Annotated in this window: 85 protein-coding genes and 1 riboswitch (2 of these 86 cut by a window edge); of the genes, 61 read left to right on the forward strand and 24 right to left on the reverse strand. The window is 62.3% G+C overall.

Features of this window, described 5'->3' with window-relative positions:
- The 3 genes from B5D13_RS01475 to B5D13_RS01485 all read left to right on the forward strand — a co-directional run.
- A protein-coding gene (locus tag B5D13_RS01475) for a sensor histidine kinase (RefSeq protein WP_078686517.1) crosses the window boundary here: on the forward strand, window positions 1-469 show its 3' end. It extends 596 nt beyond the left edge of the window; the window shows 469 of its 1,065 coding nt (coding positions 597-1,065); the start codon falls outside the window, past its left edge; the stop codon is at window positions 467-469.
- 149 nt (window positions 470-618) lie between these two features.
- Window positions 619-1,389 carry an ABC transporter ATP-binding protein gene (locus B5D13_RS01480; RefSeq protein ID WP_078686518.1) on the forward strand — a complete coding sequence of 257 codons (771 nt, stop codon included), beginning with the start codon at window positions 619-621 and terminating at the stop codon, window positions 1,387-1,389.
- On the forward strand, window positions 1,379-3,463 hold the full coding sequence (locus tag B5D13_RS01485) for an FtsX-like permease family protein (protein ID WP_078686519.1): 2,085 nt from the start codon (window positions 1,379-1,381) through the stop codon (window positions 3,461-3,463). Before B5D13_RS01480 ends, B5D13_RS01485 begins: the two co-directional genes overlap by 11 nt.
- Before the next feature lie 112 nt (window positions 3,464-3,575).
- Here B5D13_RS01485 and agaD read toward each other — a convergent pair whose 3' ends face one another.
- The 7 genes from agaD to argJ all read right to left on the reverse strand — a co-directional run bounded on the left by agaD (window position 3,576) and on the right by argJ (window position 11,546).
- The gene (gene agaD / locus B5D13_RS01490; protein WP_200802591.1) at window positions 3,576-4,415 is read right to left on the reverse strand and encodes a PTS galactosamine transporter subunit IID; all 840 of its coding nucleotides are present in this window, start codon (window positions 4,413-4,415) and stop codon (window positions 3,576-3,578) included.
- Complete coding sequence (gene agaC, locus B5D13_RS01495; RefSeq protein WP_078686521.1) at window positions 4,405-5,214, reverse strand: PTS galactosamine transporter subunit IIC; 810 nt, start codon at window positions 5,212-5,214, stop codon at window positions 4,405-4,407. The genes agaD and agaC overlap by 11 nt, the downstream gene beginning before the upstream one ends.
- 38 nt (window positions 5,215-5,252) lie before the next feature.
- Window positions 5,253-5,735 carry a PTS galactosamine transporter subunit IIB gene (gene agaB, locus B5D13_RS01500; RefSeq protein WP_078686522.1) on the reverse strand — a complete coding sequence of 161 codons (483 nt, stop codon included), beginning with the start codon at window positions 5,733-5,735 and terminating at the stop codon, window positions 5,253-5,255.
- 533 nt (window positions 5,736-6,268) lie between these two features.
- Window positions 6,269-7,678, reverse strand: coding sequence for a TrpB-like pyridoxal phosphate-dependent enzyme (locus tag B5D13_RS01505; protein ID WP_078686523.1), 1,410 nt, complete (start codon window positions 7,676-7,678; stop codon window positions 6,269-6,271).
- A 392-nt stretch (window positions 7,679-8,070) separates the two neighbouring features.
- The gene (locus tag B5D13_RS01510) at window positions 8,071-9,327 is read right to left on the reverse strand and encodes an acetylornithine/succinylornithine family transaminase (RefSeq protein ID WP_078686524.1); all 1,257 of its coding nucleotides are present in this window, start codon (window positions 9,325-9,327) and stop codon (window positions 8,071-8,073) included.
- Between the two features lie 2 nt (window positions 9,328-9,329).
- Window positions 9,330-10,211 carry an acetylglutamate kinase gene (argB, locus tag B5D13_RS01515; protein WP_078686525.1) on the reverse strand — a complete coding sequence of 294 codons (882 nt, stop codon included), beginning with the start codon at window positions 10,209-10,211 and terminating at the stop codon, window positions 9,330-9,332.
- Between the two features lie 45 nt (window positions 10,212-10,256).
- A complete protein-coding gene (gene argJ, locus B5D13_RS01520) occupies window positions 10,257-11,546 on the reverse strand; it encodes a bifunctional glutamate N-acetyltransferase/amino-acid acetyltransferase ArgJ (protein ID WP_078686526.1) in 1,290 nt (429 codons plus the stop codon).
- Window positions 11,547-11,974: 428 nt separating this feature from the next.
- Between argJ and argC the strand changes: the two genes are divergently transcribed.
- The 10 genes from argC (at window position 11,975) to B5D13_RS01565 (ending at window position 24,801) form a co-directional block, all read left to right on the forward strand.
- Entirely contained in the window at window positions 11,975-12,913 is a 939-nt protein-coding gene (argC, locus tag B5D13_RS01525) for an N-acetyl-gamma-glutamyl-phosphate reductase (RefSeq protein ID WP_078686527.1), read from the forward strand.
- A 61-nt stretch (window positions 12,914-12,974) separates the two neighbouring features.
- Window positions 12,975-13,526: a TMEM175 family protein gene (locus tag B5D13_RS01530; protein ID WP_078686528.1), complete on the forward strand. Its 552-nt coding sequence runs from the start codon at window positions 12,975-12,977 to the stop codon at window positions 13,524-13,526.
- Window positions 13,527-13,960: 434 nt separating this feature from the next.
- Window positions 13,961-15,127 (forward strand): DDE-type integrase/transposase/recombinase, encoded by a 1,167-nt coding sequence (locus B5D13_RS01535; protein ID WP_078686529.1) that lies wholly within the window; start codon window positions 13,961-13,963, stop codon window positions 15,125-15,127.
- Entirely contained in the window at window positions 15,121-15,258 is a 138-nt protein-coding gene (locus B5D13_RS08690) for a hypothetical protein (RefSeq protein ID WP_159443963.1), read from the forward strand. The genes B5D13_RS01535 and B5D13_RS08690 overlap by 7 nt, the downstream gene beginning before the upstream one ends.
- Before the next feature lie 401 nt (window positions 15,259-15,659).
- A complete protein-coding gene (locus B5D13_RS01540) occupies window positions 15,660-18,182 on the forward strand; it encodes a dynamin family protein (protein WP_078686530.1) in 2,523 nt (840 codons plus the stop codon).
- A gap of 3 nt (window positions 18,183-18,185) precedes the next feature.
- Complete coding sequence (locus B5D13_RS01545; protein ID WP_078686531.1) at window positions 18,186-21,638, forward strand: helicase HerA domain-containing protein; 3,453 nt, start codon at window positions 18,186-18,188, stop codon at window positions 21,636-21,638.
- The gene (locus tag B5D13_RS01550; protein ID WP_078686532.1) at window positions 21,635-22,303 is read left to right on the forward strand and encodes an HNH endonuclease signature motif containing protein; all 669 of its coding nucleotides are present in this window, start codon (window positions 21,635-21,637) and stop codon (window positions 22,301-22,303) included. The genes B5D13_RS01545 and B5D13_RS01550 overlap by 4 nt, the downstream gene beginning before the upstream one ends.
- Entirely contained in the window at window positions 22,296-22,655 is a 360-nt protein-coding gene (locus tag B5D13_RS01555; protein ID WP_078686533.1) for a DUF6985 domain-containing protein, read from the forward strand. Before B5D13_RS01550 ends, B5D13_RS01555 begins: the two co-directional genes overlap by 8 nt.
- A 101-nt stretch (window positions 22,656-22,756) precedes the next feature.
- Window positions 22,757-23,485, forward strand: coding sequence for a DUF6602 domain-containing protein (locus B5D13_RS01560; protein WP_078686534.1), 729 nt, complete (start codon window positions 22,757-22,759; stop codon window positions 23,483-23,485).
- The gene (locus B5D13_RS01565) at window positions 23,485-24,801 is read left to right on the forward strand and encodes an SMODS domain-containing nucleotidyltransferase (RefSeq protein ID WP_078686535.1); all 1,317 of its coding nucleotides are present in this window, start codon (window positions 23,485-23,487) and stop codon (window positions 24,799-24,801) included. The genes B5D13_RS01560 and B5D13_RS01565 overlap by 1 nt, the downstream gene beginning before the upstream one ends.
- 214 nt (window positions 24,802-25,015) lie before the next feature.
- Here B5D13_RS01565 and B5D13_RS01570 read toward each other — a convergent pair whose 3' ends face one another.
- Window positions 25,016-25,444, reverse strand: a complete 429-nt coding sequence (locus B5D13_RS01570; RefSeq protein ID WP_078686536.1) for a hypothetical protein — start codon at window positions 25,442-25,444, stop codon at window positions 25,016-25,018.
- Window positions 25,445-26,597: 1,153 nt separating this feature from the next.
- Between B5D13_RS01570 and B5D13_RS01580 the strand changes: the two genes are divergently transcribed.
- The 5 genes from B5D13_RS01580 (at window position 26,598) to B5D13_RS01600 (ending at window position 36,916) form a co-directional block, all read left to right on the forward strand.
- Window positions 26,598-27,890, forward strand: a complete 1,293-nt coding sequence (locus B5D13_RS01580) for a hypothetical protein (protein ID WP_090991462.1) — start codon at window positions 26,598-26,600, stop codon at window positions 27,888-27,890.
- Entirely contained in the window at window positions 27,887-30,004 is a 2,118-nt protein-coding gene (locus B5D13_RS01585) for a hypothetical protein (RefSeq protein ID WP_078686539.1), read from the forward strand. Before B5D13_RS01580 ends, B5D13_RS01585 begins: the two co-directional genes overlap by 4 nt.
- On the forward strand, window positions 29,994-31,010 hold the full coding sequence (locus B5D13_RS01590; RefSeq protein ID WP_078686540.1) for a hypothetical protein: 1,017 nt from the start codon (window positions 29,994-29,996) through the stop codon (window positions 31,008-31,010). Before B5D13_RS01585 ends, B5D13_RS01590 begins: the two co-directional genes overlap by 11 nt.
- 1 nt (window position 31,011) lies before the next feature.
- Window positions 31,012-36,231, forward strand: coding sequence for a DEAD/DEAH box helicase (locus B5D13_RS01595; protein WP_078686541.1), 5,220 nt, complete (start codon window positions 31,012-31,014; stop codon window positions 36,229-36,231).
- A 76-nt stretch (window positions 36,232-36,307) separates the two neighbouring features.
- Window positions 36,308-36,916, forward strand: a complete 609-nt coding sequence (locus B5D13_RS01600; RefSeq protein ID WP_078686542.1) for a hypothetical protein — start codon at window positions 36,308-36,310, stop codon at window positions 36,914-36,916.
- Window positions 36,917-37,279: 363 nt separating this feature from the next.
- Here the strand turns inward: B5D13_RS01600 and B5D13_RS01605 are convergent, their stop codons facing one another.
- A complete protein-coding gene (locus B5D13_RS01605; protein ID WP_078686543.1) occupies window positions 37,280-38,461 on the reverse strand; it encodes a tyrosine-type recombinase/integrase in 1,182 nt (393 codons plus the stop codon).
- Between the two features lie 191 nt (window positions 38,462-38,652).
- Window positions 38,653-38,767, forward strand: a riboswitch (TPP riboswitch).
- Window positions 38,768-38,815: 48 nt separating this feature from the next.
- Here B5D13_RS01605 and B5D13_RS01610 point away from each other — a divergent pair.
- Genes B5D13_RS01610 through B5D13_RS01625 form a run of 4 tightly spaced genes read left to right on the forward strand, consistent with a single transcriptional unit; the run spans window position 38,816 to window position 41,835 of the window.
- Window positions 38,816-39,157, forward strand: a complete 342-nt coding sequence (locus B5D13_RS01610; protein ID WP_078686733.1) for a thiamine-binding protein — start codon at window positions 38,816-38,818, stop codon at window positions 39,155-39,157.
- Entirely contained in the window at window positions 39,157-39,939 is a 783-nt protein-coding gene (locus tag B5D13_RS01615; protein WP_200802600.1) for an ABC transporter permease, read from the forward strand. The genes B5D13_RS01610 and B5D13_RS01615 overlap by 1 nt, the downstream gene beginning before the upstream one ends.
- Window positions 39,929-41,029 (forward strand): ABC transporter substrate-binding protein, encoded by a 1,101-nt coding sequence (locus B5D13_RS01620; RefSeq protein ID WP_078686545.1) that lies wholly within the window; start codon window positions 39,929-39,931, stop codon window positions 41,027-41,029. Before B5D13_RS01615 ends, B5D13_RS01620 begins: the two co-directional genes overlap by 11 nt.
- Window positions 41,029-41,835, forward strand: coding sequence for an ABC transporter ATP-binding protein (locus tag B5D13_RS01625; protein WP_306806902.1), 807 nt, complete (start codon window positions 41,029-41,031; stop codon window positions 41,833-41,835). The genes B5D13_RS01620 and B5D13_RS01625 overlap by 1 nt, the downstream gene beginning before the upstream one ends.
- Window positions 41,836-42,234: 399 nt before the next feature.
- On the opposite strand, the gene B5D13_RS01630 is transcribed toward B5D13_RS01625, so the two are convergent.
- The 3 genes from B5D13_RS01630 to B5D13_RS01640 all read right to left on the reverse strand — a co-directional run bounded on the left by B5D13_RS01630 (window position 42,235) and on the right by B5D13_RS01640 (window position 47,320).
- Window positions 42,235-44,436, reverse strand: coding sequence for an LTA synthase family protein (locus B5D13_RS01630; RefSeq protein WP_143327725.1), 2,202 nt, complete (start codon window positions 44,434-44,436; stop codon window positions 42,235-42,237).
- Window positions 44,437-44,567: 131 nt separating this feature from the next.
- On the reverse strand, window positions 44,568-45,959 hold the full coding sequence (locus B5D13_RS01635) for an aminopeptidase (RefSeq protein ID WP_078686547.1): 1,392 nt from the start codon (window positions 45,957-45,959) through the stop codon (window positions 44,568-44,570).
- 221 nt (window positions 45,960-46,180) lie between these two features.
- On the reverse strand, window positions 46,181-47,320 hold the full coding sequence (locus B5D13_RS01640) for a hypothetical protein (protein WP_078686548.1): 1,140 nt from the start codon (window positions 47,318-47,320) through the stop codon (window positions 46,181-46,183).
- 348 nt (window positions 47,321-47,668) lie between these two features.
- On the opposite strand from B5D13_RS01640, the gene B5D13_RS01645 reads away from it, so the two are divergent.
- Together B5D13_RS01645 and fba are read left to right on the forward strand one after the other, a co-directional pair.
- Entirely contained in the window at window positions 47,669-50,065 is a 2,397-nt protein-coding gene (locus tag B5D13_RS01645; protein WP_078686549.1) for a C69 family dipeptidase, read from the forward strand.
- Window positions 50,066-50,387: 322 nt separating this feature from the next.
- A complete protein-coding gene (gene fba / locus B5D13_RS01650) occupies window positions 50,388-51,260 on the forward strand; it encodes a class II fructose-1,6-bisphosphate aldolase (protein ID WP_078686550.1) in 873 nt (290 codons plus the stop codon).
- 557 nt (window positions 51,261-51,817) lie between these two features.
- Here fba and B5D13_RS01655 read toward each other — a convergent pair.
- From B5D13_RS01655 to sufC, 6 genes are read right to left on the reverse strand one after another with little or no spacing between them, the layout of a single operon-like run.
- Window positions 51,818-52,288 carry an RrF2 family transcriptional regulator gene (locus tag B5D13_RS01655; RefSeq protein ID WP_078686551.1) on the reverse strand — a complete coding sequence of 157 codons (471 nt, stop codon included), beginning with the start codon at window positions 52,286-52,288 and terminating at the stop codon, window positions 51,818-51,820.
- Window positions 52,289-52,310: 22 nt separating this feature from the next.
- Entirely contained in the window at window positions 52,311-52,799 is a 489-nt protein-coding gene (gene sufU / locus B5D13_RS01660) for a Fe-S cluster assembly sulfur transfer protein SufU (protein WP_078686552.1), read from the reverse strand.
- Window positions 52,792-54,057 carry an aminotransferase class V-fold PLP-dependent enzyme gene (locus B5D13_RS01665; protein WP_078686553.1) on the reverse strand — a complete coding sequence of 422 codons (1,266 nt, stop codon included), beginning with the start codon at window positions 54,055-54,057 and terminating at the stop codon, window positions 52,792-52,794. Before B5D13_RS01665 ends, sufU begins: the two co-directional genes overlap by 8 nt.
- A 15-nt stretch (window positions 54,058-54,072) precedes the next feature.
- The gene (locus B5D13_RS01670) at window positions 54,073-55,227 is read right to left on the reverse strand and encodes a SufB/SufD family protein (RefSeq protein WP_078686554.1); all 1,155 of its coding nucleotides are present in this window, start codon (window positions 55,225-55,227) and stop codon (window positions 54,073-54,075) included.
- On the reverse strand, window positions 55,227-56,669 hold the full coding sequence (gene sufB / locus B5D13_RS01675) for a Fe-S cluster assembly protein SufB (RefSeq protein WP_078686555.1): 1,443 nt from the start codon (window positions 56,667-56,669) through the stop codon (window positions 55,227-55,229). Before sufB ends, B5D13_RS01670 begins: the two co-directional genes overlap by 1 nt.
- On the reverse strand, window positions 56,669-57,430 hold the full coding sequence (gene sufC / locus B5D13_RS01680) for a Fe-S cluster assembly ATPase SufC (protein ID WP_078686556.1): 762 nt from the start codon (window positions 57,428-57,430) through the stop codon (window positions 56,669-56,671). Before sufC ends, sufB begins: the two co-directional genes overlap by 1 nt.
- Window positions 57,431-57,841: 411 nt before the next feature.
- Here sufC and B5D13_RS01685 point away from each other — a divergent pair, with 411 nt between their 5' ends.
- The 30 genes from B5D13_RS01685 to B5D13_RS01830 all read left to right on the forward strand — a co-directional run bounded on the left by B5D13_RS01685 (window position 57,842) and on the right by B5D13_RS01830 (window position 101,284).
- Window positions 57,842-58,264: an Asp-tRNA(Asn)/Glu-tRNA(Gln) amidotransferase subunit GatC gene (locus tag B5D13_RS01685; protein ID WP_078686557.1), complete on the forward strand. Its 423-nt coding sequence runs from the start codon at window positions 57,842-57,844 to the stop codon at window positions 58,262-58,264.
- Window positions 58,264-59,775: an Asp-tRNA(Asn)/Glu-tRNA(Gln) amidotransferase subunit GatA gene (gatA, locus tag B5D13_RS01690; RefSeq protein ID WP_078686558.1), complete on the forward strand. Its 1,512-nt coding sequence runs from the start codon at window positions 58,264-58,266 to the stop codon at window positions 59,773-59,775. The genes B5D13_RS01685 and gatA overlap by 1 nt, the downstream gene beginning before the upstream one ends.
- Before the next feature lie 14 nt (window positions 59,776-59,789).
- The gene (gatB, locus tag B5D13_RS01695; RefSeq protein WP_078686735.1) at window positions 59,790-61,367 is read left to right on the forward strand and encodes an Asp-tRNA(Asn)/Glu-tRNA(Gln) amidotransferase subunit GatB; all 1,578 of its coding nucleotides are present in this window, start codon (window positions 59,790-59,792) and stop codon (window positions 61,365-61,367) included.
- Between the two features lie 290 nt (window positions 61,368-61,657).
- Window positions 61,658-62,890 (forward strand): coiled-coil domain-containing protein, encoded by a 1,233-nt coding sequence (locus B5D13_RS01700; RefSeq protein WP_143327726.1) that lies wholly within the window; start codon window positions 61,658-61,660, stop codon window positions 62,888-62,890.
- A gap of 297 nt (window positions 62,891-63,187) precedes the next feature.
- On the forward strand, window positions 63,188-64,348 hold the full coding sequence (fucO, locus tag B5D13_RS01705) for a lactaldehyde reductase (RefSeq protein WP_078686560.1): 1,161 nt from the start codon (window positions 63,188-63,190) through the stop codon (window positions 64,346-64,348).
- Window positions 64,349-64,671: 323 nt separating this feature from the next.
- Window positions 64,672-66,051, forward strand: coding sequence for an Mbeg1-like protein (locus B5D13_RS01710; RefSeq protein ID WP_078686561.1), 1,380 nt, complete (start codon window positions 64,672-64,674; stop codon window positions 66,049-66,051).
- 104 nt (window positions 66,052-66,155) lie between these two features.
- Window positions 66,156-66,458 (forward strand): YerC/YecD family TrpR-related protein, encoded by a 303-nt coding sequence (locus B5D13_RS01715; protein ID WP_078686562.1) that lies wholly within the window; start codon window positions 66,156-66,158, stop codon window positions 66,456-66,458.
- A gap of 155 nt (window positions 66,459-66,613) precedes the next feature.
- Window positions 66,614-69,877, forward strand: a complete 3,264-nt coding sequence (locus B5D13_RS01720) for a PD-(D/E)XK nuclease family protein (RefSeq protein WP_078686563.1) — start codon at window positions 66,614-66,616, stop codon at window positions 69,875-69,877.
- Window positions 69,877-73,464, forward strand: a complete 3,588-nt coding sequence (locus B5D13_RS01725; protein WP_143327727.1) for a UvrD-helicase domain-containing protein — start codon at window positions 69,877-69,879, stop codon at window positions 73,462-73,464. Before B5D13_RS01720 ends, B5D13_RS01725 begins: the two co-directional genes overlap by 1 nt.
- Window positions 73,465-73,752: 288 nt before the next feature.
- Window positions 73,753-77,658 (forward strand): DNA polymerase III subunit alpha, encoded by a 3,906-nt coding sequence (dnaE, locus tag B5D13_RS01730; protein WP_078686565.1) that lies wholly within the window; start codon window positions 73,753-73,755, stop codon window positions 77,656-77,658.
- Between the two features lie 241 nt (window positions 77,659-77,899).
- Complete coding sequence (locus B5D13_RS01735) at window positions 77,900-78,280, forward strand: desulfoferrodoxin (RefSeq protein ID WP_078686566.1); 381 nt, start codon at window positions 77,900-77,902, stop codon at window positions 78,278-78,280.
- An 87-nt stretch (window positions 78,281-78,367) separates the two neighbouring features.
- Entirely contained in the window at window positions 78,368-80,317 is a 1,950-nt protein-coding gene (locus B5D13_RS01740) for a nitrilase-related carbon-nitrogen hydrolase (RefSeq protein WP_078686567.1), read from the forward strand.
- A 156-nt stretch (window positions 80,318-80,473) separates the two neighbouring features.
- Window positions 80,474-81,127: a crossover junction endodeoxyribonuclease RuvC gene (gene ruvC / locus B5D13_RS01745; RefSeq protein WP_078686568.1), complete on the forward strand. Its 654-nt coding sequence runs from the start codon at window positions 80,474-80,476 to the stop codon at window positions 81,125-81,127.
- Window positions 81,124-81,756, forward strand: coding sequence for a Holliday junction branch migration protein RuvA (gene ruvA / locus B5D13_RS01750; protein WP_078686569.1), 633 nt, complete (start codon window positions 81,124-81,126; stop codon window positions 81,754-81,756). The genes ruvC and ruvA overlap by 4 nt, the downstream gene beginning before the upstream one ends.
- Window positions 81,756-82,829: a Holliday junction branch migration DNA helicase RuvB gene (ruvB, locus tag B5D13_RS01755; RefSeq protein WP_078686570.1), complete on the forward strand. Its 1,074-nt coding sequence runs from the start codon at window positions 81,756-81,758 to the stop codon at window positions 82,827-82,829. Before ruvA ends, ruvB begins: the two co-directional genes overlap by 1 nt.
- Window positions 82,830-82,840: 11 nt before the next feature.
- Window positions 82,841-83,239, forward strand: a complete 399-nt coding sequence (locus B5D13_RS01760; RefSeq protein ID WP_078686571.1) for a hypothetical protein — start codon at window positions 82,841-82,843, stop codon at window positions 83,237-83,239.
- A gap of 193 nt (window positions 83,240-83,432) precedes the next feature.
- Window positions 83,433-83,636, forward strand: coding sequence for a cold-shock protein (locus B5D13_RS01765; protein WP_013251574.1), 204 nt, complete (start codon window positions 83,433-83,435; stop codon window positions 83,634-83,636).
- A 248-nt stretch (window positions 83,637-83,884) separates the two neighbouring features.
- On the forward strand, window positions 83,885-85,288 hold the full coding sequence (locus tag B5D13_RS01770; protein ID WP_159443964.1) for an exopolysaccharide biosynthesis polyprenyl glycosylphosphotransferase: 1,404 nt from the start codon (window positions 83,885-83,887) through the stop codon (window positions 85,286-85,288).
- Window positions 85,289-85,314: 26 nt separating this feature from the next.
- Window positions 85,315-88,335, forward strand: a complete 3,021-nt coding sequence (locus B5D13_RS01775) for a sugar phosphate nucleotidyltransferase (protein WP_143327729.1) — start codon at window positions 85,315-85,317, stop codon at window positions 88,333-88,335.
- A 62-nt stretch (window positions 88,336-88,397) separates the two neighbouring features.
- Entirely contained in the window at window positions 88,398-89,438 is a 1,041-nt protein-coding gene (locus B5D13_RS01780) for a glycosyltransferase family 4 protein (RefSeq protein WP_078686573.1), read from the forward strand.
- A gap of 16 nt (window positions 89,439-89,454) precedes the next feature.
- Window positions 89,455-90,576 carry a glycosyltransferase gene (locus B5D13_RS01785; protein WP_078686574.1) on the forward strand — a complete coding sequence of 374 codons (1,122 nt, stop codon included), beginning with the start codon at window positions 89,455-89,457 and terminating at the stop codon, window positions 90,574-90,576.
- 230 nt (window positions 90,577-90,806) lie between these two features.
- Window positions 90,807-91,190 carry a serine acetyltransferase gene (locus B5D13_RS08850; protein ID WP_369821281.1) on the forward strand — a complete coding sequence of 128 codons (384 nt, stop codon included), beginning with the start codon at window positions 90,807-90,809 and terminating at the stop codon, window positions 91,188-91,190.
- A gap of 37 nt (window positions 91,191-91,227) precedes the next feature.
- Window positions 91,228-92,019, forward strand: coding sequence for a glycosyltransferase family 32 protein (locus B5D13_RS01795; RefSeq protein ID WP_159443965.1), 792 nt, complete (start codon window positions 91,228-91,230; stop codon window positions 92,017-92,019).
- 39 nt (window positions 92,020-92,058) lie between these two features.
- The gene (locus tag B5D13_RS01800) at window positions 92,059-93,264 is read left to right on the forward strand and encodes a glycosyltransferase (protein WP_078686576.1); all 1,206 of its coding nucleotides are present in this window, start codon (window positions 92,059-92,061) and stop codon (window positions 93,262-93,264) included.
- A gap of 181 nt (window positions 93,265-93,445) precedes the next feature.
- A complete protein-coding gene (locus B5D13_RS01805; protein WP_078686577.1) occupies window positions 93,446-94,567 on the forward strand; it encodes a polysaccharide pyruvyl transferase family protein in 1,122 nt (373 codons plus the stop codon).
- 25 nt (window positions 94,568-94,592) lie between these two features.
- Window positions 94,593-96,017, forward strand: coding sequence for a lipopolysaccharide biosynthesis protein (locus tag B5D13_RS01810; protein WP_255375253.1), 1,425 nt, complete (start codon window positions 94,593-94,595; stop codon window positions 96,015-96,017).
- Window positions 96,007-97,017: a glycosyltransferase family 2 protein gene (locus tag B5D13_RS01815; RefSeq protein WP_078686579.1), complete on the forward strand. Its 1,011-nt coding sequence runs from the start codon at window positions 96,007-96,009 to the stop codon at window positions 97,015-97,017. Before B5D13_RS01810 ends, B5D13_RS01815 begins: the two co-directional genes overlap by 11 nt.
- Window positions 97,018-97,096: 79 nt before the next feature.
- On the forward strand, window positions 97,097-97,822 hold the full coding sequence (locus B5D13_RS08855; RefSeq protein ID WP_369821282.1) for an SDR family oxidoreductase: 726 nt from the start codon (window positions 97,097-97,099) through the stop codon (window positions 97,820-97,822).
- Between the two features lie 628 nt (window positions 97,823-98,450).
- On the forward strand, window positions 98,451-99,689 hold the full coding sequence (locus B5D13_RS01825; protein ID WP_143327731.1) for an O-antigen ligase family protein: 1,239 nt from the start codon (window positions 98,451-98,453) through the stop codon (window positions 99,687-99,689).
- A gap of 821 nt (window positions 99,690-100,510) precedes the next feature.
- Window positions 100,511-101,284 carry a MerR family transcriptional regulator gene (locus tag B5D13_RS01830; protein WP_078686738.1) on the forward strand — a complete coding sequence of 258 codons (774 nt, stop codon included), beginning with the start codon at window positions 100,511-100,513 and terminating at the stop codon, window positions 101,282-101,284.
- A 942-nt stretch (window positions 101,285-102,226) separates the two neighbouring features.
- Here B5D13_RS01830 and B5D13_RS01835 read toward each other — a convergent pair.
- Complete coding sequence (locus B5D13_RS01835) at window positions 102,227-102,499, reverse strand: peroxiredoxin (protein WP_200802592.1); 273 nt, start codon at window positions 102,497-102,499, stop codon at window positions 102,227-102,229.
- Here B5D13_RS01835 and B5D13_RS01840 point away from each other — a divergent pair.
- Complete coding sequence (locus B5D13_RS01840; RefSeq protein WP_090991459.1) at window positions 102,461-103,066, forward strand: Crp/Fnr family transcriptional regulator; 606 nt, start codon at window positions 102,461-102,463, stop codon at window positions 103,064-103,066. The two genes, B5D13_RS01835 and B5D13_RS01840, sit on opposite strands and share 39 nt — an antisense overlap.
- 186 nt (window positions 103,067-103,252) lie before the next feature.
- A complete protein-coding gene (locus B5D13_RS01845) occupies window positions 103,253-104,731 on the forward strand; it encodes a Sapep family Mn(2+)-dependent dipeptidase (protein WP_234970621.1) in 1,479 nt (492 codons plus the stop codon).
- Window positions 104,732-104,824: 93 nt separating this feature from the next.
- Here the strand turns inward: B5D13_RS01845 and B5D13_RS01850 are convergent, their stop codons facing one another.
- Both B5D13_RS01850 and B5D13_RS01855 read right to left on the reverse strand, forming a co-directional pair.
- The gene (locus B5D13_RS01850; protein ID WP_078686583.1) at window positions 104,825-105,505 is read right to left on the reverse strand and encodes an HAD family hydrolase; all 681 of its coding nucleotides are present in this window, start codon (window positions 105,503-105,505) and stop codon (window positions 104,825-104,827) included.
- Between the two features lie 77 nt (window positions 105,506-105,582).
- Window positions 105,583-106,458: a Cof-type HAD-IIB family hydrolase gene (locus B5D13_RS01855; protein ID WP_078686584.1), complete on the reverse strand. Its 876-nt coding sequence runs from the start codon at window positions 106,456-106,458 to the stop codon at window positions 105,583-105,585.
- A 167-nt stretch (window positions 106,459-106,625) separates the two neighbouring features.
- On the opposite strand from B5D13_RS01855, the gene B5D13_RS01860 reads away from it, so the two are divergent.
- The 3 genes from B5D13_RS01860 to B5D13_RS01870 all read left to right on the forward strand — a co-directional run bounded on the left by B5D13_RS01860 (window position 106,626) and on the right by B5D13_RS01870 (window position 109,367).
- Entirely contained in the window at window positions 106,626-107,399 is a 774-nt protein-coding gene (locus B5D13_RS01860) for an SDR family NAD(P)-dependent oxidoreductase (protein WP_078686585.1), read from the forward strand.
- A gap of 55 nt (window positions 107,400-107,454) precedes the next feature.
- A complete protein-coding gene (locus tag B5D13_RS01865; protein ID WP_078686586.1) occupies window positions 107,455-108,450 on the forward strand; it encodes an SIS domain-containing protein in 996 nt (331 codons plus the stop codon).
- A 236-nt stretch (window positions 108,451-108,686) separates the two neighbouring features.
- Window positions 108,687-109,367 carry a sugar phosphate isomerase/epimerase family protein gene (locus B5D13_RS01870; RefSeq protein WP_369821283.1) on the forward strand — a complete coding sequence of 227 codons (681 nt, stop codon included), beginning with the start codon at window positions 108,687-108,689 and terminating at the stop codon, window positions 109,365-109,367.
- Here the strand turns inward: B5D13_RS01870 and B5D13_RS01875 are convergent.
- On the reverse strand, window positions 109,364-110,152 hold the full coding sequence (locus B5D13_RS01875) for an alpha/beta hydrolase (protein WP_078686587.1): 789 nt from the start codon (window positions 110,150-110,152) through the stop codon (window positions 109,364-109,366). The two genes, B5D13_RS01870 and B5D13_RS01875, sit on opposite strands and share 4 nt — an antisense overlap.
- A 384-nt stretch (window positions 110,153-110,536) precedes the next feature.
- Between B5D13_RS01875 and B5D13_RS01880 the strand changes: the two genes are divergently transcribed.
- Window positions 110,537-112,036, forward strand: a complete 1,500-nt coding sequence (locus B5D13_RS01880; protein WP_078686588.1) for an amino acid permease — start codon at window positions 110,537-110,539, stop codon at window positions 112,034-112,036.
- Between the two features lie 184 nt (window positions 112,037-112,220).
- Window positions 112,221-113,753, forward strand: coding sequence for an amidohydrolase (locus tag B5D13_RS01885; protein ID WP_078686590.1), 1,533 nt, complete (start codon window positions 112,221-112,223; stop codon window positions 113,751-113,753).
- A 246-nt stretch (window positions 113,754-113,999) separates the two neighbouring features.
- Here the strand turns inward: B5D13_RS01885 and B5D13_RS01890 are convergent, their stop codons facing one another.
- Both B5D13_RS01890 and B5D13_RS08695 read right to left on the reverse strand, forming a co-directional pair.
- Window positions 114,000-115,097 carry an SIS domain-containing protein gene (locus tag B5D13_RS01890; RefSeq protein ID WP_078686593.1) on the reverse strand — a complete coding sequence of 366 codons (1,098 nt, stop codon included), beginning with the start codon at window positions 115,095-115,097 and terminating at the stop codon, window positions 114,000-114,002.
- 107 nt (window positions 115,098-115,204) lie between these two features.
- A protein-coding gene (locus tag B5D13_RS08695) for an ROK family protein (protein WP_234970623.1) crosses the window boundary here: on the reverse strand, window positions 115,205-115,343 show its final stretch. The gene runs 809 nt beyond the window's last position; the window shows 139 of its 948 coding nt (coding positions 810-948); the start codon falls outside the window, past its right edge; its stop codon occupies window positions 115,205-115,207.

Consider the following 115,343-nt stretch of genomic DNA (forward strand, 5'->3'; position numbering starts at 1 on the left):
CGCCCATGCGCGCACCCTTATCGACGCGGGCATGTCCGTCGAGCGAGAAGGGCTTGACGTCCCGGTCTTCGCCGATCCCAAGTGGGTTGCGTTCATCCTGGGCCAGCTGTTCGAGAACGCGGCCAAGTACCGTGCCCCGGAGGGCTCGAGCCGTACGCCGAGCCTGAGGCTCCTCGCCTCGCGCGACTCGGTCGGCGAGGCGAGGGAGTTGGTCCTTCTGCGCGTGGAGGACAACGGACTGGGCATCGAGCCCCAGGACCTTCCGCGGGTGTTCGACAAGGGCTTCGTGGGCAAGAACGGTCGCCTGGGCGGACAGAGCAAGTCGACGGGTCTGGGCCTGTTCCTGACCAGGCGCCTCTGCGGCAAGATGGGACTGGGCGTCTCGATCGAGTCGGAGCCCGGCTCGTGGACGCGCGTCACGCTGGCCTTTCCCGCCGACAGGTCCCACTACGTGGACTACTTGGACTAGGCTGGCATTCTCTGTGCCCTTCACCTGCGGAGACGCTTCCTTACAAAAGTGTCACCAAGGCGTAAGGAGCATCGATGGCAGCGTGCCGCGCTTCCGTGCATCATGATGTCGTGCCATCTGGAACTACCGACATCAGAAAGGCTTTAACGATGACAAACGCATTGCGAGTGGCCGACGTCCAGAAGGTGTACGGCGGCAAGCGCGGAAGCACCACGCGCGCTCTCGACGGAGTCAGCTTCGACGTGGACCGCGGCGAGTTCGTCGCCATCATGGGACCCTCCGGTTCCGGCAAGACCACGCTGCTCAACTGCATTGCCACCATCGACCGTCCCACGTCGGGCGTCGTGAGCGTGGGTGGTGTCGACGTCACGAAGATGAGGTCGCGCGACCTCGCCAAGTTCCGCCGCGAGCAGCTTGGCTTCGTCTTCCAGGACTCCAACCTCCTCGACACCCTGACCTGCCGCGAGAACGTTGCCCTGCCCCTCTCCATCGCCCGCGTCCCCGTGCCGCAGATAGACCAGCGCATCGAGGCCATGGCGCGCGCCCTCGGCGTGAGCGAGGTGCTCGACAAGTTCCCCTACCAGGTCTCCGGTGGCCAGAAGCAGCGCGTCGCAGCCTGTCGCGCCATGGTGGGAAATCCCACGCTCGTTTTGGCCGACGAGCCCACCGGAGCTCTCGACTCCAAGAACTCCAAACTCCTGCTCGAGCGCTTCGACGCTCTCAACAAGCAGCTGAACTCGACCATCATTATGGTCACGCACGACAGTTTTGCGGCGAGCTACTGCCAGCGCGTCCTGTTCATCCGCGACGGTCGGATCTTTACCGAGCTCCGCCACGGCAACCAGTCGCGCAAGGAGTTCTTCTCGCAGATCATGGGCGTCGTTGCCACTATCGGGGGAGGTATGGACGATGCTCTTTAAGATTGCCCTGGGCAACGTCCGCAAGTCCGTGCGCGACTATGCCGTCTACTTCGTGACGCTCGTCCTGGGCGTCTGCGTGTTCTACGCGTTCAACACCATCGCGAACCAGGCGGGCTTCCTCTCGAAGGACACGCGCGAGATGGTGAAGTCCATCGGGATACTCATACGCTACGTGACGGTCTTCCTTGCGTGCGTGCTGGGCTTCCTCATGGTCTACGCCAACAACTACCTGGTGCGCCGCAGGAAGCGCGAGCTCGGCCTGTACCAGCTTCTTGGCTGCACGAGGGGGCAGGTGTCCCTCATCCTCTTCTTCGAGACCATCGCCGCGTCGGCCCTGTCGTTCTTGGTCGGCCTGGGCCTGGGCGTCCTTCTGTCGCAGCTGCTGGTCTTCGTCACCGCGGCGCTGTTCAACGACTGCGTGACCAACTTCAGCTTCATGTTCTCGACCGACGCGGCCCTCTTCACGCTCTTCTGCTTCCTTCTGATTTTCGCGGTCACGCTGCTGTTCAACCTGCGTGCCCTGCGCAAGGTCAAGCTGATCGACCTCATGGGCGCCCATCGCCAGAACGAGAGTTCGCGCGTGCGCAGCCTGCCCGCGAGCATCGTCCTGGGCGTCATCGGGATCGGCCTCATCGGCTGGTCGTACGTCAGGCTCATTCACGACGGCCTTCCCGTCGGCGGCGGAGACGAGATGCCCGCCTTCGGCGTCACCACGCTCATGGTCACCGTGGGCACCGTAGCGCTCTGCTTCGCCCTCTCGGGCCTGCTGCTCTACGTGGGCAAGGCGTTCCGCGGATCGTACCTGCGGGGCATCAACACATTCACGCTGAGGCAGATTTCCTCTCGCGTGAACACGGTCTCCGCCTCTATGGCGGTTGTCTCCATGGTGCTGTTCCTCGCGATCACCAGCATGACCGGTGGCCTCGCTATCTGCCAGTCCGCGATGGAGGCGATCCGCCAGAACATGCCAGTCGACCTCTACTTCAACGTCAGGAGCGACCCCCAGGGCACTCCTCCCGCAGGCGCCCCCGCCACTCCCGACATCGACGCGATGCTGGCGTCGCGTGGCATGAACGTCTCTGACGTCTCCGACACGGTCCTGCGTATGTCGTACTACGAGAGCCTCCCCGAGACCGGGGCCGTCACGGTCGCCGACGTCGCGAACTCCACGGGCCTGCCCGTACCCGGCGTCGACTACTCGAGCTTCACCTTCGGCGACTACCCAATCTGGTTCGTCAAGGAGTCCGAGTTCAATGCCCAGCGTCGCTACCTGGGCCTGCCCGAGGTCTCGCTTGGCCAGAGCGGCTACATCCTCACTTCGAATGGCTCCAACACGCTGAAGGATTTCTACCGCTCCGCCCTCGCCTCGGGCCTCACCTTCACCGTCGGGGGAGAAGTGCTTACCCCCGTCGAGTCCGAACCTCTCGTGGACAGGTCGGCCGCGATGTGCGGCGCGGTCTTCAACACGGGCATCGTCGTCGTCCCCGACAACCTCCTCGAAGGCGCCCGGGCAGCCGGCTCCTCGCTCTCGTGCCGCTACAACGTGGATGCAAAAGTGGGAGACGACTGGGGAGCCAAGGCCGATGAGGCCCTGACGGACGTGATCGACGAGACCGATTCCGGCACCAACTTCTACACGGGCCACGAGTTCGTGACGTTCACCGGTCAGTTGGAAGCCGCGATGGGCCTGAGCGGCATCATCGCGTACCTCGCCGTCTACATCGGCTTCGTGCTCGTCATCGCCGTGGCGGCCATCCTGGCGATTCAGCAGCTCTCCGGTTGCGCCGACTCTGCCCAGAACTACCGTGTCCTCTCAGAGCTGGGTTGCTCTAGGTCCACGATGTCCAAGTCGCTCTTCGTCCAGAGCCTGGCGTTCTTCCTCATTCCCCTGGTCATTGCGGGCTGCCACTCCCTCGTGGCCCTGGGGCAGGTCGGGCTCGTCGTGGAGGAGACCGGCATCCGCTCGTTCGATGTCGCCCTCGTGCCCTTCGTGGTTGCCCTCATCGGCGTCTACTGCGCGTACTTCGTCGTGACCTACGTCACCTCTCGCAGCGTCGTGCTCTCGAACAAGTAATCGCGGCCCGCGCTCGACGCGAACCCATATGCCAAAGGCGGCACCGACCATCCGGCCGGTGCCGCCTTGCTCTTCTCGCCCAGGCGAGAGCCGCTCTATTCTTCCTATCTCCCTACAGGATGCCGAAGAACGAAAGCAGGATGCTGAGCGCGAAGGTCACCAGGATGAGGACGACCGGGTTGGCCTGGCGCTTCTTGATGAAGTAGTACATGAGGAAGACGTAGCCGAAGGACAGCATGTTGGGGAAGATCTTGTCCAGCACGTCGGTCTGGATGGCCACGCTCGCGCCCTCGTTGATGGTCGCGACGGTCTGGATGCTGATGCTCACGTACGAGGCAATGAGGCCGCCCAGCACGGTGCAGCCCAGCACGGTCGCCGCCTTGCCGACCTTGGCGGATGCCTCCCTGAGCTTTCCGATGGCCTTGACGCCCAGACCGTATCCCATGTGGGCCCACAGCGGCCTGACGAGGAAGAGGGCGAGGTAGACCAGGAAGAACAGGACCGGGCCGACGGGGCTTCCCTCCATGGCCATCGACGAGCAGATGCCTGCCAGGATGGGCAGGAGCGTGAACCAGAAGATGGCGTCGCCGATTCCCGCGATCGGCGGGAAGAGGGCCACCTTGATGCTCCTGATGGTGCTGCGGGGCTGGTGAGCCTCCTCCATCGCGAGGAGCAGGCCGTTGAGGAAGCCGACGACGTGCGGACTCGTGTTGATGAACTCGAGGTTGTCCGACATTGCGTCGGCGAGTCCCTGCGGGTCGTCCTTGTAGATGCGCTTGAGGTAGGGCAGCATGGTGAGCAGCCAGCCGCCGGCCTGCATCCTCTCGTAGTTGAATGACGCCTGCAGGAAGACCGTCCTGTACGCCATCTTCGTGATGTCTGCGTGCGTGAGGACCTTGCCCTCCTCCTTGGTGGGGGAGTCCTCCACGAGCCTGTTCTCGCTAGATGCCATCTTCCTCATCCTCCCCACCAAAGCTCTGACGTGCCGTTGCGAGCGCTGCCTTTATCGCCTTGTCGTGGCTGTCGTCGATCGTGTACACGAACAGCGCGAGGGCGAGGCCGACGATGGCCACGGGCAGCAGGTTCGAGAAGTTCAGGAACGATGCCATGACGAATCCGATCAGGAGGAACGGCAGGAACTCGACGGTGAACATGACGTTCAGGAGCATCGCGAAGCCGATTGCGGGAAGCACGCCGCCGGTGACCGCGAAGCCGTGCGCGAGCCACTCGGGCAGGTTCTCGACGAGCGTCTTCATCGCGTCCTGGGCGACGTAGGCGCACAGGAAGACGACGATGCCGTAGAGAAGGGCCACGATTGCCGTGCAGATGACGTTCACCCTCACGACGCCGGCCGTGTCACCGCTCTTGGCCGCCGCGTCGGTCGGTCCCATGAAGAACGAGAACGCCGAGTAGCAGAGCAGGATCACGTACTGCATGAGGAAGCTGAACGGAAGCGAGAGCGACATCGCGGCCGCGGGCTCGGTCCCCGTCGTGTGCGCGATGACGACCGACATCACTCCTGCCAGGACCGGGTTGGGCGGCTGAGTGCCGCCGGCGGGCGTGAGGCCCGCGAACGCGAGCTCGGTGATGCCGCCGCAGATGATTCCCGTCGTGGGGTCACCCAGGATCAGTCCGGTGACCGACGAGACGATGATTGGCCTGAAGATGTAGAAGCCCTCAAGCCAGAAGTCAATTCCGCAGATGATGGCCATCAAGGTGAGGGCCAATCCCTGCTCGAGCGTGACTGGCATGCTCGTACCTCCTTCTTTCTGGAACTGCCTGCGTGGAACTAAACGTCGTAACGGATGCGCTCCTTCGCGGTACCCGGAACGTCCTGGATGTAGACGTCGACCCCGGCGTCCTCGATGGCCTTGAAGTCCTCGAGGTCTTGGTCGTCGACGTAGACCTTCTTCGTGATTGCGCGCTTGCCCTCCGAGAAGTGCATGTTGCCGACGTTGAGCTCCTTGATGGGGACCCCGCCCTCGACGAGCTGGCGCACCTGGCGGGGCGTCCTGACGACGATGAAGATCTTCTGGCTCGGCGCCGCCTTGTGGATGGTCGATATGGTCTTCTCGACCGTCCAGAACCTGACGCCTACGCCCGCGGTCTGCAGGGTCATGCTCATGATCTCCTGCACGACCTCGTCGTGGGCCGCCTCGTCGTCGGCGACGAGGATGAGGTTGACGCCCAGGGTGCGCGTCCACGTGACGCCCACCTGGCCGTGGATGAGCCTGTTGTCGATTCTGGTGAGGTAGATGTTTGGTTCGGACATTCGCTGCTCCATTCTCTCGTCCCCTGGAACGAGGCCTTGCGGCTCGGATGGTCCCCTGCCCAAGATGCCGGAATCGTTCCGCGCAAGGTTCCGGCGCGACGACCTGCCATCTGACCCAGCCCTCTCTTTTCGTTGCCCTCGAGAGGCGTAAGACTGGTTGCAACCACAGACCAAGTTCATTCGCACAATCGCATGATTGCACAAATCCTAAATAGTGTCAGCGTTAAGTTAGGGGTCGTGCGCTTGTCGGGAAAACTTGCCCATTCGTCCAATCACCACGCTTTCGTTGCACTAAAAACGGCATGTTTCTTGCTCACCGATTGTGCCTTAGGATATGCGGGGCTGGGTTGTCCCGACGTGTCGCCTTGGTTAATTCGATTTGTCATAACCATTAGTATTTCAGTTACTGGTATTAAATCGGCAAGACAAGAGGCCGCCTGGGAGCAAAATGCCCACCTCGTACACGAGGAACGGCGCCACCCTGGGGGTGACGCCGTCCGCTTGCCTAATGCCAGTTCCTGTTGACGCGCTCGCTATTCCAGGGGAAGGCCTCCGGCAGCCTGGACGCCGGGGATGGCGGGGATGGTCGAGAAGCCCGCCTCGAGCTCCTCGTCGCTGGGCACGTGGTCCACCATCGTTTTGTTGTTGAAGGACTCGTAGGCGGTCATGTCGAAGTAGCCGGTGCCGGTGAGGCCGAAGAGGATGACCTTCTCTTCTCCGCTCTCCTTTGCCTTGAGCGCCTCGTCGATCGCGACCTTGATGGCGTGGCTGCTCTCGGGGGCGGGGAGGATGGTCTCGAGCTTCGCGAACCGCTCGGCCGCCGCGAAGACCTCCGTCTGGGCCACTGCGACGGCATCTAGGTGGCCGTCGTGCCTGAGCTGGCTGATGATGGGGCTCATGCCGTGGTAGCGAAGGCCGCCCGCGTGGTCGGGGCTGGGGATGAAGCCGTTGCCCAGGGTGTACATCTTCACGAGCGGGCAGGTCTGGCCCGTGTCGGCGAAGTCGTAGGCAAAGCGGCCGCGGGTGAGGCTCGGGCAGCTCTTGGGCTCGACCGCGATGAAGCGGGTGTCGGGGTGCGTGCCGTCGAGCTTGTCGCGCATGAACGGCGCGATGAGCCCGCCCAGGTTCGAGCCGCCGCCTGCGCAGCCGACCACGACGTCGGGGTACTCGCCCAGGCGCTCGAGTGCCGTGTAGCTCTCGAGGCCGATGACGGACTGGTGCAGCACGACCTGGTTGAGGACGGAGCCCAGCTGGTAGCGACCGCGGTTCTCGGGTACGTGCAGCGCGCGCTCGACGGCCTCGGATATCGCGGTTCCGAGCGAGCCGGAGCGGTTGGCCTCGTTGGCGTACATCTTGCGGCCGATCTCGGTCTCCTGCGAGGGCGAGGGGGTGACGTTGGCGCCGAAGGTCTGCATCACGCTGCGGCGGAAGGGCTTCTGCTCGTAGCTCGCGCGGACCATGAAGACGTCGCAGTCCAGGCCGTAGTGCGCGGCCGCCTCGGAGAGGGCCGTGCCCCACTGGCCGGCGCCGGTCTCGGTGGTGATGGTCGTGAGGCCCTGCTCGTGGGCGTAGTAGGCCTGCGCGAGCGCCGAGTTGAGCTTGTGCGATCCGCTGGTGTTGTTGCCCTCGAACTTGTAGTAGATCCTCGCGGGCGTCCCGAGCGCGCGCTCTAGGTTGTAGGCGCGACAGAGCGGGCTCGGTCGGTAGACCTTGTACATCTCGCGCACGCCTGCGGGAATCTCGAAGAAGGCCGTCTGGTCGTCAAGCTCCTGGCGGACGAGCTCGTCCGCGAAGACGGGCGCGATGTGCTCGAACTGCGCCACGGTGCCGTCGGGCAGGCGCATGGGCTCGGGCTTGGTGGGCATGTCTGCGCGCAGGTTGTACCAGGCGGTGGGAATCTGGTCCTCGTCGAGGTAGGTGCGGTAGGGAGTCGTCTGTGCCATGATCGTTCCTTTCGTCGTCGGCGGGCTGCCGTGATGGGTTGCGCGCGATTTTTCGTGCCGCATGCCGCGAAGACGTAAAGGAGAAGTGCTGGGATCGGGCGCCACGCCCGCGCGGCATGAAAAAAGCCCTCGGAATACCAAGGGCCCCACGCGCGCGATGGCGACAGCCTCAGTACCCCGAATCAGGCCTCGCCGTGCCACCATCGACCGGCGCAGCGCACGGGCGCGGCGCAAAAGAGCATGTCGGGGCTCTTGGTCATGGCGTGATCCTCCAAAGGGGGTCGTGGCTTGTGGGTAAGTATGACAAGCGTTGATGATTTGGCAAGTGCGTTAACAGACGGGTTACAAAAGCGGGGCCGACACGGATGCGCCGACCCCGCTCGCGGACGAATCTAGGCCATCTGACCGATGAGTCTCTCGAGCTCGTCCATCGCGGCGTCGACCTGCTCGCTGGTGATGACCAGCGGAGGCAGGAAGCGCAGGATGGAGTCGCCGATGTGGTTGAGCACGAGCCCGCGCTCGAGCCCGCGCTCGACGATCGGCGTGGCGATGGGCACGTCGAGCTGGGCCCCGCGCATCAGGCCGTGCCCACGGACCTCGCTCACGTGGGTGAGCTTGGCGAGGCGCTCCGCCAGGTGCGCGCCAACCTCGATGACGTGCTCGCCGATGTCCAGCTCGGCCATCTGCTGGAGCGTTGCCCTTCCTGCGGCGGCCGCAAGCGCGTTGCCGCCGAACGTGGAGCCGTGGTCGCCCGGGGCCAGGAGGTCTGCGCACTTCTCCCTTGCGGCGACCGCGCCCATGGGGAAGCCTCCGCCGATGCCCTTGGCCATGCTCACGACGTCCGGCTCGATGCCCGCGAGCTGGTACGAGAACGGCGCTCCGCAGCGGAAGAAGCCCGTCTGGACCTCGTCGATCACCAGCAGGACGTCGTGGCCGTCGCAGAGCTCGCGAACTCCGCGCAGGTAGTCGGGGTCGGCCGGCCAGACGCCGCCCTCGCCCTGGACGCACTCGAGCATGACGGCGCAGGCGCTGGTCGAGCCCAGCGCCTGGTCGAGCGACGCGAGGTCGTTCAGGGGAACCGAGCAGAACCCCTCGGGCAGGGGCCTGAAGCTCTTGTGGAACACGTCCTGCCCCGTCGCCGCAAGCGTGGCGAGCGTACGGCCGTGGAAGCTCTTGCGCGCCGTGACGATGGTCGCGGCCCCGTCAAGCTTGCGCTCGCCCCAGCGGCGTGCCACCTTGATGGCACCCTCGTTCGACTCGGCACCGGAGTTGCTGAAGAAGGTCTTCCACGTGCTGCCCGTGGAGCCCGTCGGATGCCCGACCTCGTCGGTCGTGGTCGAGAGCAGCTCCGAGAGCGCCTGCGCGAGCTCGCCGCGGTTCTCGACGTAGAAGTAGTTGCCGACCTGCCACACGCGGTCGAGCTGGTCCTTTACGGCCCTCGCCACCACGGGGTTGGCGTGGCCCAGGCTCGCTGCGCCGATGCCTCCCAGGAAGTCCAGGTAGGTCTTGCCGGCGCTGTCTGCGAGCTCCGCCCCCGAGCCCCTGACGAACTCGACGGGAAGGCGGCCGTAGGTGTTCATTACGTACGTGTCGTCGAGTGCCTTGGCCGTCTCGAAGGAGCCTGCGCCCGCTGCGTTCCTCTGGTCCATGGTTACTCCTCTCCCTGCACGAACATCGTGCCCACGTCCTCGTTGGTGAAGATCTCGAGCAGCAGCGCGTGCGGGAAGGTCCCGTTCAGGATGCGCACGTCGCTCACGCCCGAGTCGAGTGCCTCGACGATGGAGCGCATCTTGGGGATCATGCCCGACTCGAGCGTCCCACTGTCGAGAAGTTCATGTGCCTCGGCCTTGGTCATCGTTGCTACCAGGCTGTTCTCGTCCGACCGGTCGCCGTAGAGCCCGTCGACGTCGGTCAGGTAGACGATGGTGTGCGCACCGAGCGCCTGTGCGACCTTGCTTGCGGCGACGTCGGCGTTGATGTTGTAGAAGCCGTCCTCGCCCGAGCCCACGCTCGCGACGACGGGCATGTAACCGTCGTCGAGGATGGCCTCGATCAGATGGGTGTTTACGCTCTCGACCTCGCCGACGCGCCCAAGCTCGGGGTCGGCCTGGCGGGCGACGAAGGTCTTGCCGTCGGCGCCAGATACGCCTATGGCGACGTTGCCGTAGCGGTTGAGCTCCCAGACCAGTTGCTGGTTGACCTTGCCGATGAGCGCCATCTGAACGACCTCCATGGTCGCGTCGTCGGTGACGCGCAGCCCGTTCTTGAAGGCGACGGGAAGTCGAAGGTCGCCCAGGAGGCTATTGATGGCCTTGCCGCCGCCGTGCACGAGCACCACGCGCATGCCCATGAGCTTGAGCAGCTCGAGGTCTCCGACAACCTGGCGCATGAGCTCCTCGTCCTCCATGGCGGCCCCGCCATACTTGACGACGATGGTCCTCCCGCTGTGCTTGTGGATCCAGGGCAGGGCCTCGACCAGGACCTCTGCCTTCGTGAGCGCCTTCGCGCGCTCCTGTGCCGCATGCTTGCGCATGTATTCCTCCTTGGTGGGTGGTCTGCCGTCGTATTGCGCGCGGCGCTACTTGCGGTAGGCGCCGTTGATGGCCACGTAGTCGTGGGTGAGGTCGCAGGTCCAGATGCGCGCGCTCTCCTTGCCCATGCCCAGGTCGACGGCAATGGTGATCTCGGGCTCCTCGAAGCGCCGCAGCATGTCGTCCTCGTCCATGGGGACGGTAAGGCCGCCCCTACACACGGGTACGCCCATGAAGTCGATGTCGACGTCCGACTGGTCGAACTCGACGCCGCACTTGCCGGCAGCTCCGGCGATGCGGCCCCAGTTGGCGTCGTGGCCGAAGATGGCGGTCTTGACCAGGGGCGAGTTCGCGATGGCGCGGGCCACGGTGTCCGCGTCCTTCTCGGTCTTGGCACCCACGACGTCGACGGTCACGAGCTTGGTCGCGCCCTCGCCGTCCGCGGCGATCTTGCGGGCGAGGTCCTCGCAGGCGCAGCGCACCGCTGCCGCAAGCTGCTCGAAGGCGGGCGTACCCACCTCGATGGGCTCTCCGCCTGCCGCGCCCGTGGCCAAAAGGAAGCAGGAGTCGTTGGTGGAGGTGTCCGAGTCGACGGTGACCTTGTTGTAGGTCACGTTGACTGCGGCGGAGAGCGCCGCCTGCGCCGCCTCGACGGTGAGTGCCGCGTCGGTGGAGAGGACGCAGAGCATGGTCGCCATGTTCGGCTCGATCATGCCCGAGCCCTTCACGATGCCGCCCACGTGGACGGTTACCGGCTCGTCACCCTTGCCGCAGAAGACCTCGCCGACCATCGAGGTCTCCTTGGGCACGGTGTCGCGCGTCATGATCGCGCAGGCCGCGTCGTGCGACGCCTTGGGGGAGTGGTCGAGCCTTGCCGCCGCTGCGGGGACGCCCCTCTGAAAGAGCTCGAGCTTCATCGGCTTGCCGATGACGCCCGTCGATGCCAGGAGCACCTCCTCTGCGTCGCAGCCGACCTCCCGCGCGACGATCTCTGCGGAGGCGCGGGCGACCTCGAGGCCTTGCTCGCCGGTGGCGGCGTTGGCATTGCCCGAGTTGAGGACGATCGCTCGCGCGTGGCCGGATGCCGCGCGCTGACGCGAGACCTGGACCGGTGCGGAGCAGAAGCGATTCTTGGTGAAGGTCGTCGCGCAGACGCAGGTCTCATCTGCGACGACGAGCGCTAGGTCCTTCAAGTTGGGGTTGCGGCGGAAGTTCGCGTGCACGCCTGCCGCCTTGATTCCCGCTGCGGCGCAGACGCCGCCCTCGCAGCTGGCGAACCCGAAGGAGGCGGGGTCGGTTATGGTTGGCGGTACGGTTATTGTGGAGTAGCTGCCCATGGAGTCTCGATTCCGTTGTGGTACTGCGCTGTCCTGTTACGTGTTGCTGCCGGGCCAGGCCGTGCACTCTGGCCGACCGGCCGAAGGTCGTCAGGATCGTCGTCGCGGGTCTCTGCCACGTAGGGAGGCGATTCTCGCCGGGATTGTTTGACTCCAGAAACTAATATGTATTTCCATACTCGTAGAACATCTCCGTTATTGCATCTACAGTATCGAATATGCACTTATACCGCGTATGTGAATCTGAAGAATACTTTAGCGAACGGAGGATGCAACGATTTTCTCCGTTTGTTTTCAAACCTGACTCATTTCTTCGGAACGCAAGGTAGGGGCGCCGGCGCCATGTTTCGGGATGAATCCGCTTGCTCCGGGTGGCCGCCTGGCGCCCTAGAATGGGCGAAACGAGCCGCTTCGAGACGGGAGGCCCCATGGCCAAGGCGAAGGTGTACATCGACGGGCAGAGCGGGACGACGGGGCTGCAGATCTTCGAGCGCATCGGCGCGCGCGACGACCTCGAGCTCCTGCGAATTCCCAATGAGAGGCGCCACGACATTGGGGAGCGACGCTGCTTCCTGAATGAGGCGGACGTCGTGTTCCTGTGCCTTCCGGACGATGCCGCGCGCGAGGCCGTCTCGCTCATCGAGAACCCTGACGTCCGCGTGATTGACGCATCCACGGCGCACCGCACCGCCGACGGCTGGACGTACGGCTTTCCCGAGCTGAGCTCCGCGCAGCGCGCCGCCATTGCCGCCTCGAGGCACATCGCGAATCCCGGCTGCCACGCCACGGGCTTCATCTCCTGCGTGGCGCCGCTCGTCCAGGCGGGGACCCTTCCCACAGACTATCCGCTCACCTGCTTCTCGCTGACGGGCTACTCGGGCGGCGGCAAGCGCATGATTGCTGCCTACGAGCAGGAGGGGCGCCCCGCGAGCTTTGACGCCCCGGGCATCTACGGCCTGACGCTCGCCCACAAGCACCTGCCCGAGATGCAGAAGGTCTGCGGACTCTCCGACGAGCCCGTGTTTCTTCCTGTGGTCGACGACTACTACAAGGGCATGGCGACCACGGTCATGCTGCGCAACGAGCTACTTTCCGGCTCGCCCTCCACGGCTGAGGTCCACGCCTGCCTGGCGGACCACTACGCCGGCCATCGCCTGGTGAGCGTCGTTCCCCTGGGGCAGAACGGGCCCACCCTGTACGCTAACGAGCTCGCCGGAACCAACGAGCTGCGCATCGTGGTGTGCGGAAACGACCGCCAGACCACCGTAACGGCACTGTTCGACAACCTTGGCAAGGGCGCGTCCGGCGCTGCGGTGCAGAATATGAACATCGCGCTCGGTCTCGACGAGACCACCGGCTTAATATAGCTGCCGGCCTGCACCGGCCGCCGACCTGCTTTGGCCGCCAGCTCGTTGTAAGGAGGACCCCATGGATAAGAACCGCCTCGAGGCGTTCAGCGACGGCGTCCTTGCCATCGTCATCACCATCATGGTGCTCGAGCTGAGCATTCCCACGGGCGACAGGCTAGCGGACCTGCTTGCGCTGGCGCCGACCATCCTGAGCTACGTACTCAGCTTTGCGTTCGTGGCAATCTACTGGGTCAACCACCACCAGATCCTGCACGACGCCGAGCAGGTGAACCTGGGTATCCTGTGGTGCAACAACGTGTGGCTGCTCGTGATGTCGTTCATCCCGTTCGCCACGGCGTGGGTCGGCGCGTATCCCACCTCGTGGGTGCCGGTCTCGCTCTACTTCGCCGACATGGCGCTCGCCTGCGTCGCCTTCCACCTCATGTACTACCTCATTGTCTGCGAGGCCGGCAAGAGGGGCGAGTTCCGCTTGAGCGCGCGCAACGTCATCAGCCTGCTCACGTACACACTTGCCGCCCTCTTCGGCGGTCTCTGCCCCGTGGTGGCCTACGTCGTGGCCGCCGTCGTCTCCTGCTGGTGGATCTTCCCCGAGAGGAAGCGTTGCGAGTAGCACCAGGGGAGAAGCGCTTGGCCCTCGGGGCGAATGCGGCGGCGATGGCGCTCGAAGCTACTTGTCGCGACGCTTGTAAGATTAGGCTAACTCATTGTGGGAGACGGCGGCGCGTTGCGGGGTAACGCACCGTTAATCTCGGGGCACCCTGGACCGTGCCTTGCGAAATGAGTGCTACCATTACGTTCCGAAAAGGGGAGCTGGCGCACGCCAGCTGAGAGGGGTCCCATTGCGGGCCCGACCCTCCACCTGATCTGGGTAATGCAGAATACCCAAGAGAGTAATGCAGTCGCAGGTAGAGCGGCTATTTTTATGCGCAGTCCATCCGATTTGTCCTCGTCGCGCGAAAATGTCACCAGGCTCATTGCGTGAAAATGTCACCTCCCGCAAATCAGGCAATACGCTTCTTTCGGAGCCTTCGAAAGGAGCAAGAGGTGGACAAGTCCGTCAGGGAGAGGGCGCTCCGGCTGCTGACCGAGAAGCATGCCGACCCCAGCATCACGTACGCCGACATCGCACTCGAGACCGGTTACAGCACGCGCCAGCTGATGAGGCTGTCCCGGCGGCTCGAGGAGGAGGGCGAGGCCGCGGTCCTCGAGCACGGCAACTCGGGCTCCAGGCCGCACAACGCGGCGACGGACGACGAGGTGGCCTACCTCAGGAGGCTCAAGCAGCCCTACCCGAACGTCACCATCGCGCACTTCCGCGACATCTACCTCGAGGACGTGATCGAGAACCCGGCGAAGGCCGGCGACGTCGAGAGGTACGGCCTGATCAGGCGCGGGCCGACGTGGTTCCGGGACCTCTTCGCGCGGGAGGGGTGGGTGTCGCCGGCGTCCAGGGGGCCGAGGAGGGACGCCGCCGGAAGGCAGCACCCGATGCGGAAGCCGCTCCCCCGCGCGGGGATGATGGCCCAGGTGGACGGCACGCCCTACGACTGGCTCGGCGACGGCAGGCCCTGGTGCATGCACCTGGCCGTGGACGACGCGACGACGGGCGTGCTGGCCGGCTGGTTCATGGAGCGCGAGTGCATGAGGGGCTACGCCCGCATGATGAGGGAGGTCGTCACCCGTCACGGCGTTCCCAGGGCCATGTACTCCGACAAGGACTCCGTGTTCCGCGCCGTGAAGGACGGGTCGCCCACGCAGCTCGCCCTCATGATGCGCGACCTGGGCGTGCGCATGATCTTCGCCAGCTCGCCGCAGGCCAAGGGGCGCGTAGAGCGCTACAACTCGACGGCCCAGACGAGGCTCCCCACCGACCTCGTGCGCTTCGGGGTCACGTCGTACGGCCGGCTGAGCCCATGGTTCAACGAGTTCTACGCGCCGTACCCGAACTCCAAGTTCTCGTACCGCCCGCTCGACCCGCGCAGCGACTTCATGCCCCTGCCCGAGGAGCTCGACCTGAGCGAGGTGTTCAGGACGAGGGAGACGCGGCTCTCGCGCGGGTGCTCCATCTCGTACAAGAGGGTGACCTTCATGATGGCCGACGTGGACGGGGTGCTGCTCGAGGTGCCCGACGGCACAAGGCTGGACGTCCACGTCGACGCCATCACCGAGGAGATGTACGTCGAGCGCTCCGGAAAGCGCTGGGCGTGCTAGAGCTTCGCCGGCGCCGCCGCGAAGATGGCTGGGACGGCGACGACCCGGATGACGGCTACCCGCACATCCGTCGCGGCAGCGTCACGCAGGTCATGCCCGACCTCGGCCAGGGGGAGGGGGTGATTCTTTGAGGAAGGCGATCCTGGTGGCGCTCGGCGTCATCGCGCTGACCGCCTACGCCTGTTGCCGAGTGGCAGGCGAGGCGGACCGGATGGAGGGGCTCCGCCGGTAGACTCTGGCTTTCAAGGCATCTGCCCAGGTGTAGAAGGGGCGGGCCAGTGAACACTCAGCTATCGGCTGAAGACATAGCCTCATTCGAGGGCCATACTGCGCATAAGCGGCAGTATGGCCCTTACTCATGATGGTGTTGAACGGTGTTTCCGAGCTCTTCCGAAGCGGAATAAACCACTCGCAGCCACGAGTACATGCCAAGGTCAATACGTGTCCTATACGAGGGCTATCATTTTGACAAAGATGTTAGTAGTGGGAGCGTTTCAGGGCTGCTCGGCCCTGAGGAACGAAAGGCAGAGGCATGCCGAAAGTCAAGATCGTCAGCGATCCCTATAGGCGAACCACCAAGTTCTTCTACATGGGGACCGACTGGACAGAAATCTGCGAAGAGAACAACCCGAACAGCTCTCTGCTCGCCAAGAAGTACACAGAGGGTTTCTTCCCGTTCAAGGCACGCGAGATCGTTGATGAGCTCTTGGACGAGTACGGAGATGGGTCGAGCACGCTCGAAATCGTCTTCGAGGGTCCAGACGACGAGTGGGACGAGCTTCAGGACGTCTGCTCGTCGGAGGCGCTTGCTCCGCTGGTACGATTGGAACGGAGCGAGAAGGCGCTGGCAAACGCGCGTGACATCCTGCCCTACATCAGGGAGGTCTTCGACGAGCTGTATCCCATCATTGCAGGAACTGCGGACGGCAGCGCGGAAACGCTCGACCGCCTGCGCAAGTTCCGCGATGCCTCGAGCGACATGATTCCCATCTGCGTGGTCGGCAACTACAGTGCCGGGAAGTCGAGCTTCATCAACGCACTCATCGGGACGGAGCTCCTCCCGAGCGGCGACCGTCCGGTGACAGCAAGGATCTTCCAGATCGAGAGGTCTGACCAGCAGGACCGCGCCTCGATCGGCTTCAAGTACGCAGACGAGTCCATCAACGTGACCTTCACCGACGACGGCATGAAGGTCAGCCCCTCAGCTGCGAGGGGAAAGGCGCTCGACGAGATCGCCAAGGCTGTGACCGATGGCGGGAAAAGCCTTGCAGAGCGCGTCCGCGCGGCTCTCGGGGCCATCAACTCCTTCAGGGAGGGGAAGGACGAGCCGACTCTGTCCGACCTCGTCAAGGTGAGGGTTCCCTTCGGGAGGGGGACGGACTGGGGCAGCGGAAAGAAGATCGTGATATTCGACACCCCCGGCTCCAACACCAACTCAAACGCCGACCACGTGCGCGTCCTCCGCGAGGCGATGAGGGGCATGTCGGACGGTCTGCCCATCTACGTAACCACCTACGATGCCCTGGACAGCAACGACAACGCCGACCTCTACGAGCAGATCAGCCAGATGCCCGCCCTCGACGAGCGCTTCGCGATGATCGTGGTCAACAAGGCGGACGACGCCGACATACCGGAGGGCGGGTTCACCAAGGAGGACGAGGAGTGGGTGATGGACACCGTGGTCGTCCGCAACCTCTACGCCCAGGGAATCTACTTTGTCTCGTCCATCGCCGGCCTTGGAGCCAAGACGTCGGGCGACTTTGCTGACAGGCACTACGACCGCGTATTCCGCAGGCTCCAGGACCAATACGAGGACCCGGAAGACAAGTACTACACGCGGCTCTTCGACTACGACCTGATGCCCGAGCAGCTGAGGGCGAAGGCCGTGCGTGAGGCCGAGGCATGCGACAACCGGCTCCTGGCAAACAGCGGGCTCTTCAGCGTCGAGCGGGGCATCGACGAGTTCGCTTCTAAGTACTCCGCCTACAACAAGTGCTTCCAGTCGGAGACCCTCCTCCACGAGCTCATTGGGCAGACCGACGCGAGGCTTGAGGAGAGCGGCGCGGCGCTCGAAAGCAGCAGGGCGGTCCTCTCCGCCGACCTCGACGCAAGCAAGAACGAACTGCTCGACGAGCTTATCCAACTCTCCATCTCCACCTGCGAGGACGCGGTGGAGGGCTACCTCCCCAACATGAATGAGTGGGCAAAGCAGGGCGTCGCGGCCTCCGGGCTGACCTCCGAGAGGCTCCGAGAGTGGGAGCGCGACATCACTGCGACGAAGCGCCGTGAGATGGGCGCCGAGGAGAAGAGGAGGGACGCCGAAGGGAAGAGGGCCGCGGTCACCGCCAACCTCATGTCACGCATGCAGAACGCCTGGGACACCAGGGACGTCCTCGGAATCGCTGGCATCGCCAAGAGCTTCGCAAGCGACTGGAGCGCAGCTCGCGAGGCTGAGGCGCAGAGCGAGGAGATCTTCCGCGGCGCCGACAGGGAGGCCTCAGACGACCTGCTGGCAAGGGTGCGCGACCAGTTCGACGAGGACATAGCGCGGCTCATGCAGGAGGCGGAGAGCCACTCGAAGGGGTATTGGGAGGAGCGTGCCGAGGTGAGCAGGAAGGCGTTGCTGGACCTCGTCTCCGACGGTACTGATATCGACGACGAGAGGCGAGACGCCCTGCGCTCGATAATCGTCGACTTCCGAAGCCTCTCCCTCGAAGAGGAGCTTCCCGAGATCTCCGAGATACGGTACCCGTTCGACCCCAACAAGCTCTGGAAGGCGCCGCTGAGGGTGCAGTACAACATGGAGCTCTCGCAGAGGGTATCCAAGTGGCGCTCTGTCGTCGAGCTCGCCCACGAGGCGAGCTTCAGGGAGTGGCTGCACGAGCTCACCGACGCGCTGAGCCTCGGCGCTGTCGACCTCAACCCCGAGCTCCGCAAGAAGTTCGATTCCGTCGTGAACACCGAGCGTGAGATCGAGGCACAGAGGTCCAAGCGGATAAGGCTGCGCAGCGGCGAGAAGAGGGTGTCCGGCTACATGACGTGGCAGGAGGGATAGCACATGGGCATCAAGAGCATCGCAAAGAGGGCGGCCGGCAAGGCGGGCAACGCGGTGGCCAAGCTCTCGGCTCTCAGCCCCGAGCAGCTTCGCGAGGTCGATGAGCGGAGGCAGCGCTACCTGAGCGAGATGCCGTCTGCTGACGACGCCACGGCGGTCGAGCTCACGAGCAGGCTTATCGCCGCGGCGGGTGTGGAGATCTATAACGCCTACCTTCCGCAGATCGCCGGCATGTACGTCCCGGTCGAGGCGGACGCGGAGTACGAGGGGGCATCCTTCAACGCTCGCTACAACGTGCGCTTCCTCAATGTGACCAAGTGGGTCTCCGACCCCGAGGAGAACAGCCTCGAGAAGCTCGTCAACGTCTACGAGGTCCTCTCTTCGGAGGAGTGCAACATCGCACTCGTCTTCCATCGTGGGCGCAGGAAGACGGACGTCTACCTTGCCGTTGTCGACACCACGAACTCGTCGAGCAACGTTAAAGCGAAGGACTTTGCCCGCCGGCTCGAGGGGGCGCTCAGGGGCAACTTCCCCGGCGCTGAGTGGGGCGGCATCGAGAGCGGCGAGATACCTTGCCTCAAGGACACGCGCGACATGTCGGTCGCTGCAGTATCGAATGTACCGACGGAGAAATCTGAGAAGTTCGTCAGCCAGACGATCGAGAAGCTGCTCGATGGTATCGTTCCCGGGAGCAGGGGAGAGGAGTACACGCTCGTCCTGCTCGCCACGCCGACGCTTGACGCAGAGGAGCGGAAGCTCCGGCTCGAGCAGCTATACACGGGCCTCGTGCCTTATGCGTCCTGGCAGACGGACTTCACCTACACGGAGACGGGTTCAACCTCATCGTCCGCGACCGTTGGGCTCAACGCCGGAGTGAGCGTGGGCAGGCAGGTGGGCACGAACCAGTCGCTTGCGAGCGGGGAATCTGCTACCGACTCAACTAGCCAAGGCGTGTCCGAAACGACCGGGACCTCCCAGACGGACACCGTCTCCGATTCGACGTCAGACACCACTTCGCATACCGATGGAACGTCAGAGTCGGACACGACAACAGCCGGAGTAAATGTTTCCGGCGCATCCGTCGGGGGGCATCTTGACACTGGACATACCCACGGCACCAACTCGAGCGACACCTTGTCCAAGACGGTCGGTCAAACGGTTGCCCGCGCCGTCGGTTCGTCGACCGCCCACGCAGTATCGAGTACCTTGGGACGCGCAGTCACCAAGTCGCTCACCAGCACCGTGGGGTCATTTGCGAGCCAGAGCCTCGGCGGGAACTTCGGCGTGAACTTTGCCAGGACGTCGACGGTGACTGCGACCATTGGCAAGAACGAGGGCATCCACCAGACCCACACCAACTACTCCATCAAGCACGCGCTCGAGCTCCTCGAGCAGCAGATGAGGCGCCTCGAGGAGGGCGCAGCGCTCGGCCTCTGGGAGTTCGCCGCGTACGTCCTGAGTGAGGATCCGGCCACCGCGAACAACGTGGCTCACTCCTACCTCGCCCTCACTCAGGGGGAGGACTCGTTCATCTCGCAAGCCTCCGTCAACCTGTGGCGCGGCGACTTGCCTGGCGAGAGCGCGGCCGACACCATCTGCTCCTATCTGAGAGACCTGAGGCACCCGATCTTCGCGCTGAGCCCCGACCTAGCCGAGCGCCAGCCCAACGTGCTGCCCTATCCGTCGACGGTCACGGCGACTACGACCCTTACGGGCAAGGAGCTTGCGAGGTCCCTCAACTTCCCACGCAAGTCGGTGGCGGGCCTGCCGGTCTTTGAGTGTGCGAGCTTCGGGCGCAATGTGGCCACCTTCGAGGAGCCGGAGGCCACCGGCTCAATCGAGCTCGGGCATGTCTTCCACATGCACCGTGAGGAGCCCACCTCGGTGCCGCTCGGCCTAGACTCGCTTGCTGGCCACACGTTCGTGACGGGTAGCACGGGCGCCGGCAAGAGCAACGCGGTGTACCGCATACTCGAGCAGGCCGATAAGCATGACGTGGGTTTCCTTGTCATCGAGCCAGCCAAGGGCGAGTACAAGGATGCGTTCGGAAACGACCACGACGTCTCGGTGTTCGGCACCAACCCCGCCTACGCACCGCTGCTCCGACTCGATCCGTTCAGCTTCCCTGAGGGGGTGCACGTCCTGGAGCACCTAGACCGTCTGGTCGAAATCTTCAACGTGTGTTGGCCGATGTACGCCGCCATGCCGGCCGTCCTCAAGGACGCCGTTGAGAGGTCCTATGAGGACTGCGGCTGGGATCTGGCCAAGTCAACCAATCCCTACGGGCAAGGGCTCTACCCGAGCTTCGCCGATGTCGCGTGCAACGTCCGGAAGGTCATCGACTCGAGCGAGTACGACGCCGAGAACAAGGGCGCCTACAAGGGGTCGCTGCTCACGCGCATCAACTCCCTCTGCAACGGCATCAACGGGACGATCTTCTCCTCCGACGAGGTGCCCGCGCAGACGCTCTTCGACGGGAAGACGATCGTCGACCTGAGCCGCGTTGGCTCGAGCGAGACCAAGGCCCTGCTCATGGGCGTACTCGTTCTCAAGCTCCAAGAGTGGCGCATGAGCCAGGGAATCCCCGCGAACGCTTGCCTGAGGCACCTCACGGTTCTCGAGGAGGCGCACAACCTCCTGCGCCGCACGTCCCTCGAGCAGGGCCAGGAGGGCGGCAACCTCGCGGGCAAGAGCGTCGAGATGCTCTCCAATGCTATCGCCGAGATGAGGACATACGGCGAGGGCTTCGTCATCGCCGACCAGGCCCCCGGGCTTCTAGACCCTTCTGCCGTCCGTAACACCAACACCAAGATCGTGCTACGCCTCCCCGAGGGGAGCGACCGCGAGCTCGTGGGAGGGGCGGAGGCCCTGAACGAGGTGCAGGTCAAGGAGCTGGCGCGTCTGCCGCGCGGCGTCGCGGCCGTCTACCAGAACAACTGGATCGAGGCCGTGCTCTGCAAGGTGAGCAAAGCTCGTCATGGCGGGGATACCTACGAGTACCAGCCCGAGGAGGGTGCCAAGCAGCCGCGGGACATGGAGACCGCGCTCGACATCGTCTCCCTCCTGAGCAGCGGCGAGGCGGTCGCCGACGAGGCGAGGCTCGTCGAGGTGAGGGACGATATGAGGTCTTTGGGTGTTAGCTCTTCGATTCAAGTTGCCGCGCTGCGCATCCTCAAGGACCCGCCGCCGGAGCCGAGGATGACGAGGATTGCGCCAATTGTGTCGAGCTTCTTCCCCGAGGCGCGAGAGGCCATGGTCGCAGCCAAGGAGAAGAGCGGAGTCCCACGTGAGTGGAGCCTGGCGGTCAGGCAATCCGTCAGTGAGCTCGGCTTTGAAGGCGCCAGACCGCAGCTCATGCGCATCATCACCCAGGGAATCGTCTATGACTATCTCTGTAACGAGTTGCATGACCGGGAGTCGTTTGATGGCTGGTATAGGAACGGGGTGATCGCATGATTCCCCACGTACACTTCGAAACAGGAGGAGAGACAGAATCATCGATTCTGGGCGATGGGCCGGAAAGAACTAGCATTGATCCAGACAAGCTGGCCGAGCCTTCAGAGAACGGATGGGCTGAGACTGCTTCCGCTGCTTATGATTACGTCGAGGCAGATAGGGTTGCCGAGCCCTACCTGACAACATACAAGGAGCGGCTAGACCATTGCCCCAAAGACTTGTTTGAGGACCCAGGCCTTAGGGGAGAGTCTCTGGCACGTCCTGATATGACTACTGAGAAGGGGCGGAAGGCGGCTGAGAAGCTCGCCGAGTATGGGCAAGATGGAATCATGTACGGAGATGCCTTGGCAGACTTCGAGCCCGTCTCTGAGTGCACGGTTCAGATAGGGGACATGACTAGCAACCGTGCAAGAAACTTCGACCAGGCCGATATCCTATGCGCTGAGAAGTGGAACGCTGAGAAACGAGATGGAAGAAGCGATTGGACTGACGACGACGTAAAACAGTGGAGAAAGGACAATGGCTATTCTTGGCATGAGTGCGCTGACATGGAGACGATGAACCTAGTGTCTAAGGATATTCACGAGTATTTCACCCATTCGGGCGGAGTCGCAGAATGCAAGAGACGTGAAGGTATCATCGGGAACGGTGGATTCGATGAGTAGCATTACCAGAGAGGTGTGGGGCAGGAAGCTTAAGCTCGAGGTCTATCCTGAGGGAGGGAAGAGCCAGTCGGATGCCCAGTCGCTGGCGCTTGAACGGCTGTGCTCTGCTTGGGACGCCGTCAACAAGAGTGCCTCTAAGCTCAAGGAGTACTGTGCGAAGGATGGTGACGGCGGAGACATGGAGAATGTCTTCCGCTACGTCACGCCTCGTTACCTCTTCCTCCCCAAGACTCAGAGGAAGCGGACAGTTGCGCTGATGTGCGAATATCGGTTCGATCCAGAGCATGGGATCGCTCTAGTCTTCGAGAATGAAACGCTGAGGGAGATTGGTCTCCAGGACATCATTCTCTAGCCAGCTTGGCCCATGAAAGCGATTCCTGCATGGATGACGCATTCGAAAGGCTGTAATAGCGGCACCTTGCGATGCAGTTTCCAGTTGCCTAAGGGAGACAGATGGCAAAAGAGAAGTTCAATATCGATACGATTCTCGCCCACCGGTCCGATGAGCTCAACATCGGCCTGGGCGTCAGCCTCGGGCACTCGGTATCCCAGGGCGACCTGAGCGAAGGACAGTGGATCAGGTTCCTGCGGAGCTTCCTGCCACACAGGTACGACGTTTCGAAGGGATTCGTCTTTGACAGCAAGGGCGGGGTCAGCGAGCAGATCGACATCATCGTCTTCGACAGGTTCCATTCCCCACTCATCTATGAAACGGACAACGGGGAAAAGTACGTGACCGCCGAGAGCGTGTACGCCGTCTTCGAGGTCAAGCAGGAGGCGAACAAGGGCTTCGTCGAGTATGCGGACAAGAAGATCCAGTCGGTGCTCGACCTCCACAGGACGAGAAGGGGGATAGTGGTGGCGGGAGAAGCCCGACCCCCACGCGAACTGACCCACATCATCGGTGGGCTGCTCACCACGAACTCTGTCAAGTCAGGCACCCTCTGTGGCCACATCGAGAGGTCTGCAAATATCGACATGGCCTGCTCGGCGCTAACCGGAACCTTCCACAAGGGCGCCGATGGAAAGGTGACGTACTCCGATTCGGGGGAGGCAGTATTCGCGTTCTTCTTCCTGCTCCTCAACGAGCTGTATAAGCTCGGAACGGTCGGCGCTATCGACATACAGGAGTACGCCGACAGGTCGCTCAAATCCTTCTCGCTCGAGAGGGGTGAAGTCTGATGTCTCTACAGGACGACTTCAGAGCGTTCCTCCACGACATTGAACCCAAGAAAAGCACGGTGGACGAGATAGCGAGCGCGCACAAGACGCTTCGCGTATATCTCGAGGGCCACGAGTACTACTCCCAGCGCTGCATCGCCACTTACCTTTCCGGCTCCTATGCCAAGCACACGGCCATTCGACCCGTCAAGGACGAGGACCATCGTGACGTCGACATCGTGGTCGAGACAGACTACTCGACGTCTGATAACTCGGCTGACTCCATCATCGAGCTCCGCGATGTTCTCTACGAATCGGACAAGTATAAGTCGGTGCGCCTCCAGACGCACTCGGTAGGCATCGCGCTTTCAAAGCTCGATATCGACGTGGTCCCTCTCGCATCCGAAGGAGAGAGGCGCTTCATAGGCAACCTCGACGACGCGTCTTGGAGGGAGACGAATCCGAAGGGACATATCGAGTGGTCCAGCCAGACGAACGCCAGGCATGATGGCCTCTACGTGCCCGTCGTCAAGATGATGAAGTGGTGGCGGCGGGAGCATTGCCCCAAGATGAGAAGGTGGCCCAAGGGGATTACCCTTGAGAAGATCATTGCCGACTGCTTCCCGGAGGACTCCTCAGCTTACGAGGAGCTGATGATTGGGCTACTTGAGATCATCCATGACTCCCTGTCAGAGGAGCTGGAGACTGGAGTGGTGCCCGTCATCGCCGACCCTGTCCTTCCGACGAACAACCTAGCTGAGAGTTATACGCTTGAGGACTTTAGGAGCTTCATCGGAGGGCTCGAGGAAGCGCTTTACGTTCTCCAGGAAGAGGGTTCGAACAATGACTCCTGGAGGAAGATTCTTGGTAATCGCTTCCCTTCCGGAAATAGCAACGCGAGTTATAAGGCATTGGCAAAGTCTGTCTATACGGTCGAACAGGCTCTATGCGTTCCCCATAGGAAAAGCTCCCCTTGGCCCTTTACCAAAAGGAGACCGGGGGTCGTGGTGGTCGTCGCCGATGTCACATTCGAGGACGGACACGTCGAGACAATCTCAAGCAACGGAAGGGTGATTCCCAAGGGCTGCCAGATCGACTATCGGGTTATCCGATCGAAGGGGCTACAGTCCCTTACGGCAAAGTGGTTGGTGGTCAATACTGGCGAGGAGGCTTACGCTGCTGGATGTCCGAGAGGTGAGTTCGAGAACTCCAATCTTGCTGGCGGAGGACGGCACGAAAGCACGGCTTACGCTGGTCGTCATTACGTGCAGTGCCTGCTCATCAAGGGTGGGCGCTGTGTGGCGCGGAGCAAGGAGTTCTTCATCATCGTCCAGTGACGCTACTGCTTGAGGCGTGTGAATGCCCCTTCCCGTCCCCACAAGCGTTAGGGGTGCCTGCGCGTGCGGGACGGGCGGCGGAGGGGCTTGGCCTCCGCCGTGGCGCGGCCCCGGCCGCGTGCCCTCATGGCGTCTGACCTGCACAAACTCTGCACAAAAGGAAACGCTCCCCATGGTGGGGAGCGCTACCGACGCGTGATGTGGGTGCCCATGGCTACGACTGCCACGCCCCGCGGACGTGGTGGACGCGCACGCGCCCGGCGTCGAGGTTGACGCACACGCTCACAACGTCGAAGCGCAGGTGCTCTGGCAGGGGTTCCTCGGACGCGAGAGCGCGGCCCACGCAGAGCGCTGCCCCGTGCGCGACGACGTCCTCGTCGATGAGCGACTGGAGGTCGTCGAGCGTCATCTCGAAACCCTCCACGGGCACGGGGAGCACGGCGATGGTGACGGGGAGGTCGCCCTCGCGGCAGGCGAGCACGTCCTCGAAGGGCGTCTCCTCGAAGCCCGTGAAGCCGACGTGCGACAGGGCCTCGCGGGCGAGCTCCGCGCAGTCGCGGGCGAAGTCCCCCGTGAAGGGCGTGGTGGCCTCCCAGCGCTCGGCGATTGCGGCGGTCGGGGTGATGGTTGCGGTCTGGCTCATGGTCTGCCCCCTTCGGGCTCGGGTGAGGGTCGGCTCTTCCTTCCCTCGGACGGGGGCGACAAGGCAAGCGGAATCCCCGGAGCGCCCGTTTGCGGGCGGGGCGCGGCGCGCGAAGGGGATGGCGCGTCAGGCGACGGGAGGCTGTGCGACCCTTGCTGTCGTAGTCCTGCAGCGCGTGGCGGCTCCATGGCGGGGTGAGGGCGTCTCCCGTCGCTCCCTTGCAGAAGGTGCCGAGCCTCGCGGTGGTGAGCGCGTGGCGGCTCCCCGTGCGCTCGTCGGTCACGTAGTACTGCCCCTGCGTCACGAGCAGCACGAGCATCCGGCTCCTGCTCCCGCACCTGCGCCTGAACGCGCAGTCCATGCCGTCCATCAGGACGCGCTCGAACTCGGGCGCGGACTGCTCGCGCTTGGCCTTGGACGTCTCTCGCTCGATGTCCCCGTGGACTATGAGGCTCCTCACGTCTACCTTCTCGTCGATGCCGAGGTCGAGCGTCATCTGGGTCTGCATGTCATGTCCTCCCGTCTGGTCAGGCGGGGGAATCCCCTTCGGTTCCCCCTGGGGGCGGGCCATGCAAGTCGGCGCGACACGGGTGGGCTGGGCAGTCGCGCCGACGTCACCGGGAGCGGGATGTGGGAGGGGCCCGCGACGGTGTGCGAGGCTTGCCCGCAGGGGGTCCGAAGGGGATCAGTACTTGTTCGGGTGGGGTGACGGGGTGCCGATCATCGCTCGGCGGGGCGTCGAAGAAGTGTCGTGACGTTTATCCAAGGCATCCAATTACCCAATTGACTAACGCTGCTCGCTTTTGTGTCCGGCGTCTCGAATATGATTGGTTGCGGACAATTCTTATCCAGTGTCAGCTGGAGCCGTGAGGGGGGTGAACCAATGGATGTCGCCTTTATGAAAGCAGGGCGTGATTCTCCGCGCCTAATTACGGCAGAAGACCTGCAGGGGAAGTATGGCGCATGGGTACCAAGAGACATCAGGTTTACCTGCCCAAACTGCGGGCAACCGGTAAAACCTTGTGCCATGTCTAGAGGGGGCTTTCAGTCACCCCACTTTAGGCATGAGCAGAATAATGAGATTGCAAAGCAATGCGATTTGTATGCAAGCGGAGTTGGCGGGTATGGTGAATGGGAGTATCAACAAATCCCCATGCCAATGTTCATCCACAAGTTGACGAAAACCCACGACCACTTTGTGGTTGAGGGTGGTTTCAAAAGCGTTGACCAATCAGTCTTAGAGGTCCTTGAGAGGTCTCACGCAAGGCTCGCGATGGGGACGAAGCGCTATGACGTAAGCAGTCGAAGGTTCGGTTCGGGGATTGCGAGAATCCCCTTTGAAGATATCTCGCTAAGCCCATCGGACAACATTCGCCTCATTAGCTCACCGTTAAGGTTCGAAGAAGTTTGGAGCCCTCCGGAGGATGCTATCAAGGCGATGGTTTTCACGTGTGAGCGCGATACCCTCCAGGGAAAGCGGCTGCGGTTGGGAGAGTCTGTATGCGCGGGTGACACACTCTTTCTCCTTGCGCCTTTACGGGAAAAGGCTGCAATCATGAGAGCGTTTAGCGATTCGGGACATGTCGGATTCGCTGGCTCTGTCATGGGGTCATCAAAACTGCAGGTCTATAAAGTGACGCTGCCTTCTAACGCTGGCCGCCTTGACGGAGAGGCTGCATATCTCAGATCCTGCGGCATACTTGTAGATGCTCCACGAGTAGAGCCCGAACTTCTTTGGCCGCCCTCGCTCAATGGGGATGGAAGTGTGCGACCGCTGTTTTCTAATTCGAGCTGCTTCTTCGGTGTTCATACGACTCAGCCTACCGGATCCATCTTTGTTAGCGACGATCCTGGATCTATCAGGTACGCCTTGCCAAACATGCTCATTCCTACAGATGGTCACGGTTACGCTTGCCTAGTGCTTGAGCCCTCCAGCACCGCCCGTCTGGTGTTGGCAAAGCCGGATACGTCGGAAGGATCCGTGCTTGTCGATGCGAACAGTCCGGACGCCATTGCCTTCCTTTCACATACGGGTGGAATCGTGAGCATCGACAATGATGACAACACGATACGAATCGTGGCCAATTCGCCAGTGACCGTTGTCTGGTTGCGTAAGGGCCATGCTTGGGAAAAGCTCGACTTGACTATAGATGCGACTAGGCACGAGAAGGCCATATTTCCTGGGGAGCTCGTTAAGGTCGTCAGGCAGCTCAGGAACTCACCTTGGTTGCTAACCATCTGGGAGCACGATCCGGAGTGTCAAGATACATCTGACTCGCCAAAGCGCGGAGGGGCGGAGGCTGGCCCCGAAGCAAGGAAGGGCCTTCTCGATTCACTCCTGCCAAGAGACAAGCGGTTCGCGATGGCACGTGCGTCAGGCCGGTTGAATGAACTCGCGACATCCAAGGATAAAGAATTCGTACTGAAAAGGAGCGGGTCGAGATGATTGATGACTTGTCTGACCAGGAGCGATACTCAGTATGCGTTGCTAATGTCGAAGTGGGCTACGAAAGGCTCTTCTACAAGTTCTTCCGCATCGCCGACTACGATCCTGAAACGCCGACTGAGATAGCCCCCTCTGTTGTCGAATCGGACGTGAGGGCCCCCGAAGAAAGGCGTGCTCATCCCAACTATCTTTACAATCCGCAGGTGGTCGACAGATATGAGGACAGGGTTTCGGACTTCTACCTTTTCAGATGGGGGTGGGGATACGACGATCGCGGCAGGCCCCTCACTGAGGCAGAGGGCGTCGAGCGCTTCTTTAAGCGCGGACGAGAGCTCAAAGAAGTTATCGCCCCGGAAGGCGTGCACAACGAAGAGGACCTGCGGCGTGCGCTGAGAGCGGGGATTCCCTTTGAAGGAAAGACGACAAGGATCTTCTACCTCGTGTATGGCAAGGAAGGTCCGTGGGTGCTCGCGGCGAAATGCGACAGAAGCGACTTCTCCTTTAGTGACGGGCTACTGAGCCTGCCGCCAAAGGTCACAAACGTGAGGGGCCATGCGCTAAGGGTCCCACGCCTCAAGCTCGACCCCGACGAAATAATCGAGCCTGCACATGCTTCAGTTGCTTCAAGGAGAGTGTATGGAGTCCTTGATGAGCTGGAGAGCAACGGCAACGTGCTGCTTCGTCTCCTTGACGACTTTGCCGACGACTACGTGAGGTGGTTTATTAATCAGGAGAAGATCGACCAGGTAACCAAAGCCGAGAGACAACGGGTTATGAGGAGCGTCATCGAGGGCGCCCTCGATCGACCGGATGCCCTCGAAAAGTACCTCGAGGCGGGTGTCCCGAACGAAGACGTCGAAGCCCTAAAGCATGCAATCGTTGCAAGCGCCTCTGACAGTGACGATGAATCTAGAAAGCTCATACGAAGCGCGCTGCTCAGGGACGAAGCATTCCGCGCGGAGTGTGTTGACCAGGTCATGGAAGAAAGCACTGCGATCCTGAAGCAGAGAGAGAAGGAAATCGACTCAGCCTCGGCCCGGCTCGAAAGCGTCAGGGCAGAGGTGTCCGCAGCGGAGAACAGGCTTGCCGAAGCCGTTGCGGAGCGGGATTCTATTCGCGATGAGATTCTCAAGGGGCAGGAAGAAGTCTCCTCCCTTGCAAAGGACAAGGAGTCTGCGCTTGAGGAGTTGGAGTCGAGTGTAGCTCTCAAGCTAGGGCTTAAGGCGGTCTCCTCGGCTGCGGCTCCCGTTAAGCTCAATACGCCTGGACTGTCCATCGTTACGGGCGAAGCCGCAGACAAGGTTGCCGAGGCAGAGACCTTACGAGGGGCTTTGTCAGAGAACATGGGAAAGCTCGGCATCTCTTGTCTCGTGGGGGACCCGGACGAGGTCCGCGGCCGCTGTGCTGTGGGAATCGAAGCCGCCCTAAGCGCGACGAACATCTTCGCCATCCCTATGCCCATAGCACCGCCCATGGCAGATGCTCTCTCGGTGGCATTGACGGGCAAGACTGCTAAAAGGGTGCGAGTCCCCTCGGATTACAGGTCTGTTCTGGAGCTGCTGTCGGAGACCCCTGATGCGGGTGAGGTGACGGTCTTCGAGAACGTCATAGATCCAGTCAACGAGGGTGCCCTATTTGCGCTTGCCAACTCGGATGGTCGAGGTGTAATAATCCTTCCCTTCACTTCTCATGCGAGTGCAAGCCTCGTGGCGAAAGAGGCTTGGGACAGGGTGTTCCTTCCCAATGTTGAAAGCCTATGCCTGGTTCCATCCCTTGCCCGGCGCAATCGGCGGTTGTCGCGGATGAGGGAGCCTTTTTCGGCACTAAAGGTTGACGGAGAGGAAGTCCTAGACACGACCCGCGGACTCATCTCGGATCTCGAGGAGCTCAACCTCCCCGACACGAGTCTCCTCCTACCCGCAACTGTTCTTACTGCATTTGATGCATTGCCCGAAAGCGAGAACGAGGTGTATGGCCCCCTGTCCATCGTCAGCTTGCACCTCGGTATCGTGACCGGGCTCGATGGCGGCTCATTCGAGGTACTTGCAGAGAGATCCGAAGGTGATGTCGGACTCTTGCAGCTAGCAAGGAGGCTCGAAAGGGATGCCAGCTAAGAATGGCCTGTTCCTACGCATGGCGAAGGACATCGGGGTCAAGAAATACAAGGGGGAGTCCGACGAGGGCTTTTCCCGGCGCACCGCGTACACCGCCTCGCGATACTGGACCTCTGCTTTCTGTATGGATGACGGATCAGGCGGCGACTCTGGTCTCTCCAGGCAGGCACTGAACAGAAAGTTGCGATCCTGGATAGGGAGGCTCGACAATGCCCAGCCTGGCATTAGCGAGTGGTTCGAGGTTGACCAGGGTAATGTTTCGTGCATATACAACAGGCTGATAGATGTGGGGGAGCTCAAGGAAGATGGGTTCTCCAATCGGTTTAGGGCGCAGCCACCAACGTTGGCCGTCGTTGGAATGGGGCAGGCGCTGATAGTTGGCATGTTCGATCCGACCAACACCAGCGAGGCAGTGCTGGGATACCACAGGCCTGACATCGTCGCAACAGGGCTGGCCTCAATAGTGGCCTCGGACTTGGAGGCGCCTGCCCAGAATCCCCGATGGTGGGAAACTGAGTGGGAGCTCCTCGCATGGGCTCGCGCTTCCGATTTCGGATCGGTGGAGTACGCGAACCCCGCGACGCGAGCCTGGGGCCTCAGGAACGGGGAGGTCTGGTCACCTGATTTTAGGCCAACAAAAGGGATCGCCCTTGCCAGGACCACCTCGAACGACCGTGGCGGAACGACCTACTATGCTGCAAGGCCTGTGGGAGGGAAGCCGTTCCTGTGCTCAGTCGAGCAGACAAAAGCCCTCGAGCTGTATTACCACATCAAGGAGATCGCCGGCAATCCCGTTGTCGCACGGCTCAGAAGAATAGACGACCAGCACGTCGAGCTCGCCATGCCGCTGGGGCTCATCCCGGGAGAATATGACCGGGTGCTTGAGGTTGCGAGCTGGCCCGTCCGGAACGTGTCCGACCGCTTCGACAGGCTCATGAGGGCCGAGTGCGTCCCAATGGCAAGGGACCTCCTGTCGAAGTGCGGAGTGGTCCTTAAGGAGGCCTGAGTTGTCAGAGATTCATGGCGTCGAGATGGTCAAGCACGAGCTCAAGAAGACCATCGTCGACTACATCGAGACAGAGTACTTTGGGAAGACTCCCGAGCTGAGGGCAAGGTGCGACAACGAGCTTAGGGGCTCCACCACCCTTTTCCAAGAGCCCTACTACGAGGCGACCCCGGCGTATGAGACGTCTGCTAGCGGGATCTCTCTCGCGCGGATTCCCAGTGGCGCCAGACGCTTTCTCGAGGCGATGGCGGCAGAGGGAAGGGGGGTCTACGCATCGCCGTACGCGCACCAGGTCGCCTCCCTCGAGGCGTTCTGGAGAGGAGATGACATTCTTGTCTCCACCGGCACGGGGTCCGGCAAGACCGAGTGCTTCATGTGGCCGATGATCTCAAAGCTGGCGCTGGAGGCAAGCGAGAGCCCTGCATCCTGGGGCGAGAGGGCGGTTCGTGCGCTCGTGCTGTACCCGATGAACGCCCTCGTCTCGGACCAGCTGGGAAGGCTCAGACGAATTCTCGGTGGCAGCCCAGAGGAGTTCAACAGGGCATGGACGGAGGACTCACCGAGGGGCAGGCGCCCACAGTTCGGGATGTACACGGGCCGGACGCCATATCCGGGTGCCAAGCAGAACCCGAAGAGGGATGCCGACTACTCAGAAACGGTCACGCGCGACTTGCTCGAGGCGGACGAGGAAGACCGGGAGAAGCTGCGCGAGCACGGCAAGTATCCCGAGAAGAACGACCTGGCCTCGTTCGTGAGTAGCGTCCGCTCGCACAGAAGCGGCTGGGCGGAGGAGGACGCCGAGATGCTGCTGCGGTTCGAGATGCAGGAGCACGCACCCGACATCCTCGTCACCAACTACTCGATGCTTCAGTACATGCTCATGCGATCCGTGGAAGGCAGGATCTGGGCCAGCACCGCGAAATGGCTCCGGGAAAACCCCTTGCAGAGCCTTCTCGTCGTTGTCGACGAGGCGCACATGTACAAGGGTGCTGCTGGAGGCGAGGTCGCCCTGCTCCTGCGCAGGCTCATGCACAAGCTTGGGATCGACGCGAGCAGGGTGCAGTTCATATTGACGAGCGCCTCAATCCCCGACGACGACACGTCGACGATTGCCTTCTACGAGGACATGACGGGCAAGCAGGGAGACGGGCTAAAGATCGTGCGCGGTAACGTCGCCAAGCGTAAAGCAGGGGGAGCCCTGGAGGTCCCGGCAGAAAAGTTGCTCGAAGTCGATGTCGCTGCCCTGCAGGAGGGCGGGAGCTCGCTCGTGGACCAGGTGGACGGTTTTGCCTCGCTGGTCGGGTTGGCTCACCCCGAGTTCGCGAGTGCCGAGGAGGTCTCATCATGGCTCGGGACGACCCTCCCTGAGCTCGGCCCATTCTGCCGCCTCGAGGACGCGGTCCGCTCGTCCTGCATGACTATCGAGGAAATCTCATCGCGCGTGTTCCCGGCAGAGGATGCCGCCCTCGCCGCCACTGACGCGCTCATGAACCTTGCTGCCATCGCCAAGGACTATGAGGGGCGAGCGCTGCTTCCGATAAGGATGCACATGTTCGTGCGCGGAATCCAAGAGCTGACCGCGTGCAGCAACCCCGCCTGTCGTCACGCGCCACAGGACGGGCTGGGATTGGGGCGGGTGTACGTCAACAGGCCTGCAGGGCGATGCCTCTGCGGCGCCAAAACCTACGACCTGCAGACTGACCGCAACTGCGGTGCCATATTCCTGAGAGGATACGCATCAAGCATTGACGGAGACTTCTATCTCTGGAACGAGAGGCCGGACCCCACGAGGAGCTTCTTCGAAGTGAGCCTCTATGTTCCATCCGAGGGTGAGGAGGTCGCTGGGCTCGAGACGGGGTGGCTCAACTCGCTGACAGGGAAGGTCCATCGCGATGACAGCCATGCCGGTCAGGACGGATTCCTCAGGGTTGCCTTCTGTCTGCCAGACGAGGAGGACGAGGACAAGCTAAGGCCCTCGAAGTGCCCCAAGTGCAACGGCAAGGTTGCCCTCGTCGACTTCGTGACGAAGGGCAACGAGCCCTTCTACAACGTCGTCGCAAGGCAGTTCGAGCTCCAGCCCGGGTCGAGCAAGCCGAGCGAGCTTGCGGCCAACCCGAACGCCGGAAAGAAAGTCATCCTGTTCTCCGACAGCAGACAGGGGGCGGCTAGGATAGCGAAGGACCTCACAGACGCCTCGGACAGGAACCTCACCACCAAGGTGCTCGTCCTTGCTGCCCGCGAGCTTGAGTCATGGGCGGAGGAGGAGGGAGGGTACGCCTCCCTCAGAAGGCTGTTCCCGGCATTTCTCAAGGTGGTCCACGATCGGGGCATCAAGCTCTTCTCCGGCGAATCACGCAAGACGCTTGAGGAAAGGGTGTCCAAGCTCGAGGAAGACGACAGCTTCGATGACCTGGAAGACGTCATAGACGCCATGCCGACGCCCCCCGAGGCGTACAGCGAATATCTTCTCAAGAGCCTATGCGACAGGTACCACTCCCTTTCCGACTCGACCGTGGGCTGGATCCGCCCAACAGACAAGGCGTGGAGGGCCGTGAGGAAGAAGCTCAGGGCAGGAAAAGTCGACATGGAAAGGGAGGAGTTCGAGGCTGTCTTCTATGCCTGGTCGAGTTACGCGATGGTGAGGCTGACTGCCCTCGATGCCGACATTCCCCCCAAGGTCAGGATGCGCGTGCTCTATACAGGGTCGCAGTACGGGCTGCTGCCTTCGAATCCATTCCAAGGCCAGAAGGTTGGAAGGGGGTCGCTAATCGGCCTTCTTGGGTCGAGGTTCAATCAACAGCAGGTTGAGGTGATAGCCGATTGCATCGTATCTTTCCTCGAGCGTCCAGCGAGCTCCACCTCAGACCTCCAATTCATCAACACGCACAAGGTTTTCCTCCATATCGACCCAGATGCCGACTGGCAAGTATGTCCGAGGTGCGGGAAGGTCTCCCCTTACAGCCTGTGGGGGAAGTGCCCGCACTGCAAGCAGGGCGAGGTGCACTCACTCGGCAACAGCTTCGAGGGAGTTTCGTTCTGGCGCGACCCGCTTGTCAGGGCGGTGAACGGCGAGGAGGCCGTCCTCAGGACCAGAATCAACACAGAGGAGCACACAGCCCAGCTCTCCCACAAAGACCAAGAGGGAGACACGTGGTCGACAACCGAAGAGTACGAGATGCGGTTCCAGGACATCTACGTTGGGGACAAGAGGGAGCCTGTCGACATTCTGAGCTGTACCACCACAATGGAAGTCGGCATCGACATCGGGTCTCTGACGGCGGTGGGCCTGCGGAACATCCCTCCGATGAGGGAGAACTACCAGCAGAGGGCGGGCCGTGCCGGGCGACGCGGGTCGGCGATCTCGACAATCGTTACGTACGTAGATACGCATCCCTTCGACAACACCTACTTCAAGGACCCGACCAGGATCGTCAGAGGCGAACTCCGCGAGCCAAGAATCGACGTGGCCAACGAGAAGCTGGTCAGAAGGCACCTCGCTACGGTCTTCTTTACCTACTTCGGAGACTCGATTGGTAAGTCCATTGACGCCCTGACAGTGCAGGAGTTCTTTAACGAGAGGTACGCCTCGTTCAGGACGTCGCTGAGAGGCTTTCGTCTCTCGGAGAGGGAGCGGCGAGTCCTTATCCCGACGGGGATGATCGTCGACCTTGAGGCATCTAAAACGAGGCTTGAGGGCGAGGTCGACGGCATAAAGGAGAGCTTCGTCGCAAGGCCCGAGTCGTTTCTCAATACCGATGGGAAGACCTACAAGAGCGTCCTAGACTGCCTTCTGGAGGCAGCGGTACTGCCCACCTACTCGTTTCCGAGAAACGTGGTTGGCTTCGAGGTCGAGGACGGGGGGAGGGGCGACAAGCTCCTGCAGAAACCCGAACGATCCCTCGACATTGCTATCAGCGAGTACGCCCCAGGAAGAGAGATCATTATCGACAAGAAGACCTACATCTCGGGTGGCATATACACGCACTCGTCGAAGTTCTCGCGCAAGCTTGAGGACAGGGAGAACCCCGCAAGGGCTTACTTTAGAAGCGGCGACTATCACAAGAGGATCCTCTTTTGCGAGAATCCATCCTGTGGCTGGTTCGGTATTCGCGAAGACCTTGGCGGCAGGGACACGTGTCCGTTCTGCGGTGGTAGCGAGCTGTCCGAGAGCGAGTTCATTAAGCCCTGGGGCTTTGCTCCGCGCAACGGTTCCGAGGCAGATACCGGTCGCGACAGCCCTGATATTTCGTCGGCGGAACTGCCCTGTTACTCTGCCATACCAGATGAGGCTCTCACACCGTCCCGGTACGAGCGGATAGCATACGCGAATAGGCATGACTGCTCCCTAATCGTGGCCAACCGTGGTCCACGACGTCATGGCTTCGACATATGCAGCAAGTGCGGTGCCGCATACCCTTCTACAGATGCGGACACGCGAGAGGCGAAGGGAATCAAACCCCCATTTCTACGCAGCGCAAGCGGCGGATGGGCGAACTGCCAGCACAGCTTCAAGCATTCCGTTGTTATCGGAAGCATCTTCAACACCGACCTCGTCATCTTCGAGCTATCGATCGATCCCGCCGAGGTGTGCACCTCGTATGATAACCCGTGGCTCAGAAGGGCGTGCGTCTCGCTTGGCGAGGCGCTAAAGCTAGCGGCTGTGGATTTGCTCGACATAGACTTTGGCGAGCTTTGCGTCGGGACGCGCCGGAGGTTTGCCCGGAATCGCGTAGTCGTTGACATCTACCTATTCGACTCTTTATCGAGCGGCGCGGGATACTCGTCCCTCTTGGCTAATTCTTCTGCGCTCGACGAGCTGATCAAGAGGGCGACAAGGATTCTCTCAGACTGTGACTGCGAGTCGGCTTGCCTCAACTGCCTAAAGCACTACAGCAACAAGCGAATGCATGAAGACTTGGACAGACACGCCGCACTCGACCTCCTTCGCTATGTGACAAGGGGTGTAATTAGAGGGGAGACAGTCAGGGTTGCGTCGAAGCTGTTCGCCCCATTGTCAGAAGCCTTGTCTCAGGAGGGGGCAGATTGTTCGCTGCGAGGAGATATCCTCACTGCTTCGTTTGGAGGGCGGGAGATAGAGATTCTCGCAATACCGAACATGATTAACAAGACAATCAAAAGGGGTACCGTACAGCTCTGGGAGGGTGAGATTGAGCACGGCCTTCCCGAGGCATTCGATGAGGTAGTTAGCGCATTGGTATAGTAGAGCGCACCTGAGCCCGCTACCTTTGTAGTTTAAAGGCGACCCTAGGGTTCGGCAGCAGGATGATTGGTGGGACATGAGGCTGGTTGACAACGAGGGCAACGATACCGACTACACGCTCATCAAGTGGGGCCCGGGTGGCGCGTGGGGCTTCGAGGAGCTGGAACATGGCGTCACTCAGATGCTGCCTGACTACGAGGGCCATGACGTGTCCGTCGACCTTGGCGACCAGCCGATGATCGTCTACAAGGACATCCCCCTCGAGATGGTCGAGGAGTTCGTCCAGCGCGGACTTGTTGCTAAGTCGTACCGGTTCGGTTCGAAGGTGCTGGACCTCATGCGTAGGAACCCCGAGGCGAGACTCGGCGCCATGGTCGCGTGCTCCTGGGACGAGGGAGTCGGCTGGTATGCCGTCGTAAGGGGTGTCCGCCTCCAGGAGAAGGAGCCGTCCGCGGCGGACCTGGTCGCGTGCCAGGACATGTCGAGGACGTTCCTGCTCCCGACCGACGAGGGCCACCGCCTCTCACAGTCGTGCATGGTCGCCTGGTTCGCAAGTGGCATGGCGAGCGCGGACGCCTACGACTGGCGCGGAGACTCGTATGGGGATATGGCGCGGGCTCACGAGCTTCCCATCCCGACAATGGAGAGCCTGAGAGCAGGCGCCGAGGGAAAGAGCAACTCCTAAGGCAGCCTCCCTTTCTCATGAGCGTCTTCGCCAGGGTCTTCTTGCTGACCCTGATTGAACGTCCGATATAGATTTGGGGGAGAGCCTGGCAAATCGTGAACGCCTTTGTCCGACCGATGCCAAAGACCTCTTGGAGGTCCCTTGGTCCGATCCATTCCGGCCGGTCCGCGAGAGGGGAGTTGTCCCGCATCGACGCGGCTCTCGTCACCATTTCATCTGCCATGTCCGCTCCAGCTCGTTTTGTTCGTCTAGTTCAGGTGGAAACGAGCATATGGCGAAGCTGCTGGATTGGTTTGCGAAGAGGGGTGGCGATGCGGCCCTAAGCGGCCCTAAGAGGCTGAGTCACACGGATTCCACGATTGACTAGCGCTGCGTCATGAGGTCTGCGACTACCGCGCCTGCTGCAGCCTTTGCCTGTGGATCGTTGCTTGCGTAGATATTGAGGGTCATGGCCACGCTCGAGTGGCCCATGAGACTTGCCGCGGCCTTCGCGTCGACTCCGGCCCTGAGCAGCATGGTCGCGTATGTGTGCCTGAGGGAGTAGAAGGTTGCGAGCTCGCCCGTGGTCCCGTAGATCTCCCACTTGTCAGCGAAGTCGTGGAATGCTCTGGACAGGGCATGGTGGCCGTAGTAGTGACCCTCCGTATCTCCCAGAACGTAGAAGCCTTGCAGCTTTGAGAGCTTCTGGGTGCCGAATACGGTCCTCGCTCTGGCCCTCAACCTCTTGACGAGGTCGGGATCGATGGGGACATCGCGCCTGCCAGCGGACGTCTTTGGGCCTTTCTCGACGACCTTGCCGCCCGCCATACAGATGCAGTTTCGCACCTTGATGGCACCGTCGTGCAGGTCGACGTTCTCCCATTGCAGCCCCAGGGCTTCCTCGTTCCTGAGCCCGGCCCCAAGCCCCAACCGAATGGCAAGCGTCAGCTGGTCATCGGGCATCTCGTCGAGGATGCCCAGCAGCCTCTTGCGCGTCGCGTCGTCGAGGGCGTTGGGCTCCTTGCGCACCAGACGGGGCGGCTTAACGGATCTGGTTATGGGCATGGACGAGATGCATCCCTCTTCTAATGCCAGGTAGAGGAACCTTTTGAGTGCGTTGTGTGCACGGGCGACGGTCTCCCTTGCGTAACCGCTTGAGAGCATTTTCTGCCCCATCGTGCGGACCATGTTGGTGGTGATGTCGTTGATGGGGACGTCATCGATGAACCTGAGGATGAGGTTGACCTCGCTCTTGTACTTTGCATAGGTCGTGCTTGCGATGAGGCCGGACCTAAGCTGCTCGTCGACCTTCTCGTTCATGAAGGTCGATAGCTTGGGAGAGTTGACGACCTCCGGCGGAAGGATCTCCTCCAGGAGCGCCGCCCTCTCGAGCTCCGTCCTGATTCTCTCCTTCTCCTGCTGCGCTTCCTTCTGGGTCTGGGCGTGGATGTTCCTAGAGACCTGCTTCCAAGCAACCTGTCCGTTGGGCTTCTCAACCCTGTATGAGAATCGTGCCTGCCAAAGGTCACCGTGGATGTTTCTGAGCGATCCGTCTGTGTATTTCATCTCGCATGCCCTTCTTACCGTGGACGGGTAATCCAGCCCCAACAGTGCACGAAGGGACGCGGATTTAGGCTAGCGTTGCGAACGGACTGAACGATACCCAATTCGCGTTTCCGTACTCTGCGAACAATCTGAACGGGTTTGACTGTGGGCCTTTTACCTGCATTTTGCAGTCTCATGAGGCTCTGCTATAATGGACGCACACGGGGAGCTGGGGATTTGGCCCGGCTGAGAGGAATGACCCAATCATTCGACCCTAGAACCTGATCCGGGTAATGCCGGCGTAGGGACCAGAGCACCGCATGTTCGGGCGCCTACGAAGTCGTGGCGCCTTTTTTGGTGCCTGGAAGGAGAAAGATGAACTGTTCCGTTGCTATCCAGTATCTTCCCATGAACGCGGGGTCCGACGAGGAGGTGTGCCGCATCGTCGACGAGGTGATCGCGGCAATCGATGCCTCAGGGCTCGACTACTACGTAGGCCCGTTCGAGACCACCGTCGAGGGCGACTTTGACGCGTGCATGGACCTTATCAAGACTTGCCTCAAGGCGGGTGCCGCTGCGGGATGCGCCGAGAGCGCCTCGTACGTGAAGATCAGCTATCGCCCCGAGGGCGAAGTCATGACCACCGAGCGCAAGATCGGGAAGTACCACCAGACCGACTCCGAGTTCGCGGGCGGAGACTCCTCGGTGGTGGCGTAGTGGCGCGCACGTCCCGCCGCGCGCTCCGTGTCGTGATTCCTGCCCTGACCGTCGTGGCCCTGCTGGTGCTGTGGCAGCTGGCGGTCGTGGTCGGACTCGTCCCCAACTATCTGCTGCCCAGCCCCACGCAGGTGCTGTCGGCTATCGCGGGCGATAGGTGCCTGCTCTTCTCGCATGCCGTGACCACGCTGGTCGAGGCCGCCCTTGGCCTGGCCATCGGCGTTGCCGTGGGATTCGCGGTGGCCGTCGCCATGGACCGGTTCCAGACCGTCGCCCTGGCGCTGGACCCGCTCATGACGGTGTCGCAGACCATCCCGACGGTGGCCATCGCTCCGCTGCTGGTGCTGTGGTTTGGCTATGGGCTCGCGCCCAAGGTCGTGCTCGTGGTGCTCTCGACCTTCTTTCCCGTCACCGTCTCGCTGGTGACGGGCTTCAGGTCGGTCGACCCCGACATGATCGACCTGATGCGCACCATGCGGGCCACGCGCTGGCAGATCTTCTGGCAGGTCAAACTGCCCGCGGCGATGGACCATCTGTTTAGCGGACTGCGCATCAGCGCGACCTACGCGATCGTGGGTGCGGTGATTGCCGAGTGGCTGGGTGGCTTCTCGGGCCTGGGCGTGTATATGACGCGCGTGCGCAAGTCCTTCTCGTACGACCGCATGTTTGCGGTGATTGTGATCATCTCTGCACTCTCCCTTGCGCTGATGGGGCTCGTGAGCCTCCTGCAGCGCGCTCTCATGCCCTGGAAGCGGGCGGAAAGGAACGACCATGAAGACTAGGAACGAGCAGGTGGCTGGCATTAGAGCAGGCGGTTGCGGGGCGGGTGGCTCGCGCATTTCTCGCCGTGCGTTCGTGCGCGGCGCGGCGCTTGCCGCGGCGCTGGGCCTTGCGGGCTGCGGAGCCTACGACAACTCGGGTGCGACCGGCGGCTCGGATACGTCCGCGAAGTCTGGGAAGGACTCGGTGACCAAGCTCACCTTCTGCCTTGACTACACCCCCAACACCAATCACACGGGGGTCTACGTTGCCCAGCAGAAGGGCTACTTTGCCGACGAGGGGCTCGAGGTTGAGATTGTCCAGCCGGCTGAGGACACCGCCGAGGCCATGATCGGCTCCGGCGAGGCCCAGCTGGGCGTGAGCTACCAGGACTACATCGCCAACGTGCTAGCCTCGGACAGCCCGGTGCCAGTCGTCGCCGTGGCGGCCATCATCCAGCACAACACCTCGGGCATCATGAGTCGCAAGGCCGATGGGATAACTTCGGCGCGCGGCATGTGCGACCACGTGTACGCCACCTGGGACATGCCCATCGAGCAGGCGACCATCAAGCAGATCGTCGAGGACGATGGCGGTGACTACTCGAAGGTGAAGATGGTTCCCTACAGCGTGGACGACGAGGTCGCCGGCCTGAGGGGTGACATGTTCGACACCGTCTGGGTCTACGAGGGATGGGCGGTCCAGAACGCCGCGCTCCAGGGCTACGACGTGAACTACTTCAACTTTCGCGACATGGACGACGTGTTCGACTTCTACACCCCGGTCATCGCGGCCAACGGCGACTATGCCCAGCAGAACCCGGACGTGGTGAAGGCTTTCCTGCGCGCGGTACGCCGCGGCTACGAGGACGCCATCAAGGACCCGGAGGCAAGCGCTGACCTCCTGTGCGCCGCCGTTCCCGAGATGGACGCCGCCCTGGCGAAGCAGAGTGCGCTGTTCCTGGCGGGGCAGTACCAGGCGGACGCGCCCACGTGGGGAGTCATCGATGCGGACCGCTGGGCGAGGTACTTCTTGTGGCTTAACGAGAAGGGTCTCGTCGAGAAGCAGCTCGACACGGGCGCAGGCTGGACAATGGACTATCTGGAGCAGTAGTGGGCCAGGAAGAGACGACAATGAGGGGCGTCGTGGACGAGGTGCCTGCGCTTGAGGCGCGCCGGCTCACGTTGGCATGGTCCGGAGACGAGGCTCCCGTCGTGCGTGGCGTGAGCCTTCATGTGGGCGTGGGGGAGTCCGTCTGCCTGGTCGGCCGATCCGGCTGCGGCAAGACGACGATCTTGCATGCGCTCTCGGGGCTCACGCGGCCGCGCGCGGGCAGCGTCTTGCTGCACGGGCGCGACGTGACGGGCGTGCCGGGGGACGTCAGCTACATGCTCCAGAAGGACCTGCTGCTTCCCAGCAAGCGCATCATCGACAACGTGTGCCTTCCGTTGGTCCTCTCTGGCGAGAGCGCGGGAGAGGCGCGAGCCAAGGCCCGCCCTCTGTTTGGGCGCTTCGGCCTGGAGGGGTGCGAGGACAGCTGGCCGAGCGAGCTCTCTGGCGGCATGCGCCAGCGCGCTGCGTTCCTGCGGACCTATCTGATGGGCAATGATGTGCTGCTGCTGGACGAGCCCTTCTCGGCGCTCGACGCCATCACGCGCGCGGAGATGCGCTCGTGGTACTGCGACATGGCCCGCGAGCTGCGTCTGGCGACGCTGACCATCACCCACGACGTGGACGAGGCCGTCGGCATGGCGCAGCGCATCTACGTCCTGACGGGCGATCCGCGCGCCGGCGTGCCGAGCCGCGTGAGCGCCGAGGTTCGCGTGGGGCGCCCTGAGGGCGTCTCGTTCGAGGAGTTCGCGTTGTCGCATGAGTTCCTCGCGTGCAAGCGCGAGGTGTTGGAGGCGTTGGGGGCGTAGGAGAGGGGGCGGGTCCGGTGACGGACCTGCCCCCTGTTGGTTGCTGTCTCTGCGCGAGGAATGCCGAGCGGTGCGGGCGGTCACCCGAATCGGCTGGAAGCAGCTCTCGGTCACCCTAATCGGCCGTCGGAAGCCCTGCGGTCACCAAAATCGGTTGGAAGCAGCTCTTCCTTCCATGATTGCCTGGCAAAACCAAGCCCAGAGAGCTGCCACGAGCCGATTTGGGTGACCGAAGGAGTGGTCGGTCGGCGCGCTGCGCCAAGTTCCACCCATGACGATCTTCGCACCGACGCCGACGGGAGCGAAAAAAAGAAGTAGCGCCGACTCCGTGGTATTGGAGCCGGCGCTCGCTTGTGATGCGCCAGACCGCTTGGTTGGCACGGTTGAGCGAATCCGTCCTTAGACCCTCGAACCAAAGTTGAGGTAGTTGATGTTCTCGAGGTCGGAGATCTGCGAGGCCAGGGGAGACGTGGTGTCCGTGGTCTCGTAATAGTGGCCGTCGGCGTCCATGGCGCCGATTGCCGAGATTGCGGGCATCGTTTGGGACATGCCCAGGTTGGCCTTCTGGTAGTCGGTCAGGGGGATGCCGGCCTGCTGGGCGAGGATGGCACTGAGGTAGTTGACGCTCGTTGCCCTGTTCTCGCTGGTTTGGCTGTTTTCAGCCACGTCGTAGTTGGCCCAGACGATGTAGGTCGTTTGGTAGGTCTTCATGATGTGGTCGAGCGAGTCAGGATTCTCGGCGGGGGTGATGCGATCGTTCTCCCACTGCGAGATTGACGGCTGGTGGTCTCCGAAGAACAGCAGGATGACGGGGCGATCGAGCTTCTTGAGCTCACCGATGAGGTACTGCAGGTCCTTGTCGGACTGCTGGATGCACGTGAGGTACTCGTTGAGCTGCGCGTTGTCATAGTCCGACTGGTTGGGGATCGAGTAGTTCGTCAGTAGCTCCTGGGGGATGTTGAACTGGTCGTAGCCCGTGTGGTTCTGCATCGTGACGTCGAAGATGAACTGCGGACCGTCATTGTTCTTCAGGATGTCGAGGACCTTGTCGTAGGTCGCCGCGTCCGTGACGCCGCTGTGGAAGCACGGAGCGTTCTGGAAGCCGTTGACGTCGATGAATTGGTCGAAGCCGAACTGCTGGTAGACCTTGTCACGCTTCCAGTTGCTGGCCAGGTTGGGGTGGATGGCGGTGGTGCTGTAGCCCAGGTCCTTCAGCTGGCTGGCGAGCGTCTCCACCTTGTCCATGCTGTAGAGGTTGTAAGGGTACTTGCCGGTGCCCACGTAGGCCATGCTGTTGCCAGTCAGGAACTCGAACTCGGAGTTGCAGGTGCCTCCACCCAGCACGGAGGTGTAGAGCTTGCCGCGCATGAGGCAGTCGTCCATCGAGTTGTAGAAGGCGGGGCCGGTGTAGCCGAAGTTGCCCAGGACGCTGATGTCGGCGAAGGTCTCGTTCATGATGCAGACGATCGCCGGCTGCTTGGTGCCGAACTGAGCGTTGGCGGCCTGGTACTTCTTCCAGCTGGCGACGTCCGCCTCGGCCTTCGAGGCGTAGGTGCTCTGAATCTGCTCGGCGGCCTCGGTGCTGTAGCCCTCCGGCTTGCGGATGGGCATCTCGTAGGCTATCGAGACGAAGCTGGTCAGGAAGCCATTGGCGCGATATGCCTTGACGGGCTCCCAGAACTTGGTCTTGTTGCCGGCAATGTAGCCGTGCGCGCCCTGCGTGCAGGCGACGGTGCCCATGCAGCATGCGGCCGCAAGGACAAGGTTGAGCACGAGGGCCAGGACGCGACGGGCGATGCGACCCTTGGCGGCGGCGTCCTCGACATCGGAGCCGGCCTTGGCAGCGGCTCCGACCGTGGAGCCGGACTCGGCACTGGCGACGGGCGAGACGAAGGCGAGCACGCCCAGGCCCAGGCAGGTGATGGCTGCGGCGAGGAGGACGCTCGGTCCGAACGAGAAGTTCAGGCCTCCGCTGACCGCGGCTGCGGTGCCCAGCGCAAACAGGTCGCCGGGCATGATGGCGCTGCCCTTGAGGACGATGACGTAGTACTCGGCGACGCCGATCAGGAACAGCGCGACCAGCAGGAAGTTGCAGCCCCAGCTGCGGTGCTGGAACAGGAAGTACATCATGAGCATGGCGAGGGTGATCATGCCCTGCTCCCACAGGCGGGAGGTGGCGTCCATCCACGAGATGCTGTCGTTCCACGAGATCTCGTGGGCGTAGAACGCGATGGCCGAGACCAGGAGCACGATCACTAGGTCGCGCACCAGGAGGATGGCGCCGCGACGCAGGCCGCTTCCCAGGAAGCCGTCGATCTTGCGGCCGATGCGGTCGCGCTGCAGCGCGGCGGAGCCGGCCACGGTGGCGGCGAGCGAGAAGAGCGCGAGCGTGCCGGGGTCACCGCTGTAGAGTCCCACCAGCTGGAGCACGGAGCCCACCAGGAGGATTGCCATGAAGCTGATGGCCCAGGCCCTGGCGCGCCTGGAGGGGGAGCGGTCGACGCCGCCCTCGCCCTCCTGCGTCTGCCAGCGAATCAGAAAGGCGAGCGCACCGATGCCGACCAGGGGTATGAGCGCCGCCAGAAACGTTCCAAGATTCATGAGGGAGTGCCTTGTCGTCTTTCGGGCGAGGAGGACGTGGCGTCTGTCCTTCTCGCCCATGCGGATAGTGAGGGTGGATGGTGGTGGCTCGACATGCCGGGCCGGCCGGTCGAGCTAGGCCATCTGCCAAGCTAGGCCAGCTTGAGGAAGGCCTCGTAGCCCTTGTAGGCCTCGTAGACGTCGGCCTTGCTGATGGTCTCCCAGGGCGCGTGCATGCTGAGCACGGGCACGCCGCAGTCGATGACGTTCATGCCGTACTTCGCGAGGATGTAGGCGATGGTTCCGCCGCCGCCGGCGTCGACCTTGCCAAGCTCGGCGGTCTGGTAGTGGACGCCTGCCTTGTCCATGCAGGCGCGGATCTCGGCCATGTACTCGGCGTCGGCATCGTTGGAGCCGCTCTTGCCGCGGCTTCCGGTGTACTTGTTGAAGGTCAGGCCGTGGCCCATGAAGCAGGAGTTCTTGAGCTCGAAGACCGAGGCAAAGGTGGGGTCGAACGCCGCGGAGACGTCACTGGAGAGCATGCGGGACCTGCGCAGGCAGCGGCGCAGGTTGAGCTCGCCGCCTTCGCCCGCGAGCTCGAGGATCTCGGCCATGGCGTCCTCGAAGAATCGACTGGTCATGCCCGTGGCGCCCACGGAGCCAATCTCCTCCTTGTCGACCAGGATGGTGACGGCGGTCTTCTGCGGAGCCTCGCACTCGAGTTGGGCGACGAGGCTGGGGTAGGCGCAGGAGCTGTCGTCGTGGCCGTAGCCTAGGATCATCGAGCGGTCCAGGCCCATGTCACGAGCGGGCCCCGCAGGCACGACCTCGAGCTCTGCCGAGAGGAAGTCCTCCTCCTCGATCTCGAGGTTGGTCTTGAGCAGGTCGAGGAGGGCGGTCTTGACAGGTGTCTTGTTCTCCTTCTTGTCGTCCAGCTTGACCGGGCGGTTGCCGATGATGACGTCGAGCATCTCGCCCTCGATGGCGTCGGCAGCGGTCTTGCTCATCTGGTCCTTTGAGAGGTGGATGAGGATGTCGGAGACGCAGAACACGGGGTCGTCTGCCGCCTCGCCGATGGTCACGGGCACGACGGTGCCGTCGGTCTTTACGATGACGCCGTGCAGGGCCAGGGGAATGGTGACCCACTGGTACTTCTTGATGCCGCCATAGTAGTGGGTGTCGAGCGTGACGATCTCGTTCTTCTCGTCCATGGGGTTCTGCTTGACGTCCAGGCGCGGCGAGTCGATGTGCGCGCCCAGGATGTTGAGGCCCTTGGCGAGGGGCATGGTGCCCAGCTGGACCAGCAGGACGCCCTTGCCGTGGTTGGAGGCGTAGACCTTGTCGCCTGCCTTGAGGGGCTCGCCGGACTCGACGAGTTCCGCGAGGTCGCGGTAGCCGGCCTGGCGCGCCATGGCGATGGACGCGGAGCAAATTTCTCGCTCGATCTTGTTGTCCGAGATGAACTGGCGATACTCGCCGGCAAACTTCTGGACCGCCTCGAGCTGCTGCTCGGAGTAGTCGCTCCATGCGTTGGGACGCTGCATGCTTGCACTGCCTTTCTACGAAAGCGGCGCGACTGGCACAATGCCGGCCGCGCCGCACTTAACAACCGTGCTATTGCCAGGGGCACTCTGCGTCGTGCGCTCCCTGCGGGTGGTGGCTCTGGTGCGTCCGGACCGATGCGGTCGCGGGTCGCGGAGCCGCCTGGCCGCACACCCAAAAGAGAGGCGCTTGCACGCGAATTGCGCTGCCTAGCATAGTCTACCTAACCCTTCGAGGCGGAGCTTGTGGTGCCTCCCGCAGATGATGACCCTGTGGAGCTGCCCGAGCCGCTGGTCGAGCCGGAGCCGCTCGCGGAGCCTGAGCCGCTTCCGGACTCGCCCTTGCTGCCCGAGGAGCTGCCTGTGTTTCCGCTGGCGGAGCCGCTGTTGGAGCTGCTGCCCGAGCTGCCTGACCCGGTGCCGTTCGAGCTGCCGGAGCCACTTCCGGACTCGCCCTTGCCGTTCGAGTGCGAGCTCGAGCCGTTGGACGCGGAGGCGCCTTCGGATTCGCTCGTGCCCTCGCCCTTGCTCGAGTTGGAGGACGTGCCCTCAGACTCGGACTTGTTCTCCGCAGTCTTCTCTCCCTCGGAAGCCGTCGCCTCGGACTTGCCCTCCTCGCTGGAGGATCCGGTCGCCTTGCTCAGAGGCTCGTAGGGGCCGGACTCGGTCGGGTCGGTAGTGGTGGGGGATATGATTGGCTCGGTGCTGCCGATGCCCTGGCCTGAGGTTGCTACGGTGATGACCAGCGCGTACGCCAACACCGCGGCGATGGCGACGATTACGGTCACGATGGCGGCGACTCTGCGCAGCCTCTTCGCGCGACGCTGGGCCGCGGCCTGGCTCATGTCGTCCGAGGCGATGGGGGTGCCGGTCTCGGCGTACTCGCCGGAGCCGCCCAAGGGCGTCAGGTCTTGCTCCAGCTCGTGGGGAAGGTGCCTGATGACGGTGTGCTCGGGGTCGATCTGGTCTGCCGTGACGTCCTGCCCGGTGACGGTGTCGTAGTAGGTGGCGCTCTGGTCTGCGGCGCTTCTGTTGCCGGCGTCGGTCGCCTGCATCCTCTGGGTCATGCCGGGCGAGAGGCGGTCCTGGTCAGGTATTGCCTTGATCTTTTCGGCCGATGCGGCGAGCATGCCCTTGTACACCTGCGTCGCCACGGCTGTCGCCGCTGCCGCGACGCCGACTCCGATGATCGATCCGGCAAGGCCGATCTTGCTCTGCAGCGCGAAGGACGTAACCGCCGCGAGCGCACTTGCGACAACGGAAGTCATCGAGAACTCCGAGAACACGCCCTTCTTGGGCTCGTCGTCCTGCGCCCGGGACGCCTCCTGTGTCTGTCGCTCGGACTGGTTTTGCTGGTTTCCCACGAGAAAGACTCCTTGCTCTTTCGCTCTGGCTCGGGCTAGGTGCCCGGAACATACCTCTAATTTGGATACCCCACTATAGGTTCGCGTCTCGCGCTCTCGGCAATTACACGAAGACATAACAAGCTCTAGCCTCCCGCCTGTTATTTGTACTTGCGAGGGAGCATTTAAGAACCTGCGGACGGACGACGGTTCTGCCCGGTGGCCTCTGCACTTCTCGCATTCGGACGCTGGGCGGCAAAAACGCAACGCTCGCAAGCGGATTAGCTTTCTTTAAGGATTGTTACCTTATTGTAACGATTGCTTCTGAAATGCAGCGTGGCGGACCACGTCCGCCGGAGGGAGACAGGTATGTACAAGAGGGGAAGAATTGCAAAGCTTGTCACGTCAACGGCGCTCGCGGCGATCATGGCGGGGCTCCCGGCCGTCCAGGCGCTCGCATGCACGCAGGTGACCATCGGCAACCAGCTGACGAGCGACGGGGACACCTACTTCGGCCGCTCCGAGGACTACTCGAACCGCTACGGCAAGGTGTTCGGCATCGAGCCCGCCACCGATGACGGCAAGGTCATCCAGAGCTACGAGTATGGTGACAACCCTGCTGACTCGTTCCGCTACGAGATTACCGGCCCCACGTTCCGCTACACCTATGTGCGTGACACGCCCGACAACTGGACCAGCCAGGGCGATCCTGGCGCCAAGGCCTATTCGGAGGCGGGTACCAACGAGAAGGGCGTGAGCCTTTCCTCCACGCTGACCACGAACATGAACGCCGCCGTCGCGGATGTCGACCCGTGCGTCAAAACGGGCATCGGCGAGTACAGCATTGCGGATTTCGTCCTGTCGCAGGCGACCACCGCTCGCGAGGGCGTCGAGCTCCTGGGCAAGGTCATCGATGAGCAGGGCTCCCAGGACTGCAACCAGATCGTTATCGGCGATGCCAACGAGACCTGGATCTTCATGCAGCTCTCCGGGCGCCAGTGGTGCGCGGTCAAGTGCGCAAGCAACCTGGTCTCGATCAACCCGAATATGAGCAACCTTCAGTTTGACGTCGACCTTGAGGACCAGAGTGTCTGCCTGCACTCTGCCGGCATGGCCCAGACGGCACGGACGGCCCACACCTATGTCGAGACCAACGGCAGGATGAACGTCGCCGCCTCTTACGGCAAGACCTCCGTCGAGCAGGGCTATGGCCAGAACATCCGCTACGTCCAGGGCCACAAGTACTTTGGCGACGCGAACCTTGGCGGCTACACGCTCGTGGCTGGCGAGGGAGTGAAGAGCATCGACAACAACCAGCTGTTCTTCTCGCCCACCAATGCCTCGATTGACACGTTCACCGCGCTGCGCGTCTTCGCCTGCCGCGGCGAGGGTACCGATGTCGACGCCAACGCGAACGCGGGCTTCTACGCCATCGGCAGCAACCGCAACACCGAGAGCCACATGTTCCAGGTACGCGACGAGTACGCGACGAGCGACCCGGAGGTCGCGACCATCCAGTGGGAGGGTCTGTCCCGCTCCGAGTTTACGGTCTTCGTCCCGTCCTACTCTAACCTTCTGACCAACGTCGACACCGAGCTGTATCCCAACGAGGCAAACTTCTCCGTCGGGCACGTCGGTATCCAGAAAGAGGGCGGCAATGCCGACAAGATCGCCCAGAACGAGCAGACGGCGATGGCCGACGGCGACCAGGTGAACCTGGACTACGTTCTGATGGACATCAACACGCTCGCCTACAATCACCGCGATACGGTTGCCACCGGTGCCCACGCCTACCTCGACGCCCTGCAGAAGGAGATCATCGAGGAGCAGAAGACGGTCGACTCCTATGTCGTCGCGGCTCAGGGTACCGAGGCGCGCACGGCACTTGCCAACAGGGCTCACGCTGTCGTCTCGCGCGGCACCTTCGAGAAGACCCACAAGCTGCTCGAGGAGATTCGCGCCTATTTGAAGGCCGGCGACATCTCGCAGCCGTTTGCCGCCTCGGACCTCACGGCCGACGGTAAGCTCGCCGAGCCGCTGGGCTACGCCGACGCCTTCACCCTGACCATCGACCGTCAGCCCGCATCCGCGACAGCCTTCCAGAACGAGGGCACGCCTGCCCTGACGGTGAGCGCAAAGAGCGGCTCCAGCGACAAACTGAGCTACAAGTGGCAGAAGTCGACCGATGAGAGCAACTGGAGCGACTGCGGCAGCAGCGACACCTACGCGCCGCAGACGGCCGACCTGGGCACGACCTTCTACCGCGTTATCGTTTCGGACGACAATGGCAACTCCGTCATCTCGGAAAGCGCCAAGATCGAGGTTGTCGAGAAGCCCGTCAAGCAGAAGACGGGCTCGATGTACCGCCTGTACAACCCCTACACGAGCGAGCACTTCTATACCGCCAACTTCGACGAGATGATCATGAACGTCGGCCTCGGCTGGAAGTACGAGGGCGTTGGCTGGGAGGCTCCCGAGCACTCCAACACCCCGGTCTATCGCCTGTACAACCCATATACGAGCGACCACCACTACACGGTGAGCCCAGCCGAGCGCGACAGCCTGGTCGCTGCCGGCTGGAACGACGAGGGCATCGGCTGGTACTCCGACGACGAGCAGGGCGTGCCCCTGTATCGCCAGTACAACCCCTACGCCCGCACCGGTGCTCACAACTACACTGCCAGCGGCTACGAGAGGGACTCCCTGGTCAAGGCCGGCTGGAGGGATGAGGGCGTCGGCTGGTACGGCGTCGCCGAGGAGGACTAGCGCTCGATGGCTCCTCGCCGCCACTTGCTGGTGAGCGTCTCAATCCTCGCAGGGCAATGAGTGCACGAATGGGGGCGCGTCCGATTCGTCGGGCGCGCCCTTCTTGCCTATATTTTTGCGTCTGGGGCTACTGTCCGAGGGCTGCATGCGTATCGAATACCTGGTATCTATTCGCGCCCATGGAGAAATGAACCGAAATCAGAATCAAGTTTGAAGGTAGACCACATTCTTCATGCATCTCGGGGCGTGCCAAACACAAGCTAAACAACGCGCGTTAGAATTGCAGCTGAGTTAAACCACCCATATCTCAATGGAGGTACACATGCTCGTCAACGCTACTGCTATGCTTCAGTCCGCCGAGAAGGGCCACTATGGCATTGGTGCTTTCAACACCAACAACCTTGAGTGGGCCAGCTCGATCCTGGACGCCGCAGAGGAGCTCCAGTCGCCGCTCATCATCCAGTGCACCGGTGGCGCTGCTAAGTGGCAGACCAGCTTCAAGGTCGTCTCTCACATCGTCCACGACCTGGTCGAGGAGAAGAAGATCACCGTTCCCGTCGCCCTTCACCTTGATCACGGCTCCTACGAGCAGTGCTTCCAGGCTATCGAGGCCGGCTTCACCTCCATCATGTATGATGGCTCCCACGAGGAGACCTTCCAGATCAACCTCGACCGTACCGCTGAGCTCGTGAAGCTTGCCCACTCCAAGGGCATCTCCATCGAGGCCGAGGTCGGCGGCATCGGTGGCGTCGAGGACGGCGTCGCCTCCACCGGCGAGCTCGCTGACCCCAAGGAGTGCAAGGCCATCGCTGACCTCGGCGTTGATTTCCTTGCTTGTGGCATCGGCAACATCCACGGCCTCTACCCCGAGAACTGGGCTGGCCTCTCCTTCGAGCGCCTGAGCGAGATCAAGGCCGAGACTGGTGACCTGCCCCTCGTCCTCCACGGTGGCACCGGCATCCCCGTTGACCAGGTCCAGAAGGCCATCTCCCTCGGCATCTCCAAGATCAACGTCAACACCGACCTCCAGGTTGCCTTCGCCAAGGCGACTCGCGAGTACGTTGAGTCCGGCGCCGACCTCAAGGGCAAGGGCTATGACCCCCGCAAGCTCCTCAAGCCTGGTCGCGAGGCTATCGTCGCCCGTACCAAGGAGCTCATCGAGGAGTTCGGCTCCACTGGCAAGGCTTGGAACTAAGCTATCGGCTGCCTAGGCAAGCGATTGTCTGGAACAGTTAGCCGAACGACTTATTGTTTGGCATCTTGAACTTGGCCGGCGTCCTTCGGGACGCCGGTTTTTGCTGTCGCACAAATCATCGCGAGCGCATGCCTGGGGCAAAAATGCGGCACAGGGCCACTGTTGTGTCACGTAGGTGAGAAGAGAGCGAATCAGGTACGGGCCGTAGCTGTATTTTTTGCCGAGGGTTTCCATGACCTTGCTTCGCCTGTCGGGGACTGCTCAGAAGCGCGCGGCACGACGAGCGCCGGCACCGCCAGGCCTAGCGACTCCCCGTCTTAGGCGCGGCGTACGCGACGCCGCCGCGAAAAACGCGCTACGGTCCAAATCCTTGACCTCCCCTGGTTGGCTCCAGTTGGGAGACGGTGGTCACTGCCTTTCAGGGCGTCCGCGCGTCTTCGCGCTACCGTGTCCTCGGCTGTCCGGCGTGGCCCGCAAAAAACATGCCCGCTCGCGGCGGGCATGTCAATCTTAAAAAATGTTCGGGCGGGTTACCTGCGTCAGCCCCGGCGAGTTGCCTATTCCTTTTCCCTGCGACCCTGCTCCTTTGCGCGTTCCGCCTCGAGCGTGCCCCGTTCCATCATCTCCTCGACGATGTCGGCAAGCGTCTTGCTGTCCAGGTAGGACGCAGTCACCTTGCCCAGGTCGCGCCACATTGTGATAGTGGGACAGGTGTCGATTTGCGGGCAGATGCTGTCGTTGGTGCAGTCCAGGCACGATACCGGTGCGAGCGAGCCCTCCGCCGCGCGAAGGATTGCGCCAAGGGTGTACTGGGAGGGGTCGCGCGTCAGGCGGTAGCCGCCGCCCTTGCCGCGGAGGCTCTCCACGAAGCCTGCCTTGTGCATCAGCGAGACGACCTGTTCGAGGTACTTGCGCGAGATTCCCTGGCGTCGTGAGACGTCTCCCAGCGAGACCCAGCCCGGGTGGGTCGCGAGGTCTCCCATGATCCTGAGCGCGTAGCGCCCCTTTGTCGAGAACATGCCAGCCATGATCCTCTCCGATGGTCTTGAGCTATTCCGAGTCGCTATCCATCGACGCGCCGACCGTGGGCAACGCGTTTGCCTCGAGCATCTCGCTCAGGGTGCGCCAGGCGAGCTCGGCGCACTTGACGCGTGCGGGCATGTGCGAGATGTCGCGAAGCATCGCGGCGTCCTCGAGCTCCTCGATGCGCTCGTCGTTGGTCTCCTCGCCACGCACCATCGCCATGAACAGGCGGCACAGCTCGATGGCCTCGGCGGGGGTCTTGCCGACCATGAGGTCACTCATCATGTCGGCCGAGGCCTGGCTGATGGCGCAACCGTGGCCCTGGTAGGCGGCCTCGTCGATGGTTCCGTCGTCTGCCATGCGCACCGAGAAGGTCAGCTCGTCTCCGCAGGATGGGTTGACCCCCTCGTGCGTGAAGGTGGCGTCGTCCATCTGGTACTTGTAGTCAGGGTGGTTCACGTGGTCCATGAACTCCGCGTTGTAGAGGCCGGTCACGCCGGCAGCCATGTTAGCCATTGAAGATCGTCCAAACCGTGTCGAGTCCGTTGATGAACCTGTCGATGTCCGCCTTGTCGTTGTAGAACGCGACCGAGGCGCGGCAGGTGCTGCCCATCTGCACGTCGAGGTACGAGAGGAGCGGCTGCGCGCAGTGGTGGCCGGCGCGGATACAGATGCCGGAGCCGTCCAGAATCGAGGACACGTCGTGCGGGTGGATGCCGTGAACGTTGAAGGCGACGGCACCCACGTGGCGCGAGCCGTCGCGCGGGCCGATCACGTCGACGTAGTCCAAGGCCGCGAGCGAGTCGCACAGGTAGCAGGCGAGCTCGCGCTCACGCTGCTCGATGCGCTCCATGCCGAGGCCCTCCAGGTAGGTGAGGTCTGCGTCAAAGGCGTAGGAGCCTGCCGCGTCCTGCGTGCCGGCCTCGAACTTCTGCGGTACGGGGGCCCAGACGGCGCCGGTCTCGGTGACCGAGTCGATCATCTCGCCGCCCGTGAGGAACGGCGGCATCTGGTCGAGAATCTCGGACTTGCCCCACAGTACGCCGATCCCCATGGGGCCGCCCAGCTTGTGGGCGGAAAACGCCATCAGGTCGCAGTTGAGCTCGCGCACGTTGACCTTCAGGTGCGGGACGGACTGCGCGCCGTCGACCACCATGTAAGCGCCCATCTCGTGGGCGCGCGCGGCGATGGCGGGAATGTCGTTCTCGACGCCAAGGACGTTTGAGACGTGCGTGACCGAGACAATCTTGGCCTTGGGACCGATCTTCTCCTCGATCTCCTGCTGGGTGATGGCGTAGTCGTCGTCCAGGCGCAGGTAAACGAGCTTGGCGCCGGTTGCGGCACAGACCTGCTGCCAGGGGATGATGTTGGAGTGGTGCTCCATGATCGAGATGACGACCTCGTCGCCTGGCCGCAGGACCGAGCGCCCCAGGCTGTTGGCAACCAGGTTGAGCGACTCGGAGGCGTTGCGCGTGAAGACGACCTGGCTGCCCTGCGGCTTGCCGGCCTCGTCGGTTGCGCCGATGAAGCTCGCGATGTGGTTGCGGGCGTCTTCGATGGCCGCAGTCGCGGCGACCGAGAGGCGGTACAGGCCGCGCAGCGGGTTGGCGTTCATCGTCTCGTAGAAGTCGCGCTCGGCGGCGAGCACGGCCTCGGGGCGCTGCGAGGTCGCGGCGCTGTCGAGGAACGTGATGCCGGGGTTCTTGGCGAGCAGGGGGAAGTCCTTCTTGTACGGGCTCTGCTCGATATCTTTGAGCTGTGATTCGCTTAGCATGCTACCTCTCGCTGTCTATTCGTTGCTGCTTGCGTCGGTGTTGTCTTCCGCATCGCCTGCTGCCTCGGCGGGGGAGAAGGACAAGGCCTCGTCCTCGAAGGCATCGCCCAGGACGTGGGTTCCGCGCGCGATGACGGCCGTGCGGGCGGATGCAACCTCGGCGTGGTTCAGGGCGTCGTCGAACAGGGCGCGGCTGAACAGCGTGTCGATGTCGTCCTCCGAAAGGCCGCGGGCCTTGAGGTAGTCGATCTGCTCGGGACTCAGAGAGCCGATGGTCGCGCCGTGGTTGCCCTGGACGTCCTCCTCGTCGCAGAGGATGGAGGGCAGGGTCTTGTTGGTGACGCCGTCGCCGGTCACCAGGACGGTCTCGGCCTCGTTGCCCTTGGCGCCCTTGGCGCCGTGGATGAGGTCGATGGTCTCGCGCATGGTCTTGCGGGCCGAGTCGCCCAGGATGCCCGTGGACTGGATCTCGCTGCGGGTGTCGCGCCCGCGCATGCGCACGACGTGGTTGATGTCCAGAAGCTCGCTGCCACCTGCTACGTAACGGCAGGTCAGGTCGATGCGAGAGGACTTGCCGGCAAGGTTCGCGGCGATGCCCAGGGCGACCTTGGCGCCGCCCAGCGCGTACTGGCGGATGCTGACGCGCGCGTCGTCCGCGGCCTCGACCCCGATGGCCTCGAGGTGCTGGCGACCCTCGCCGGAGGCGACGATCTGGACGATCTCGACCTTGGCGCCGCGCTCTGCGATGACGCGAAGGGCCGCTGCGGTGGTGGCCACGGTCGAGGTGGCCTCCTGCCGGGAGCTCGTGCTCACGATGATGCGGACGCTTGCGCCCTCGCGCACCATGACGCCGGTGTCCTTGAAGGGCTCGTCGTCGGTGACGGCCACGACGACCGGCTCGTCCCGGCGCGTGCGGGCGGGAACCTCGACGTAGGCCGCGCCGTCGGCCATGCGCTCGATCCAGCGGGTGGCCTCGGCGCCCAGCCCGTCCTCGATGGCCGAAAAGAGCTTGGGCAGCCTGTTGAAGGCGGCTCCGGTGCGTCCGGCCTGGGGCGCGGGGACGTCGAAGGCGATGTCGTTGATCCTAAGGTAGTTCCAGGTCTGTGCGGGCGAGTCGTTGACGTTGACGAGGGCGATGGTCGCCGGGCTCGTGATCTTGCTGTCTGCCATTAGCCGATCGCCCCTTCCATCTCGAGCTTGATCAGGTTGTTCATCTCGACGGCGTACTCGAGCGGCAGCTCCTTCGAGACGGGGTTGGCGAATCCGTTTACTACCATGGAGCGCGCCTCGGCCTCGGAGCAGCCGCGGCTCATCAGGTAGAGGACCGTGTCATCCGAGATACGGCCGATGGTCGCCTCGTGGCCCACCTGCGCGGTGGCGTTGCGCACGTCCATCGCGGGAATGGTGTCGGAGCGGCTGATGTCGTCGAGCATGAGCGACTGGCACGAGACCGTCGCGCGTGCGCGGTCGGCGTGGCGGCCGACGATGACGGAGGAGCGGAAGGTGTTCAGGCCGCCGTCCTTCGAGATCGACTTGGTCTCGACCGAGGCGGTGGTGTCCTTCCCGTTCAGCACGACCTTGCAGCCCGTGTCCAGGTCCTGCGTGGCACCGGCGAAGGTGATGCCGGTGAACTCGCAGCTGGAGCGGTCTCCCTGCAGGATGGTGGTGGGGTAGAGGTAGCTCACGTGGCTGCCGAACGAGCCGGAGACCCACTCCATCCTTGCGTCGGAGGCGACGCGGGCGCGCTTGGTGTTGAGGTTGTACATGTTCTTGGACCAGTTCTCGATCGTGGAGTAGCGCAGGCGCGCGCCATCCTTCACGAAGAGCTCGACCGCGCCGGCATGGAGGTTCGCCTCGTAGTACTTGGGGGCGGAGCAGCCCTCGATGAAATGCAGGTCAGCGCCCTCCTCGACGATGATGAGCGTGTGCTCGAACTGGCCCGCGCCCTGGGCGTTCAGGCGGAAGTAGCTCTGAAGCGGGTAGTCGACCCTCACGCCCTTGGGGACGTAGACGAAGGAGCCGCCAGACCACACGGCGTAGTGGAGCGCCGCGAACTTGTGGTCGGTCATGGGGATGAGGGTGCCGAAGTACTGCTTGACGACGGGCTCCCACTTGGGGTCCTGAAGCGCGTCCTCGATGGTGGTGTAGACGACGCCGTACTTGGCGACCTCCTCGCGCATGTTGTGGTAGACGATCTCGGAGTCGTACTGGGCCCCGACGCCGGCCAGGCTCTCGCGCTCGGCCTGGGGGATGCCCAGGCGCTCGAAGGTGTCCTTGATGTCCTCGGGCACGTCGTCCCAGTCCTTGGCCTGCTTGGTCTTGGGGCTGACGTAGGTCGAGATGTTGTTGAGGTCCAGGCCCTCGATGGAGGGGCCGTAGTTGGGGGCCATGTCGCGGCGGTGGTACTCGGCGAGCGCCTCCAGGCGCATGTCGAGCATCCACTGCGGCTCGTTCTTCTTGCTGCTGATGGAGCGGACGATGTCGGGCGTCAGGCCGTCCTCGTAGCGCTCGTAGCCCTCCTCGGACTTCGTGAAGTCGTATAGCGAGCGGTCGACGTCGGCGACCTTGGAGCGGCCGCGCTCGTCGAGCTCGGGAGTATCGTTGCTGCTCATTAGGCCTCGTCCTTCTCGACTGCGCCCTCGAAGCGGCCGAAGCCGTTGGCGTCGATGTCGTCGATGAGGGATGCGGGGCCCTCGGCCACCAGGTTGCCCTTGACCATGACGTGGGTCCTGTCGACAGAGAGCTTCTCGAGGATGCGCGTGTTGTGGGTGATCATCAGCAGCGCGCCGTCGCAGTCTGCGCGGTATGCCTCGATGCCGCGCGAGACGATCTGGAGGGCGTCGACGTCGAGGCCGGAGTCGGTCTCGTCGAGGATGGCCAGCTTGGGCCTGAGCAGTAGGAGCTGGAGCATCTCGATCTTCTTCTTCTCTCCGCCCGAGAAGCCCACGTTGAGCTCGCGGGTGAGGAAGGAGTCGTCAATCTCGAGCTGCTCGGAGATCTTGGCGACGCGCTGGCGGAACTTGCGCGCGGTGGTCTTGAGCTCGGGACGCATCTGGCAGATGGTGCGCAGGAAGCTGTACAGGGGCACGCCGGGGACCTCGACGGGGGCCTGGTAGGACAGGAAGATGCCCGCGAGCGAACGCTTGTCGGCGCCCTTCTGGGTGACGTCTTCGCCGTCGAACTCGATGGCGCCCGAGGTCACCTGGTAGGCGGTATCGCCCATGATGACGTGACCGAGCGTCGACTTGCCGGCGCCGTTCGGCCCCATGAGGACGTGTGTCTCGCCCGTGCCGACGCTCAGGTCGATGTTATGGAGGATGGGCTTGTCCTCGGTTCCCGCCGAGAGCCCGTTGATGGTAAGCAGCTGTGCCATGGTGCCTCTCTCTGTGCTGGTAAAGCCTTACGTTTCGTGCGGCCGCCGCGCCACTGGACGATGCCCCTCGCTGGCTGGCGGTGATATTCCTACTCACAAGGGGGTATATTACCCCGCATCGACGGGCCCAACAACAAGAAACTCTAGTTTGCAGGTAGGATTCACGCCAACGTTACGAGTTGGACCGCGACCGCATTCCGGGCGCCCGTCTGGGCGGCCGCGGTGGCAGGGCGGAGGGAACGTGTTTGCCGCGACGCCGGCCTGCCGGCTGAGCTGGTCGGAAGGGGGCCGTGGCAGGCGAAGCAGGGCGGAGGGGCATGGCATGGGCCGGCCCCGCCGCGCTCTCAATCCGCCTCGATTCGCACGCGCTGCTCTACTATGTTTGGGACAAACACCAAGCAGGGAGGAACCATGCCGCAAGCGGAACGTGACGCGCCCCAGGCCGACGCGCCCCTTACCCGGAATGACGTTGCGGGCATCGCGGACTACGCGCGCATCGCGCTGACGCCGGAGGAGCTCGACCAGATGACTGCGTACCTCAACGACGCGGTCGCGCTGCTCAAGCCCATCCGCCACTTCTGCCTCGAGGGCGTCGAGCCCACGTTCCATCCCATCGGCGGCCTCGCCAACGTGATGGCCCCGGACGAGCCCGACCCCGCCCGGAGCCTGCCGACCGAGGTCGCGCTTTCGGCCGCCGCCTCGAGCAGGGGCCGCTTCTTCCGCATCCCGTCGATTCTGGGGGCCGCGGAGGATGCGCCCGCAGACTCCGACCCGACTGCCACGCCCGGCGGCGCCATGTCCGACGGCGGCGCGACGGGGGAGGTGGGCCGCTGATGGCAAGCCTCGACCAGCTTTCCGCCTCGACCATCGCGCGCGGCGTTGCGGCGGGGGACTTCTCGGCTACCGAGGTCGCCCGCGCCTCGCTCGACGCCGTCGCCGCCCGCGACCCCAAGGTCCAGGCGTTCCTGGAGGTCTCGGCCGACCTCGCCCTTACGGCGGCGGCTTCCGTCGACGCGGCCAGGGCCAGGGGAGAAGCGCTTCCGCCCCTTGCCGGCGTGCCCGTCGCGTTCAAGGACAACATGCAGCTCGTGGGCACCCACACCACCTGTGCCTCGCGCATGCTCGAGGGCTACGAGTCGCCCTTCACCGCAACCTGCGTGCGCCGCGTGCTCGACGCGGGTGCCGTGCCCGTGGGCAAGACCAACATGGACGAGTTCGCCTTCGGCAGTTCCACCGAGTCGAGTGCCTTCCACCCCACGGCGAACCCCTGGGACACCTCGCGCGTGCCCGGCGGCTCCTCCGGAGGCTCCGCCGCGGCCGTCGCCTCGGGCCAGGTCGCGCTTGCGCTGGGCTCCGACACCGGCGGCTCGATTCGCCAGCCCGCGAGCTTCTGCGGCGTGGTGGGCCTGAAGCCCAGCTACGGCGTCGTGAGCCGATACGGCGTCGTCGCCTTCGGCTCGTCGCTCGACCAGGTGGGTCCTTTCGGCAGGCGCGTCGAGGACGTCGCCCTCGCCATGGATGCGCTCACCTGCGCGGGCCGCGACCCCTACGACGCGACCAGCCAGGACTGCGAGCCCGACTTCCGCGCGCACCTTGACGATCCTGTCGAGGGCCACACCGTAGGCGTGGTGCCCGAGCTCATGGCCACACCCGGCCTGACCGACGAGGTCAGGGCTGGCATCGCCCTCGCCCGCGCGGCGCTCGAGTCCCAGGGCGCGCGCGTCGTCGAGGTGGAGCTCCCCAGCATCGCGAGCGCCATCGCCGCCTACTACGTCATTGCCCCGTGCGAGGCGTTCAGCAACCTCGCCCGCTTCGACGGCGTGAGGTACGGCCGCCAGCAGGACGGCTGCTCGTCGCTGGCACGGCAGACCGCCCTCTCGCGCGCCCGCGGCTTCGGCCAGGAGGCCAAGCGCCGCCAGCTGCTCGGTGCCTACCTGCTCTCCAGCGGCACCTACGACAAGTACTACTATCCGGCGCAGCAGGTCCGCACCCTCATCACGCGCGACTACGCCCGCGCCTTCGCGCGCTGCGACGCCATCCTCATGCCCGCGAGTCCCCGCACCGCCTTCCGCTTTGGCGAGGTCTCCGACCCCACGCAGATGTACGCCGCCGACGCGTTCACCATCTCGAGCAACATCGCAGGCAACGGCAGCGTCTCGGTCCCGCTGGGGCTGGGGGCCGACTCGGGCATGCCCGTCTCGGCACAGCTGCAGGGTCCCGCGTTCGGCGACTGCCGGCTGCTGGCCTTCGCGCGCGCCCTCGAGCGCGGCGTCGACTGCGGCCTCGGTTTGGGCAAGGGCGCCCCCGTCGCGCCTGCCTTCGCCGGGAAGGGAGGCGACCTGTGATGGGCGAGCCCAAGCTGCGCCCGCTTGCCGACGTGCTCCGCGACTGGGAAGCAGTCATCGGCCTCGAGGTCCACACCGAGCTCACGTCGCTCAGGACCAAGATGTTCTGCAACTGCCGTCTGAGCCACGACGACGCGCCCAACACCAACGTCTGCCCCGTGTGCCTGGGGCTGCCCGGCGCGCTGCCCGTGCCCAACCGCGAGGCCATCCGGGCCATCGTGATGGCGGGCCTGGCCTGCGGCTGCCAGATCCAGCGTCGCTCGATGTTCTATCGCAAGCACTACTTCTATCCCGACATGGCCAAGAACTTCCAGACCACGCAGGGCCCCGTCGCGTTCTGCATGCACGGCCGCCTGGACCTCGAGGTCTCGGGGGAGGGTGCCGCGGAGCGTCCGGCCCGCGCAGACGCCGACGCCAGGGGAGAAGCGCTCGCGCGCTCGGCCGACGGCTCCTACGTGGTCCCCGTCCGCATCCTGCGCATCCACATGGAGGAGGACGCCGCCAAGATGGTCCACGCAGGCGGTGAGGAGGGTCGCATCGACGGTGCCACCGAGTCCTTCCTGGACTACAACCGCTGCGGCACGCCCCTGATTGAGCTGGTGACCGAGCCCGACCTGCGCACCCCCGAAGAGGCGCGCCTTTTCATGGAGAAGCTCCGCCGCACCTTCAGGACGCTGGGCATATCTGACTGCTCGCTCGAGTCGGGCTCGATGCGCTGCGACGGCAACGTCAGCCTGCGCCGCCGCGGCAGCCGCAAGCTGGGCACGAAGACCGAGGTAAAGAACCTCAACTCCTTCAAGAGCCTGCACGACGCCCTCGCCTTCGAGATCCGCCGCCAGGCCTCCCTGCTCGAGGGAGGCGACCCAGTGCGCCAGGAGACGCGCCACTGGGAGCCGTCTCGAAGGCGCACCATCGCCATGCGCGGTAAGGAGACGGCCGACGACTACCGCCTGTTCCCCGATCCTGACCTGGCACCCTTCGACCTGAGCGACGAGTTCGTCGAGAGCGTCCGCTCCCTCATGCCCGAGCTGCCCGACGCCAAGCGCGACCGCCTCCAGAGGCAGTACGGCCTCAAGCTCCACGACGCGGCCCAGCTTGCCGACGACCCCGACGTCTCGGCGCGCTTCGAGGAGGCCGTGGCCCTTGCGACCGAAGGTGAGAAGCGCTCCGCATCTGGCTCCGCAGGTGCCTCGGCCCGAGGCGTGGCCGCCACCGTCGCCAACGTCTTTGTGAACCTGCTGCCCGCCTTTGGGGCCGTGACTTCCGCCCAGGCCGCGGGCGTCTCGCTCCTGCTTGTGCGCGACGAGCTCACCTTCGCCCAGGCAAGGGAGCTCCTCGCCGCGCTCGACGGGACCGACAGGGACCCCGAGGTCGCCGTCGACCGGCTGGGCCTGCGCCAGGTGAGCGACGTCGAGGCCCTCGATCCCGTGGTGAATGAGGTGCTTACCCGATGCACCGAGCAGGTGGCCCAGTACCGGGACGGCAACGTAAAGGTGATCGGCTATCTGGTGGGGCAGTGCATGAGGGCGTCGTCGGGCTCGGGCAATCCCAAGCTCTTCAGGAAGATGCTCGCCGAGCGGCTGGACTCCTGAGGGGCTCGGGCGCTCGGCGAGCCGACGCTCGCGCCCGTGCGCTGCCGCTGCCCGATTGCCGGGCACTTCTCCCCAGTATGCGAAGAAACCCAAATAACACTTAAACCAAACTGAACCCGCTGTTGAGCTGGTGTTACAGTGAGCCGTTGGCATAAAAATGGTCTCTATGCGTCGTGTGTATTTGGGGTTTGGGCACGTGCGTGGGGTAGACTCTATCGGATACGAATCGAAGTGATGATAGAATCATTATGCCTATGCATACTATCGTCGAACGAAATCGAGGCATATCGATGCAGAACAAGGCACAGAAAGCCATTGCCGCGGCGCTTAGTGCGACGCTTACCTTCTCGGGCGCAACCGCACCCGCTCTGTTCCTGAACACCGCGTACGCTGACGAGGCCAGCGACCTCCAGTCTCAGCTGGACGCCGCGAACGCCCGCCTGAACTCGCTCTACGCCCAGGCCGAGGAGGCCTCCGAGCAGCTGAACGACACGCAGGTCAAGCTGGACGAGACCAACGCCCAGATCGACTCGCTCAACCAGCAGATCGAGGAGCAGGAGAAGGAACTCAAGCAGAAGCAGGACACGCTCTCGGACCGCGTGGCGGCCAACTACAAGTCCGGCTCCACCTCGCTGCTCGACCTCCTGCTGAGCTCTCACTCCTTCGAGGAGCTCACGAGCAACATCTACTACGCGACCAAGGTCAGCCAGAGCGACGCCGAGGCCATCGCCGAGGTCAAGAACCTGCGCGAGGAGCTGAACAACAACAAGAGCCAGCTCGAGCAGCAGAAGTCCGAGCAGGAGTCCCTGCTCGAGAGCCAGAAGTCCCAGCAGGCCGCGCTTACCGCCCAGGCACAGGAGGCCCAGTCCTACGTTGACAGCCTCGACTCCCAGGTCAAGGCTGCCCTCGAGCAGCAGCGCCAGCAGGAGGCGGCGGCAGCCCAAGCCGCAGCGCAGCAGAACGAGGCCGCTTCCCAGCAGGAGGCCAACAACGCCGCGCAGCAGAACACCAACAACAACGGTGGCGGCAACAACGGCGGAAACTCCGGCAACACCAACAACAACGGCGGCGGCAACAACGGCGGCGGCAACAACGGTGGTGGCAACAACGGTGGTGGCAACTCCGGCGGCGGCAACTCCGGTGGCGGCAACCACGGCGGCGGCAACCACGGCGTGAGCGGCGCCTGGCGCTCCACGGTCGTGAGCGCGGCCTACGCCCAGATTGGCGGCACCTACGTCTGGGCAGCGTGCAACCCCGGCGCAAGGCAGTTCGACTGCTCCGGCCTGACCATGTACTGCTACAGCTGCGCCGGCATCAGCATCTCGCACAGCTCCGGCTCGCAGAGCAGCTTCTGCAGCAAGCCCATCTCGCAGGCCGTCGCGGGCGACGTCGTCTGGCGCCCGGGTCACGTCGGCATCTACGTGGGCGGTGGCAACACCATCGAGGCGCTCTCGCCTGGCCAGGGCATCCAGTTCGTCTCTGGCGGCCTCTACAGCTTCTCGCGCTGCGGCTCGCCCGTCTAAGGCGACCGCGCAGCCAACATCAGGCGGCAACGCATAAGCTCAAGCCCGGCCCCGGTGGGGGTCGGGCTTTTCTTGTGGCTCGCCATGGAGTCGCGTCGCCCGACGCGCTTGGCGTGAGTGGGACAGCACCTTCCGTTTGGGCTAAAGGGGTCCTTGCGTTGGCGGAAAAGATGGGACTGGGAGCGCATGCGTTTCTCGGCAAGGGAAATAATTGATGCGCGGGTGCGTCGTGGCCGTCGCTCGCGACCGCTCGGCCCACCCCTTTGGTCCGTGTTGTTTTGACAAGGAGGCTGCACAATGGCAAACCGTTTCGTTCTGAATGACATCTCGTATCATGGCTCGGGCGCGATCAAGGAGATCCCCGGCGAGATCCTGCGCCGAGGCTACAAGAAGGCCTTCGTCTGCTCCGACCCCGACCTGGTCAAGTTCGGCGTCACGGCGAAGGTGACCGACCTTCTGGACGGGGCGGGCATTCCCTGGGAGCTCTACTCGCAGATCAAGCCCAACCCGACCATCAAGAACGTTCAGGACGGCGTCGCGGCCTTCAAGGAGTCAGGCGCGGACATGATCGTCGCCATCGGTGGCGGCTCCTCGATGGACACGGCCAAGGCCATCGGCGTCATCGCCGAAAACCCCGAGTTCGCCGACGTCGTCTCGCTCGAGGGCGTGGCAGACACCAAGAACCACGCGACCTTCACCATAGCGGTTCCCACCACCGCCGGCACCGCGGCCGAGGTCACCATCAACTATGTGATCACCGACCCCGAGAGGGTTCGCAAGTTCGTCTGCGTCGACGTGAACGACATCCCGATGGTTGCCGTGGTCGACCCTGACATGATGGCGTCCATGCCCGCCGGGCTCACGGCCGCGACCGGCATGGACGCGCTCACGCACGCCATCGAGGGCTACACCACCCGCGGCGCCTGGGAGCTTTCGGACATGTTCCACTACAAGGCGATCCAGCTGATCAGCTCCAACCTGCGCGACGCCTACGCCGAGGCGCAGTCCGGCACGCCGGGCAGCGGGCGCGAGGGCATGGCGCTGGGCCAGTACGTCGCGGGCATGGGCTTCTCGAACGTTGGCCTGGGCATCGACCACGCCATGGCGCACACGCTCTCGGCGCACTACGACACGCCGCACGGCGTTGCCTGCGCGATGCTGCTGCCCATCGCCATGGAGTTCAACAAGCCGGCTGTCGCGGCGCGCCTGGCCGAGGTCGCCGTCGCTATGGGCGTCGACACCACGGGCATGAGCGAGGACGAGGCCGCCGATGCCGCCATCGAGGCGGTGCGCCAGCTCTCGGCCGACGTGAACATTCCCAAGGCCTGCGACGGCCTGGTGGAGGGGGACCTCGACCAGCTGGCGACCGACGCGCTCAACGACGCCTGCTATCCCGGCAACCCCTGCGAGGCGACCCACGAGCAGGTGGTGGAGCTCTTCCGCAAGGTCATGCCGTAGCGCTATTCGGGGCGTCTGGCCGGGGCGCCCCGCCCGGGTCCACACTTCGCAATCGCGCGTGCCCGTCTTGCTTGCTGCGAGGCGGGCACGTCCTTCCAGCGGTGCGCGGGCTTGCGGAGGGGTGTGCGGAAGCGTGACGAACGTTTGGCTGCGTGCGATATTCTGCATTGCATCTACCAGCGCGTTTAATCGAAACAGATATGTTTACCAGCAGAAACGTTAGGGCCTAGCAAATTGCGAGGTAAAACGCTATGTTTGGATGGTAAGAAGGTCTCGGGACCATTGCGGGCACCCTGGGGCGTAGCACGGGAGGAGAGAAGAACATGGCGACCATGGTCGACTATCTTGCATGGAGGGGGGACCTCGACTTTGCCGAGCGACCCTTCAACGACGTCGACGCGCTCGTCCTGGGCACGCTCTCCTACGTCGACTTCTCGGGCGTCGTTCCCGGCGCGGGGGAGGGCGGGATCCGGCTCGCCGACGCGGCCGAGGCGCTCCTGAGGAGGGCCGACGGCAACCTGGCGCCCTACGTGCGCTCGATGGCGTCGATCAAGGAGTCCTTTCTGGAGGGGCTCGCGCGCTCGCGGCGCTTCGGGGACCTGTGGCTCACCACGTACGCCGACGAGGTGGACGACTCGATCTCGCTCCAGTTCGCCGCGCTGACCGTCGACCTCACGGGCCGCGGAGTCGCCGTGGGCGGCAGGTCCGTGGACGCCTACGTCTCGTTTCGCGGCACGGACCTATCTCTTGCCGGCTGGCAGGAGGACTTCATGCTGGGCTTCACCATCACCCGAGCCCAGACCCTTGCCCGCGCCTACCTGAGGGACGCCCTCCAGACCTACGGAGGCGTCCTTGTCGGCGGCCACTCGAAGGGCGGAAACCTTGTCTCGTACGCCACGGCTACGGTGGGGCCCAAGCTCGCGGAGGGCATCGTGCGCGCCTGGAGCCTCGACGGCCCCGGCATGGACGAGTCTCTTATGGCCAAGGGACCGCACGACGCCCTGGGCCCGCGCTTCGTGCGCCTGCAGCCCGCCTACAGCGTGGTGGGCCAGCTGTTCGACCGCCCGGAGACCCCGCGCACCTACGTTCGGAGCGACGCAAGCGGTCTTGCGCAGCACGACCCCATGACCTGGCAGGTGAGCCGTGACTCTCTGGCGGAGGCCGAGGGACTCGAGCCTGCCGCCAAGGTCGTAAACGAGAGCCTCGCCAGCTGGCTCGCCGGCATGGGCATGGCCGAGCGCGAGGCCCTCACCACCGAGCTCTTCGAGGTGCTCGAGGCCGGCGGTGCCACCGACCTGAACGAGCTCGTGAGGCCCGAGAGCCTCCAGAAGGTGCTGGCGGCCGCCGGCTCGGTCTCTCCGCGCACGAAGGACCTGATGGGACGGCTCGTCGAGGCGAACGTGAACGGCGCGAGGGCCGCGGTGGGCAAAGCCGTGCTCGAGGCCCGCGATGCCGCGGGGCAGGCAGCCGCCGACTTCGCTCAGGGCGCCGTGGGCCGCGTGGGGGCCGAGGCCCGCGAGATCACCGGGGCGCTCTCCGACTTCGTGGCGACGCTGCCGGTCATCGGGCATGCCAACCCCGAACCCGAAGGCGCCGCGGACGACCTTCCGGCGCCGGACTACATCAGCATCCCGCAGACCCTCTCGAGCGGGGGCGATGCGTTTCTTTCCAAGGGGGAGGACGACGCGGCGGGCCGCTCCTAGCGCCCGTGGCCCGCGCGCGGCATGCCGTTATGCTTTAATACGGTAAAGCGAAACCAAGGAGAGGCAGGGCCGCGAGGCGGCGGGGCGGTTTGCAAGGAGCACCTATGACTAGCGAGAAGAACATTACGCAGGACCAGCTTGACCGCCTGTTCGAGTCGATGTGCGCGCTCGAGTCCCCCCAGGAGGCCCGCGCGTTTTTGGCCGACATACTCTCCGCCCGCGAGCTGGACGACCTCGCGCAGCGCCTCCAGGTGGCCGGCCTGCTCGCCCGCGGCCAGTCCTACGTGAGCGTCAGCGCCCAGACGGGGGCCTCGTCAACCACGGTCAGCCGCGTTTCGAAGTGCCTCAACGGCGCCGCCGGCGGCTACCGGCTGGTCCTGGATCGCATCGGCCTCCCCAAGGAGTAGCGCCCGCCAGCGAGAAGGGCACGCACTTCTCGCCGTGGCGTTCCTCCGCTCTGCGGTTTTAATGTCCGCTCGCGGCGTTACGATAAGGTTGTCAAACGCTCGGCCCCGCCCATCGCGTCGGTCGAGGCCAACAATGCCAACCAACAAGGACGCCTATGTCTCTCTCCGTTATCCACACGTCTGACGACCGCCTGGCCAGCGCTCCCGTTCGCGAGGCGCTCTCTGCTGCCGTCGCGGCCCATGGCCGCGCCACGCTGCTCGTGCCCGACTTCCAGGCGCAGCTCGAGGCCTCGCGCCAGTTGGCGGGCGTCGAGGGCCTGTCGATGGGCGTGACGGTGACCACGCCCGAGGCCTGGGTGAAGGAGCGCTGGGAGGTCTGGGGCGACGGCACCCACGTGGTCGAGCCCATGGTGCGGACCATGGCGCTGCAGGCGGTCGTGTCCCAGGCGGCGTCTGCCGAGGGCTGCCCCTTGGGCGACAACCTGGGCACGGTCAACATGCTTGCCCGCCTGGCCGAGCGGGCCCTGCCCTGGCTTCCCATCGACCCGCAGGGCCAGGTCAATGTCGTCTTCGCACAGGAGTGCGGCCTGACTCGGGCGGAGTGCGTGGCGCTCGGGCTGCTGGGCACCTACTCCAGCCTGATCGAGTCGATGGGCTACGTCGAGGGCTGCGTCGCTTCCGCGCGCCTGGTCGGCGCCATGACGGCTGCCGACGCCGCGAAGTCCGTCTGGCCCACGGTTGCCGCCGGCTTCGACAGCCTCTCGCGCGCAAGGCGTGACCTGCTTTCCGACCTTGCGGCCGTGACTGACGTGAGCGTCGTCGCGACCCGTTCCAACGCCGCGGCGACCGCGCTGCTTGACGCGGACCTTGACCTGCTGTTGGATTCCGCCCGCACGGCAGGCGTGTCGGTGGAGGAGGGCAATGCCGCCGGGGAGTGCGAGCCCGACTCGAGGGACGTACGTGCCCAGGAGCTTCGCGCGCTGATCAAAAACATCTTCGGCGCGGAGCGCGTCGAACCTGCTGGGGCCGTTTCCGTCGTCACCCCTGCGGGGCCCGTCGCCGAGTCCGAGGCGATCTGCCGCGAGGCGCGCCGCCTTGCGGACGCCGGCTGCGCAGACGTTGTCGTGAGCGTTCCGGACGCCGCCGTCGCCTGGCGCAACCTTGCTCCCAAGCTCGCATGTCGCGGCGTTTCCGTCCAGGCGACCATGGCGGCGCGCGTCGACCGGCTTGAGGCGGGCCGTGCGTTCTTCCAGTTCGCCGGCGTCGTCGCGCGACTGGCTAAGCTGAGGGACGAGTGGCCTCAGAGCGAGAAGGTGCAGGAGGGAACCCTCGTGCACCTGGGCGACATGTCGTGGTGGCCGCCGCGAGACCTCACCGACTTCCTCCTCTCGTCCATATCCGATGTTCCCACGGGACGTGCCATGGCCCTCGACGCGCGCTGGCGTGCCGACCGCCTGCTCACGCCCGCTGACGTGCTTGACCTCCTGCAGAACAGGGGTCGCACCTCGGATTCCGTGGCCGCTGCCACGCGTGAGCTCCTCAAGGGGAGGCTCGGCTCCGCCGCCTCGAAGCTGCTTGCGCCGTTCGTCTCGGGCGGGTTCGGCCCGCTCGACGAGGTCGTTTCTGCCGACGGGGCGGAGGTCCTCCTGAGCGTCGAACGGCCGCAGGACTCCCTTGCGGACCAGCAGGCCATGGGCGCCTTGGGGGCCGTGCTCGACATCGCCGGCGTTCTCAAGGAGCTGGGCGTCACGGCAGACCCCAAGGCCGAGCGTCGCGTCGCCCTGACCGAGCTCGTCGCCCTTGCGACGCGCGCGGCGAGCCACGTCAAGGTTGCCACGCGCGTGCGCTGCGAGCCGGAGGGTGCCGGGCCCGGCACGCCCGTCGTGCGCCTGGTCGATCACTCCCGTGCGGCTACGCTGCCCGCGCGCAGCGCGGACGCCGTCATCGTCTGCGGGCAGACCTCGGTCGAGGAGCCGTTGCCCACGGGCGACGACGTCGCGACCGCTCTTCTGGTCCAGCTGGGCGTCGAGGTCGCTCCCGACGCCGTGGGGCAGGCCCGCTCATCCTTCGTGCGCCGGCTCTCGGTGGCACGCCGTGCCGTCTCGCTCGAGCGAACGCTCTTCGACGCCGACTCGAAGGAGCGCTATCCCTCCGTCATGCTCTCGGAGCTGCTGGCGGCCTATGGTCAGCGTGGCGGCGAGCTCTGCGTGGCGGAGTCCCTCTCTGAGTGCGAGGCCGCCGCGATGGTCTCGCCCTGCGGCCGCGCGCCCGAGGTGGTCGCGACGGACGCGCCTGCGGCCGCCGGCGTCGTCAGCGGCCCCGCCCGCGCGCTGGTCAACGTGCCGCGCGAAGGGAGGCCCGACCTGCTGGACGGCAGGCCCGTGCTCTCGGCCTCGCAGATCGAGTCCTACCTCGAGTGTCCCTACAAGTGGTTCAGCCTGCGCCGGCTGCGCCTGCAGAACGCCGATGCCGGCTTCGGTCCCATGGAGATGGGAACCTTCGTTCACCGCGTGCTCGAGGTGACGCACTCCACGCTGCTGTCCGAGGCGCTCGGGGCGATGGAGCCCTCGCCCGACGTCGCGGCTGACCCGCGCGTCCGCGTTCCCGGCTCGGGGCTCTACGGCGCCAGCCCTGAGCTCCTGCGGCACGCCAAGGACCTCATGCTCCAGGAGCTTGCCGACCACCTGCGCCACCAGTTCATCCGCGAGGGCAAGTCCAGTCGCTACCAGGCCCTCGTCCCGCACGACGTCGCCGACCGCGGCACGCTCGAGTCCATGCGCGATGACGTCCTGAGCGTTCTGGACTACCAGAGGGGAATCCTCGAGGGCTTCGAGCCGCGCATGTTCGAGTGGAACTTCGGCCACGGCGCCGACCGCGTGGGCTATGCCGGCGCCTGGCTCAACGGAACGATCGACCGCGTGGACGTTGACGCTCACGGCAGCGCAATCGTGATTGACTACAAGAACAAGAAGTCCTCGGGCTTCGCCAAGGAGTACGGCGCCCTGCTCGCGTCGAAGGACAGTGCGGGCTTCGTCCTGCCTAGGCGCGTGCAGTCGCTCGTCTACGGACAGGTCATCCGCCGGCGCTTTGAGGGCTTGCTTTCGGTCAAGGGCGCCATGTACCTCTCCACCAAGGGGCGTGACCACGCGCTCTCCGGCGCTGTCGACGCCGACCAGATGGAGCGCGTCTACGGCGACCGCCTGCCGTCAAAGGACGCACGGGCGGCCGTTGGCGTCGAGCGCGGCGCGGACTTCGGCATCGAGGGCGAGACCGGCATGGACGCCCTGCTCGATGCGACCGAGGCCGCCATCGCCGAAGAGGTGGCACGCATGATGGACGGCTGCATCGAGGCGAGGCCACGCGACGCCAAGGCGTGCGACTACTGCCCGGTCAGCAACTGCGAGAAGAGGATGAACTAGTGAGCGGCATCGACCTTTCGACCCTGAACGACGAGCAGAAGAAGATCGTCACCACGCTCGACGAGCCCCTCTTCGTCGAGGCAGGCGCCGGCTCGGGCAAGACCTTCACGCTCACGCGCCGCATCGCCTGGGCGCTCTCGCCCGGCTCTGGCGAGGGGGGCAGGCCCTACATCGACAGCCTCTCGCAGGCGCTCGTCATCACCTTCACCAATGCCGCCGCGCAGGAGATCAAGGAGCGCGTCCGCTCCACCCTTCGCGACGCTGGCATGGCGGAGCACGCCCTCGAGGTCGACTCCGCCTGGATCAGCACCATCCACGGCATGTGCGGGCGCATCCTCAAGCGCCACGCGCTCGACCTTGGACTCGACCCGGAGTTCTCCATGGCCTCCGGAAACGTGGAGGACCAGATTCGTGCCCAGGCCCTGAACGAGGTGCTGAGCGAGGCGTCCCGCCGCCGCAAGGACGACCCCGCCATGGCGGCGCTCTTTGCGGAGTACGGCATCGGCGCCCCCGACAGGGGACACGGCGCAACGGGTCTCTACGGTGCGCTCGAGTCGGTGATCGAGGTCGCCTCGAAGGCTCCGCGGGGGCTTGAGGGCCTGACGTTTGCACAGGCAGATGACGTCGATTCGGTCGTGAGGGACTTCAGTCGCTCCTACGGCAGCCTGCTTGCGCTGAAGTTGGACGACGAGAAGACCCAGCAGATCGCCTCTCAGCTCGAGGCCATGGACGACTTCCTGACGCTGCCGCCGTCGGAGCGCACGGCCGAGCGTGCGGCCGCGCTGCTCGCCAAGCCGTACGTGCCCAGATCGAGCAAGACGATCAAGGAGGCTGTGGACGAGGCCAAGGGCGAGCTCGCCTTTGCGCAGGTGGCCCTCGCCCTCGCGCGCGTGCGCCCCTTGGTGCCGGCTTTGATGTCGCTCGCGCACAAGGTCCAGGAGCGCGTGGCGCAGCTCGAGCGTGCCAAGTCTGTCCTTTCTGCTGACGACCTCATTTCGCTCGCGCTCGAGGCCGTGCGCGACAACCCCGCCGTCGCGCGGGACTACGCCGGCCGCTTCAGGCTGGTCATGGTCGACGAGTTCCAGGACACCGACGAGCGCCAGCTCGAGCTCATCGAGATTCTCTCGGGCGCGGGTGCCCGGCACCTGGCCACGGTCGGCGACGCGCAGCAGTCCATCTACCGCTTCCGCGGCGCCGACGTCTCCGTCTTCAGGGGCAGGGGAGAAGCGCTTCCCGAATCTGAGCACGTGCGCCTGAGCGTCAACTACCGCAGCCATGCGGACGTGCTCTCGCTGGTCGACCGCGTCTGCGGCGGCAAGCACGGCGTGCTGGACGGCTTCATGCACCTCGACCCCAATCCCAAGCGCGCGGACGGCTACGTCGCCCGCGACATCCCGCGCATCGACATCGAGCTCACCAGGGGCGCCTCCGCCTCCGGCAACGTTGGCAAGTCCCAGAGCGCGGTCGGTGCGGCCATGGTTGCGGACCGCCTGGCCCGCCTGCGCGATGCCGGCCAGAAGCCGGGTGACATGGCGCTTCTCCTCGGCGCGTTCACGAACGCCTCGTTCTACCTGGACGCCATGCGCGCCCGCGGACTCGAGTGCGTCGTTTCGGGTGGCTCCAACTTCACCAATGCGCCCGAGGTCGCCGTGATGGCGCACCTCCTGCATGCGCTCGCCAACCCCAAGGACACCCAGGCGGGCCTGTTCCCCCTGCTCACGAGCGAGGTGTTCGCGCTCGATGCCAACGACCTGGTCCAGCTGGGAACCCGTGCGCAGCTGAGGCTCGACGCGCCTACCAACCGCTCGGTCGACCGCGGCCTCGAGACCATGGAGTTCTTCCACGACGCCGAGCCCAGCCTGCGTCTTCGGCGCGCGCGCGAGGTCATGATGCGCGCCCGCACCGCACTGCGGACCAAGCCCGTCGCCGACGTCTGCCTTCAGGTGGTCCGCGAGTCCGGCTGGCTCTCGCGCCTGGAGCGCGGCGACGCCGCCGAGCGCGCCCGCGAGGCCAACGTGCTGGGCGCAATCCGCTACATCCGCGACCTCACGACCGACCTCGCCATCGGTCCCGCCCGCGCGGCCGACGAGTTCGACCGCTGGCTCGCCATCTCGAACGTCGCACCCTCGTCCTTGGCTGGCGGTCGGAATGACGCAGTGCGCGTCATGACCATCCACTCGTCCAAAGGCCTGGAGTTTCCCGTGGTCGCGGTGGCCGACTGCTGGTCGGTCAAGGCCGACGGCGGCGCGCTGCTCGCGGGCAAGGCCGACGACGGCTCCTACGGCTGCGTGCTCGTGCCCGGCTCGGGGACGGACCTCCGAGGTCTCGACAAGAAGCCCAAGGGCATGAGCAAGACGCTCGGGGGCTACGAGCTCGTGGGCGAGCCGCAAGGCGCCTTCGAGTGGGCCGCGGCCCTGAGGCAGAGGTCCGACGAGGAGGCGGCTGCCGAGAAGACCCGCCTGCTCTACGTCGCGCTCACCCGTGCGCGTGAGGCCCTCGTGGTCGCCTGCCCCATCATCAGCACGAGCAAGGGAAGCTCCGACGGGCTCGCGACCGACTTCGCTCAGAGTCTCTACGCGGGCGGCATTCCCGATCCCGGTGAGCACCGGCTCGACTTTGGGGGAGAGGAGCCCGCCGTCGTGCGCGTGGCCTCCGTCGCGGTCGACAAGGCCACGAAGCTCGCGACGGTCGACGCCCATGGCGCCCTGCCCGCGCTCGAGGGAGGCCCTCTTGGCCCCGACGTCTCGAGGATCGCACTCGTCGGCACTCCGGTGGAGGGGCTCGAGCGCGAGGATGCGGGCTTCGACCTCTTCCAGGTAGAGCCGGACGATGTCGCCGAGCGCGCCGTCCCCGTGCCCTCGCGCGAGGGCGTCTACAGCTACTCCAGCGCGCATGCCCTCATGCAGCAGAGCTTCGTCCCCGCAGGGGGAGGCGTGGCTCCGGATGACGACGACATCGCCTGGAGGCCCACCGGCGCCGCCGTTCCCACGCGTGCCGAACGCGACGCCTGGCAGGAGGGCGCGCCCGTGGTCGATGACGGCGACAAGGCGACCAGCTTCGGCTCGGCCTTCCACCTGCTCGCACAGGGCATGGTCGAGAGCGGCCGCAACCCCTCGGCCGAGCGCGTGGCGCGCATGGCGGACTACTGGCGCCTCTCCCGCAACCAGCGCACGCGCCTTGACGCGGCCCTCGGGCTCTGGCAGGCCTCCGCTATCCGCCACGAGGCGCTCGCGCACGGGGTCGTGCGCGCCGAGGTTCCGTTCTTCTGCCACGCGGCCTCCCGCTACGGCGACTACGTCGAGGGCGCCATAGACCTTCTGGCCTATGACCGCGCTGACGACGAGGCCTTCCTGGTCGACTACAAGACGGGTGACCGCGGGCTCGACGCGCGCCAGATCTGGGCGCGCCACGAGATGCAGGCCAACTTCTACGCGTCGGTGCTGATGGCACAGGGCTTCTCGCGCGTGCGCTGCAGCTTCGTCTGCGTCGAGGTCCCGGCCGAGAGCGTCGCGGGTGCCGAGTCCGCGCCGGGCGAGCCCTTCGTCGCGCGCTACGAGTTCGACGCCGCACGCCCCCCGCGCATCTAGCGGGGGGGATCGGCGCCATGGCGGCACTGCGGGACGGACCGCCGGGCGAGTTGTGGACTTTTGCCGCTCGGGGCAGCCCAGGCCGGTTGCCCCCTCACCTGCGAAAACCCTACCGCCCACGCGTCATCCCAGCTCAGAAGCCCGAACACGTGTTTGGTCACAGGTTCGCGGCGACGGCGTTTCCGCTATCATCGTTGGGGAACAACTCGGCGCGCCACGCCCTTCTCGCCCGCAATGCGACGGGAGGCTGCGGTGCGCATGCCCGGCTTAGGCCAGAAGGGGAGCCACATGGCGTTCGTCCATCTTCACAACCACTCGTGCTTTTCCATCCTCGACGCGGCGACCCGCATCCCCGACATGGTCAAGCGCGCCGTCGACCTCCAGATGCCGGCCGTCGCCCTTACGGACCACGGCTACATGTTCGGCATCCCCGAGCTCGACCTGGAGTGCCGCAAGTACAACGACGGCCAGAAGAACATGAAGCAGTGGCGCCACGACGTCGAGTGCTTCCAGAAGGGCTGGGAGCTCGACGAGCCCGAGGCCGACGCGGACGACGCCGACTACTTCGACCGCGTCCACGACCAATGGGCCTCCGACGTCAAGGTGTGGGAGGACAGCGGCCACGACCTTGACGCCGTCAAGGCCAACCGGCCCAAGCTCAAGGTCAAGCCGCTCTTCGGCTGCGAGGCCTACTTCATCAAGGACGACTGCATCGAGCGCGGCACCAAGCAGCGCCGCTTCCACCTGATCCTCATCGCCAAGAACGAGACCGGCTACGTCAACCTGATCAAGTGCATGTCCATGGCCGCTGGCCACGAGATGATGTACTACAAGCCGCGCACCACCTTCGCGATGCTCGAGAAGTACCACGAGGGCATCATCTGCCAGAGCGCCTGCGTCCAGGGGGTCATCCAGCAGTGCGTGCTCGACGGCCAGTTCGACGAGGCGCGCGAGTGGGCCCAGAAGTTCAAGGGCCTCTTCGGCGACGACTTCTACATGGAGATCCAGGACCACGGCCTCAACTTCCGCAACGGCTGGGACGACCGCAAGCTCGACGAGTACCTGGTCAAGCTCGCCCACGAGCTCGACATCAAGGTCATCGCAACCAACGACTTCCACTACCTCTCGCGCGAGGACGCGCCCACGCAGGACATCCTCTCGTGCATCGGCAAGGCCACCACGCTCGACGACCCCAGTCGCATGCGCATGGAGGGGACCGAGTTCTACATGAAGACCGAGGACGAGATGCGCGAGCTCTTCTCGTGGTGTCCCGAGGCCTGCGACAACACCCTCGAGGTGGCCGAGAAGTGCAGCTACGAGCTCGACTGGGACTCCATGTTCCTGCCCGAGTACCCTGGCCTGCGCGAGGGCGAGACCGCAAACGAGCGCTTCCGCGAGGAGTGCGAGAAGGGCCTCGCCAAGCGCTACGGCGAGAACTGGCGCGACATCACCATCGGCGACTGGAACGTCAAGGATCGCTTCGAGCACGAGTACAAGATCATCACCGAGAAGGGCTTCGCAAACTACTTCCTGATCGTCCAGGACTACGTCGAGTGGGCCAAGAACAACGGCATCGGCGTCGGCCCGGGCCGTGGCTCGGCCGCAGGCGCAATCGTTGCCTACGCCATGAACATCACCAACTTCGACCCGCTGGACAACGGCCTGATGTTCGAGCGATTCCTCTCGCCCGAGCGTACCGAGATGCCCGATATCGATATGGACTTCGACGACGAGCACCTCCAGGATGTCCTCCAGCACGTGCGCGACGTCTACGGAGAGGACCGCGTCTGCAAGGTCATCACCTACTCGACCATCAAGGCCAAACAGGCCATCAACGACGCCAACCGCGTCCTGGGCTTCCCGGTCTACAAGGGCCAGCAGCTCTCGAAGATGCTGTCCAACGACCCCAAGCTCTCGCTGCCCAACGCCCTGCACAAGAACGAGAAGAAGCCCGACCAGTACTCCCCGGACTTCGAGAAGGCCTACAACGAGGACGCCGACGCCCACCGCATCATCGACTCGGCCCTGGCCATCGAGGGCCTCACCCGCGGCGAGGGCGTCCACGCCTGCGCGACGCTGATCGCGCCCACGCCGGTCACCGACCACGTTCCCACCAAGCTCGACACCAAGGGCAACGTCACCATCACCCAGTACGAGGGCCACTCGGTCGCCGACATGGGCCTGCTCAAGATGGACTTCCTTGGCCTGCGCACCCTGACGGTCATCAACAAGGCCATCGCCAACATCAGGCACTCGTACCCCAACGCGTCGGACATCGACAAGATGCCCGACGCGGTCAAGGCGACGCTCAAGGACGGCGCCACCTGCGTCGACATCGACCCGGACAAGATCGACTTCTCGGACCCCAAGATCTACGAGCTCCTCGGCTCCGGCCAGACCGCGGGCGTCTTCCAGGTCGAGTCGGGCGGCATGACCCAGACCATCAAGAACATGCAGCCCAACCAGTACAAGCAGATCGTCGCTCTCATCGCGCTCTACCGACCCGGCCCTCTGGGTGCCGGCATGGTCGACAGCTACATCAACCGTATGCACGGCAAGGAGAAGATCTCCTACTACGACGACCGCCTCAAGCCGATCCTGGAAGAGACCTACGGCACCATGGTCTACCAGGAGCAGGTCATGCAGATCTCCATGAAGATGTCCGGCTTCACGCCCGGCGAGTCCGACTCGCGCATGCGCAAGCCCGTGGCAAAGAAGAAGATCAAGATGCTGACCGACCAGATCTTCCACTGGGAGGGCGACGGCGCCGACGAGACCATCTACGACCACTGGATGAACGGCGCGGAGCACAACGGCTACAAGCGAGAGATCGCGCAGGAGATCTGGGAGAACGTCCTCGAGTTCGCGTCCTACGCATTCAACAAGTCCCACTCGGCCGGCTACGCCATCCTGGTCATGCAGACCGCCTGGCTCAAGGCGTACTTCCCGAACGAGTTCATGGCCTCGGTCCTCACCTCCTACATGGGCAAGACCGACAAGATCGTCCACTACGTCACGGCCTGCAACCACGACGGCACCACGGTCCTGCCCCCCGACATCAACGAGTCCGGCCGCGACTTCACCGCAACCCCGGATGGCATCCGATTCGGCTTCGCCGGCATCCGTGGCGTGGGCGCCGCGGTGGGCGAGGCCATCATGGCCGAGCGCGACGCCAACGGACCCTTCAAGAACCTGCACGACTTCTGCGAGCGCGTCGACGGCAGCCAGGCCAACCGCCGCGTCGTCGAGGCGCTTATCAAGGCGGGTGCCTTCGACGCCATGGGCTACCCGCGCAAGCAGCTGATGGGGTTCGTCGACAAGAACAATCCCGCCAACATCATCGATGCGGCGGCCAAGCGCCAGAAGGACAAGGCCAACGGCCAGGTCTCGATGTTCGACATGTTCGCGGCCGTCGAGGGTGCGGGCTTCCAGGACGAGATTCCCGAGCCTGACGGCGACGAGTGGGACCGCCACACCAAGCTCCAGGCCGAGCACGACGTCCTGGGTCTCTACGTCTCGGATCACCCGCTGCGCCCGTTCGAGTACGCGCTCTCCAAGGCACGCGATTGCACGGTCAGCGAGGCCATGGCCTCCGAGGAGTACGTCGATCCCGCGACCGGCACGGCCGGCACGCGCTACAAGGTCGAGGACGGCAAGACCATCCGTCTCGCAGGCATGGTTCCCGCCGGAGGCGTCGCCAAGAAGGTCACCAAGAAGGGCGACCAGATGGCCATCGTCACCCTCGAGGACATGGAGGGCGAGATTCCCCTGGTCGTCTTCCCAAAGACCTATGCGGAGTGCGCCACGATCCTGCAGGGCGACGTCGACCCGGTCACCGGCGAGCGCGTCGGCGACGTCTTCATCCAGGCCACGGGCAAGATCGAGCACGGTGACAGGGGAGACCAGCTGATTTGCCAGAAGATCGTTGCCATGGAGCTCAACGAGAAGACCAACCGCCCCAAGGTCATCGAGATCTACATCCCGTCCAAGATGCTCTCCATGGACAGGATGGAGCGCCTCCAGTCCATCTTCGACCGCTACGACGGGCTCGACCGCGTCGAGCTGATGGTCGAGAGCGCCTCTGGCGACATGATGCGCATGGAGCTCCCCACCAAGGTCGATGCCAAGAACATGGTGCTCCTGGCCGAGGTCGACGACTTCGTCGGCAGGGAGGGCCACGTCCAGGTGGCATAGTTTTGTCTATGCCGCCCGGCTCTAATAGCGAGACAAGTGGCCCTCTGACCGCAGCCATTGTCCCAAACACACCGCTCGCAGGGATTTGCGCAAGCGAAGGCCCCTTCGTCCTTTCTGTGACTCTGTCGGTATCTTTTTTTGCTGGACGGGCACACTATACTCAGTCGGCTCGCCCCAGGGCGCCCGGCCGCGGCGCGTCGCCCGACCGCCGCAAGGAGGGGTGGCAAAAGGAGGAAGGTCTATGGCTGAGGTCACGTTCTACCGTTGTGCGAAGTGTGGAAACCTGGTCATGCTGGTCAACGATGGTGGCGGCACGCTTAGCTGCTGCGGCGAACCCATGAAGAAGCTCGTCGCCGGCTCCGTCGATGCCGCCGTCGAGAAGCACGTGCCTGCCATCGAGCCCGAAGGCGAGCGCATCAGCATCAAGGTCGGCGAGGTCGAGCACCCCATGCTCGAGGAGCACTACATCGAGTGGATCGCGCTCGCCAACGACGGAAGGGCTATCATCAAGTATCTCAAGCCGGGCGAAGAGCCCACCGCGCGCTTCCGCGTCGCGGCCGGGTCGCACGGCACGGTCTATGCCTACTGCAACCTGCATGGGCTCTGGAAGGCCGAGTTCTAGCACTAACCAAGGCATCGCCCCGCGCGGGCGGCCGAGTCCCTCCAAGGGTGTTCCCCAAGGGTGGGGCGCCCTTGGAGGGATTTTCATATGAGGATTGGCGTCGGCCAGATCAACACGAAGCCCGGTGACCTTGCGGCCACCATCGACCGCATGGTCGCCTACTCGGAGCGCGCGATGGGGCATGGGGTCGACCTCCTGGTCTTTCCCATGGCGGCCCTTACGGGGCCATTTCCCCTTGCCGAGGGGCAAAGGGACGACTTCCTCCTGGACACCTTCGACGCGCTCGCCGATGCCGCGACGCGCCTCGCGTGTCCCGCGATCGTCCCCATCGTGAGCGACATCGAGGGTGACACCCTGCCCGAGGCCATGCTCCTCAAGGATGGCGCCATCGCCCCGCTCAAGCTCACCGCCTACGCGGCGAACGTTGGAGACGCCGACTCCGTGCCCTCTCCCGGCGACCCCTCGCCGGACCTGCCGGAGTTCGACGTCTGCGGCCTTCGCTTCGGCCTGGCCTTCACCTACGACGACCTCGACGACTACGCCTCGTTCGACTTCGGCCTCGACGTGCTCCTGTTCGTCTCGGGCTACGGCTACGCCGCGGACGACTCCTCGTCGGCGCTCGGCGGCGCGCTGACCGACAACCGCTTTGTCGGAGACGCCCGCACCACCGGCGCGTGGCTCATCGGCGCTGGCTCCCTGGGCGGCTACGGCACGCAGGTCTACACTGGCTCGAGCTTCGCGCTTTCTCCCGAGGGCGCCCTCGTCGCGAGTGCCCCGGCCTTCGAGGAGGACCTCATGGTCGTCGACGTCACGCCTTGCGCTCGCGCCACGGAGGGCGACGCTCACACGGCCGAGAATGACGCGCCATCCCTCGCTGACGTCTCTGCCCTCGAACAGTCCAAGCTCACCCCCGAGGTCTACAACCGTCCGCTCTACCTCTGGCAGGCGCTTGTCCTCGGCCTGCGCGACTTCGTGAACAAGCAGGGTGGCCGTCAGGTCTCCCTCGTGATCGACGGAACGCTCTCGTCCATGGTCACGGCGGCGCTCGCGACAGACGCATTCGGCCCGTCCAACGTTCATGCCATCGTCGACTGCCCCGGTGACCTCGAGCGCGAGGCTGCCTGCCAGCGTCTCGCCATCAACCTGAGGCTGGACGCGCGCAGCGCATCGGACATCCCGCGCCTGCCCCGCGCCGACACGCCGGCGGACGAGCTGCTGCGCCGCGGCATCGTCGAGGCGTACCTTGCGGCCACGTCCCAAAGCCTCGGCGCGACGCCGCTCTCCACGCTCGACAAGACCGAGCTTGCCATCGGAAGATCGCATCTGGCGCCCATGGCCGCGCAGTTCATGCCCCTCGGCGACGTCTACCGCTCCGCCGTCGTCGACCTCGCGCGCATGCGCAACGCCATGAGTCCCGTATTCCCCACGGTGTCGCTGTCGTCTCGGGAGGTTCCGACCATTGGCAGGCTCCTGCGTGACGGTTACTCGGACGAGAGTTGGGTTCGCGCAATCGATGCCGTTCTCCAGGACCACGTCGAGTGGTCGCACTCGCTCACCGACATCGTGCACGAGGACGTCCACGAGCGCTCGCTGGTCGAGGGCGTGATTGCGGCGTACGAGAGGGGGGAGGCACGTCGTCTCGGCAGGGGCCTCTGCCTCATGGTCAGCACCACCACGCTCTACGACGCCCGGCGTCCGCTCACGCTCGCCTGGCACGACCACGTTCGCCAGGGCAGCGACCCCCAGGCCGACTCCATCGAGTCCGTGCTCGAGCGTCTCACTGAGTCCATCGGGGCGCGGGGGGATGGGCGGCAAGGTCAAGAAGAGGCCGAGCAGTCCGGACTCGAGATGCGCCGTACGCTCTCGTTCCTCAGGGACTTTGCGGTCGGGGGCGCCTTCGGCCCGCGCCATCCCGAGCCAGACTCCTTCGCTGGGCGCGCCATGGGTCCCGACGCGGCCTCGGGCGACGACTCCGGAGTCGCGTGCTTTCGCGACTCCGCAGGAAACGAGTGGCCCACCCCGTTCTCCGAGAACTAGTGCCGCAGCCTGGCCCCCGACTTCCGGTCATCCCGAGCGTGGCGTTGGCCTGCCACAAGCCCAGCGCGTCTCTGTGATACTATAGAACGAACGTTCGATAGCATCTAAACCAACGGAAGGCTAACGCCGCCCGCAGCGCTCGCAAGGGAGGGACGCGTGATCATCCTGGGTATCGATCCCGGCCTCGCCAACACCGGCTGGGGCGTGGTGGAGACGCGCGGCAACGTGTGCCGTGCACGCGCCTACGGATGCGTGTCCAGTAAGGCGTCCGAGCCGCTCGACCAGCGTCTGGGTCGCATCTTCGACGAGATCTCCGAGGTCATCGAGCGCTACCACCCCTCGCAGCTCGCGATCGAGAAGATCTTCTTCGGCGAGAACACTCGCTCCGCCATCGCGACGGCCCATGCCCGCGGCGCGGCCATCGTGGCCTGCTCCATGGCGGGCCTGCAGATGGGCGAGTACACGCCCATGCAGATCAAGCAGGCCGTCGTGGGCACGGGCTCCGCCGACAAGCGCCAGGTCATCTACATGGTCCAGAACATCCTCGCGCTCGATCACGAGCCGCGCCCGGATCACGCGGCCGACGCGCTCGCCGCGGCCGTGTGCCACGCAAACCTGGCGCGCACCAACGCCATCGCGCACCGCGTCGCGGCCGACCAGATGGCCGCCCAGGAGCGCGCGCAGCGCATTGCCGACGCCGATGAGGCCCGCCAGGTCACGGCGGCGGCCACGGCGGCAAACGTCGCCCGTGCTCGTGGCGCGCGCCAGAGCCTTCCCGCAACCCGCACCAGCAGAAGGAGCTCCAAGTGATAGTCCAGCTCACAGGAACCCTGCTCGAGGTCCTGCCCTTGCATGTCGTGCTCGACGTCCAGGGCGTGGGCTACGAGCTCGGCGTCTCCGCCACGACGGCCGCATCGCTCCCGCCCGTGGGGCAGTCCGGCGTAACCATCCTCACACGTCTCATCGTGCGCGAGGACGCCATGGACCTCTACGGCTTCTCCAGCCGAGAAGAGCGCGCCCTCTTCGACCGCCTGGTCGCCATTTCCGGCGTGGGTCCCAAGCTCGCGCTGGCGGTACTCTCCACCTTCAGCCCAGCCGGGCTCGCTACCGTCGTGGCGACGCAAGACGTATCGCGCATGTCTCAGGTGAGCGGCGTAGGCAAGAAGAAGGCCCAACGCCTGCTCGTCGAGCTCGAGGGCGTCTTCCAGAAGGATGCGGAGCTGCGCGGCCTGGTCGGCCTGCAGCAGCCCGCGCTCGACTCCGCGCCTGCCGCCCCCTCTGCTTCTTCGGTCGGGGCCGAGGCCACCGAGGCGCTCCTCTCCATGGGCTTCACGCAGCAGGAGGCGGAGCTTGCGCTCGAGGGATATGATGACGCCGGCACCGGCACCGTCGAGGCGGCGCTCGGCTACGCGCTCAAGCACCTGGGAGGTGGCGCCTAATGTGGGAGGCACCAGAAGACGACCTCTTTGCCGACGGCAACGCGCCCCAGCGCCCTGTGCGCCGCGAGGCGGGCCCGCGCTCGGTGACCGGCGAGCTCACCGCAGACGACCTCGAGGTCGACCGCACGCTTCGCCCCAAGACACTCGACGACTACTGCGGCCAGGAGCGCGTCCGCGAGAACCTGCGCGTGCTCATCCAGGCCGCCCGCGACCGCAACGAGCCGCTCGACCACGTGATCTTCTCGGGTCCTCCGGGCCTGGGCAAGACCACGCTCGCGGGCGTCGTCGCGAACGAGATGGGCGCCAAGCTGCACACCACCTCCGGGCCTGCCATCGAGCGCACCGGCGACCTCGCGGCCATCCTCACCAACCTGGGCGAGAACGACATCCTCTTCGTGGACGAGATCCATCGTCTCAACCACCAGGTCGAGGAGGTGCTCTACCCGGCGATGGAGGACTTCTTCCTCGACATCGTCATCGGCAAGGGGCCGGCCGCGCGCTCCATCAGGCTCGACATGCCCCACTTCACGCTCATCGGCGCGACCACGCGCACCGGCCTCCTCACGGGGCCCCTGCGCGACCGCTTCGGCATCTCGTACCGTCTGGACTACTACTCCACGCAGGAGCTCTCGCACATCGTCCAGCGCTCCGCCGCCATCTTGGGCGTGCGCATCGACGCACAGGGCGCTGCCGAGATCGCCTCGCGTAGCCGCGGCACGCCGCGTCTTGCCAACCGGCTTCTCAAGCGCGTTCGCGACTACGCTCAGGTCAAGGCCGAGGGAGAGATCACGTGGGAGGTCGCCTCGCAGGCGCTCTCCTTCTTCGAGATCGACCAGATGGGTCTCGACTGGATGGACGTCAAGATCCTCGAGGCCCTCACCAAGACCTTCCGCGGCCGTCCCGTGGGGCTTACCACCATCGCCTCGGCGGTTGGAGAGGACCCCTCTACGCTCGAGGACGTCTACGAGCCCTACCTGCTCCAGACGGGCCTCATCATCCGTACGCCTCAGGGGCGCGTGGCGACCAGCCTGGCCTTCGACCACCTTGGCGTCACCCCGCCCGCCGTCAAGTAAGGAGGCAACCCATGCTCCAACACGACTATCTCCTCGAGATCATCGGCCGCTTCGTCGAGAGCGTCTCCGTCGCCCTCGTGAGCGTCTTTCGCGACAGAGAGTTCGGGCGCGTGGAGGAGGCTGAGTCCGCCGTGGCCGAGCTCCTCGACCTCGATGCCTCGACGGCCATGTCGCTCGCTCCCCAGTCGCTCGTCACGATGATGTCCCTTTCGGGCGTGGGGGAGTCCGTTGCCGGCTATGCCGCCTACGTCCTCCAGAGAGTCTCGCTCGCCTACGAGCTCGAGGGCAAGCCGAATGTTGCCCGCGTTCGCCACGAGCAGGCGCAGGCCATCGCCGATGCCTTCAACGCCGGTCTCGAACAAGTTCCTGAAGAGTTCCTTAGCCTTGAGCGCCAGATTATCAACCGGTAATCCGCAAGCGTCAGCTATGTTTCAGGGGGCGTTGGCTTCTCGGTCATTCGCGTTCAATTTTGCCCGTGAACGGATTTTCGTCTATTTTCCCAGCGTCTTGGGGTAATATGTCCCACGTGGCCAAAACCCACACTTTGTATCGCGCGTACAGCGCACTGTTTTCGCCCCTCGGGGCAAGAAAGAAAGGCACGACATGGCACAGGGTACTGTTAAGTGGTTCAACCCGGACAAGGGCTACGGCTTCATCTCTCGTGAGGACGGCGACGACCTGTTCGTCCACTACTCCGAGATCCAGATGGACGGCTTCAAGACTCTGGACGAGGGCCAGGCTGTCGAGTTTGACATCACCACCGGCCAGAACGGCAAGCTCCAGGCTTCCAACGTCCGCAAGGCCTAAGCAGCCGTAAGCCTCATTCATACTTAAGGCTGATGAGCCCCCGCATCGCGGGGGCTTTTTGTTTGTGCGTTTGCGCAAAATGTCCCGTTTCGACGAGGCTCATTTACGTTTGAAATGATTGTGTCAAATACTGTTTCCATCTATCGCCGCAACAAACCTGTCTGCCATCCTATCTGCTTGGTTTCTTTACGATAGTGGTAGATTAGTAAAACCTAATAACGGTTCAAGTTCTTTTAAGGCGGCAGCTGGTGGGTTCTTCTTACTTCAGAAAATTATCTCTCTGGCTACTGGACGTCATCTGCGTCGTTCTGAGCTTCTGGCATGCGACGAGCATCAAGGCGCTTGGACCCATTTTGTCTTCCACCGGTAGTGCAACCGGCCTGACCATCATTACTCTAGTCTTCCTCGTCACGTTCTTCAATTTCATCACGCACGTGAACCGTGGTTTCATGAAGCGCAACGCAACACAGGAGTTTGGCCTTGTCTTCCTTTACAACGTCTATCTCGTGCTCGGCGTCGCCCTCGTGATGCTTGCCGTCAAGCCCGACGTCTCGCCCTCGCGTACCGTCGTGATGCTCTTCTTCGGCATCGATGTCGTGGTCATGTGCGCGCTCAGGGCGCTTTCCAAGCTCGCGACGCGTCTCGTGTTTGGTCGTGAGAGCGTCCGCTACCACGTTCTTATGATTGCTGAGCCCACGTGCAGGGAGTTTGTCCAGAAGCGCTTCAAGACTGGGTCAACCTACAACGTCGCGGGATGGCTCGACCTTTCAGGAGACTTCGTCCAGGGCAAGGTGGGGGAGAAGACCATAGCCTGCCGGCTTGAGTCCATTCCCCAGCACCTTGCGGGCAAGCGCATCGACGACGTCTTCGTTGCGGCCCCCAATGCGACTGAGGATCAGGTGGCACGTCTGGTCGACTCTGCGGAGCGCCTTTCGGCCTCTTGCCACGTGCAGGTGGTTCTGCCTGACCCCGATATCCAGGGGGCGCATCTCGACTCCTTTGGCGAGATTCCTACGGTCACCTACTCGAGCACCGGCAGCAAGTTCTACCGCTACGTCGGCAAGCGCCTGTTCGACATCCTCTTCAGTCTTGCGGTCATAGTAGTCGCCTTCATTCCCAGCCTCATCCTGAGTCTCGTTATCTACCTTCAGACCAAGGGCTCTCCCTTCTACACCCAGAGTCGCGTCGGCCTCGACGGCAAGCACTTCGACCTCCTCAAGTTCCGCTCCATGGTCGCTGATGCTAACGACGTCAAGAAGTATTTGAGCGCGGAACAGCTTAGGGAGTGGGAGACGGAGCGCAAGGTCGAAAACGATCCACGCGTCACGAAGGTGGGGCGCATCCTGCGCAAGACGTCGCTGGATGAGTTTCCGCAGTTCATCAACGTATTCAAAGGCGACATGAGTGTTGTGGGCCCGCGTCCCATTGTCGATGAGGAGCTTGTCAACTACGGGGATAGGTTGAGTGAGTTCCTCAGCTGCAAACCAGGCATCACAGGATGGTGGCAGGTGGTGGCTCGCAACGATGCGACCTACGCTACCGGTAAGCGCCAGGAGCTCGAATTGTACTATGTGCGTCACCAGTCCGCCCAGATGGATTGGTCAATTATCAAGCGTACGGTTAGCGCCGTGTTTTATGGAACGGGTAAGTAGTCGACGTTGCTTGCGGGAGTAATACCGTGAATCGTTTTTCTTCAGACTATTCGGCTGTGGGGACGTGGAGATCTCTGCTTGCAGGATCAGTTGAACCCTGGGAGCTTGAGGAGCTTAATAATCCGACTTCTCTTGCGGATGCTTTTGCAAAGAGCATGTCATTTGGGACGGGTGGTATTCGCGGTCTTATGGGCATTGGACCCAACAGGATGAACGTCCTTACTGTTGCCCGCGCGACACAAGGCCTTGCCGACTATCTCAAATCAAGACAAGCGAGCTCCGATTTGTGTGTCGCCATCGGTTACGACACACGAATCCATAGCGTAGACTTTGCTCGCATCGCTGCTTCTGTTTTGGCTGCGAATGGCATTATTGCTCGTATGTTTGACGAGCCACAGCCTACACCTGTACTGGGCTATGCCATCAGACAGTTTGGTTGCGATGCGGGAATCGTAATCACTGCGAGCCATAATTCGAAGGAATATAACGGTTATAAGGTGTATGACTCGGATGGCAATCAAATTACTGACACCGTTGCTCGTGCAGTTCAATCATGCATCGAGAGGGTCGATTCTCTTGACGGGGCTCAGACGATGCCGTATGGCGAGGCGCTTTCTCAGGGTCTCGTGCTGACCATTTCTGACGACATTGTTGATGATTTCATCGATGCTGTCCTCGACGAACGAATTGGTATCGATGCGGGCGGCCTTAAGGTAGTCTATTCGCCGTTGAATGGCACTGGTCTTGTTCCCGCAAAAAAGATGCTTGATTGCTTGGGTGTCGATTATGAGCTCGTTCCGGGGCAGTCTGAACACGATGGCTATTTCCCAACTTGTCCGAAGCCCAATCCTGAGAACCCCGAGGCGATGCGGAAGGGAATGGAGCTCGCAGCCAGTCTGAACGCAGACATCTTCGTTGCGACCGATCCAGATTCCGACCGCCTTGGCGTTGCCGTTGTTCACGATGGTCAAACTAGGCTTCTGACCGGCAATGAGTTCGGTCTACTCGTTCTCGACCGCCTCGCTAGGTCAGGCAAGCTAAGCGCGGAGGCAGGTAGGCCGGTTGCGGTTACGACGATCGTCTCTACTCCACTTGTTGATAGGCTTGCCGAGCAAGAGGGACTTGAGCTCCGCCGTACGCTGACTGGGTTCAAGTACGTTGGGGAGCAGATAGGGCTTCTCGAGAAAAATGGAGAGAAGCGCAGGTTTTGCTTCGGCATGGAAGAGAGCTGCGGCTACCTTCGTGGAACATACGTAAGGGATAAAGACGGTATCTGTGGCCTGATGCTCGCTTGCGAGATTGCTGCGGCCTGCAAGTCTGAGGGTATGAATCTAATTGATGCTCTTGATGATCTCTACGGTCGTCGTGGGTACATGAAGGATAGACAAATCAGCCTTGAGTTCAAAGGCATTTCAGGACGAGAAGCCATCTCGTCGATTATGTCTGCCCTTAGGATTCGGGGCGTCTGCCAAGTTGTTGACTATGAGCTTGAGAAGAGCATCGATTACTCTCTCTGTGTTCCGATGCCTTGCGTGGGGGCATCGTCACGGCAGACTCTTCCATCTTCTGACGTTCTCGAATACCGTTTCAAGAACGGCTGTAAGATAATCTTCCGACCGAGTGGGACCGAGTCGAAGATTAAGGCGTATCTGTTTGCCAGCGGAAAGAATAACGATGAGGCTGACGAGAGGATTAATACACTTTCTGAGTCTGTGACGGCATTTCTCGGTCATTGGAACAAGGCGGGGGAGAATCATATGCCATCAATTCATGTCGTTCTTCTTTCTGGCGGTTCCGGTACGAGGCTATGGCCCTTGTCTAATTCGGCGCGATCGAAGCAATTCCTGAAGGTGCTTCGAGACGAGTTGGGAAACGCTGTGTCCATGGTCCAAAGGGTCTTCTCGCAGATTCGGAAGGTTCCTGGGAACGTTGACATCACGATTGCCACGAGCGCGTCACAGGCGGAGAGCCTTGAGATGCAGGTTCCCGGACGGTATGCGCTGGTTACCGAACCAGAGCGCAGGGATACAGCTCCTGCAATCATGCTTGCGTGCGAGCATCTTGCCCTCGAGCAGGGAGCGTCGGATGACGATACGGTTATCGTGATGCCCATAGATACGTATGCGGATCAGGGCTATTACGATTGCATTCCAAAGATTGCCGACACTGTAGCCCAAAATGACAAAGGCCTGGTTCTTCTGGGCGTAAAGCCAACCTACCCCTCCGAGAAGTATGGATACATCCTTCCCTCCGAAAGGTCTGGGGAGGTAATGTCTGTCAAAACGTTCAAAGAGAAGCCGAATGAGTCCACGGCACGCGAGTATATCGACGAGGGTGGCCTTTGGAATTGCGGCGTCTTCGCTTTCAAACTTGGGTATCTGAGAGCAATTACCGAAACGTATTTCTCTTCGGATCACTACGGGGACTACGTTACAAATTATCGGCAGTTTCCGAAGAATAGCTTTGACTATGAGGTCGTTGAGAAGGAGAAGTCCATTTCCGTTGTGACTTACGATGGCACTTGGAAAGACCTAGGAACGTGGAATACGCTCTCCGAGGAAATGTCAGAAGCCACCTCGGGCCCTGTGTTCATGGATTATGGAACGACAAATAACGTTCATGCGATAAATGAAACTGGCCTTCCTATGGTTGTCGCGGGAGTATCCAATGCGGTGGTTGTCGCAACTCCCGACGGGATATTGGTTTCCGGGAAAGAGGAGAGTGCGCACATCAAGGGGCTGGTTTCGGAGGCGGCGATCTCTTGCCCGATGACAGAGAAGCGCTCTTGGGGGAGCTATCGCGTGCTTGATTATGGGCGGTCCGCCGGCGCTAGGGTTACCGAGTTCATTGTGAGGGAAGGGCATTGCATTTCATTGCCTGTCGGCAATAGCTTCTCTGGATCGATGACTGTTGTTTCTGGTTCAGGCGTTTTGTCTAGTTCAAGTGAGACGGTAAATTATCAACCAGGGGATTGTCGCAAGATTGGGCCTAGTAACTTTGTTGAGCTGTCGGCAACAACAGACTCTATTCTGGTTTGTGTTTGCTGAGAATGATTTTGTTGCTTTAACTGCCCTTCTGAATTGTTTGCCGAATATGGGGTTATTACTTAATGAGGTATGTTATTGATGGGCTGTTTTACACTCAGCCCGTTACGGGGATACAGCGTTATGCGCGCGAACTAGTTGCGGAGCTGGACAAGGTGGCTCCGGCTGGATTATTTGAGATTGCGGTTCCAAAAGGCACGGAGAATCCTAGGCTAGACAATATTCCAACTTGTGAAATAGGCGAGTGCTCGGGATTGCTTTGGGAGCAGCTTAGCTTTGCTCATTATCTAAACGTGAGTGGGCGCACTGGAATTTGTCTGTGCAATACGCTGCCTTTGCGGCGCAAAGGAGATATCGCGGTCGTTCACGATGTCAGCTATAAGGTTAACCCCTGGTTCTTCAAAGGACCTAGGGGGTTGATGTCGCGCGTATGGCATTGTGCGAACTATAGGCATGCCGCTCGCTCTGCGCTAAGAATAGTTACCGTCTCTAGTTTTTCTAGGGGTGAGATCGCCCGCAGCTATCATGTCGACCAAACGAAAATTGCCGTTTGTCCTAATGGCTGGCAGCATTTGCAGAAGTGCGGGAGCGATTCTGATGCTCTCTCCGCCCGTGGGCTTGAAACGGGCGAATTCTTTTTCAGCATGTCAAGCCTGGCGCCTAACAAGAACGTTCAATGGCTGCTCAAAGTGGCGGAATTGATGCCGGACAGTGTGTTTGTAATAGCCGGAGGATCGCAGATCAGCCAAAAGTTTTCGGACGTTCCGAAAAATGTGAGGCTTGTTGGGTACGTGTCGGACGAAGAAGCTAAGGCTCTCATGGAGGGGTGCAAGGCATTCGTCTTCCCTACGTTCTACGAGGGGTTCGGAATTCCCCCTCTTGAGGCTTTGGCTTGTGGCGCGAACGTTGTTGTCTCGGATACCCCTTGCATGCACGAGGTGTTTGGGGAATCGGCAACTTATGTCGACCCTAATGATCCTCTTCCGATTGATCTTGTGGAGAGCTCCTCGGATGCGCGAGATGAAACCCTTGAAAAGTATAGCTGGGAAACGACGGCAGATTCATTTATGCGAATGCTGATGCAGATAGAAACGACGTCCAAGTGATGGGCAAGGTGAGAATATGACTCGAACGCCAAGCTTCTTGTCCGGGAAAAAAGTTGCTCTTGTGCATGATTGGCTTGTGGGACAAGGTGGGGGAGAGAGGGTTCTCTTTGATCTCCACGAGATGTTTCCTGATGCTCCGATTTTTACCCTCGTATACGACGAGCACAAAGCTCCTTCCTGGCTTCGCAAATGCGATGTCAGGACTACTTACCTTCAGTCGCTTCCCGGTGCAAGGAACCATCACAAGCTCTTGCTTTCCATGATGCCAAAGGCATGGGAGGCACTTGATTTAACTGAATACGATCTTGTCATCAGCTCCTGTATGAGCTGCTGCAAGGGGGTTGTTACGAGACCCGACGCGGTTCATATTTGCTACTGCCATTCTCCAATTCGATATGTCTGGGACTTGTACTACGAGTACTACCGCTCTGCAGGATGGCTTAAGAGGCACTTCATGCCTCCGATGATTCATAAGGTTCGCCAGTGGGACTACCTTGCTGCCCAAAGGGTTGATTATTTCGTTTCTAACTCAGACTTTGTGGGTAAGCGGATAAAAAAGTTTTACCGTCGTGAGTCAGTTACGATTCACCCGGGGACGCAGGTCTCAGCAAAAGAGGTGCGGGAGCCAGAGGGGTACTACCTGGTCGTTTCTCGCTTTGTTCAGTACAAGAGGGTCGACCTAGCGATTAAGGCGTGCTCTGAGCTTGGTAGAAAGCTTATCGTTATCGGTTCGGGTGGCGAAAAGGAACAGGAGTTGCGTACCCTCGCAGGTCCCACCGTTAGCTTTATTGGTCGAGTTTCTGACGAGGAGATGCTCTCCTATTACCTTGGAGCGGACGCCTTTCTCTTTCCCGGAGTTGAGGACTATGGCTTGACGCCCGTAGAAGCCATGAGTGCCGGTGTGCCAGTTCTCGCTTTTGGAAAGGGAGGGGCGTTGGAAACGGTCTCGAGTGACAAGACTGGCCTATTCTTCAACGAGCAGACCGTCGAGTCTCTGATTGACTGCATCAAGCGCTTTGAGAATGAAGGCGTTGCGTACTCCCGCCATCAAATCTCTGAGTACTCGCGACTGTTCTCTAGCGAGGTATTTCGCGAAAAGATGCTGAACTACATCGAACAGTGCATCTTGTGCGAGTAGCTATCTATTGCATTTCTGCGTCGTCTGAAGGCGAATAAAACACGATAGTCGCAATGTGGACGGTGAGCTTGGTGAACGAATACGTTAAATCTGACTTGTATCGGTATACCGGAAAAACGGACTGGGTTTCCTTCATCAGGGCATACAAGGGACGTTGTTTTAGATGGCAGGTTGCCTTTCGCCTTTCAAATGGGGTTGGTTTCGAAAGACTGTTGGGTAACATTCTCTGGATGATCAGTATTACGAAGCACAGCATCCAGATCCCGAAAGAAACAACCATTGGGTATGGCCTGTATATAGGGCATGGAGGCCCCATAGTGTGTAACGCCACTGCCTCGATTGGCAACAACTGCAACTTGAGTCAGTGGACGACAATAGGATCAAACGAAAACCATGCTGCAACCATAGGAGACAATGTCTACATTGGGCCTAATTGCTGCATTGTTGAAGACGTGACCATTGGATCAAATGTAACGATCGGAGCCGGTTCAGTTGTCACGAAGGACATTCCTTCAAATGCAACTGTCGCGGGAAACTACGCAAAAGTTCTAAATTATAACAATCCAGGTCGTTATTGCAAGAATCGTTGGATTCCGCTTTGCAATTTCGACTAATGGTGAACAGAACTATCACTAACGGGGGATTGAAATAGTGTCTCAGAAAAAAACGATTCACTACTGTTGGTTTGGTGGCTCGCCTCTTGGCGAAAAAGAGCTTGCGTGCATCGAGTCTTGGAAAAGGTTCATGCCTGATTACGAAATCAAGCAGTGGGACGAATCAAACTGGGATGTCCGCTGCTGTGACTACGTTTCCGAGGCTTACGACGCTCGGATGTGGGCCTTTGTGAGCGACTATGCTCGATTTGATATCCTGTATCATTTTGGAGGCGTCTACTTTGACACAGATGTCGAGTTGATTCGACCGATAGACGACATCCTATCCCAGGGACCGTTTCTTGGGTTCGAGAAAAACTGCTTCGAGGGCAATCGGTCTTCCATGGATGTGGCTGGCTATCCCGTTGCTAATCCTGGGCTTGGAATGTTTGCGGTTCCCGGAATGGACTTCTACAAGAAGCTTCTCCGCTCTTATGAGGACGGCCACTTTGCCAATAGCGATGGCAGCTTTGATAAGACTACGGTTGTAATCCGGGTTACAAGAGAACTAATTAAGGACGGGTTGAAGAAAGGCGATGGAGTCCAATGCGTTGACGGCATTCGTCTTTACCCCAGCGATTTCTTTAACCCTAAAGACTTTATTACTGGGCGTGTGACGACTTCAAATAACACCAGGTCAATCCATCACTTCTCGATGTCTTGGTATTCACCTGTCCGAAAATACAAACACGAGCTAGGCTCGAAGATGATTTCGCGTGGTGTTCCAAAGACTATTGCGCGTTTGCTTTCTATTCTCGTGGCGGTCTGCAAGTATCGACGAATACAATAAGACATCAGGCCTTGCGATTCCTACAAGGCCTGATGCGATATGCAGAGCAAAATGCCCATGATAGAATGCATTGTTACTTTTCGATGCGATTGTTTTTTTGGTCGTTTGCTGGAGCTTGCTGCTATGGGATGTCGGCGTCAATCAATAGTTCTATTTATTTTTAACTTCTCCCGTGGGGCTGGGAGCGAACGTGCTGCTGCGACTCTTGCAAATTATCTCGCGGGTGCCGGCTATGATGTCGCAGTTCTTAGCATTTGCGGTGATAATACCAGCTTTTATGATATCGACGATAGGGTCGAGCTGCACACCCTGTTTTCTCACGAAATAATTGATAATCGTCGTGATATGGCTCGTGTGCTCAAAGCTCTTCGACAGTTCTATAGTTTGCGCACAATAGACCTTGTCATCGATGTCTTTGCAGGACTGAGTCTCTATACGAATGCCGTTAAGCGGCACTTCTCTTTTAAAAATATAACTTGGGAGCACTTTAGCCTTGGTAACGAAACCCCGGTTAGCCGACTTGCAAGGTTCTGCGCCGTTCATTTTTCCGATCAGCTTGTGGTTCTCACGAAAGCTGATCTCAGCGGATACTGCAGGAGGTACGCTCGCTCCGCCGTTCGGGTTAAGGCAATATACAACGCTTCTCCCTATAATTGCGAAATCCCTCTGCCGTTCTCCGATCGTAAAAAGGTCGTTCTCGCGATTGGAAGGCTTACGAGGGTAAAGCGTTTCGATCGCATTCTCAAAGTCTGGAGTGCGCTTGAGGGCAACCATTCCGACTGGACGCTTCGCATTGCTGGTGATGGCGAGCTTCGTGATGCGTTGAGAGCAGAATGCGCTGAATTGGGGCTCAGACACGTGTCTTTTCTCGGTCAGGTCCTAAAGCTTGAGGATGAGTATCGTGAGGCGTCTATCATCGTCTCGACGTCTGAGTCAGAAGCATTGCCGATGAATCTCATTGAGGCTCTTTCTTTCGGCGTGCCTGCTGTTACCCTCGATTATCAGACCGGACCGCGTGAAATACTCCAACAAGGAGTCAGTGGCTTCATCGCCGAGGGCGAGACCGTCGACGACCAAATGAATGCTATGACGGAGCGGCTTGATAAGCTGATGAGCGATAACACTTTGCTGTCGTCAATGATGGCTTCGGCAGCTCAGGGTGCCAAGGCATTCAGTCTTGATGAAATCGGCGGGCAGTGGCTTTCCTTAATTCATGAATTGTTGAACGATGATACGGCAAATTAGACTTCTTGTTGCGCGGACGGAATAATCGCCACGGTCTTGCGCTCGGCTCAATTGAACCAATACGTGTCTCCGACCATTGCCATCGATTAATCGTCGGTTTGAGGTTGACGATATAATTGGCGTTGTCAAATAACCCTGTACAACAACGACGACTCATTTTCACCTGAAAGAGGTATCGACAGTGAAGACCGTCGGCATTATGACCTGGTTTTCTTACGACAACTATGGGACCGTTCTTCAAGCAGCCGCTATGTGCCGGTCACTTTCAAAGCTTGGGTTAAATCCTCAACTCATTTCTTATGATCCGAGCATGGGCTCAATGGGGCATGCAAAGGTGAAGAAGAGCATAGCGACCAAGGTCGCACATCGCTTACTCGGAAAGTATCACCTCTGCTCTAGAGAGAGGTGCGATAAGTTTGCCGATTTTAGGAGCCGCTTTCTTGTACTCTCGCCACGTGTCAAGTCCATTTCTGACCTGCCCCGTCTAAATAATGAGTACGATGCGTTTCTTTGCGGGAGCGATCAGGTCTGGTCTCCACGTTTCTTCGATCCAAACTACTATCTTTCTTTCGTTGGCGACGATGTAAAAAAGGTCGCGTATGCTCCGAGCTTTGGATGTGATTCGCTCGAATTATACGGTCACGCAAGCGAAATAAGAGTGCTCCTCGAGCGGTTTCAATCCATTGGCGTTCGTGAGTCGAGTGGTGCGAGGTTGGTGGAGGAATGTACTGGGAAAAAGCCTCCTGTTGTTCTTGACCCAACGCTTTTGCTGTGTGATGAAGAGTGGGAAGGGCTCTCATCGAGAGATCGCTCCGAGGACCAACTGCGACCGTACTGTCTGTTTTATTTCCTTGGCTATTACAAAAAGAATTACGACGTTGCTCTTCAGATCGCTAACACGAAGGGTCTTTCTGTCGTGATGATTCCCGTATACCAAAGGGATTTGAGCAACCCGAATTGTCCGCAAGAGGCGGTTGGCCCTGATGACTTTATTGCTCTCGTCAGGGGAGCGGCGTGCGTGTGTACTGATTCTTTTCACGGGTGTGCATTTGCGACTCTGTTCGGAAAGGAGCTCTTCGCCTTTGAGAGGTTCGATCCTAAAGACCCCAATTCTCAGAACACGCGGATTTATAGCTTTCTCGAGACAATGGGGTTGAGAGATCGCTTGATTACAAGAAATCGTTTGGACAGCTATAGTGCTGCGGATGATTCAATGTACGATAAGATTTCGCTTAACAAGCGAATTGAAGATCTCAGAAACGAGTCGATGGACTTCCTGACGTCGTCCTTACTCGGGGTGTAAACCGAAAGAGTGTGGCATGTCAAAAATGGGTAATCTGGCTCGAAATGTTGGGCTACTTTCGATAGCGTCTTTCGGAACGAAGCTCATGAGCTTTCTTCTTGTGCCGCTCTTTACGAATGTTCTTTCGACCAATGAGTACGGCGTCTATGATCTTGCGTTTAATTCCATCTCCTTGATGATTCCTATCTTTACGCAAAACATTGCAGACGGTGTCCTGCGCTTTTCTATGGATGAGGATGTCCGCAAAGAAGACGTCTTTGCTGTGGGGCTCCGAGACCTTCTCCTCTCCATACCATTTGCGCTTGTTGCATTGATTGCAGTGAAGATCTGTGGTGCGTTCTCTGATCTTGACGGGCATTACCTTGTCATCTTCGTGACCTATGTTGTCCAGGCTCTCAGCGTCATTGTGGTCTATTACGTTCGCGGGCTAGACAATTTTAAGGACGTTGCCGTCTCGAGCTTGCTCTGCAGCGCCCTCATCATTGCCTGCAACCTCCTGTTCCTCTTGCCACTCAAGCTGGGGCTTCAGGGTTACTTCTGGGCAAATGTCATCGGTCCATTCGCACAGTGCGTCTACCTCTTTGCGAGAAATACGCCTGCTTCCATTTCCATACATGCGTCCAGTGGACGGCTTGGGGATGATATGCATTCCTATAGCCTTCCTCTGATAGCAAATAACATTGCATGGTGGGTTAATAATGTTTCAGACCGTTACATCGTTACCTTCTTTTGTGGCGTTTCCGCAAATGGAATCTACTCAGTCGCCACTAAGATTCCCAGTATTCTAAGCATCGTTCAATCGATTGTCGGTCAGGCTTGGACAATATCTGCGGTTGGGGAGTATGACCCAGAGGATTCGGACGGCTTTTTCTCAAACATGTATGCGGGCTACAACTGCGTCATGACGATTGCGTGCACTATTATCGTTGCTTTGAATATTCCGCTTGCGTCTCTCCTGTATTCGAAGGACTTTTTTGCGGCCTGGCATTTTGTTCCATTTCTCGTCATCTCAATTGTGTTCGGGGCTCTTTCGGGCTACTTGGGGGGAATTCTGGCTGCCGTAAAGGATTCTGCTGAGTTTGCGCGTTCGACGGTTATTGGAGCGGTCGTTAATATCGTGCTTAACTTCGCCCTCGTTCCCGTCATAGGGCCTAATGGCGCAGCGTTTGCAACTTTGATTTGCTATTGGATTACTTGGTGCCTTAGGGTTCGACGCATTCGCGACTACATTAGGCTGCATTTTCGATTGGGACGCGATTTGCTCTCGTATGTTGTTCTGTTCTTCCAGGGGGCTAGCTATTATCTGTTTGCTGAGGGAACGGCTGTCTTGCTTGTCCAATTGTTCTTTGTCGTACTGGTGATGGGCCTATACCTGAAAGACGTCAGATTGATTGTTTCTCGTACACACTTCTTACTGCGTGAAAAAAGGGGCAATAGTCGTGTCAAATAAAGCAGCGAACAATCCACTCGTGTCAATCGTCGTGGCGGTGTACAAATCGGAACTATTCTTGGACAAGCTGATTACGTCGATCAGAGAGCAGACGTATAATAATCTTGATGTAATACTTGTCGATGACGGTTCTCCTGACGATAGCGGTTTGATTTGCGATAAGTATGCCGCGATTGATTCGCGAATTAGGGTGTTGCATAAGGAGAATGGTGGAACGTGCGACGCGCGCAATAAGGGCGTCGCTCTCGCGCGTGGAGAGTACCTCTCGATCATTGATGGGGATGACTGGCTCGCGCCGGATTATGTCGAATATCTTCTTCGGCTGGTTCAACGGCCGGGTGTCGATATGGCTATGACTGATTCGGTGTTCACGACTCGCGACTTAAGCCAGAACCCTCATGACAACGTTAGAATACTGACTCCTGAAGAGGCCGTTGCCTTTATTCTGTACGTCAAGACCCCCATCGGCCCATGGAACAAGATCTATAGGCTTTCTTCAATTAAGGAGCATGGACTCACGTTTTGCACTACGTGGTCTGGCGAGGGTCTCTACTATTCGACGATGGCCGCAATGTGGTCTAAGGGCGTAGCGGTAGGACATCGAAGGGTTTACTACTACAGGTTGAACAATGCTCACAGCGGATTGACCGACTTCAATGTCCAGATGGGCATTAATGCGTATGAGAACATCAATTACATTAAACAGTGCCTTGAAATACGAACCCCTGCGACTATGAATGCGGCCGATTGGCATATCTGGCGCAATTATTTTTACTTGCTCTATCTTATTGTTGCCACACATTCCGAGGAGAAATACAGCGAGCGCTTCTGCTGCTGTAAGCGCTCTTTAAGGAGGCTGCTTCCCCGTGCCCTGTTCAATTCTGACCTGTCGATGAAGACGAAGGCTGGAATGCTTATTCGTGGCTTGCTGCCTGTTACCGCTGCTCGAGCCCTGCTTATACAAGAGGCCGTAGCTCGAAAAAATGATCAGTATTCCTGATGGGGGGCAATAATTGAGGAAAGCAGCAATAGGACATCTTTCTTTTCCTTCCGACTCTCACTGTGGACATATTGCCTTCGTGTCTGGAGGAACGGGTGGCATCGGCTCCGTAATAGTTCGAGATTTGGTGGACTTGGGCTGCCTGGTTGTGGTTGCCGGGCGAAGTCGCGAGAAATTTGAGACGCTTTTCGCGGATCTCCCGCAAGATAGATTGACATGGGTTGATTTTGATGCTGCTCGCGCAATTGACGACGGCATTCGTTACACGTGCGAAGCGGCTAGGTGCTTTGGGCGGATGCCCACCCTATGGGTTCTTTCGGCGGGCGTGCACTCGGAGAACCGGAAGCTCTCGTTCATGAATGCGACTAGGGACGATTACGAAAGTGTTGTGTCTCTAGATTTCGATTCGACTTGCGAGATGGCTCTATCTGCTGCGAATGCGATGGCCGAAGAAGGGCTGCCGGGAAGGATAGTTATCGTTTCTTCCTCTACCGGGGGGGAGTCATCCTGGTCTCCCTATCGAGTAGCGAAGCGTGCGTGCAATGCGTTTGCCCGTCAGGTGTCAGATGAGCTCAAACGGGACAATATCGGAATCTGGTGCGTTTGCCCCGGACCTACGGCGACCAAAATGCTGCATTACAAGGACGGGTCTCCGATTAATACTCATGATATTCAAGCTGGTAGACTTGTCATGCCTGAAGAGGTGTCTTCGCTAGTTAATGAATTGCTGTTGAGAAAAGAGCTGTTCTGCACTGGCGAGTCGCTCTTTCTTTCTGGGGGACGTGGGACCTTCGATTGTCATTGAGGTGAGATGGTGAGTCGAATCGGACGATTGTATAGGCGCTATCGTGACGCTGTGGAACCGAAGGTCTTGCCCGAAGTCACAATCGAGCGGAGCGATGAGGTTGTGGCCGATCGGCGTGTTCTGGTGATTGGCAGCGGCAATCTTGCGAAATGCGTGGCGGAGTCCGTTCGCTATTCCGGGAGTCGGGTGGATCACTTTGACTTGAGCCTTAGTTCTTCTGGTTACAGTGTGACGTATGACGGCGCGGTAATAGTTTCTAAGCTGACGTCTATTCTCGAGAGAAGAAATGGGGACAAACACATATCTAGCGCTGCGACCGGCGAATTGGAAAAGTTGTATTTCGCTAACCAGTTTGCCTGCAAAAGACTGCAGAGAGGCTGTGCGATTGTCAATATCGTCTGCTCTGATTCTGGGTGCTTTTGGAAAGAGGAGATTGAGGGGCTCACTCGAGGTGTTGCTATGGCTGCGGCTGATGTGGGCGTGTCCGTAAATACCATTCAGTTAGTGTCCCGCACGGGTGAGCCTGACAACTCATCCACGCCTGTTTGGGATGACTTGACCTCATCCGTTTTGTTCTATCTGTCTAAGGCCGGTGTAATGGCTACGGGAAACGTTGCGAGACATGTTGTTGATGACGCAAGCTGAAAAAAAGGCTTCAAATGATCTACTTCGACCAGTTTCTCTGGGCAACGAGAAACGACTGCCGGCATTTTTTGTTCGCAATGCCGTATGGCTGTTTTACGTTGCTTTTGCGCTCCGTTTCATCGGCTCATTTTTCGAAGTTACAACGTTTACTTGCCTGCTTTTTATTCCCAAGGGTCTGGCTATTGATGTCCTTGATGCCATTGCTGTTTTGCTCTTGTTGGCAAAATTCTTGCTGCAAAAGACGTCTATCGTTGGCTGGTGCTGCGCAGCTGTAATCGTTCTGGCTGGCTTCCTCTCCTGGCGCTGTGGACACGAAAGCTTTTTCTTTTGGCTTACTCTCTTTTTCGTTTGTTCAGAGGGCGTGAGTTTAAATACTCTTGCGCGAATCTCTATCACCCTAACGTCCTTTTTAGTGATCATTACGCTCCTCTGCTCTTCAGTTGGAGCTATCGAAAACCGGATCTTTGAGAGGGCGTCTGGGTCGAGGCCGGCGTATGGATTTGCTCATCCCAATTACCTTGGCCTGTATTTGCTTGCACTGGCAATTGATTTGGTGGTCTTGAGGATTGAGGAAAAACCCGGCGTGACCGTTATGGCCATCCTGGCTTTTTTCCTTCTTGATGTGCTGTTTGTCGGGTCGCGTTCCAGCGGCGCCGCAATGGCCCTCTTAGGGCTACTGTTTATCTGCTTTTCTAGGGTGAGTAAATCGAGGACTCGACGTCGTCTCACGATGGCATTTGCGGTCTTCGTTCTACTCTCTATTGTTGGAAGCGTTGCTGTAATGGTGCGCTACGACTCGTCTCTTCCTGTCGTTAATGACCTCTTCCGCAGCATCAATGTTGCTCTTAGCGGACGTCTGTCACTTGCGCATAAGTATTTCGAGATGCAACCGCTTACTGCATTTGGGGACGACTTCTCTCGCTTTCCACCAATCTACTGGGAATTGGGGCAGCCTGCGACTTTTTTGGTTGACAATGCGTATTGTCACGTATTGCTGAGGTTTGGTGTTGTTCCGTTTGCTCTGATGGTTACTGGCTTCGTCCTTTTGTTTGTCGACCTGATTCGAAAGAACACTTGGAATTCGCTCTTGTTGGGCATTGTTGTCATGGCGTTTGTCGGCTTGAGCGAGGCACGCGGCATGCACGTTGAGTGCAACTACTTTTTGATTGGGATGGCCAGCGAGCTCCTCTTTTCAGGACTGACGGCTTCACGGACCAAATAGAGGGTGAGAATGGGTGCGTTTTCGCACGCAACTAAGTGAACGTCTTGCTGACCACGATGGATACGGCGTGGCCGCTTTTCATGCAAGCGTCTTCTCCCTGCGAATAAATCTCCCTAGTGAAAAACTCGGAGTGGTGGGTGTTCTTTGTCCAACTATGTTCATAGCAATGGAGAAGCGCTCAATCTGTCCGGAAAGAAGTTTCCGCCATGAAAAAACCTTTGGTTGCTCTTGCGGTTGTATTGGTCTTGACTCTTTGCTCTTGCGGGCTGTGCCTCTGGGGACAGCCCGCCTCGAATACCGAGGAGTCCTTGGAACAACAAGAGAAGTCATCCCTGTTCACTAGTGACGAGTGGCCACAGAATGATGTCACGGCTGCTGTTCCGAAGCCGAGTTTCAGTGTTGGTATTAGCTCCGTTTCGACTGGCGATTCCGTTACGAGCGTGGGATATGAGAATGTGCCGGCTGCGAAGTGGAGACTTACGTTGAGCAACTGAAATCTGCTGGGTTTACGTATGACGCAAACGAGAGTAAGTCACCAAGCATGTATCTTTATTCTGCGTATAATTCCGAAAATATTTTGTCTTCGGCAATGGTCCAAGTCAATTATTCTGACGACGGCCGGCTTAGCATACTGATGGGCAAGGCGCACTAGCCTAGGCACGACATACACGTGAAAGCGACCACGTCGGAAACGGCGAGGCCGCTTTCGTATGCACGCCCTTCTCCTTGAAAAAATGAAACTGGCCGAAGCGCTTGACCCTTACGTTACGTCATGGCTTATCCTCATGCGTGACAAGGGCGGATGCGGGAAGGGGGCCGGTTTGCTGACCGTTAAGGAAGTCGCGGAGCTGTCGGGTGTGAGCGTGCGGACGCTGCACCACTACGACGCCATCGGCCTCCTGGGTCCCGCTGGGCGCACGGAGGCTGGCTACCGGCTCTATGGGGACGCCGAGCTCGCACGGCTGCAGCAGATTCTGCTCCTGAGGGAGCTGGGCTTCTCCCTTGCTGACATCCGCAAGACCATTGACGCCACGTCACGGGACCGAAGGCGCGCGTTTGAGCAGCAGGCGCGGCTCCTGGAGCTCAAGCGGGAACACATCGACGGGCTAATCGAGCTCGCTCGGTCGCTGGCGCGGGAGGAGGGGGCGAAGGTGAGCTTCGAGGCGTTCGACACCGGCAAGATGGACGAGTACGCTGCTCGCGCGAAGGAGGCCTGGGGCGACACACCCGATTGGTCCGACTACCAGAGGCGCAGCGCGGGACGCACGAGTGAGGAGGAGTCTGCCATGGGGGAGCAGCTGATGGAGCTGTTCGTTCCGTTCGCGAAGATGGCGAAGGAGGGCACGGACCCCGCCAGTGAGAGAGCCGTGGCGCAGGCCGCGCTGATTCGCGGCTTCATCTGCGAGCACTACTACGAGTGCAGTCTCGAGACGTTCGCGGGCCTTGGCAGGGCCTACGGAGCCAGCGGCGAGTTCACGCGGAACATCGACCGCTTCGCGGGCGAGGGCGCCGCCGAGTTCGCGTCTAGGGCAGTGGAAGCCTACTGCAAGTGGGACGGCGGTGCGACTGGTGTGCACAATTGCAGGATGGGCTGATCTGTCCGATTGCATTCAAGTAACGGAGTATGAAAAACCGGCCAGGTGCTCGAACTCTATCAGTCGTGACAGGGTCGCAGATTGAATGCAGCTCCTTCGTTTTGAGGTTTGCTGCCAGAAGATACGTTGATTTATATGGCCGTGCTTCGGCGCGTCTGAAGCGGCGGCGTCTGATTCGATGACACCTGACATTCCAGCCACTCGACGAATCTGTTGGTGTTGTCTGCATAAATGTTCTGATATGCAGTTTTGAGATCATCCAACGAGGACAGATGGCGAGCAGAACATCCTCTTCGTAACGGGGTCCTTGTCGGAGACCCCGTTCATCTTACGTTCCTCCAGCCTTATCTCTCTGCACAGGTATTCTGTAATTGCGGCGTCGGTCTCGCCCGCTTTACGGTATTTCGCCTTGGCGCAAAGACCGTCGCTCATGATGCGAACAGGGGATTGCCGCTACAAGGAGAAGAGTAAAACGATTTGATTGAGCCACGCGCAATGATCTTTGCGCAGCGCTCGTGCGTGGAAAAGCCTTCACGAGCCATCTTCCAGGGACTCTCTTTATGGCTTAGATCTCGAAGCCCTTTCCTTGTTAGGCCTCCGAGCTTGTCAACAACCTTAGATACTGCGTTCTTCTCGAGGGCAGGGGTAGAGCATGGGCAATCAGGGCATTGACCTGAGTTTGAAATGACGTAATGTCCGACATGAACCTTGTAGTCGGACCAGTGGATTGAAGAACGCCATTTGCGATGTCGGCAACGTCAGCCATTTGCTGCTCCCCCAAGTCTTGGGATGTCTTTCTGGATGCACTTGGCGGCTTCAAAAGAGCAAAAAACAATTAGAAGAAAGCTGCCGGATCGCACACGGGAGCGATCCGGCAGCAGACAAGGGAATCCCGCGCACGCGGTAGTGGGGGACGGCACGCACTCAGCGCATGCGGGATTGCTAGTGGGATGTCTTCTTGAAGCAGAGGAACCAGTCGAGGCAGTACTGCTCCTCGGTCTGGTTCTCCATGCGGTCCTTGGCGACGCCGCAGGAGCCGGCCGTGGGGACGATCACGTCGTCGCCCGGATGCCAGTCGGCCGGGGTGGCGCAGGCCTGTGCGTCTGCGGTCTGGAGTGCCTGGATGACGCGCTTGATCTCGTCGAAGTTTCGCCCGGCTTGGACAAGCGTCTGCGCATGATGATCAAGAACTCCGCGCGGTTCATCCGCTTCCACGATGGCGCGCGCGTTCATGGCAATGATACCGACCGCACGGGGCTGCTCATGGTTCTTAAGGGGAGCCTCCGCGCCTACCTGCTGTCGTCTTCGGGTCGCGAGTGCACGCTGTTTCGCGTGGAGGAGGGCGAATGCTACGCGCTGTCGTGTTCCAGGTTGCTGTCGCTCGTCACCTTTGACCTCTTTCTGGACGCCGATGGGACAACGGAGCTGCTCGTGGTCGACTCGGAAGTCTACAACAGGGTCGCCGTCGAGTGCCTTGCCGCTGAGGCCTTTGCCTACCGTCAGGCCGCGATGAGGTTCAGCGATGCGATGTGGGTTATGGAGCAAGTGCTGTTCATGCGGTTGGAGGCACGCGTGGCGGCGTTCCTGCTCGACGAGGTGGCGCGGCGGCGGAGGGACTCGCTTAGTCTTACCCACGACGAGCTTGCGCGTCACATTGGGAGCGCGCGAGAGGCGGTCTCGCGCGTCCTGAAGCAGCTTGACCGTCGCGGCGTCGTCCTGCTCTCGCGCGGCCGGGTTGACGTGCTTGACAAACGCGCGCTTCGCGCCCTGGTCGGCGTCTAGGGTCGATTGCTTCGCGAGCGGGGCGGCACGTCCTTCTTGCTGGCCTTGCCTTGCTAATTTTGAACGCGCTGCGATGTCGTGTTTCATGCTCCTTGCGTGGGTTTGGCCGTACCCTGCGATGCGCTACGATGGGCGGGCTAGACATGGGGCGGGCGTGCCGTCCGCCATCGATCGCAAGGAGGAGACATGGCCAAGGAGCCGAGTGGCGACAAGCTGCTGGACGCGGGCAGCCTGGACGCTGACCAGCTGGACAAGAAGATCGACGCCTACGTCGACGAGGTGTGGGAGGGTGCCGTCGAGGACATCCGCTCGCTGGTGAGGATTCCCTCCGTCGAGGACACCTTGGCTGCGCAGCCGGGCATGCCCTGGGGTCCCAAGGCCCACGACGCGCTCGTGCAGGGGCTTGCCATCGCCTCCAAGTTGGGGATGGACGCTCATGAGTGCGAGGGCGGCCGCATTGGCTACGCCGACGTCGCGGGCGCGTCTGACACGCAGATTGCGCTGATCTGCCACACCGACGTGGTTCCCGAGGGACTTGGCTGGACCGTCGACCCGTTTGACGTCACCCGCCGCGAGGGCTACCTGATCGGCCGCGGCGTCCTGGATGACAAGGGCCCCTGCGTGATGGGCCTCTACGCCGTCGAATTCGTCGCGCGCCTGGCCCGCGAGAGGGGAGAGCGGCTGCCCTACACCCTTCGCTTTCTCGTTGGCAACAACGAGGAGACCAACATGGGCGACCTTGACTGGTACCTCAAGAACTACGATGAGCCCGCCTTTGCGTTCTCGCCCGACGCCGACTTTCCGCTGATCTGCGGCGAGAAGGGCGTCTTCCACGGTCACTTCGAGTCTGCCGAGGTCTTCGGCGGTAAGGGCGACTCGCGCATCGTCGAGATGGACGGCGGCACCGTCGCCAACGCCATCCCGTCTCAGGCGACCGCCACGGTCCGTGCGACCGCGGGCGAGCTCGCTGCCACCGACGTGGTGGACGTCGAGCCTGCGGGCGACGGCCTGGCGAGGCTCACGTCCCACGGCAAGGGCGGCCACGCATCGCTTCCCGAGGGCACCGTCAACGCGATCGGCCTGCTCGTTGACTACCTGTTGGACAACGGCGTCTGCTCTGCGGACGAGAGGGCCTTCCTCGAGCTGCAGCACGCGCTCTGCAGCATGGGCCACGACGGCGCGTCGCTGGGCATCGAGAGCTCCGACGACAAGTTCGGCGCGCTGACCGTCATCGGCGGCACGGTGCGCACCGAGGGCGGCCGCCTGAGGCAGACCATGGACTCTCGCTATCCCACGTCCATCACCGACGAGCAGATCGCCTGCGCGCTGGCTACGCTGGCCGACGCGCACGCCGCTACCTTCGACGTGGACGCGGTGAAGGTGCCGTTCTACATCGACCCCGAGTCTCCCGAGGTCAAAGCCCTGCTTTCTGCCTATGACGGAGTCACCGGCAAGACCTCGAAGGCCATCACCATTGGCGGCGGCACCTACGCCCGCAAGTTCACGCGCGCCTGCGCCTTTGGCCCCCACGACCCCGACGAGGTCGTCCCCGGGTGGGTCGGCCCCGAGCACGGTCCCGACGAGGGCATCAGTGAGGCCAGCCTGAAGTGCGCCATGAAGGTCTACATCCACGCGATCCTGAACCTGATGCAGCTCGACCTGTAGGCCGGCCATTGCGACGAGATAGTCCATCAGGTGCGACTGGGGCCGCCATCCGAGTGCAATCGGGTGGCGGCCCTTCTTGTCGTGCGGGCTTTGCTAGGGGCGTGCGAGGTCGCGCCAGTCGTCGAGAACGAGGTCGGCCTCACGCTCGATCTGGCGCATGTCCTGCACGGGGTCGCTTGATCGCACACCGCATGCGAGCATGCCGGCCGCGCGGGCCGAGGCGAGGGCGGCCGGGATGTCCTCGAAGACGATGCAGGAGGCGGGGTCTGCTCCCAGGCGCCGCGCGGCCTCGAGGTAGATGTCAGGGTGGTCCTTCCCGCGTGCGACCTCGCGACCGTGAACGCGCACGTCGAAGAGGCTCGCCACGTCCACCTGACTGAGGCCGTCGAGGACCTCGGGGTCGTTGGTTGTTGCGAGTGCGACTTGCACGCCGCGTGCGCGGAGTCGCCCGATGTAGTCGACGACGCCCGGCCTGAGGGTGGCCTCGGCCTCGTAGAGCTTGCGGCCCATGCGGACCCACTCGGCGCAAATCGACTCGACGCTCTCGTCGAGGCCGAAGCGCTCGATGGTGTACTCGGCCCCCTTGGAGAACCCGAGTGTGGAGAGGGTGAGCGCGTAGTCGTCCGGCACGACGAATCCGCGTGCCCCGAGGAACTCCTCGTCGACGCGCCTCCAGAGGGCGGCGGTGTCCGAGATGGTGCCGTCGAAGTCGAAGATGGCTGCCTCGAAGGCGGGCGGCCACAGCGGCGAAGGGGCGTCGTTATTGATGGTCAAGGGTTATCTCCTGAGGTGGTGCCGGGGCGCGGTGGCGCACTTCACAACTGACTCATGATAGCGCCCGCGCTATGGCGCTAGTCGAGGAATAACTGCTCGAGGGTCTCGAGTACTCCCGACTCCGTATTTGGCGGACAGGTTGTGTCAGCTGCACGAATCGCGTCCAAGGCGGCATTGTCCATCGCAGCACCCCAGCCGACGGCGGCAAGCATATCTACGTCGTTGCCGTTGTCGCCGAACGCAAGGCATTCGTCGAGTGACAGTCCCCATCTCTTGCAAAGGGTTGCTAGGCCAGTGGCCTTCGTGCAACCGGGCGCCATGAGGTCGACCGAGCCGTTGCCCGAGACAACGGGGACGAGGGCCCCGCAGAGGGCGTCGGAAACAGCCTCCGAGAGCGCCTGCTCTGTCCCGTTGCGCGTTTCGATCGAGAATTTGAGCGCGATGTCGCTCAGGGACGTAAGGTCGTCGGTCCAGGAGATTCGGGGAAAGTATCGGCTCATGAGCTCAAAGAAGCCTTGGCTTGCCGAGCCGTGCTGGACGTAGGCTCCGTTCACGCAGCAGAGGGCGCACTCGGCATCCACTCTGGAGGAGAGGAGCCTCCATGCGTCCTTGACGACGCCTTGCGAGAGGGACGCATGGTCGATTACGAGCCCGTCATCGACGACGAGGGCGCCATTCTCGGCGACGTAGGCAATGGGCGACGTGTCCGCCTCTTCCTCGATTCCTTCGAAGAACGTGCGGAGCTGGTAGTACTGGTTGCCGCTTGCGACGACAAAGCGCGTGTCAGACTCGGCCATGGCGGAGAGAACTCGGGCAAAGCGCTCACGGTCATATTCCCCGAACTGGTTTAGAAACGTTCCATCCATATCTGTGGCAACGAGACGTGGCTTGCTACCGTCCTGGAACGGCCCCAGACTCACTTTCCGTTTGCTGCTGCCGCATCGCTTCACCATGGGTCTCTCCTTAATCTGAATGCCGCCTGCCCCCGAATAGATGCCAGATAAGTGAACGTGAAAATTATACCTTGTATAAGAGCGGTAAATAAGTTAATACGAAATATGTACCAGTACCGAATCAGGCAGTGCTGCCAGAGGGTCTCGCTGCCAGGGAAGGAGCGTTCATGCGGGGAATCGAAGGGAAGGTAGTCGTCGTCACCGGTGCCGCGAGCGGCATCGGCAAGGCCACGGCGGGACGATTCGCGCACGAGGGCGCGACCGTGGCGATGCTCGATCTGTCGGCTGACGCCGTCGAGGCGGCCGCTGCCGAACTCGGTCTTTCCAAGAATGCCTACGTTGCGGTCGCCGTTGACGTGACCAACGACGAGTCGGTGGCCTCTGCCGTCGCATCGGTTCGCGAACGCCTTGGCCGCATCGACGTCCTCTGCAACATCGCGGGGATCGGCGGTGAGGTCGGATCCGTCGAGGAGCAGGATGTCGCAACCGCCCGAAAGGTCATCGAGGTTAACCTGCTCGGTACCTACGACATGATCCACCACGTGCTTCCCGTGATGCGCGAACAGGGCGAGGGCGTGATTCTTAACACGGCCTCCGTGGACGGTATCGCCTGCTACGCCTTTGAGGCCCCGTATGCCATGAGCAAGGCCGCCGTCATTCACCTGACGCAGTGCCTTGCGAACGAGCTTGGCGGTAAGCTCCGCGCGAACTGCGTGAGCCCCGGCTGGGTGAGGACGCCCATGATGGACGCCACGGCCGACGCCTTCGGTGACATGGAGTACCAGAACGAGGGTGACCTCGTGGATCTCGGGCCTCTCGGAAGGGTGGAGGAGCCCGAGGAGATAGCCGCGGTGTTCGCGTTCCTCGCATCTGACGACGCAGCCGTGATCAACGGTGCAGACATTCACGCCGACGGCGGCAAGTACCTCGGCAAGCAATAGCCAAAGGCGCCCGTGGCAGAGGGCCGCGGGCTCGACTAGTTGGGAGACCGTAAGAATGATCAAGTATGACAAGCAGCACGAGCTGGACAGCGTGAGGGGCGCCCTCGCCATTCGCGGCGAAATCGAGGCCATGGTGGACGAAGTATGCGAGCGTGGCTTCGATCTCGTATGCTACATGGGCATCGGGGGCACCTGGGCCTCCGCGCTCCAGGCCGAGTCGCACATCAAGGAACTGAGCGACTTGCCGGTCGTCGTCGAGAACGCGGCCGAGTTCAACACGCTCGGAAACAAGCGCCTCACGGACAAGAGCGTCGTTGTCTTCTCGTCCGTCTCCGGCAACACCGCGGAGATGGTCGTCGCCCTGGATGCCCTGAACGAGCGTGGCGTCACGACCATCGGCTTCGTTGACCACGAGGACTCGCCGCTTGCAAAGGGGGCGACCCACTGCATCGTCTATCCCGAGAACGAGCAGCTCAAGTTCTTCATGGTGGCCGATCGCTTCATGAGGAACGCCGGCCAGTTCCCGCAGTACGACGCCTACTATGCCGAGCTCGACGCGCACCTTGCGGATGCGCTCGTCTCGGTCGCGGAGGCCTCTGACGAGTTCGCTCAGAGGTTTGCCGAGGAGCACCACGACGATGACATTCACTACTTCGTGGGCGCTGGCGAGCAGTATGGGTCGACCTACTCCTATGCGATGTGCTACTGGGAGGAGCAGCACTGGATTCGCACCAAGTCGATCCATGCCGCCGAGTTCTTCCACGGCATGCTCGAGGTGGTTGACCGCGACACGAACGTGACCGTCATCATGGGCGAGGACGCCGAGCGCCCGCTGGCCGAGCGCGTCGCCCGGTTCCTCCCGAAGATCTGCGCGCGCTACACCATCATCGACTCCAAGGACTATGCCCTTGAGGGCATCTCGCCGGAGTATCGCGGCTACCTGAGCCACCTTGTGACCCATCAGGTCACGAATCGAATTGACGCGCACATCGAGCGTATCAACTGCCACCCGATGGACATCAGGCGCTACTACCGTGCCCTCGACTACTAGGGCATCGTTTCCCCATGCGGGGCCGCCTCCGGGCGGCCCCGTCCCGTTTGGAGGTTCGCATGAGCACGATAACGATGCGCGACGTCTCCGTCATGGGCACATCGTACGTGCATTACCCGTTCGAGTTCTTTCTCGACTCAATGGCCGAGCTTGGAATCGAGCGCATTGAACTTTGAGGTGCCGAGCCGTTCTACTGCAGGCTCGACTACCCTGACTCCTGGGCGGCCTCCCGCCGCCTGCGCGCCATGCGGCGGCAGATGGAGGAGCGCGGCCAGTGCGTGACGATCTACACGCCCGAGACCCTTGGCTACCCCTATAGCCTCTGCGATCCCAACCCGGCGCTCACGCTGCGTACGATCGAGTTCTTCAAGTGGGCCTTCGAGGACGCGCACGAGTTGGGCTGCGGCCGCGTCTTCGTCAACTCGGGCTGCGGCCTGAGGAGCCTGCCGCGCGAGGAGTCGCTCAAGCGTTGCGTGGACACCCTGGCGACCATCTGCGACCTCACCGAGGCGGAGGGCATCGTCATGCCCCTCGAGCAGCTCCAGCCCTACGAAAGCAACCTCGTCACGACCCTCCCCGACGTGCGTCGGGTGCTCGAGACCGTCTCCTCTCCCGCGCTTCGGGTGTGCGTCGACCTCACGGCGATGGAGGTACAGGGAGAGACGCTCGACGACTACTTTGATTGCTTTGGGGACAAGGTCGAGTGGATTCACTATTCCGACTCCCATCACGAAGCGGTGGGCTCGGGCTCCTACGGACGCGAGAAGCTCGCCGGTTTCATCCGCACGCTTGAGGAGCGTGACTTCGAGAATGGGATCGACCTCGAGATCAACGATTCCATCTACTGGGAGGACCCGCACTCTCCCCATGAGGCCACCTGTCGGTATTTGCGAGAAGAGCTTGGCCTTGAAGGCTAGAGGCTCGGTACCTCGAGGCCAGAAAACATCCGCAGCGCGCGGTCCAGGGCGCCGTTCCAGAAGAGGAAGTCGTGCCGCCCAGGCCAACTCTCGAAGGTGCTCCTGCAGCCGAGGCGCGCAAGCGCCTCGGCGAGCCCTCTTACGTAGGGGCAGAACGGGTCATCCTCTCCGACCATTTGGATGATGCGCGGGATACTGTCTATTCCGACCTGGGAGATCGCCGTTCGAGCAAGGCTCTCGACCGAGTGCTCCTCGTCAGGTCCCGCCTCGCCGAAGACGGCACGCATCTCGGCGTCACCCCAAAAGAGGTCAGAGAAGTGCTCGGCAAGCGCTGCGGGGTCAGTCACGGCGGAGAGCGCTGCCACCCCGGCGAAGCGCTCGGGGTGGGCGAGGGCCATCCTGAGCGCACCGTATCCTCCCATGCTCTCGCCGCACACGAAGGTGTGCTCTCGGTCGCGCGGAAGCCTGAACCAGGTGTGCACGAGCTCGGGCAGCTCTTCCGAGACCCATTCGAAGTAGCGCGGTCCCGTGGGTGCGTCGAGATAGAAGCTCCGGTTGCCGTCGGGCATCACGACGGCAAAGTCATAGACCTTCGCGAAGGCCTCGACCATCGAGAAGCGGGCCCACTCGTCAGCGTTCGAGCCGAGTCCGTGCAGGAGGTATAGAACCTTCAGGTCATTATCTATCTCGGTCCAGAAGTCTTCAGAGTCGTCAGGGAGAATTACGTTCACATGCTGCGTGACGCGAAGCGATCTCGAGTAGAAGTCCCCGCTTAGCGTGCTCATGGCCCCACCTTTCTGACGTGCGCGCGCGTCATGCGCTAATTGACAGTTTCTGGCGAAGAGCTGGTATATCCCTTTTATTAACGCGGCCTTTGACTGGGTCGGCTCAGTGGCTCCGCAAGGATGTCCTTGTTGCGCAGAGGGCTTGCCTTATCGAGACGGCAATTCTTCGAGATGGGGGCATATACCTAAATTGCACCCATCATATTGAACTAAGTAAGTACGAAGTAATTCTATACCACTCGCCGACGAATAAACAAGTGTAAGCAAAAAATATTCCAGTGCGTGTAGTCTAACGGATGGAGTCAGCGAGACGCGCTGGGTCTCGACGAGACGAGGGCGTCTCCGTCGCATTCGATTGGTCATGACAGCAAGAAGGGAGAGTGTATGTCTGACACGCAGGCCGCAAAGGGCGGCGAGGGAATGACTCGTCACCTTGGCCTCAGCACCGCCGTTGCACTTGGCGTCGGAACCACGATTGGATCGGGGATCTTCACCTCGGTAGGCGCGGTCGCTGGTGCCGCTGGTACGCCGTTCTTAACCATCCTCGCGTTTTTGATCGGCGGACTCATCATGATTCCGCAGAATCTCATCTATGCGGAGTACTCAACCGCATACTCCGAGGACGGCGGACAGTTCGTGTACTTCCGTGAGGCGGGCTGGCCCTTCCTCGCAATGTTCTTCATCTGGTCCTGCTGGTGGGGCTCCGATCCCGTCGGCATTGCGATCATGGCCCTCACGGTCGCCAACTACCTCGCCTTCTTCACGGGCTGGTCGGCGACGGTCGTCTCCGTCATCGCCTGCCTGCTCATCATCTTCTTCACCTGGCTCCACATGTGCCACAAGCACGCTGGCGCCAAGTGGCAGAACTTCATCACGGCCTTCAAGGTCGTTCCGTTCCTCCTGCTCGTCCTCACCGGCCTCTTCTTCATCAACGGCGGCAACTTTGACGCCGCCCCCGTCGCGAGCTCCGCTGCCGCCTCGGGCGGCGTCCTGACCGCCCTCATCGCCGGCGTCGCCGCGACCACCTGGTCCTACGACGGCATGCAGACCTGCGTCACCATGGGCGGCGAGGTGAAGAACCCGAAGAAGAACATGCCGATCGCACTCATCGGCACCGTCTTCGTCGTCACCCTCCTCTACGTGCTGCTGTCCGTCTCCGCCACCGGCCTCGTCGACATCGAGTCCCTGGCGGCCTCCGAGGCGCCCATCGCCATGGCGTTCTCGCAGATCCCGATGATCGGCGAGCACGCCGGCACGATCGCGGCAATCCTTGCGGTCATCGTGGTTACCGGGTCGCTCTCGTCGCTCATCATGTTCCAGGCCCGTGGTGAGATGAAGGCCGCGCAGGAGGGCTACTGGTGGCGCTCCTGGGGCAAGATCGACCCCAAGTACGACTCGCCCGTGATCTCCATGCTCTGGCAGTCCGGCTTCGCCCTCGTGCTCGTCTGGGCGACGACCATCCAGGACCTCGTGGCGATCTTCACCTTCATCTGCCTGCTGCGCAACGCCCTGCTCTTCTGCGCCTGGTTCTCGCTGCGCAAGAAGGATAACTACCACCCGACCTTCAAGGCCCCCGGTGGCCCGGTCATGGCGATCCTCGCCATCGTTCCCTCGCTCATCCTCATGTATGGCGAGCTGGGTGGCATCATCTCCGGCGAGGTGCCCCTGTTCAGCTTCAACCCGATCAGCGCCGGCATCCTGATCGTCATCTCCGCCGTCCCGTTCTTCCTGCACTGGCGCAGGGTCAACGCGGACATCATCGAGGCGGCCGAGGAGCGTCGCAGCGCCGCGATCGAGCGCCGCGTTGCCACCGAGGCTACCCCCGACGCGTCCGACACCGCAGACGCATCCGACACGCCCGACCCCAAGGGCGACGGAGAGTAGTCCCTCCCACGAGGGGCGCGCCCGGCCCAAGGCAGAGGCTCTTCTCCGAGGGCTGAGCCGCCCCTCTCCTTGAACCAACGGCTGGCCACCCGCGCGCATCGACCGCCGCGGGTGGCCTCCTCTTTTGCGTGGCGGGCCGCGGCCCTCCGCGCGAGACATCGTAACGACTCCAGAAGGGATTGAGATGGACGAGAAGAGCTTTGTCCTCCGCTCGGAGGCGATTTTCGACGGCACGGGCGACGTGCCGTTTTCGGGCTACGTGGCCGTGCGCGACGGCGAGATCGTGGGCGTGGGGGAGGGTGACGGAGACGCCTTCGTCACCGACGGGGTGCGCGTCATCGACGTCGGCGACGCGCTCGTGACCCCCGGCCTCGTGGACGCGCACTGCTTCTTCCAGGGCTGGCTGCTTCAGAACTATGGCGCGGACCTCTCGGGCTGCGCGAGCCTGGCCGAGGCCGCGGCGCGCGTCGCGGTCCAGGAGGGGTTCGCCCTTCGCGTGGGCCACGGCCTGCCCCTCGCGCTTGCCACGACCGACACGCTCCTGCTTGACGAGGTGTTCGGCGACGAGCCGTGCGTGCTCGTCTGCGAGGGCGCCGAGGCGATGGTGATGAACGGCGCCGCCGAGGACGCCTTTGGCTTCACGCCCCAGGAGTGCTGGTCGGAGCGCGCGCACCTGCTGCTGGCTGCCGTCATGGCGGACCATGCGGCGTCCGTTCCGCTCTACCGCAGGTACCTGTCGATGATGAACGGCTACGGCGTGACGTCGACCAAGGAGATGGGCTACGACGACGACTGGTTCGTCGACGAGGTGGTCGGCCTCGAGCGCTCGGGCGAGCTCACCCTGCGCGTGAGCCTGATGAGCCAGCCGGTGGGGCGCGACGCCGACATCGGCTACGGCCTCGGCCTGCGCGACCGCCTCGCGAAGAGCGACCTTGTTGCGTTCAGCGGGTACAATCAGATGACCGACGGCTCGATAGGGGATCATGCCGGCGAGATGAAGGAGCCCTACCTCGACTTCGACGGCCGCTGCTCGCTCGACATCGACTGGGGGCATCACGCGGAGGAGGTGCGCCGCGCCGAGGAGGCTGGCTTCCGGTTCTCCCTGCACGTGCAGGGCGACGGAGCCGTCTCGCACGCGCTGGACATCTTCGAGGGGTGCGCGCGCGACGACGACGGCCGGCTGCGGTTCCGTCACGCCATGACCGACCTCGAGGCGGCCGACCCCGCCGACTTCGCCCGCATGGCCGCGCTCGGCGTCGTCGCCGAGGTGTATCCGCTCATCCAGTCGATCGCAAACCGAGCGGGAAAGGTCGAGATGATCGGGCGCACCATCGGAGAGGAGCGCGGCGCCCGCTACTGGAACCGGCGCGGGATGCTCGACGCCGGCGTCAGGGTCGCCTGCGCGACCGACCTCCCCATGACTCTCGACGACCTGGGGTCGGGCGTCTACTGCGCGTGCGGGGGCCTCTTCCCCGAGGGCGGCAGCCCGCTCTTCTCGCAGAACATGATCACGCCCGCCGAGCTCGTACGCGCCTGGTGCGCGGGCGGCGCCTTCGACCTCATGCTCGAGGACCGCGTGGGCACGCTTGAGCCGGGCAAGCGGGCCGACATCGCGGTCTTCGACACGAACGTGCTTGCCTTGGACCCCGCCGACGCGCGCGGCTGCTCCTGCCAGATGACGATCTTCGACGGGCGCGTGGTGCACGACGCCCGCTAGCGCGCCTGCCGGCACGTCCGCTGGCACGCATGTCGGCACACCCGCCGGCATGCCACCCGCGCGTCGTCCGCGCGACAAGAATCGGCCCCGCACCGCCGTCTGGCTTGGTGCGGGGCCGAACTCCGTTGGTGCAGGTCTGAATGGGAACTGGCGTGGTCGTGGTGGTGCGGCGAGTGGGTGGTGCTTGGACCGGTCGTGGTGCGGACGCTGCGCGTGAGGCGGCGATGGCGGGGGCTCCCCGCGCCCCTAGAGGACCTCGCGGTCGACGTAGTTCTCGCTCTTGCCGGAGACGGCCCTGTCGAAGGCGGAGACCAGTGGGTGCTTGTGCCAGAGGTGCCTGTCGTCGGTGAGCTGGTAGGCGAGGGTCTGGTAGTAAGGGAGAAGAGCGAGCGGCGCGGCGAGGGAGTCTCCCTGGGGCGCGAGGGCGACGTCGGGGTCGGCGGACGCGGGATCGTCGGTCAGGACGAAGACGTGGTCGGTCACGAGCCGCGTGGCCTCGACGAGCTGGCGGCCGCGGGCGTGGTCGCGCGCGCCCACGAGGTTGAAGAAGACGGCGTAGTCGGGCGAGAGCTGCAGGTTGGGGCCGTGCAGGTACTCCTCGAGCTCGAGGGCCGTCGCGGGGATCTGGAGGCACTCGCCGAACTTGAGCGCGCCCTCGCAGGCGATTCCGTAGTTGGCGCCGGCGCCCACCATGAAGACGCGCTCGAGGCTCGTGAGCTCCTTGTAGCGCGCGGCGAGCGCGCCGGGCGCCTGGGCCGCCACGTCGGCGAGGGCGTCGGCCACGCCGGAGAGCCGCGCGACCTCGCGCTCGCGCTCGGCGTCGTCGATGCGGCCCTCGGCCCGCGCGACGTCGAGGGCGAACAGGCAGAGGAAGTTCGCGAGGGCTGAGACGCCCTTGGTCACGTAGCCTACGAGCTCGACGCCCACGCCGTAGTCGACGAGAAGGTCGGACGCGCCGGCGAAGTCGGACGCGACGTCTCCCGTGACGCCGATCGCGCGTTCGCCCTCCTCCCGGATGGCGGCGAGCGCGGCGAGGGCGTTGGTCGAGTAACCGCTTTGCGAGACGACGAAGGCGAACTCGTCGGAGGTTACCTCGCGCTCGTAGGCGCAGAACGTGTACGGCTCGACGATGTCGACCTCGCGACCGAGGACGGAGCGCATGTAGGGGCGGGCTATCGTGGCAGCGTTCTTGGACGACCCGCAGGCGACGATCCGCACGCGTGTGTAGGTGCCTTCGAGAAACGCCCGTGCGAGCGGGGCGGCGGCGTCGCTTTCGAGCTGCGCCCTGAGGACCGAGGGGGTCTCGTGGACGTAGGTGAGCATGGTTGGTCTTGCCGTGGTCATGTGTCTGGGTCTCCTTGCGATTGAGGTCCGATATGGTGTGGGTGGTTCCTATGGGGATGGGGTGACGTGCTCGCGGGGGAACGGGCACGTCACCCCAGAGGAGGGCGTTAGTTGGAGACGAGGCCTGCGGCGCCTATGACGCCGGACTCCTCCCTGAGCCGCGTGACACGCAGCTCGGTATGCTGCCCCTGGTACACCTCGGCGACGATGCCGCGCTGGAGTCGGTCGACGTAGGACTCGAGGCCG

Origin of the sequence: Olsenella sp. KH1P3 (assembly GCF_900167315.1) — a bacterium.
GTDB lineage: Bacteria > Actinomycetota > Coriobacteriia > Coriobacteriales > Atopobiaceae > Olsenella_J > Olsenella_J umbonata_A.

What these genes read in the sequence shown, in the direction of transcription:
- B5D13_RS01505 (WP_078686523.1), bottom strand. Translation starts at nt 7,678, where the DNA reads ATGGCACAGACGACTCCCTACCGCACCTACCTCGACGAGGACCAGATT.
- B5D13_RS01510 (WP_078686524.1), bottom strand. Translation starts at nt 9,327, where the DNA reads ATGGACCAGAGGAACGCAGCGGGCGCAGGCTCCTTCGAGACGGCCAAG.
- fba (WP_078686550.1), top strand. Translation starts at nt 50,388, where the DNA reads ATGCTCGTCAACGCTACTGCTATGCTTCAGTCCGCCGAGAAGGGCCAC.
- B5D13_RS01855 (WP_078686584.1), bottom strand. Translation starts at nt 106,458, where the DNA reads ATGGTGAAGCGATGCGGCAGCAGCAAACGGAAAGTGAGTCTGGGGCCG.
- B5D13_RS01630 (WP_143327725.1), bottom strand. Translation starts at nt 44,436, where the DNA reads ATGAATCTTGGAACGTTTCTGGCGGCGCTCATACCCCTGGTCGGCATC.
- B5D13_RS01875 (WP_078686587.1), bottom strand. Translation starts at nt 110,152, where the DNA reads ATGAGCACGCTAAGCGGGGACTTCTACTCGAGATCGCTTCGCGTCACG.
- argC (WP_078686527.1), top strand. Translation starts at nt 11,975, where the DNA reads ATGGCCAAGGCGAAGGTGTACATCGACGGGCAGAGCGGGACGACGGGG.
- B5D13_RS01655 (WP_078686551.1), bottom strand. Translation starts at nt 52,288, where the DNA reads ATGGCTGGCATGTTCTCGACAAAGGGGCGCTACGCGCTCAGGATCATG.
- agaD (WP_200802591.1), bottom strand. Translation starts at nt 4,415, where the DNA reads ATGGCATCTAGCGAGAACAGGCTCGTGGAGGACTCCCCCACCAAGGAG.
- B5D13_RS01885 (WP_078686590.1), top strand. Translation starts at nt 112,221, where the DNA reads ATGGACGAGAAGAGCTTTGTCCTCCGCTCGGAGGCGATTTTCGACGGC.
- dnaE (WP_078686565.1), top strand. Translation starts at nt 73,753, where the DNA reads ATGGCGTTCGTCCATCTTCACAACCACTCGTGCTTTTCCATCCTCGAC.
- B5D13_RS01545 (WP_078686531.1), top strand. Translation starts at nt 18,186, where the DNA reads ATGGGCATCAAGAGCATCGCAAAGAGGGCGGCCGGCAAGGCGGGCAAC.
- B5D13_RS01715 (WP_078686562.1), top strand. Translation starts at nt 66,156, where the DNA reads ATGACTAGCGAGAAGAACATTACGCAGGACCAGCTTGACCGCCTGTTC.
- B5D13_RS01710 (WP_078686561.1), top strand. Translation starts at nt 64,672, where the DNA reads ATGGCGACCATGGTCGACTATCTTGCATGGAGGGGGGACCTCGACTTT.
- B5D13_RS01865 (WP_078686586.1), top strand. Translation starts at nt 107,455, where the DNA reads ATGATCAAGTATGACAAGCAGCACGAGCTGGACAGCGTGAGGGGCGCC.
- B5D13_RS08850 (WP_369821281.1), top strand. Translation starts at nt 90,807, where the DNA reads ATGATCAGTATTACGAAGCACAGCATCCAGATCCCGAAAGAAACAACC.
- B5D13_RS01605 (WP_078686543.1), bottom strand. Translation starts at nt 38,461, where the DNA reads ATGAAATACACAGACGGATCGCTCAGAAACATCCACGGTGACCTTTGG.
- B5D13_RS01585 (WP_078686539.1), top strand. Translation starts at nt 27,887, where the DNA reads ATGATTGATGACTTGTCTGACCAGGAGCGATACTCAGTATGCGTTGCT.
- B5D13_RS01555 (WP_078686533.1), top strand. Translation starts at nt 22,296, where the DNA reads ATGAGTAGCATTACCAGAGAGGTGTGGGGCAGGAAGCTTAAGCTCGAG.
- B5D13_RS01600 (WP_078686542.1), top strand. Translation starts at nt 36,308, where the DNA reads ATGAGGCTGGTTGACAACGAGGGCAACGATACCGACTACACGCTCATC.
- B5D13_RS01810 (WP_255375253.1), top strand. Translation starts at nt 94,593, where the DNA reads ATGGGTAATCTGGCTCGAAATGTTGGGCTACTTTCGATAGCGTCTTTC.
- B5D13_RS01570 (WP_078686536.1), bottom strand. Translation starts at nt 25,444, where the DNA reads ATGAGCCAGACCGCAACCATCACCCCGACCGCCGCAATCGCCGAGCGC.
- B5D13_RS01635 (WP_078686547.1), bottom strand. Translation starts at nt 45,959, where the DNA reads ATGCAGCGTCCCAACGCATGGAGCGACTACTCCGAGCAGCAGCTCGAG.
- B5D13_RS01645 (WP_078686549.1), top strand. Translation starts at nt 47,669, where the DNA reads ATGTACAAGAGGGGAAGAATTGCAAAGCTTGTCACGTCAACGGCGCTC.
- fucO (WP_078686560.1), top strand. Translation starts at nt 63,188, where the DNA reads ATGGCAAACCGTTTCGTTCTGAATGACATCTCGTATCATGGCTCGGGC.
- gatA (WP_078686558.1), top strand. Translation starts at nt 58,264, where the DNA reads ATGGCAAGCCTCGACCAGCTTTCCGCCTCGACCATCGCGCGCGGCGTT.
- B5D13_RS01860 (WP_078686585.1), top strand. Translation starts at nt 106,626, where the DNA reads ATGCGGGGAATCGAAGGGAAGGTAGTCGTCGTCACCGGTGCCGCGAGC.
- B5D13_RS01780 (WP_078686573.1), top strand. Translation starts at nt 88,398, where the DNA reads ATGAGGTATGTTATTGATGGGCTGTTTTACACTCAGCCCGTTACGGGG.
- B5D13_RS01735 (WP_078686566.1), top strand. Translation starts at nt 77,900, where the DNA reads ATGGCTGAGGTCACGTTCTACCGTTGTGCGAAGTGTGGAAACCTGGTC.
- B5D13_RS01670 (WP_078686554.1), bottom strand. Translation starts at nt 55,227, where the DNA reads ATGGCAGACAGCAAGATCACGAGCCCGGCGACCATCGCCCTCGTCAAC.
- B5D13_RS01720 (WP_078686563.1), top strand. Translation starts at nt 66,614, where the DNA reads ATGTCTCTCTCCGTTATCCACACGTCTGACGACCGCCTGGCCAGCGCT.
- B5D13_RS01565 (WP_078686535.1), top strand. Translation starts at nt 23,485, where the DNA reads ATGTCTCTACAGGACGACTTCAGAGCGTTCCTCCACGACATTGAACCC.
- B5D13_RS01590 (WP_078686540.1), top strand. Translation starts at nt 29,994, where the DNA reads ATGCCAGCTAAGAATGGCCTGTTCCTACGCATGGCGAAGGACATCGGG.
- B5D13_RS01890 (WP_078686593.1), bottom strand. Translation starts at nt 115,097, where the DNA reads ATGACCACGGCAAGACCAACCATGCTCACCTACGTCCACGAGACCCCC.
- B5D13_RS01700 (WP_143327726.1), top strand. Translation starts at nt 61,658, where the DNA reads ATGCAGAACAAGGCACAGAAAGCCATTGCCGCGGCGCTTAGTGCGACG.
- B5D13_RS01580 (WP_090991462.1), top strand. Translation starts at nt 26,598, where the DNA reads ATGCCAATGTTCATCCACAAGTTGACGAAAACCCACGACCACTTTGTG.
- B5D13_RS01620 (WP_078686545.1), top strand. Translation starts at nt 39,929, where the DNA reads ATGAAGACTAGGAACGAGCAGGTGGCTGGCATTAGAGCAGGCGGTTGC.
- B5D13_RS01740 (WP_078686567.1), top strand. Translation starts at nt 78,368, where the DNA reads ATGAGGATTGGCGTCGGCCAGATCAACACGAAGCCCGGTGACCTTGCG.
- sufB (WP_078686555.1), bottom strand. Translation starts at nt 56,669, where the DNA reads ATGAGCAGCAACGATACTCCCGAGCTCGACGAGCGCGGCCGCTCCAAG.
- B5D13_RS01765 (WP_013251574.1), top strand. Translation starts at nt 83,433, where the DNA reads ATGGCACAGGGTACTGTTAAGTGGTTCAACCCGGACAAGGGCTACGGC.
- sufU (WP_078686552.1), bottom strand. Translation starts at nt 52,799, where the DNA reads ATGGCTAACATGGCTGCCGGCGTGACCGGCCTCTACAACGCGGAGTTC.
- B5D13_RS01610 (WP_078686733.1), top strand. Translation starts at nt 38,816, where the DNA reads ATGAACTGTTCCGTTGCTATCCAGTATCTTCCCATGAACGCGGGGTCC.
- argB (WP_078686525.1), bottom strand. Translation starts at nt 10,211, where the DNA reads ATGCGCAAGCATGCGGCACAGGAGCGCGCGAAGGCGCTCACGAAGGCA.
- agaB (WP_078686522.1), bottom strand. Translation starts at nt 5,735, where the DNA reads ATGTCCGAACCAAACATCTACCTCACCAGAATCGACAACAGGCTCATC.
- B5D13_RS01760 (WP_078686571.1), top strand. Translation starts at nt 82,841, where the DNA reads ATGCTCCAACACGACTATCTCCTCGAGATCATCGGCCGCTTCGTCGAG.
- B5D13_RS01665 (WP_078686553.1), bottom strand. Translation starts at nt 54,057, where the DNA reads ATGCTAAGCGAATCACAGCTCAAAGATATCGAGCAGAGCCCGTACAAG.
- agaC (WP_078686521.1), bottom strand. Translation starts at nt 5,214, where the DNA reads ATGCCAGTCACGCTCGAGCAGGGATTGGCCCTCACCTTGATGGCCATC.
- ruvB (WP_078686570.1), top strand. Translation starts at nt 81,756, where the DNA reads ATGTGGGAGGCACCAGAAGACGACCTCTTTGCCGACGGCAACGCGCCC.
- B5D13_RS01540 (WP_078686530.1), top strand. Translation starts at nt 15,660, where the DNA reads ATGCCGAAAGTCAAGATCGTCAGCGATCCCTATAGGCGAACCACCAAG.
- B5D13_RS01800 (WP_078686576.1), top strand. Translation starts at nt 92,059, where the DNA reads ATGCAGAGCAAAATGCCCATGATAGAATGCATTGTTACTTTTCGATGC.
- B5D13_RS01785 (WP_078686574.1), top strand. Translation starts at nt 89,455, where the DNA reads ATGACTCGAACGCCAAGCTTCTTGTCCGGGAAAAAAGTTGCTCTTGTG.
- B5D13_RS01530 (WP_078686528.1), top strand. Translation starts at nt 12,975, where the DNA reads ATGGATAAGAACCGCCTCGAGGCGTTCAGCGACGGCGTCCTTGCCATC.
- sufC (WP_078686556.1), bottom strand. Translation starts at nt 57,430, where the DNA reads ATGGCACAGCTGCTTACCATCAACGGGCTCTCGGCGGGAACCGAGGAC.
- B5D13_RS01560 (WP_078686534.1), top strand. Translation starts at nt 22,757, where the DNA reads ATGGCAAAAGAGAAGTTCAATATCGATACGATTCTCGCCCACCGGTCC.
- B5D13_RS01685 (WP_078686557.1), top strand. Translation starts at nt 57,842, where the DNA reads ATGCCGCAAGCGGAACGTGACGCGCCCCAGGCCGACGCGCCCCTTACC.
- B5D13_RS01845 (WP_234970621.1), top strand. Translation starts at nt 103,253, where the DNA reads ATGGCCAAGGAGCCGAGTGGCGACAAGCTGCTGGACGCGGGCAGCCTG.
- B5D13_RS01880 (WP_078686588.1), top strand. Translation starts at nt 110,537, where the DNA reads ATGTCTGACACGCAGGCCGCAAAGGGCGGCGAGGGAATGACTCGTCAC.
- B5D13_RS01480 (WP_078686518.1), top strand. Translation starts at nt 619, where the DNA reads ATGACAAACGCATTGCGAGTGGCCGACGTCCAGAAGGTGTACGGCGGC.
- argJ (WP_078686526.1), bottom strand. Translation starts at nt 11,546, where the DNA reads ATGGGCAGCTACTCCACAATAACCGTACCGCCAACCATAACCGACCCC.
- B5D13_RS01840 (WP_090991459.1), top strand. Translation starts at nt 102,461, where the DNA reads ATGATGATCAAGAACTCCGCGCGGTTCATCCGCTTCCACGATGGCGCG.
- B5D13_RS01550 (WP_078686532.1), top strand. Translation starts at nt 21,635, where the DNA reads ATGATTCCCCACGTACACTTCGAAACAGGAGGAGAGACAGAATCATCG.
- B5D13_RS01485 (WP_078686519.1), top strand. Translation starts at nt 1,379, where the DNA reads ATGCTCTTTAAGATTGCCCTGGGCAACGTCCGCAAGTCCGTGCGCGAC.